Annotated in this window: 100 protein-coding genes and 1 tRNA gene (1 of these 101 running past the window's edge); 67 read left to right on the forward strand and 34 right to left on the reverse strand. The window is 69.1% G+C overall.

What is annotated here, in order from left to right; all coding sequences use genetic code 11:
• Positions 1 to 25, forward strand: partial view of an iron chaperone gene (locus ACFVM3_RS07245; RefSeq protein WP_378436455.1) — the 3' end only. 416 nt of this gene lie to the left of the window's left edge; 25 of the gene's 441 nt are visible here — the last part of the coding sequence; the start codon falls outside the window, past its left edge; the stop codon is at positions 23 to 25.
• 208 nt (positions 26 to 233) lie between these two features.
• The gene (locus ACFVM3_RS07250; RefSeq protein ID WP_378436457.1) at positions 234 to 671 is read left to right on the forward strand and encodes a GNAT family N-acetyltransferase; all 438 of its coding nucleotides are present in this window, start codon (positions 234 to 236) and stop codon (positions 669 to 671) included.
• Between the two features lie 46 nt (positions 672 to 717).
• Here ACFVM3_RS07250 and eda read toward each other — a convergent pair whose 3' ends face one another.
• Together eda and edd are read right to left on the reverse strand one after the other, a co-directional pair.
• Complete coding sequence (gene eda, locus ACFVM3_RS07255; protein ID WP_378344314.1) at positions 718 to 1338, reverse strand: bifunctional 4-hydroxy-2-oxoglutarate aldolase/2-dehydro-3-deoxy-phosphogluconate aldolase; 621 nt, start codon at positions 1336 to 1338, stop codon at positions 718 to 720.
• Positions 1335 to 3224, reverse strand: coding sequence for a phosphogluconate dehydratase (edd, locus tag ACFVM3_RS07260; protein ID WP_378436459.1), 1890 nt, complete (start codon positions 3222 to 3224; stop codon positions 1335 to 1337). Before edd ends, eda begins: the two co-directional genes overlap by 4 nt.
• A 264-nt stretch (positions 3225 to 3488) precedes the next feature.
• Between edd and ACFVM3_RS07265 the strand changes: the two genes are divergently transcribed.
• From ACFVM3_RS07265 to ACFVM3_RS07285, 5 genes are all read left to right on the forward strand, one after another.
• On the forward strand, positions 3489 to 3776 hold the full coding sequence (locus ACFVM3_RS07265; RefSeq protein ID WP_016332714.1) for a hypothetical protein: 288 nt from the start codon (positions 3489 to 3491) through the stop codon (positions 3774 to 3776).
• On the forward strand, positions 3773 to 4603 hold the full coding sequence (locus tag ACFVM3_RS07270) for a hypothetical protein (RefSeq protein ID WP_125675711.1): 831 nt from the start codon (positions 3773 to 3775) through the stop codon (positions 4601 to 4603). Before ACFVM3_RS07265 ends, ACFVM3_RS07270 begins: the two co-directional genes overlap by 4 nt.
• 51 nt (positions 4604 to 4654) lie before the next feature.
• A complete protein-coding gene (locus ACFVM3_RS07275; protein WP_378436461.1) occupies positions 4655 to 6571 on the forward strand; it encodes a fumarate reductase/succinate dehydrogenase flavoprotein subunit in 1917 nt (638 codons plus the stop codon).
• Positions 6568 to 7320, forward strand: coding sequence for a succinate dehydrogenase/fumarate reductase iron-sulfur subunit (locus tag ACFVM3_RS07280; RefSeq protein ID WP_125675707.1), 753 nt, complete (start codon positions 6568 to 6570; stop codon positions 7318 to 7320). The genes ACFVM3_RS07275 and ACFVM3_RS07280 overlap by 4 nt, the downstream gene beginning before the upstream one ends.
• Positions 7321 to 7623: 303 nt before the next feature.
• A tRNA-Glu gene (locus ACFVM3_RS07285) sits at positions 7624 to 7695 on the forward strand.
• Between the two features lie 147 nt (positions 7696 to 7842).
• Here ACFVM3_RS07285 and ACFVM3_RS07290 read toward each other — a convergent pair.
• From ACFVM3_RS07290 to ACFVM3_RS07310, 5 genes are all read right to left on the reverse strand, one after another.
• Complete coding sequence (locus ACFVM3_RS07290; protein WP_378436463.1) at positions 7843 to 8286, reverse strand: class I SAM-dependent methyltransferase; 444 nt, start codon at positions 8284 to 8286, stop codon at positions 7843 to 7845.
• A gap of 122 nt (positions 8287 to 8408) precedes the next feature.
• Positions 8409 to 9314: an amino acid ABC transporter permease gene (locus tag ACFVM3_RS07295; RefSeq protein WP_378436465.1), complete on the reverse strand. Its 906-nt coding sequence runs from the start codon at positions 9312 to 9314 to the stop codon at positions 8409 to 8411.
• On the reverse strand, positions 9311 to 10006 hold the full coding sequence (locus ACFVM3_RS07300; protein WP_378436467.1) for an amino acid ABC transporter permease: 696 nt from the start codon (positions 10004 to 10006) through the stop codon (positions 9311 to 9313). The genes ACFVM3_RS07295 and ACFVM3_RS07300 overlap by 4 nt, the downstream gene beginning before the upstream one ends.
• 84 nt (positions 10007 to 10090) lie before the next feature.
• The gene (locus ACFVM3_RS07305; RefSeq protein WP_378436469.1) at positions 10091 to 10948 is read right to left on the reverse strand and encodes a glutamate ABC transporter substrate-binding protein; all 858 of its coding nucleotides are present in this window, start codon (positions 10946 to 10948) and stop codon (positions 10091 to 10093) included.
• A gap of 55 nt (positions 10949 to 11003) precedes the next feature.
• On the reverse strand, positions 11004 to 11732 hold the full coding sequence (locus ACFVM3_RS07310; RefSeq protein ID WP_378436610.1) for an amino acid ABC transporter ATP-binding protein: 729 nt from the start codon (positions 11730 to 11732) through the stop codon (positions 11004 to 11006).
• A gap of 397 nt (positions 11733 to 12129) precedes the next feature.
• Between ACFVM3_RS07310 and ACFVM3_RS07315 the strand changes: the two genes are divergently transcribed.
• Together ACFVM3_RS07315 and ACFVM3_RS07320 are read left to right on the forward strand one after the other, a co-directional pair.
• Positions 12130 to 12819, forward strand: a complete 690-nt coding sequence (locus ACFVM3_RS07315) for a response regulator transcription factor (protein WP_378436471.1) — start codon at positions 12130 to 12132, stop codon at positions 12817 to 12819.
• A gap of 4 nt (positions 12820 to 12823) precedes the next feature.
• On the forward strand, positions 12824 to 14224 hold the full coding sequence (locus tag ACFVM3_RS07320) for a sensor histidine kinase (protein WP_378436473.1): 1401 nt from the start codon (positions 12824 to 12826) through the stop codon (positions 14222 to 14224).
• Here the strand turns inward: ACFVM3_RS07320 and ACFVM3_RS07325 are convergent.
• Entirely contained in the window at positions 14210 to 15121 is a 912-nt protein-coding gene (locus tag ACFVM3_RS07325; protein ID WP_378436475.1) for a TAXI family TRAP transporter solute-binding subunit, read from the reverse strand. The genes ACFVM3_RS07320 and ACFVM3_RS07325 overlap by 15 nt on opposite strands.
• A 16-nt stretch (positions 15122 to 15137) precedes the next feature.
• On the opposite strand from ACFVM3_RS07325, the gene miaB reads away from it, so the two are divergent.
• Positions 15138 to 16652, forward strand: coding sequence for a tRNA (N6-isopentenyl adenosine(37)-C2)-methylthiotransferase MiaB (miaB, locus tag ACFVM3_RS07330; protein ID WP_378436612.1), 1515 nt, complete (start codon positions 15138 to 15140; stop codon positions 16650 to 16652).
• Entirely contained in the window at positions 16649 to 17110 is a 462-nt protein-coding gene (locus tag ACFVM3_RS07335) for a hypothetical protein (RefSeq protein WP_378436477.1), read from the forward strand. Before miaB ends, ACFVM3_RS07335 begins: the two co-directional genes overlap by 4 nt.
• Here the strand turns inward: ACFVM3_RS07335 and ACFVM3_RS07340 are convergent.
• Both ACFVM3_RS07340 and ACFVM3_RS07345 read right to left on the reverse strand, forming a co-directional pair.
• The gene (locus ACFVM3_RS07340) at positions 17107 to 17559 is read right to left on the reverse strand and encodes a hypothetical protein (RefSeq protein ID WP_378436480.1); all 453 of its coding nucleotides are present in this window, start codon (positions 17557 to 17559) and stop codon (positions 17107 to 17109) included. The genes ACFVM3_RS07335 and ACFVM3_RS07340 overlap by 4 nt on opposite strands.
• Before the next feature lie 407 nt (positions 17560 to 17966).
• Positions 17967 to 19280 (reverse strand): DUF349 domain-containing protein, encoded by a 1314-nt coding sequence (locus ACFVM3_RS07345; protein ID WP_378436482.1) that lies wholly within the window; start codon positions 19278 to 19280, stop codon positions 17967 to 17969.
• A 236-nt stretch (positions 19281 to 19516) separates the two neighbouring features.
• On the opposite strand from ACFVM3_RS07345, the gene ACFVM3_RS07350 reads away from it, so the two are divergent.
• The 3 genes from ACFVM3_RS07350 to dapF are packed head-to-tail and all read left to right on the forward strand — an operon-like array spanning position 19517 to position 21940.
• Positions 19517 to 20206, forward strand: coding sequence for a class III extradiol dioxygenase subunit B-like domain-containing protein (locus ACFVM3_RS07350; protein ID WP_378436484.1), 690 nt, complete (start codon positions 19517 to 19519; stop codon positions 20204 to 20206).
• Positions 20203 to 21105: a tRNA (adenosine(37)-N6)-dimethylallyltransferase MiaA gene (gene miaA, locus ACFVM3_RS07355; RefSeq protein WP_378436486.1), complete on the forward strand. Its 903-nt coding sequence runs from the start codon at positions 20203 to 20205 to the stop codon at positions 21103 to 21105. Before ACFVM3_RS07350 ends, miaA begins: the two co-directional genes overlap by 4 nt.
• Before the next feature lie 10 nt (positions 21106 to 21115).
• Entirely contained in the window at positions 21116 to 21940 is an 825-nt protein-coding gene (gene dapF, locus ACFVM3_RS07360) for a diaminopimelate epimerase (protein ID WP_378436487.1), read from the forward strand.
• Here the strand turns inward: dapF and ACFVM3_RS07365 are convergent.
• The gene (locus ACFVM3_RS07365; protein ID WP_378436489.1) at positions 21937 to 23181 is read right to left on the reverse strand and encodes an MFS transporter; all 1245 of its coding nucleotides are present in this window, start codon (positions 23179 to 23181) and stop codon (positions 21937 to 21939) included. The two genes, dapF and ACFVM3_RS07365, sit on opposite strands and share 4 nt — an antisense overlap.
• 61 nt (positions 23182 to 23242) lie before the next feature.
• Here ACFVM3_RS07365 and ACFVM3_RS07370 point away from each other — a divergent pair, with 61 nt between their 5' ends.
• From ACFVM3_RS07370 to ACFVM3_RS07385, 4 genes are all read left to right on the forward strand, one after another.
• The gene (locus ACFVM3_RS07370; protein ID WP_378436491.1) at positions 23243 to 23740 is read left to right on the forward strand and encodes an ArsR/SmtB family transcription factor; all 498 of its coding nucleotides are present in this window, start codon (positions 23243 to 23245) and stop codon (positions 23738 to 23740) included.
• Between the two features lie 43 nt (positions 23741 to 23783).
• Positions 23784 to 25217 carry a GTPase HflX gene (hflX, locus tag ACFVM3_RS07375; protein WP_378436493.1) on the forward strand — a complete coding sequence of 478 codons (1434 nt, stop codon included), beginning with the start codon at positions 23784 to 23786 and terminating at the stop codon, positions 25215 to 25217.
• Positions 25218 to 25293: 76 nt separating this feature from the next.
• The gene (locus ACFVM3_RS07380) at positions 25294 to 25557 is read left to right on the forward strand and encodes a hypothetical protein (protein ID WP_378436495.1); all 264 of its coding nucleotides are present in this window, start codon (positions 25294 to 25296) and stop codon (positions 25555 to 25557) included.
• A gap of 111 nt (positions 25558 to 25668) precedes the next feature.
• On the forward strand, positions 25669 to 26682 hold the full coding sequence (locus ACFVM3_RS07385) for a hypothetical protein (protein ID WP_378436497.1): 1014 nt from the start codon (positions 25669 to 25671) through the stop codon (positions 26680 to 26682).
• 82 nt (positions 26683 to 26764) lie between these two features.
• On the opposite strand, the gene lexA is transcribed toward ACFVM3_RS07385, so the two are convergent.
• Positions 26765 to 27481: a transcriptional repressor LexA gene (gene lexA, locus ACFVM3_RS07390; RefSeq protein ID WP_034311936.1), complete on the reverse strand. Its 717-nt coding sequence runs from the start codon at positions 27479 to 27481 to the stop codon at positions 26765 to 26767.
• Between the two features lie 317 nt (positions 27482 to 27798).
• Here lexA and ACFVM3_RS07395 point away from each other — a divergent pair, with 317 nt between their 5' ends.
• The 5 genes from ACFVM3_RS07395 (at position 27799) to ACFVM3_RS07415 (ending at position 33675) form a co-directional block, all read left to right on the forward strand.
• Entirely contained in the window at positions 27799 to 28293 is a 495-nt protein-coding gene (locus tag ACFVM3_RS07395; RefSeq protein WP_378436499.1) for a LysM peptidoglycan-binding domain-containing protein, read from the forward strand.
• Between the two features lie 298 nt (positions 28294 to 28591).
• On the forward strand, positions 28592 to 29080 hold the full coding sequence (gene nrdR, locus ACFVM3_RS07400; RefSeq protein WP_034311932.1) for a transcriptional regulator NrdR: 489 nt from the start codon (positions 28592 to 28594) through the stop codon (positions 29078 to 29080).
• A gap of 34 nt (positions 29081 to 29114) precedes the next feature.
• Positions 29115 to 31931, forward strand: a complete 2817-nt coding sequence (locus tag ACFVM3_RS07405) for a vitamin B12-dependent ribonucleotide reductase (protein WP_378436500.1) — start codon at positions 29115 to 29117, stop codon at positions 31929 to 31931.
• Between the two features lie 92 nt (positions 31932 to 32023).
• On the forward strand, positions 32024 to 33016 hold the full coding sequence (locus ACFVM3_RS07410; protein WP_378436501.1) for a PQQ-binding-like beta-propeller repeat protein: 993 nt from the start codon (positions 32024 to 32026) through the stop codon (positions 33014 to 33016).
• Entirely contained in the window at positions 33013 to 33675 is a 663-nt protein-coding gene (locus tag ACFVM3_RS07415) for a hypothetical protein (protein ID WP_378436503.1), read from the forward strand. Before ACFVM3_RS07410 ends, ACFVM3_RS07415 begins: the two co-directional genes overlap by 4 nt.
• On the opposite strand, the gene ACFVM3_RS07420 is transcribed toward ACFVM3_RS07415, so the two are convergent.
• The 3 genes from ACFVM3_RS07420 to ACFVM3_RS07430 are packed head-to-tail and all read right to left on the reverse strand — an operon-like array spanning position 33663 to position 35726.
• A complete protein-coding gene (locus tag ACFVM3_RS07420) occupies positions 33663 to 34019 on the reverse strand; it encodes a DoxX family protein (protein WP_378436505.1) in 357 nt (118 codons plus the stop codon). The two genes, ACFVM3_RS07415 and ACFVM3_RS07420, sit on opposite strands and share 13 nt — an antisense overlap.
• A gap of 39 nt (positions 34020 to 34058) precedes the next feature.
• Positions 34059 to 35108 (reverse strand): DUF2293 domain-containing protein, encoded by a 1050-nt coding sequence (locus tag ACFVM3_RS07425; protein ID WP_378436507.1) that lies wholly within the window; start codon positions 35106 to 35108, stop codon positions 34059 to 34061.
• A gap of 18 nt (positions 35109 to 35126) precedes the next feature.
• Entirely contained in the window at positions 35127 to 35726 is a 600-nt protein-coding gene (locus tag ACFVM3_RS07430; protein ID WP_378436509.1) for a CGNR zinc finger domain-containing protein, read from the reverse strand.
• Between the two features lie 55 nt (positions 35727 to 35781).
• Between ACFVM3_RS07430 and ACFVM3_RS07435 the strand changes: the two genes are divergently transcribed.
• Complete coding sequence (locus tag ACFVM3_RS07435) at positions 35782 to 36180, forward strand: SRPBCC domain-containing protein (RefSeq protein WP_378436510.1); 399 nt, start codon at positions 35782 to 35784, stop codon at positions 36178 to 36180.
• Here the strand turns inward: ACFVM3_RS07435 and ACFVM3_RS07440 are convergent, their stop codons facing one another.
• Complete coding sequence (locus ACFVM3_RS07440) at positions 36181 to 36765, reverse strand: TetR/AcrR family transcriptional regulator (RefSeq protein WP_378436512.1); 585 nt, start codon at positions 36763 to 36765, stop codon at positions 36181 to 36183.
• Between the two features lie 95 nt (positions 36766 to 36860).
• Between ACFVM3_RS07440 and ACFVM3_RS07445 the strand changes: the two genes are divergently transcribed.
• Together ACFVM3_RS07445 and ACFVM3_RS07450 are read left to right on the forward strand one after the other, a co-directional pair.
• Positions 36861 to 37508, forward strand: coding sequence for an FMN-dependent NADH-azoreductase (locus ACFVM3_RS07445; protein WP_378436514.1), 648 nt, complete (start codon positions 36861 to 36863; stop codon positions 37506 to 37508).
• Positions 37508 to 37822 (forward strand): multidrug efflux SMR transporter, encoded by a 315-nt coding sequence (locus ACFVM3_RS07450; RefSeq protein WP_125785387.1) that lies wholly within the window; start codon positions 37508 to 37510, stop codon positions 37820 to 37822. The genes ACFVM3_RS07445 and ACFVM3_RS07450 overlap by 1 nt, the downstream gene beginning before the upstream one ends.
• Positions 37823 to 37868: 46 nt before the next feature.
• Here the strand turns inward: ACFVM3_RS07450 and ACFVM3_RS07455 are convergent, their stop codons facing one another.
• Positions 37869 to 39875 carry a prolyl oligopeptidase family protein gene (locus tag ACFVM3_RS07455; RefSeq protein ID WP_378436516.1) on the reverse strand — a complete coding sequence of 669 codons (2007 nt, stop codon included), beginning with the start codon at positions 39873 to 39875 and terminating at the stop codon, positions 37869 to 37871.
• Positions 39876 to 39960: 85 nt separating this feature from the next.
• Between ACFVM3_RS07455 and ACFVM3_RS07460 the strand changes: the two genes are divergently transcribed.
• From ACFVM3_RS07460 to ACFVM3_RS07470, 3 genes are read left to right on the forward strand one after another with little or no spacing between them, the layout of a single operon-like run.
• Entirely contained in the window at positions 39961 to 40893 is a 933-nt protein-coding gene (locus tag ACFVM3_RS07460) for a neutral zinc metallopeptidase (protein ID WP_378436517.1), read from the forward strand.
• A complete protein-coding gene (locus tag ACFVM3_RS07465) occupies positions 40890 to 41372 on the forward strand; it encodes a hypothetical protein (RefSeq protein ID WP_378436519.1) in 483 nt (160 codons plus the stop codon). The genes ACFVM3_RS07460 and ACFVM3_RS07465 overlap by 4 nt, the downstream gene beginning before the upstream one ends.
• A gap of 47 nt (positions 41373 to 41419) precedes the next feature.
• Positions 41420 to 41851: a CBS domain-containing protein gene (locus tag ACFVM3_RS07470; RefSeq protein ID WP_034322689.1), complete on the forward strand. Its 432-nt coding sequence runs from the start codon at positions 41420 to 41422 to the stop codon at positions 41849 to 41851.
• Positions 41852 to 41932: 81 nt separating this feature from the next.
• Here ACFVM3_RS07470 and ACFVM3_RS07475 read toward each other — a convergent pair whose 3' ends face one another.
• Complete coding sequence (locus tag ACFVM3_RS07475) at positions 41933 to 43498, reverse strand: DUF4139 domain-containing protein (protein ID WP_378436521.1); 1566 nt, start codon at positions 43496 to 43498, stop codon at positions 41933 to 41935.
• 82 nt (positions 43499 to 43580) lie between these two features.
• On the opposite strand from ACFVM3_RS07475, the gene ACFVM3_RS07480 reads away from it, so the two are divergent.
• The 3 genes from ACFVM3_RS07480 (at position 43581) to ACFVM3_RS07490 (ending at position 47876) form a co-directional block, all read left to right on the forward strand.
• Entirely contained in the window at positions 43581 to 45392 is a 1812-nt protein-coding gene (locus ACFVM3_RS07480; protein ID WP_378436523.1) for a Xaa-Pro dipeptidyl-peptidase, read from the forward strand.
• Positions 45393 to 45806: 414 nt separating this feature from the next.
• Positions 45807 to 46661: a M23 family metallopeptidase gene (locus ACFVM3_RS07485; RefSeq protein ID WP_378436525.1), complete on the forward strand. Its 855-nt coding sequence runs from the start codon at positions 45807 to 45809 to the stop codon at positions 46659 to 46661.
• A 150-nt stretch (positions 46662 to 46811) separates the two neighbouring features.
• Positions 46812 to 47876, forward strand: a complete 1065-nt coding sequence (locus tag ACFVM3_RS07490) for a DUF4192 domain-containing protein (RefSeq protein ID WP_378436527.1) — start codon at positions 46812 to 46814, stop codon at positions 47874 to 47876.
• Here the strand turns inward: ACFVM3_RS07490 and galE are convergent.
• The 3 genes from galE to ACFVM3_RS07505 all read right to left on the reverse strand — a co-directional run bounded on the left by galE (position 47851) and on the right by ACFVM3_RS07505 (position 50960).
• Positions 47851 to 48804: a UDP-glucose 4-epimerase GalE gene (galE, locus tag ACFVM3_RS07495; RefSeq protein ID WP_378436613.1), complete on the reverse strand. Its 954-nt coding sequence runs from the start codon at positions 48802 to 48804 to the stop codon at positions 47851 to 47853. The two genes, ACFVM3_RS07490 and galE, sit on opposite strands and share 26 nt — an antisense overlap.
• A 258-nt stretch (positions 48805 to 49062) precedes the next feature.
• Complete coding sequence (gene galK, locus ACFVM3_RS07500; RefSeq protein ID WP_378436528.1) at positions 49063 to 50244, reverse strand: galactokinase; 1182 nt, start codon at positions 50242 to 50244, stop codon at positions 49063 to 49065.
• Positions 50241 to 50960 (reverse strand): metal-dependent transcriptional regulator, encoded by a 720-nt coding sequence (locus tag ACFVM3_RS07505; RefSeq protein ID WP_378436529.1) that lies wholly within the window; start codon positions 50958 to 50960, stop codon positions 50241 to 50243. The genes galK and ACFVM3_RS07505 overlap by 4 nt, the downstream gene beginning before the upstream one ends.
• A 108-nt stretch (positions 50961 to 51068) precedes the next feature.
• On the opposite strand from ACFVM3_RS07505, the gene ACFVM3_RS07510 reads away from it, so the two are divergent.
• From ACFVM3_RS07510 to ACFVM3_RS07520, 3 genes are read left to right on the forward strand one after another with little or no spacing between them, the layout of a single operon-like run.
• The gene (locus tag ACFVM3_RS07510; RefSeq protein ID WP_378436531.1) at positions 51069 to 51917 is read left to right on the forward strand and encodes a sulfurtransferase; all 849 of its coding nucleotides are present in this window, start codon (positions 51069 to 51071) and stop codon (positions 51915 to 51917) included.
• Positions 51918 to 51972: 55 nt separating this feature from the next.
• A complete protein-coding gene (locus ACFVM3_RS07515) occupies positions 51973 to 53145 on the forward strand; it encodes an acetoin utilization protein AcuC (RefSeq protein WP_378436533.1) in 1173 nt (390 codons plus the stop codon).
• A gap of 1 nt (position 53146) precedes the next feature.
• A complete protein-coding gene (locus ACFVM3_RS07520) occupies positions 53147 to 55840 on the forward strand; it encodes a GNAT family N-acetyltransferase (RefSeq protein WP_378436535.1) in 2694 nt (897 codons plus the stop codon).
• A 6-nt stretch (positions 55841 to 55846) separates the two neighbouring features.
• Here the strand turns inward: ACFVM3_RS07520 and ACFVM3_RS07525 are convergent, their stop codons facing one another.
• The gene (locus tag ACFVM3_RS07525) at positions 55847 to 56272 is read right to left on the reverse strand and encodes an SgcJ/EcaC family oxidoreductase (RefSeq protein ID WP_378436536.1); all 426 of its coding nucleotides are present in this window, start codon (positions 56270 to 56272) and stop codon (positions 55847 to 55849) included.
• Between the two features lie 64 nt (positions 56273 to 56336).
• Between ACFVM3_RS07525 and ACFVM3_RS07530 the strand changes: the two genes are divergently transcribed.
• Positions 56337 to 56942 carry a TetR/AcrR family transcriptional regulator gene (locus ACFVM3_RS07530; RefSeq protein WP_378436538.1) on the forward strand — a complete coding sequence of 202 codons (606 nt, stop codon included), beginning with the start codon at positions 56337 to 56339 and terminating at the stop codon, positions 56940 to 56942.
• Here ACFVM3_RS07530 and ACFVM3_RS07535 read toward each other — a convergent pair.
• The 4 genes from ACFVM3_RS07535 to ACFVM3_RS07550 form a co-directional block, all read right to left on the reverse strand.
• Positions 56894 to 57991 carry an alpha/beta hydrolase family protein gene (locus ACFVM3_RS07535; RefSeq protein WP_378436540.1) on the reverse strand — a complete coding sequence of 366 codons (1098 nt, stop codon included), beginning with the start codon at positions 57989 to 57991 and terminating at the stop codon, positions 56894 to 56896. The genes ACFVM3_RS07530 and ACFVM3_RS07535 overlap by 49 nt on opposite strands.
• Before the next feature lie 129 nt (positions 57992 to 58120).
• Positions 58121 to 59632 carry a long-chain-fatty-acid--CoA ligase gene (locus ACFVM3_RS07540; RefSeq protein WP_378436542.1) on the reverse strand — a complete coding sequence of 504 codons (1512 nt, stop codon included), beginning with the start codon at positions 59630 to 59632 and terminating at the stop codon, positions 58121 to 58123.
• Positions 59629 to 60702, reverse strand: coding sequence for an acyl-CoA dehydrogenase family protein (locus ACFVM3_RS07545; protein WP_378436544.1), 1074 nt, complete (start codon positions 60700 to 60702; stop codon positions 59629 to 59631). Before ACFVM3_RS07545 ends, ACFVM3_RS07540 begins: the two co-directional genes overlap by 4 nt.
• Positions 60703 to 60712: 10 nt before the next feature.
• Complete coding sequence (locus ACFVM3_RS07550) at positions 60713 to 61894, reverse strand: acyl-CoA dehydrogenase family protein (protein WP_378436546.1); 1182 nt, start codon at positions 61892 to 61894, stop codon at positions 60713 to 60715.
• Between the two features lie 103 nt (positions 61895 to 61997).
• Between ACFVM3_RS07550 and ACFVM3_RS07555 the strand changes: the two genes are divergently transcribed.
• The 13 genes from ACFVM3_RS07555 (at position 61998) to ACFVM3_RS07615 (ending at position 73919) form a co-directional block, all read left to right on the forward strand.
• A complete protein-coding gene (locus tag ACFVM3_RS07555; RefSeq protein ID WP_007033756.1) occupies positions 61998 to 62189 on the forward strand; it encodes a ferredoxin in 192 nt (63 codons plus the stop codon).
• 71 nt (positions 62190 to 62260) lie between these two features.
• On the forward strand, positions 62261 to 63145 hold the full coding sequence (locus tag ACFVM3_RS07560; RefSeq protein WP_378436548.1) for a 3-oxoacyl-ACP reductase: 885 nt from the start codon (positions 62261 to 62263) through the stop codon (positions 63143 to 63145).
• 17 nt (positions 63146 to 63162) lie between these two features.
• The gene (locus tag ACFVM3_RS07565; protein ID WP_034322618.1) at positions 63163 to 63924 is read left to right on the forward strand and encodes a glucose 1-dehydrogenase; all 762 of its coding nucleotides are present in this window, start codon (positions 63163 to 63165) and stop codon (positions 63922 to 63924) included.
• A 91-nt stretch (positions 63925 to 64015) separates the two neighbouring features.
• The gene (locus ACFVM3_RS07570) at positions 64016 to 64801 is read left to right on the forward strand and encodes an ABC transporter permease (protein WP_125675589.1); all 786 of its coding nucleotides are present in this window, start codon (positions 64016 to 64018) and stop codon (positions 64799 to 64801) included.
• A 1-nt stretch (position 64802) separates the two neighbouring features.
• A complete protein-coding gene (locus ACFVM3_RS07575; protein WP_378436550.1) occupies positions 64803 to 65651 on the forward strand; it encodes an MlaE family ABC transporter permease in 849 nt (282 codons plus the stop codon).
• Positions 65648 to 66964 carry an MCE family protein gene (locus tag ACFVM3_RS07580; protein ID WP_378436551.1) on the forward strand — a complete coding sequence of 439 codons (1317 nt, stop codon included), beginning with the start codon at positions 65648 to 65650 and terminating at the stop codon, positions 66962 to 66964. The genes ACFVM3_RS07575 and ACFVM3_RS07580 overlap by 4 nt, the downstream gene beginning before the upstream one ends.
• A 298-nt stretch (positions 66965 to 67262) precedes the next feature.
• Entirely contained in the window at positions 67263 to 68300 is a 1038-nt protein-coding gene (locus ACFVM3_RS07585) for an MCE family protein (protein ID WP_378436553.1), read from the forward strand.
• On the forward strand, positions 68297 to 69328 hold the full coding sequence (locus ACFVM3_RS07590; protein WP_378436555.1) for an MCE family protein: 1032 nt from the start codon (positions 68297 to 68299) through the stop codon (positions 69326 to 69328). Before ACFVM3_RS07585 ends, ACFVM3_RS07590 begins: the two co-directional genes overlap by 4 nt.
• Positions 69325 to 70506: an MCE family protein gene (locus tag ACFVM3_RS07595; RefSeq protein WP_378436556.1), complete on the forward strand. Its 1182-nt coding sequence runs from the start codon at positions 69325 to 69327 to the stop codon at positions 70504 to 70506. Before ACFVM3_RS07590 ends, ACFVM3_RS07595 begins: the two co-directional genes overlap by 4 nt.
• A complete protein-coding gene (locus ACFVM3_RS07600) occupies positions 70503 to 71708 on the forward strand; it encodes an MCE family protein (RefSeq protein ID WP_378436558.1) in 1206 nt (401 codons plus the stop codon). Before ACFVM3_RS07595 ends, ACFVM3_RS07600 begins: the two co-directional genes overlap by 4 nt.
• Complete coding sequence (locus ACFVM3_RS07605; RefSeq protein WP_378436560.1) at positions 71705 to 72940, forward strand: MCE family protein; 1236 nt, start codon at positions 71705 to 71707, stop codon at positions 72938 to 72940. Before ACFVM3_RS07600 ends, ACFVM3_RS07605 begins: the two co-directional genes overlap by 4 nt.
• Positions 72940 to 73428 carry a hypothetical protein gene (locus tag ACFVM3_RS07610; protein ID WP_378436562.1) on the forward strand — a complete coding sequence of 163 codons (489 nt, stop codon included), beginning with the start codon at positions 72940 to 72942 and terminating at the stop codon, positions 73426 to 73428. The genes ACFVM3_RS07605 and ACFVM3_RS07610 overlap by 1 nt, the downstream gene beginning before the upstream one ends.
• Complete coding sequence (locus ACFVM3_RS07615; protein WP_378436564.1) at positions 73425 to 73919, forward strand: hypothetical protein; 495 nt, start codon at positions 73425 to 73427, stop codon at positions 73917 to 73919. The genes ACFVM3_RS07610 and ACFVM3_RS07615 overlap by 4 nt, the downstream gene beginning before the upstream one ends.
• Here the strand turns inward: ACFVM3_RS07615 and ACFVM3_RS07620 are convergent, their stop codons facing one another.
• The gene (locus ACFVM3_RS07620; RefSeq protein ID WP_378436565.1) at positions 73920 to 74393 is read right to left on the reverse strand and encodes a hypothetical protein; all 474 of its coding nucleotides are present in this window, start codon (positions 74391 to 74393) and stop codon (positions 73920 to 73922) included. It lies immediately after the preceding gene.
• A 177-nt stretch (positions 74394 to 74570) separates the two neighbouring features.
• On the opposite strand from ACFVM3_RS07620, the gene ACFVM3_RS07625 reads away from it, so the two are divergent.
• From ACFVM3_RS07625 to ACFVM3_RS07635, 3 genes are all read left to right on the forward strand, one after another.
• The gene (locus ACFVM3_RS07625) at positions 74571 to 75815 is read left to right on the forward strand and encodes an aminotransferase class I/II-fold pyridoxal phosphate-dependent enzyme (RefSeq protein ID WP_378436567.1); all 1245 of its coding nucleotides are present in this window, start codon (positions 74571 to 74573) and stop codon (positions 75813 to 75815) included.
• 87 nt (positions 75816 to 75902) lie between these two features.
• Positions 75903 to 76850, forward strand: a complete 948-nt coding sequence (locus ACFVM3_RS07630) for a ferritin-like domain-containing protein (protein WP_378436569.1) — start codon at positions 75903 to 75905, stop codon at positions 76848 to 76850.
• 64 nt (positions 76851 to 76914) lie between these two features.
• Positions 76915 to 78009 carry an FAD-dependent oxidoreductase gene (locus ACFVM3_RS07635; RefSeq protein WP_378436571.1) on the forward strand — a complete coding sequence of 365 codons (1095 nt, stop codon included), beginning with the start codon at positions 76915 to 76917 and terminating at the stop codon, positions 78007 to 78009.
• Between the two features lie 322 nt (positions 78010 to 78331).
• On the opposite strand, the gene ACFVM3_RS07640 is transcribed toward ACFVM3_RS07635, so the two are convergent.
• Positions 78332 to 80122, reverse strand: a complete 1791-nt coding sequence (locus tag ACFVM3_RS07640; protein ID WP_126734872.1) for a long-chain fatty acid--CoA ligase — start codon at positions 80120 to 80122, stop codon at positions 78332 to 78334.
• 125 nt (positions 80123 to 80247) lie between these two features.
• Between ACFVM3_RS07640 and ACFVM3_RS07645 the strand changes: the two genes are divergently transcribed.
• From ACFVM3_RS07645 to ACFVM3_RS07675, 7 genes are read left to right on the forward strand one after another with little or no spacing between them, the layout of a single operon-like run.
• Positions 80248 to 80658 (forward strand): polyketide cyclase / dehydrase and lipid transport, encoded by a 411-nt coding sequence (locus ACFVM3_RS07645; RefSeq protein WP_378436573.1) that lies wholly within the window; start codon positions 80248 to 80250, stop codon positions 80656 to 80658.
• A gap of 8 nt (positions 80659 to 80666) precedes the next feature.
• Positions 80667 to 81455 carry a metallophosphoesterase gene (locus tag ACFVM3_RS07650; protein WP_378436575.1) on the forward strand — a complete coding sequence of 263 codons (789 nt, stop codon included), beginning with the start codon at positions 80667 to 80669 and terminating at the stop codon, positions 81453 to 81455.
• A gap of 27 nt (positions 81456 to 81482) precedes the next feature.
• Complete coding sequence (locus ACFVM3_RS07655; RefSeq protein WP_378436577.1) at positions 81483 to 81923, forward strand: SRPBCC family protein; 441 nt, start codon at positions 81483 to 81485, stop codon at positions 81921 to 81923.
• 14 nt (positions 81924 to 81937) lie between these two features.
• Positions 81938 to 83080 carry an ArsA family ATPase gene (locus tag ACFVM3_RS07660; RefSeq protein ID WP_378436578.1) on the forward strand — a complete coding sequence of 381 codons (1143 nt, stop codon included), beginning with the start codon at positions 81938 to 81940 and terminating at the stop codon, positions 83078 to 83080.
• Entirely contained in the window at positions 83077 to 83496 is a 420-nt protein-coding gene (locus ACFVM3_RS07665) for a hypothetical protein (protein WP_378436580.1), read from the forward strand. The genes ACFVM3_RS07660 and ACFVM3_RS07665 overlap by 4 nt, the downstream gene beginning before the upstream one ends.
• A gap of 16 nt (positions 83497 to 83512) precedes the next feature.
• On the forward strand, positions 83513 to 84472 hold the full coding sequence (locus tag ACFVM3_RS07670; protein WP_257489733.1) for an ROK family protein: 960 nt from the start codon (positions 83513 to 83515) through the stop codon (positions 84470 to 84472).
• A gap of 4 nt (positions 84473 to 84476) precedes the next feature.
• Positions 84477 to 85340 carry an NUDIX domain-containing protein gene (locus tag ACFVM3_RS07675; protein ID WP_378436582.1) on the forward strand — a complete coding sequence of 288 codons (864 nt, stop codon included), beginning with the start codon at positions 84477 to 84479 and terminating at the stop codon, positions 85338 to 85340.
• On the opposite strand, the gene ACFVM3_RS07680 is transcribed toward ACFVM3_RS07675, so the two are convergent.
• From ACFVM3_RS07680 to ACFVM3_RS07690, 3 genes are read right to left on the reverse strand one after another with little or no spacing between them, the layout of a single operon-like run.
• The gene (locus ACFVM3_RS07680; protein ID WP_378436584.1) at positions 85337 to 86479 is read right to left on the reverse strand and encodes a glutamate--cysteine ligase; all 1143 of its coding nucleotides are present in this window, start codon (positions 86477 to 86479) and stop codon (positions 85337 to 85339) included. The genes ACFVM3_RS07675 and ACFVM3_RS07680 overlap by 4 nt on opposite strands.
• Before the next feature lie 20 nt (positions 86480 to 86499).
• A complete protein-coding gene (locus ACFVM3_RS07685) occupies positions 86500 to 86991 on the reverse strand; it encodes a hypothetical protein (RefSeq protein ID WP_378436586.1) in 492 nt (163 codons plus the stop codon).
• The gene (locus tag ACFVM3_RS07690; RefSeq protein WP_378436588.1) at positions 86988 to 87758 is read right to left on the reverse strand and encodes an alpha/beta hydrolase; all 771 of its coding nucleotides are present in this window, start codon (positions 87756 to 87758) and stop codon (positions 86988 to 86990) included. The genes ACFVM3_RS07685 and ACFVM3_RS07690 overlap by 4 nt, the downstream gene beginning before the upstream one ends.
• A 214-nt stretch (positions 87759 to 87972) precedes the next feature.
• Between ACFVM3_RS07690 and ACFVM3_RS07695 the strand changes: the two genes are divergently transcribed.
• On the forward strand, positions 87973 to 88734 hold the full coding sequence (locus tag ACFVM3_RS07695; protein WP_378436590.1) for a lysophospholipid acyltransferase family protein: 762 nt from the start codon (positions 87973 to 87975) through the stop codon (positions 88732 to 88734).
• Between the two features lie 20 nt (positions 88735 to 88754).
• Positions 88755 to 89240: a polyadenylate-specific 3'-exoribonuclease AS gene (locus tag ACFVM3_RS07700; protein ID WP_016332795.1), complete on the forward strand. Its 486-nt coding sequence runs from the start codon at positions 88755 to 88757 to the stop codon at positions 89238 to 89240.
• Between the two features lie 356 nt (positions 89241 to 89596).
• Here ACFVM3_RS07700 and ACFVM3_RS07705 read toward each other — a convergent pair whose 3' ends face one another.
• Positions 89597 to 90673 carry a 3-deoxy-7-phosphoheptulonate synthase gene (locus ACFVM3_RS07705; protein WP_378436592.1) on the reverse strand — a complete coding sequence of 359 codons (1077 nt, stop codon included), beginning with the start codon at positions 90671 to 90673 and terminating at the stop codon, positions 89597 to 89599.
• Between the two features lie 282 nt (positions 90674 to 90955).
• Here ACFVM3_RS07705 and ACFVM3_RS07710 point away from each other — a divergent pair, with 282 nt between their 5' ends.
• Positions 90956 to 91981 (forward strand): 6-phosphofructokinase, encoded by a 1026-nt coding sequence (locus ACFVM3_RS07710; RefSeq protein ID WP_378436594.1) that lies wholly within the window; start codon positions 90956 to 90958, stop codon positions 91979 to 91981.
• 131 nt (positions 91982 to 92112) lie between these two features.
• Positions 92113 to 93630 (forward strand): amidohydrolase family protein, encoded by a 1518-nt coding sequence (locus ACFVM3_RS07715; protein WP_378436596.1) that lies wholly within the window; start codon positions 92113 to 92115, stop codon positions 93628 to 93630.
• 75 nt (positions 93631 to 93705) lie between these two features.
• Here ACFVM3_RS07715 and ACFVM3_RS07720 read toward each other — a convergent pair whose 3' ends face one another.
• Together ACFVM3_RS07720 and ACFVM3_RS07725 are read right to left on the reverse strand one after the other, a co-directional pair.
• Positions 93706 to 95148 carry an aromatic amino acid ammonia-lyase gene (locus ACFVM3_RS07720; RefSeq protein WP_378436597.1) on the reverse strand — a complete coding sequence of 481 codons (1443 nt, stop codon included), beginning with the start codon at positions 95146 to 95148 and terminating at the stop codon, positions 93706 to 93708.
• Between the two features lie 38 nt (positions 95149 to 95186).
• Positions 95187 to 95657, reverse strand: coding sequence for a group II truncated hemoglobin (locus ACFVM3_RS07725; RefSeq protein ID WP_378436599.1), 471 nt, complete (start codon positions 95655 to 95657; stop codon positions 95187 to 95189).
• Between the two features lie 104 nt (positions 95658 to 95761).
• On the opposite strand from ACFVM3_RS07725, the gene ACFVM3_RS07730 reads away from it, so the two are divergent.
• The 4 genes from ACFVM3_RS07730 (at position 95762) to pyk (ending at position 99777) form a co-directional block, all read left to right on the forward strand.
• On the forward strand, positions 95762 to 96103 hold the full coding sequence (locus tag ACFVM3_RS07730; RefSeq protein ID WP_378436601.1) for a winged helix-turn-helix transcriptional regulator: 342 nt from the start codon (positions 95762 to 95764) through the stop codon (positions 96101 to 96103).
• A gap of 209 nt (positions 96104 to 96312) precedes the next feature.
• Positions 96313 to 97533 carry a glycoside hydrolase family 18 protein gene (locus ACFVM3_RS07735; protein ID WP_378436602.1) on the forward strand — a complete coding sequence of 407 codons (1221 nt, stop codon included), beginning with the start codon at positions 96313 to 96315 and terminating at the stop codon, positions 97531 to 97533.
• A gap of 42 nt (positions 97534 to 97575) precedes the next feature.
• Positions 97576 to 98241 carry a DUF2461 domain-containing protein gene (locus ACFVM3_RS07740; RefSeq protein ID WP_378436604.1) on the forward strand — a complete coding sequence of 222 codons (666 nt, stop codon included), beginning with the start codon at positions 97576 to 97578 and terminating at the stop codon, positions 98239 to 98241.
• A gap of 111 nt (positions 98242 to 98352) precedes the next feature.
• Complete coding sequence (pyk, locus tag ACFVM3_RS07745; protein WP_034322494.1) at positions 98353 to 99777, forward strand: pyruvate kinase; 1425 nt, start codon at positions 98353 to 98355, stop codon at positions 99775 to 99777.
• The last annotated feature ends 63 nt before the right edge of the window (positions 99778 to 99840 follow it).

The following is a 99840-nucleotide window of genomic DNA, read 5'->3' on the forward strand; positions in this document are numbered from 1 at the left end:
GCTGGTGAAGCAAGCCGTCAGCTGAGCCGCCGCAGGCGATGCCCGGCAGCCGGCCCTCGGGAGGGTGTTGCGAAAGCCACTTTCGCAACATACAACGTTGCGAAAGTGGCTTTCGCAACGTCCTTCCCGCCAAGCCTCCCCACACCACGAGTGGCAGCCTGCTTTACCGCGTGATTGGCCACTCGCGAGACAGCGGCGAAACCCTAGGCTCGGGTGATCACTGGGAGGCCCACATGATCACCATCGCTCCGCTGGAGCCCGAAGACCGCGAAGCCTGGGAACACCTGTTCCGCGCGTACATCGCCTTCTACGAACGTGTCGCGCCCCAAGAGGTCTACGACCGGGCCTGGCACGAATTCCGGACCGGGGAGCGGATGCACGCGTTCGGTGCCCACCTGGGCGGCGAGCTCGTCGGGATCACGCATTTCCTGGTGCATCCCAGCACTTCCGCGCTCACCGACGTCTGTTACCTGCAAGATCTGTTCACCGCGCCGGAAGCCAGGGGCAAGGGGGTCGCGCGGGCGTTGATCGAGGCTGTCGCGGACTGGGCGCGTGATCGTGACTGCGGCAGGGTCTACTGGCACACCAAGGAATCCAACGCCACCGCGCGCCGCCTGTACGACCAGGTCGCGGTCAACCGGGGCTTCATCCAGTACCAGCTGCCGCTCTGAAAACAGTGAGGGCCACCCGGCGCGCGAGTGGCCCTCACAATAAGGATCAGAGCTTCGAAGCCTCCGCCGCGAAGGCTTCGATCTTCCCGAAGTCCTTGGCCGCCAAGGCGTCCTTCGGCGTCAGCCACGAACCACCGATGCAGCCCACATTGGACAGTGCGAGATAGTCCGGCGCGGTCTTCACGGTGATCCCGCCGGTCGGGCAGAACTTGAGCCCGGGCAGCGGCCCGCCGATCGACTTCAGGTACGCCACGCCGCCACTGGCCTCGGCGGGGAAGAACTTCAGCGCGGTCAGCCCGCGTTCGGCCAGCCGCATCGCCTCGGACACCGTGCTCGCGCCCGGCAGGAACGGGAGCCCGGTCTCGAACGCGGCGTCCAGCACGGCGTCCGTGCAGCCCGGGGTCACCAGGAACTTCGCGCCGGCGTCGGCGGCCTGCTTGGCGTGCTCGGGCGCGGTGACCGTCCCGGCGCCGATGACGATCTCCGGGACCTCCGCGGCGATCCGCTCGATCGAGGCGAGTGCCGCCGGGGTGCGCAGGGTCAGCTCGATCACGCCGATCCCGCCCGCGAGCAGGGCCCGCGCGGTGGGCACGGCGTCGTCGGCGTCGTCGAGCACGACGACGGGCATCACGGGGGACAGACCGAGCAGGTCGGCGCCGGTGGTCACTGGGTTACCTCCACAGGGGTCAACGTGTGCGCCGGAGCGCCGAAGTGTTCCGGCGTGAGCGGTCCGAACACGCTCGCGCCCTGATCGGCGGGGCCGACCGCGCGGCGCAGCGCCGCGAACAGCTCCCGGCCGGTGCCGGTCCAGGATGCCTCCGAAGGCGGGGAATCCACCAGTTCACGGCGGGCGAGTTCTTCGTCACCCACGAGGACGTCGAGCGTCCCGGCCCTGGCGTCGAGGCGGACGACGTCGCCGTCGGCGATCCGTGCGATCGGGCCTCCCGCCGCGGCTTCCGGGGTCACCTGGATCGCCGCCGGGATCTTCCCGGACGCGCCCGACATCCGGCCGTCGGTGAGCAACGCCACCTGGTGCCCGCGGTCCATCAGCACCCCGAGCGCCGGGGTGAGCCCGTGCAGCTCCGGCATCCCGTTGGCCTGAGGGCCCTGCTGCCGGATGACCACGACGACGTCGCGATCCAGCTCGCCAGCCTCGAAAGCGGTCTTGAAGGACTTCTGGTCGGTGAACACCCGCGCCGGGGCCTGGACGATCCGGTGCTCCGGCGCCACCGCGGACACCTTGATCACCGCGCGGCCGAGGTTGCCCGCGACCATCCGCAGCCCACCGTCGGAAGCGAACGGCCGCCACACGGGACGCAGCACGTCCTCGTCGAGGCTGCGCGTCGGGACGTCACGCCAGACCAGTTCGCCCTCGGAAAGGATCGGCTCCTGCCGGTAGCGGTGCAGGCCCGGTCCGGCGACGGTCTGGACGTCCTCGTGCAGCAGGCCCGCGTCGAGCAGGGTGCCGACCAGGAACTGGATACCCCCGGCGGCGTGGAAATGGTTGATGTCCGCGCTGCCGTTCGGGTACACGCGGGCCAGCAAGGGGATCGCTGCCGACAGGTCGGAGAAGTCGTCCCACGTCAGCTGGATGCCCGCCGCGGCGGCGATCGCGACGAGGTGCATCGTGTGGTTGGTCGAGCCGCCGGTGGCGAGCAGCGCGATGACACCGTTGACGACGGCCTTCTCGTCGATCACGCGCGAGACCGGCGTGTACTCCTCGCCCCGCGAAAGCTTCACGACGCGGCGTCCGGCCTCTTCGGTGAGCGCCTTCCGTAGAGTCGAGTTCGGCTGCACGAAGCTGGCGCCCGGCAGGTGCAGGCCCATCACCTCGACGACCATCTGGTTCGAGTTGGCGGTGCCGTAGAAGGTGCACGTGCCCGCCGAGTGGTACGAAGCCGCTTCGGCGTCCAGCAGGTCTTCGCGGGTCGCCTTGCCCTCGGCGTAGAGCTGGCGCACGCGCGCCTTCTCCTTGTTCGGCAGGCCTGAGTTCATCGGCCCGGCGGGCACCAGGATCGCCGGGAGGTGCCCGAAGGACAGCGCCCCGATGAGCAGGCCGGGCACGATCTTGTCGCAGACGCCGAGCAGCAGTGCCGCGTCGAACATGTCGTGGGAGAGCGCGATCGCGGTCGACATCGCGATCACCTCGCGGCTGAACAGCGAGAGCTCCATCCCCGGACGGCCCTGGGTGACGCCGTCGCACATCGCGGGCACGCCGCCGGCGAACTGGGCCACCCCGCCCGCCTGACGGACCGAGCCCTTCAGCATCGCGGGGTACTCCTGCATCGGCTGATGCGCCGAAAGCATGTCGTTGTAGGACGAGACGATCGCGACGCCCGGTGCCCGCGCGGCGCGCAGTGCCGCTTTGTCGGCACCTTCCATCGCGGCGAAGCCGTGGGCGAGGTTGCTGCAGTCGAGACCTCGCCGCACCGGCCCTTCTTCGTGGGCGGCGGCGACGCGCTCGAGGTACGCGGCGCGGGTCTCGGCGCTGCGGGCGGCGATGCGTTCGGTGACTTCGGCGATGATGGGGTGGACGTTCGGGGCGGTGCTCATTGTCCGGCTCCGGATCACTGGTCGTGGTGGTCCGCGGGACGGCAACGCTGACGTCGCTGGGTCGTGACAGTGGCCACAGTACCTCGGGGGAAAGCGCGAATCAAAATCGATACAGAAGATCGACTCGCGTGACCTCCGTCACGTCACTAGGTTCCACTGTGCTACTTGTCACATTGCACAACGCGCGGCAGAGTCGAGACGGCGAGGAATCGCTGGCCTTCGAAGGCTCAAGCGGCCAACCGAACCGACCATCGGGAGGTACCGATGTCCACCACAGAGATCGCCGAGCTTCGGCGAGCCATCGGTCAGTTGAGGCAGTGCGTCGGCGCGCTGCGATCCCGATACGGCGACGCCTCGGCGGTACGACGCCTGGCGAACGACGTCGAGCGGCTCGACATCGACGCGACCGACCTCGACACGACCCCGAACGCGGTGCCCGCGCAGGCGAAGGCCGCCGATCGTGTCCAGGTTCCCGACACGCCCTACGACCCGGCGCTGTGGCAAGGCGCCGATGACGAAGGCGTCGGCGGCTACAAGCGCGACCAGCGGTGAGCGCCCCCGCCGGCAACGAGGCCGGACGGGGTACGGGGGTCCGCGCGCCGTCGCGGGCCCGGATCGCCGAAAAAACGCTGCGCACCGACCGGTGGTGGCTGTCCCCGCTGCTGACCGTCCTCGGCCTCTCCGCCTTCATCATCTACGCGACGATCAGGTCCTTCGTGCGCACCGCCTACTGGGTGCCCGAATACCACTACCTGACGCCGTTCTACTCACCCTGCGTCTCGGAATCCTGCGTCGAAGGCTCCCGGCATTTCGGGGCCTGGATCGGCGAACTGCCGGGCTTCATCCCGCTCGGTTTCCTGGTCCTGCCGTTCCTGCTGGGCTTCCGGCTGACCTGCTACTACTACCGCAAGGCCTACTACCGGGCCGTCTGGTTCTCTCCGCCCGCCTGCGCGGTCGCCGAACCGCACGCGAAGTACACCGGTGAGACGCGGCTGCCGCTGATCATCCAGAACGCCCACCGCTACTTCTTCTACGTCGCCGTGGTCGTCTCGCTGGTCAACACCTACGACGCGATCACCGCGTTCCACGGCAAGACCGGCGGATTCGGTTTCGGGCTCGGCAACATCGTGCTGACCGGCAACGTGATCCTGTTGTGGGCCTACACGTTGTCGTGCCACTCGTGCCGTCACGTGACCGGCGGCAGGCTCAAGCACTTCTCGAAACATCCGGTCCGCTACTGGATCTGGACGCAGATCACGAAGCTCAACACCCGGCACATGGCGCTGGCGTGGACGACGCTCGGCACGCTCGTGCTGACCGACCTCTACGTGATGCTCGTGGCGAGCGGCGCCATTTCGGATCTGCGGTTCATCAACTAGCGGCGCGGGAATCTCCCGTCCCCGGCGACAAGCTTTGAGGTGGCTCTTTTCATGACCGAGGTCGAACGGCTCAACTACGACGTGGTGGTGATCGGTGCCGGCGGTGCCGGTCTCCGCGCGGTCATCGAAGCCCGCGAACGCGGCTTCAGCGTCGCGGTGGTGTGCAAATCGCTCTTCGGCAAGGCGCATACGGTGATGGCCGAAGGCGGCTGCGCGGCGTCGATGGGCAACGCGAACTCGAACGACAACTGGCAGGTGCACTTCCGCGACACCATGCGTGGCGGGAAGTTCCTCAACAACTGGCGGATGGCCGAACTCCACGCCAAGGAGGCGCCGGACCGGGTCTGGGAACTGGAGACCTACGGCGCGCTGTTCGACCGCACCGCCGACGGCCGGATCAGCCAGCGCAACTTCGGCGGGCACACGTACCCGCGGCTGGCGCACGTCGGCGACCGCACCGGGCTCGAACTGATCCGCACGATGCAGCAGAAAATCGTTTCGCTGCAACAAGAGGACTTCAAGGAGACCGGTGACTACGAGGCGAGGATCAAGGTCTTCGCCGAATGCACGATCACCGAACTGCTGACCGACGACGGCCGGATCTCCGGTGCCTTCGGGTACTGGCGCGAGAGCGGCCGGTTCATCCTGTTCGAGTCGCCGGCGGTGGTGCTGGCGACCGGCGGTATCGGGAAGTCGTTCAAGGTCACCTCGAACTCGTGGGAGTACACCGGTGACGGGCACGCGCTGGCGCTGCGGGCCGGGGCGACGCTCATCAACATGGAATTCGTCCAGTTCCACCCGACCGGCATGGTCTGGCCGCCGAGTGTGAAGGGGATCCTGGTCACCGAAGGCGTCCGAGGCGACGGCGGCGTCCTCAAGAACACCGAGGACAAGCGGTTCATGTTCGAGTACGTCCCCGACGTGTTCAAGGGGCAGTACGCGGACAGCGAGGAGGAGGCCGACCGCTGGTACACCGACCAGGAGAAGAACCGCCGCACGCCGGATCTGCTGCCGCGTGACGAGGTGGCCAGGGCGATCAACTCCGAGGTCAAGGCCGGCCGCGGATCGCCGCACGGCGGGGTCTTCCTCGACATCGCCAGCAGGCTGCCAGCGGAGGAGATACGCAAACGGCTGCCGTCGATGTACCACCAGTTCAAGGAACTCGCCGACGTCGACATCACGAAGGAACCGATGGAGGTCGGTCCCACCTGTCACTACGTGATGGGCGGGATCGAGGTCGATCCGGACACCGCGTCGTCGAGCGTGCCAGGGCTGTTCGCCGCGGGCGAGTGCTCCGGCGGGATGCACGGCTCGAACCGGCTCGGCGGCAACTCGCTTTCGGATCTGCTGGTCTTCGGCCGTCGTGCGGGCCTCGGCGCCGCGTCGTACGTGTCGGAACTGAAGGACCGCCCCAAGGTCAGTCAGTCCGATGTGGACGCCGCCGCGGCGATGGCGCTCGCGCCGTTCGACCCGCCGGGTGACGGCGTCGAGGAGAACCAGTACAGCCTGCACACCGAGTTGCAGCAGTCGATGAACGATCTGGTCGGCATCATCCGCAAGGCGGAGGAGATCGAGCGGGCGCTGGAGAAACTCGGGGAACTGCGCGAGCGGATCAAGCGGGTCACCGTCGAAGGGCACCGGCAGTTCAACCCCGGCTGGCATCTCGCCGTCGACCTGCGGAACATGCTGATGGTCAGCGAATGCGTGGCGCGGGCCGCGTTGCTGCGGACCGAGAGCCGGGGCGGGCATACCCGCGACGACCACCCGGGCATGGACGCCCAGTGGCGCAACAAACTCCTGGTCTGTTCGGCCTCGCCGGGCGACAACCCGGTGGTGCCGGAGATCGGCATCGAGGTCAAGGAACAGACCCCGCTGCGACAGGACCTGCTGGAGCTTTTCGAACTGTCCGAGCTGGGGAAGTACTACACCGACGAAGAACTGGCCTCGCACCCCGGGAGTCCGGCATGAGCTACAAGGCGAGTTTCCGGGTCTGGCGCGGTGACGCTGACTCCGGTGAGCTGAAGGACTACAGCGTCGAGGTCAACGAGGGCGAGGTCGTCCTCGACATCATCCACCGGTTGCAGGCCACCCAGGCTTCGGATCTGGCGGTGCGGTGGAACTGCAAGGCGGGCAAATGCGGTTCGTGCTCGGCGGAGATCAACGGCAAGCCGCGGCTGCTGTGCATGACCCGGATGTCGACCTTCACCGAGGACGAGGTCATCACCGTGACGCCGATGCGGACGTTCCCGGTGATCCGCGACCTGGTGACCGACGTGTCGTTCAACTACACCAAGGCCCGCGAGATCCCGTCGTTCACGCCGCCCCCTGACCTCAAGCCGGGGGAGTACCGGATGCAGCAGGTGGACGTCGAGCGCTCGCAGGAGTTCCGCAAGTGCATCGAGTGCTTCCTGTGCCAGAACACCTGCCACGTGGTGCGTGACCACGAGGAGAACAAGGAGGCCTTCGCCGGGCCCCGGTACCTGATGCGGATCGCCGAACTCGAAATGCATCCCCTCGACGTCGCCGACCGGCGTGACGAGGCGCAGGAGGAGCACGGGCTCGGGTACTGCAACATCACCAAGTGCTGCTCGGACGTGTGCCCGGAGGGCATCCACATCACCGACAACGCGCTGATCCCGATGAAGGAACGCGTCGCGGACCGGAAGTACGACCCCATCGTGTGGCTGGGGAACAAGCTGTTCCGGCGGGACAAGTAGTCGTTCCTCGTGAGTGGTGAGGACGGTTCTAATCGTCCTCACCACTCACGAGCTTTTATTCGTTTGCCCCCACTCACTTGCCTGTCGCACACTTACGCGCACACCGACCAAGGAGGACGCATGGCTTGTCCTTTGCTTTGCATGGAAGAGAAACACGGCTCCACGCCGCCGTCCTAACCGGACGTCGCATACGTGGAGCCGCCCATCGGGAAACCGATCCGGGCGGTTTTTCTTTGGTGAACCCTGATTTCTGGAACGAAGCAGTCCGGTGCGCGGTGCGCGCCGGACTGTGTTCCAGGCCAAGGCGCGTTGGTCCAGCGGAAGGGATACCGGGTTTTCACCCCGGTGACGTGGGTTCGACTCCCACACGCGCTACGCCCCGGCACGGCGGGGAAACCTGTTCCGTCGTACCGGTGCGGCGGTGTGGGGTCCGTGTGTCCCATACCGCCAGACGCGCACGGTCCGGCGACCGGCCGGGATTCATAGCCCCGGCCAGCCTGGCTCGACACCAGGGTGCGCGACTCAGCCCACTTTGCGGGCGCTGTGCACGTCGCCGCTTTCGTGGCGGCGCAGGACGATGTCCTGGAAACCGTTGTACCGCAACGCTTCCTCCAGGCCGATGCCGTTCGTGGCGACGGCCACGAGCAGTCCGCCGGTCACGAGGCTCGCGGTGACGCGGCCGAGTGGTTCGGGCGAGTCCAGGAAAGCCAGGACGATGTCGAAGGCGCCCATCACCGGCAACCGGGCGAGCTGATGGACCTCGTACGAGATCCCGACGGGGTCGCGTTCCTCTTCGCGTTGCGCGGCCGCGATCAGCGTCTGATCCGCGTCGACGCCGACCACCCGGTGAGCGCCCTTGCCGCGGAGCAGGCGGGGATAGCGGCCATCACCGCACCCGACGACCAGGACCGACCTGCCCGCCAGGTCCGGCAGCGCTTCGAGCAGCGTCGCGGCCTGGTCCGCCATACGGCCGACGTTAGCCGACGAGGTCACCGTCCCGACAGGACCAAGAGGCCTATCCCGAACGACATGAAGGCCCCCTTCCTGCACTGGAGCGCAAGGAAGGGGGCCTTCATGTACTTACGGAGCTACAGTGCGCCACCGCTCGCGTCGTCGCGCTGCATGACCACGCTGGACGGCGCGGAGTGCACCGGCTTGGCGCCCTTGGGCGCCTTCTTCCTCCGCGCCAGCTTGTTCTCCAGCCACGACGCGAACCAGCTCAGAAGCAGGTTCAGCACGATGAAGATGATCGCGATGACGATCAGCGTCGGGATCGTGTTGCCGTAGAGACCGGTGAGCGGACCGGACGAACGGATCAGCTCGTCGAAGCCGATGGTCAGCTGACCGGCCAGTGCGGTGTCCTTGAGGATGACCACCAGCTGGCTCACCAGCGCGGGCAGCATCAGGGTGACCGCCTGCGGCAGCAGGACGGTCATCATGATCTGGGTTTTGCGCATGCCCAGCGCGGAGGCGGCCTCGCCTTGGCCCTTGGGCAGCGACAGGATGCCCGCGCGGAACACCTCGGCCATGACCGAGCCGTTGTAGAGGACCAGGCCCGTCACCGCGGCGAAGAGAGGGCGGATTTCAGGGTTGATGTCCGTGTAGAACGCGTACAGCGCCGCTGCGAAGACCATCAAGAGCAGCACCGGGATCGCCCGGAAGAACTCGACGACGGCGCCGACCGGGACCCGGATCCACTTGTGATCCGACAACCGGCCGATGCCCAGCAGCGCACCGATCGGCAGTGCGATCACGATCGACAGACCGGCTGCCTTCAGGGTGTTGAGCAGACCGGGGAGCAGGAATTGAGTCCACGTCGAGCTGTCGACGAAAGGCTTCCAGAGCGCGCCTGCCCACTGGCCCTTCTCATCGAAGCCGACATAGACGTAGTAGATCACCAGCGCCAGAACGAGCAGGAAAAGGACGCTGTAGAGCCAGTTTCGCGCCCGAGCCTTCGGGCCGGGGATGTCATAGAGGACGGTCTGCGCGCTCATCGCTTGACCTCGACCTTCTTGGCGACCCAGCCCAGCAGCAGGCCGAGGGGGAGGACCAGGACGACGAACCCGGCGGCGAAGAGGAGGAAGACCAGGATCAGCGAGTCGGACTCGTTCTCCACCATCTCGGACATCAGCAGCGAGGCCTCGGCGACACCGATGATGGACGCGACCGTGGTGTTCTTCAGCAACGCGATCATGACGTTCGCCAGCGGCGCGATCACCGAACGGAACGCCTGCGGCAGCACGATCAGGGTCAGCACCTGGAGGAAGCCGAGGCCCAACGCGCGGGCGGCTTCAGCCTGGCCGACGGGGACGGTATTGATACCGGACCGCAGCGATTCACAGACGAACGTCGCGGTGTAGGCGACGAAACCGAGGATCGCGAGCCGGAAGAAGTTGTCGTCCAACGACGTCGTCGAGTCCGCCGAGGCCAGGTTGATCCCCAGAGTGGAGGACAGTCCCAGCGACGTGAAGACGATGATCACCGTCAGCGGGGTGTTCCGGAAGATGTTGACGTAGGCGGTGCCGAACGCCCGCATGATCGGAACGGGGCTCACCCGCATCCCCACCAGGATGGTGCCCCAGATCAGGGAACCGATCGCGGAGAAGAAGGTGAGCTTGATCGTCATCCAGAAGGCGCCGAGCAAGTCGTAATTGGGATTGTCGAGGAAATCGAACAAGGTGCTCAACCCAGCCTCGGTATGGGAACGGTGCGCCGCGGTACACGGCGCACCGTTCGATTCCTTTGGTTCAGCGGCTCAGCGAGCCGGGTGTCAGGAGATGGCCGGGGGCTCGGGGATCTTGTAGCCCGACGGGCCGACGTTCTTCTCCAGAGCGGCCTTCCACGCGCCGTCCTGCTGCATCTTCTTGATCGCGTTGTTGATCGCGGTGATGCTCTCGGCGTCGTCCTTCTTCAGGCCGACACCGTACTTCTCGTCGGTGAAGCCCTTGCCGACCAGCTTCAGCTTTCCGGGCTGCTGCGCGGCGTAGCCGCCGAGGATGACGTCGTCGGTGGTCATCGCGTCGACGGTCTTGTTCAGCAGCGAGGTGACGCAGTCGGTGTACTTGCCGACTTCCTGGAGCTGAACTTCCTTGGCGTACTTCTCCTTGACGTTCTGCGCCGGGGTCGAACCCTTGACCGAGCAGAGCTTCTTGTTGCCGGTCAGCGACTCCGGGCCGGTGATGTCGGTGGAGTCGGCGCGGACCAGCAGGTCCTGGTGGGCGATGAAGTACGGGCCCGCGAAGGAGACCTCGTTCTTGCGCTTGTCGGTGATCGAGTAGGTGGCGACGATGAAGTCGACCTCACCCTTCTTGATCAGGTCCTCACGCTGCGCGGACTGCGCTTCCTTCCAGGTGATCCCCGACTCTTCGACGCCGAGCTCCTTGGCGATGTACTTCGCCACGTCGACGTCGAAACCGGCGTACGTGCCGTCGGCCTGCTTCTGGCCGAGACCGGGCTGGTCGAACTTGATGCCGATGACGAGCTTCTTGTCGTTCTTGGCCTTCGCCACCACGTTCTTGGCGCCGCTGGAGCCGCTGCCGGCGTCCGACCCGCCGCCGCCACAGGCGGAGAGGGCGAGACCGGCCGCCACGACGGCCGCGCTCATTCGCAGAACTCGGTTCAACCGCATTGTTCTCAGTTTCCTTCCGAATCTTGTCCAGCCATACCGGCCGGCGGGGAAGACCTCAGTGGGTCAGGATCTTGCCGAGGAAGTCCTTGGCGCGATCCGTCTTCGGCTTGGTGAAGAACTCGTCCGGGGTGGAGTCCTCGACGATCTCGCCGTCGGACATGAACACCACCCGGTTCGCCGCGCGCCGCGCGAAGCCCATCTCGTGGGTGACGACGAGCATCGTCATCCCGTCCTTGGCGAGCGTGGTCATCACGTCGAGGACCTCCTGGACCATCTCCGGGTCCAGCGCCGAGGTCGGCTCGTCGAACAGCATCACCTTGGGGCGCATGGCCAGCGCGCGGGCGATCGCCACCCGCTGCTGCTGCCCGCCGGAGAGCTGCGCCGGGTACTTGTCGGCCTGGTTGGCGATACCGACGCGTTCGAGCAGGTCCATCGCGGTCTTGCGGGCCTCGGCCGTGTTGACCTTGCGGACCTTCATCGGCGCGAGCATGACGTTCTCGAGGATCGTCTTGTGCGCGAACAGGTTGAACGACTGGAACACCATGCCGACGTCGGCGCGCAGCGCGGCCAGCGCCTTTCCTTCGGCGGGCAGCGGAACGCCGTCCACCGCGATCTCACCGGAGTTGATGGGTTCCAGCCGGTTGATCGCCCGGCACAGCGTCGACTTGCCAGACCCGGACGGCCCGAGCACGACCACGACCTGCCCGCGCGGCACCTCGAGGTTGATCTCCTTGAGCACGTGCAGGTCGCCGAAGTACTTGTTCACGGCGGCCGCCTTGATCATCGGCGCCGCCACCTCCGCGGTCATCTGGCCTCCAGGAGCGTTCGTTTGCAGGGGACTGCGGGGTCAGGCACCACGCGATGGCGGAAACCTACTCCCGTCGGACCGCTTGTAAAGACGGCTTGACCAATACTTAGGGTTTCAAGTCCGTATCGTTCTCAAGCCACCGGACGGCCCAGGTCCACCTCCGTCCGGCGCTGATCAGCCTAGACAGGGCGGGGGTGACCCGTAACCGGGGTCACAGCAGATCTGTGACGCATCGTGACCATTACCGCGTGCAGCGGGTCCCTCACAGGGCCATCCGGCCCAGCGGTACGGGCAGCGCGAGACGTGACTCACCCCATAGAGTCGTTCTTCAAAGTCGTCGCGGTGGCGGTGACGGCGGGAAAGGGAAACACGGGTGCGGGTACTGCTGGTGGAGGACGACGACCGGGTCGCGGGTGCCCTGACGCCCGCGCTGACCCGGCGCGGCCTGACGATCAAACGCCTCGCCTCCGGCGCCGGGGTGCTCGATCTGGTGCACGAGGTCGACGTCGTGCTGCTCGATCTCGGGCTGCCCGACATCGACGGGATCGTCCTGTGCCGCCGGATCCGCGCGGTCAGCGACGTCGCGGTGATCGTCGTTTCGGCGCGGGGCGAGGTCGACGACCGGATCCAGGGGCTCCGGTCCGGCGCCGACGACTACCTGGTCAAGCCCTACGACGTCGACGAACTGGTCGCCCGCGTCGAGGCCGTGCGCCGTCGCCGCGGGGAGCGGCCCGCCGCGCCCGAACCACCGGGCGTCATCCGCGCGGGTGACGTTTCGGTCGATATCGGGCGCCATGAGGTGCAGGTCGACGGACAGCCGGTTTCGTTGTCCCGCAAGGAGTTCCAGGTACTCGCGCTGGTGGTCACCGCCCGCGGCGCGGTCTGCGCCCGTGATCACGTGCTGAACGAGGTCTGGGGGCACCGCGGCCCCGCGGAGAGCCGGTCGCTCGACGTCCACGTCGCCACCTTGCGGACCAAACTGGGCAGGCCCGCGCTGATCGAGACCGTCCGCGGCGTCGGGTACCGCCTCGGCGGCGCCTACGGCCCGGCCGAAGAGGACTGAGCCGGTGCGCGTCCGCCTCCAGGCGATCGTGCTGACGCTGGTCGCGGCGCTCGTGTTCGGCCTCGGCATCCCGCTCGCGCTCAGCGTGGCGGCCAGTGTGCAGCTCGACCTCTTCCTCGACCGCCTCACCGACACCTCCCGGTTCGCGTCACTGGCCCAGCGCCCGCTGGTGGAGAACCGGCCGGACCTGATCGAGGACGAACTCAGCCGCTACACCGAGGTCTACGGGGTGCCGGTGGCGATCGTCGACCAGGACGGCGAATCCGTCGCCAGGGGCCTGGGGGAGACGCCCGGGATCGACCTGAAGGACCCCGTCATCGCCTCGCATCTGCAGCACGCGCTGGCGGGACGGCGTTCGGAGCCCGGACCGCTGCTGATGCCGTGGAACACCGAGCCGCTGGTGCTGGCCGAGCCGATCCTCATCGACGGCGAGGTGCGGGGCGCGGTGATCACCGTGTCCTCGACCGCCAAGGCCCGCACCGAACTGCTGTGGTGGTGGCTGCTCATCGCGGCGGGCGCGGTGCTGGCGTTCGGGCTCGCGCTCCTGGTCGCGGTGCCGGTGGTGCGCTGGATCCTGCGCCCGGTCCGGCGGCTCGACGACGCCACCGGCGAACTGGTCGCCTCCGTGGTCAGCGGACGCGAGGTCAAACGGGTGGGGGAGACCGGCGGGCCGCCGGAACTGCGGCAGCTCGAGCGGTCCTTCGACCGGATGGCCGCCAGCGTCGACGAGGCGCTGTCGGCGCAGCGCGCGTTCGTCGCCGACGCCTCCCATCAGCTGCGGAACCCGTTGACCGCGTTGAAGATCCGGCTCGGCAACCTCGACGGCCACGTCGACGACGACCTCGCCGCTGCCGACCTCGAAGCCGCCGTCGTCGACGCGCGACGGCTCAACCAGATCCTCGACGAACTCCTCTCCTTGGCTCGCGCCGAGGCCTCGGGCGGCGAACTGGTGCCGGTCGGCCTCGACGAGATGGTGGGCGCCCGGGTCGCCGACTGGACCGTGGTCGGCGCGGCACGCGACATCACGCTGGTGGCGACCGGGCTGGGCGGCGGTCTGCGGGTGCTCACCCCGGCACGCGGCCTCGAAGTGGTCCTCGACGCGCTGCTGGACAACGCGCTCAAGTTCACCGAGCCGGGGACCGAGGTGCGGGTGGACGTCACCACCACGGACGGGAAGGTCGACATCTCCGTCCGTGACCACGGCCCCGGCCTGCGCGAAGACGAGCTGGAGCGCGCGGCGGACCGGTTCTGGCGCAGCACCGCGCACCAGAACGTGCCCGGATCCGGCCTCGGCCTGGCGATCGTCACCGAGATCCTGGCCCGTTCGGACGGTTCGCTGCGGCTCGGTTCACCCGAAGGCGGCGGTCTCGAAGTGACCGTGACCCTGCCGCTAATCCTTGAGTGACCGGAAGTAGCGCAGCGCGCCGGGATGCAGCGGCAGGGGAGAGGTCTCGATGGCGGGATGGATGTCGATCGACAACGCCGCGCCCGCCGCCTTGACCAGCTGGTCCCGCGCGTCGAACAGCCCGCGCACGAGCGCCTCGGCGACGTCGTCGCGCATCGATGTGGGCACCACCAGGAAGTTCGGCAGCACGAGCGTGGTCACCGGCGAGGGCAGGTTGTACGCCGTCACCGGGATGGTCGCCGTCCGGTAGACCGGGCTGGTGGCCCGGAGGGCGTCCGCGAGATCGGTGATGTCGAGCAGCCGCAGGCCGACCGTGTGCACCTTCTCGGTGATCGACGGCGTCGGCAGGCCACCCGACCAGATGACGGCGTCGATCTGCCGGTTCTCCAGCGCGGGCAGCGCCTCGGGGAGGCCGAGATTGCGCCGGTCGATCGCGCCGGTCAGCCCCGCCGCCTTGACCAGCTGCTTCGAGAGGAACTCGACACCCGAATCCGGTGAGCCGATCGCGACCTTGCGCCCACGCAACTGCGCGAACGACTTGATCGACGAGTCGGCACGGACGATGACGTGCAGATAGTCGTCGTGCACGCGGGCGAGCGCGGCCAGCCCGGCGGTGTCGTCGGTGGCCACGTCGGCGGCCACGAACGCGACGTCGGCCTTCCCCGCGCGCACCCGCCCGATGTTGTCCGGCGAGCCCTGGGTCTCCTGGATCACGGGCCGCTCGGTGTCCAGTTGCGCGGCCCAGGCGTCGGCCAGCGCCTCGGCCAGTTTGTCGTAGACGCCGCCGTTGAGCCCCGCCGCGATCCGCACCTTCGTCCCGGAGAGATCGGGCCCGCACCCGGTGGCCAGGGCGCAGACCACGGCGATCACCACCGCGAGCACCCCTGGTCTCCTCATGAGGGTCGATCGTGCCATGGAACCCCGCCCGCGTACCCTCGGAGGCGAGATGAGCGCGCGCACTTACCAGATCCGCACCTTCGGCTGCCAGATGAACGTGCATGACTCCGAACGTCTTGCCGGGCAGCTCGAGGACGCCGGCTACGTTCCGGGTGACGGCGAGGCCACACCCGACCTGATCGTGTTCAACACCTGCGCGGTGCGGGAGAACGCGGACAACAAGCTGTACGGCACCCTCGGCCACCTGCGGCCGCAGAAGACGGCGAAGCCCGACATGCAGATCGCCGTCGGCGGCTGCCTCGCCCAGAAGGACCGCGGCGAGATCGTCAAACGCGCGCCCTGGGTCGACGTCGTCTTCGGCACGCACAACATCGGTTCGCTGCCGACGCTGCTGGAGCGCGCGCGGCACAACGCCGAGGCCGAGGTCGAGATCCTCGAATCGCTCGAGACCTTCCCCTCGACGCTCCCGGCGAAACGCGATTCGGCGTACGCGGGCTGGGTGTCGATTTCGGTCGGCTGCAACAACACCTGCACGTTCTGCATCGTCCCGGCGCTGCGCGGCAAGGAACGCGACCGCCGCCCCGGCGAGATCCTCGCCGAGGTCGAGGCGCTCGTCGCCGAAGGCGTGCTGGAAGTGACCCTGCTCGGCCAGAACGTGAACTCCTACGGCGTCGAATTCGGCGACCGGCTCGCGTTCGGGAAACTGCTGCGCGCCTGCGGCTCGGTGGACGGGCTGGAGCGCGTCCGGTTCACTTCGCCGCATCCGGCGGCGTTCACCGAGGACGTCATCGACGCGATGGCCGAGACGCCGAACGTGTGCCACCAGCTGCACATGCCGCTGCAGTCCGGTTCGGACAAGGTGCTGCGCGAGATGAAGCGGTCCTACCGTTCCGCGCGCTACCTCAAGATCCTCGACCGCGTGCGCGAGTCGATGCCGGACGCCGCGATCACCACCGACATCATCGTCGGCTTCCCCGGCGAGACCGAGGAAGACTTCCAGGCGACGCTCGACGTCGTCGCGCAGGCGCGGTTCTCCAGCGCGTTCACCTTCCAGTACTCGATCCGGCCGGGCACGCCCGCCGCCGAGATGGACGGGCAGCTGCCGAAGGAGGTCGTGCAGGAGCGTTACGAACGGCTCGTGAAGCTGCAGAACGACATCTCCTGGGAAGAGAACAAGAAGGTCGTCGGGCGGCGGGTCGAGCTGCTGGTGGCTTCCGGCGAAGGTCGCAAGGACTCCGAAACGCACCGGATGAGCGGCCGCGCGCGGGACGGCAGGCTCGTCCACTTCACGCCGACGGGACCGCTCGTGGACCGCTCGGTGCGTCCCGGCGACGTCGTCGAGACCGTGGTGACCTACGGCGCTCCGCACCATCTCGTCGCCGACGGCGACCTGCTGTCGCACCGCCGCACCAAGGCGGGCGACAACTCCGAGGCCGGGCTCCGGCCGAAGACCAACGGCGTGACGCTGGGCCTGCCGGGCTTCGGCGCCCCGGCCGTCACGCCGGAACAGGTGAGCGGGTGTGCACTGTGACCGAACCGAAGATCGACGAACTCGCCGCCGAGATCGACGAAGTCGGCGAACGCGCGGCCAAGACGATCGAGCTGGGCAGGCGCGGATTCACCATCGCCGTGCTGGTGTTCGTGCTGCTGGTCGCGCAGCTGCTGCCCTGGGTCGGCGAGCACGCCGGCTGGGAGGTGCTGCTCGGCAAGGGCGGCGGGATCCCGCAGCTGTTCGCCGCGACCTCCACCGGGGTCGGGGTGTTCGTCTCCGCCGTCACGCTGGTGACCCGGCGCTGGTGGCTGGCCTGGGTCTGCGCCGCGGGTGGCTGGTTCGCCTCCGTCGACGGGATGCTCGCGATCTGGTCGCAGCAGTCCTCGAACGCGACCGGCGCGGCCGGTGGCGGTCCGGGCTTCGGGCTGATCGTCGCCTGGATCGCCACCGTCGCGCTGGCCAGCTACTGGATGCGGGCCGCGTTCTCGCGAAGCTAGCCGACCCGCAGGGTGAGGTTGCTGGACGTGTACGCGCTCGCGTAGAGCGTCGTTTCCGGGTGATAAGCCCTCAGCGTGACCACCGCGCTGAAGGAGAAGCTCAGCTTCAGGGAGAACGTCGAGTTGGGCCGGCAGGTCGTGTCGGCGATGTTCACCCAGACACTCCCTTGAAGCTGCTGCACGATGATCGCTTCGAGGCTGTCCGTGCCGTCGGCGCCTTCTTGGGCCCGCAGGATCCCCTTGAGGGTGACCTTCTCGTTGACCTTGACCTGCTTCTTGCTGAGCGAGGCGTCGAGCTTGACCTTCTTCTTGCCGGCTTCGGACGAGGCGGGGAGCGGCGCCGGGAAACCGGTCGCCGCCGCGGCCGGGGCGAGCCCGGCCACCAGAGCACAACTGATCGCCAGGGCGGCGAACGCCCGGCGTACTGGGGGAATCAGTGTCTGGTTCATGATCGAAGTCGACCACGGTTGGGCGCGGAGAGCGCTCGAATACGCACGAAGGTGCTAGCTGTCCCTCCACAGTGGAGTGAAGGCCCTGCCCTGCCCCCGCGAATGCCATGAAAGGTCCTTTCCCTGCAAAATTTGCAAGGAAAGGACCTTTCATGGCGCGAGAGTGGCCCGGAGCCCTACCGGCCCGCGATGGCCGACTGTGGGCCGTGAAGGACTCCTTGAGGGATCCAGGGTCCTCATGGAGTTCCCCTCACCGCGCCGGAGCCTCACCACGAGTCCCACTGACACCATCAGCCACGACACGGCGGAAGGACGGGCTCAACCGAGGGGTTACCGCCCCGAAAGTAGTGAAGGCCTCCTTCACTACCCTCAGGGTAGGTAAGGAGGCCTTCACGGACGGATCCGGATCAGCGGTCCGCGATGGCCGCTTCCGCCGCCTCGAGCCACTCACGCCACTGCGCGGCCTGCTCGTCCGCCTTCTTCGCGCGCCGCTCGTCGCCCGCCGCACGGGCCTTCGCCGCCTGCGACTCGAACTGCTCGACCCGCTCGCGGAACTGCGCCGCCCTGGCCTGCGCCTCCGGGTCGGTCCGGCGCCACTTGCTGTCCTCGGCCGCCTTGATCGCGTCCTGCACGGCCTTCAGGCGCCCGTCCAGCTCGCGGATACGCTCGCGCGGAACCTTGCCGATCTCGTCCCACTGGTCCTGGATGCGCCGCATGTGCTGCTTCGCCGCTTCGAGGTTGGCCGCGGGATCGATCTTCTCGGCCTCGACGAGCAGCTCTTCCTTCTGCTGCGCGTTGGTCGCGAACTCGGCGTCCCGCTCGGAGAACACCGCGGACCGCCGGGCGAAGAACTTGTCCTGCGCGGCGCGAAAACGCTGCCAGAGCGCCTCGTCGCTGTCCTTGGGAGCGCGGCCGGCGGCCTTCCACTCGGTCATCAGGTCCTTGTAGCGACCCGCCGTCTCGCCCCAGTCCGACGACTCCGAGAGCGCTTCGGCCTCGGCGATCAGCTCTTCCTTGCGATGCTTGGCACCCGCGCGCTGCTTGTCGAGCTCGGCGAAATGCGAGCCGCGGCGCCGGTTGAACGCCTCACGGGCCTTGGAGAACCGCTTCCACAGCTCGTCGTCGGTCTTGCGGTCGACACCCTTGACGGTCTTCCACTCGTCCAGGATGGCGCGCAGCCGGTCGCCGGCGGCCTTCCACTGGGTCGACTCGGCGGCGAGCTTCTCGGCCTCGTCGGCGAGGGCCTGCTTGCGGACGACGGCTGCCGCGCGGGCTTCCTCACGTTCCTGCTTGGCCGCGGCCAGCGCCTTCTCGGCGTGGGAGATGACCTGTTCGATGCGGCCGCTCAGCGCGGCGATGTCGCCGACGACGGCGGCTTCGGCGAGGCCGTCACGCAGCTGCGTTGCCGTCGCCAGTGCGTGCTTCGGATCGCCGGCGCCGGACTCCAGCCGGGTTTCCAGCAGCTCGACCTCGGTGCGCAGGTCGTCGAAGCGGCGCGCGTAGTGGAGCAGACCCTCGTCCGGGCTCCCGGCCTGCCAGACACCGACCGCGCGCTCGCCGTCGGGTGTGGTGACGTAGACCGTTCCTTCGTCGTCGACCCTGCCCCAAGCGGACGGGCTGGGCTCGGCGGGCGGCACGGGGGGTGCGGGATGCCCGCCACCGAGCGCGTGCGGTACCGGGTGCGGTGCCGGGGTACCGGTGGACGTGTTCTCCTGGGCCATCGCAGGCTCCTTATCGCCTGTACGCCCGCTGGCGCGGGCGCCCCGCCTAGCGGCGGGGCCGGGTAATGCGTTTGCCGTCGTGCTTCGGGGGCATCAACCCCTTGCGGCATTCAAGCAGCTCAGCGTCCACCGTGGAACCGGATGAACCACCAGAGGGCAGTGATCCTACTTCCGGAGGACCCTCCGTGTCGGTCGGTTGCCGGTGCGGGGAAGCGGGGAAGGTAACGTCGGCGGCCGTGATCCGCCGTGTCGCCGTGCTCCCGCAACCCCCGCTGCTCATCCCCGAACTCGCCGCCGGAGCGGCGGACGAGTGCGCCGAGCTGCGCGAAGCCTGCCTCACCGCCGCGATGCGCCTGACCAGCGTTTCCCCGGATTGGGTCGTCATCGGCGCCGCGTCGGGGGCGCCCGAGGTGCCGGAGCACGCGAGCGGTTCCTTCCGGGGATTCGGTGTCGACCTCGGAGTCTCACTCAGCCGGGTGACAGCTCCCGAAACGGAGCTGCCGTTGCCCGCGCTCGTGGCCGCCTGGCTTCGTGAGCGGGGCGGCGCGTCGTCCGTCCGAGTCCACCTCGTCGACCCCGCAACCCCTTCCGACCAGTGCGAACAGTTGGCCCGTGAGCTGGGAGAGCCCGCCGCGGTGCTCGTCCTCGGCGACGGTTCGAGCCGGCACGGCCCGCGTTCCCCCGGCGGCGAGGACGAGCGCGCGGAGGGTTTCGACGCCGGGATCCGCGACGCGCTGGCCAAGGCCGACACGGGCGCGCTCGCCGCACTCGACCCGGCGTCGGCCGCCGAACTCGGAGCGGGTGGCCGCGCGCCCTGGCAGGTCCTCGCCGGACTGGCGGCGGACGGGGACTGGACCGCCGAGGTCCTCTACTCCGCCGCGCCGTTCGGCGTCGGCTACCACGTCGCGGTCTGGGAGCACGCGTGATCCGGCCGGTCGCGGTCGTCGGGCCCACGGCGACCGGGAAGACCGCGCTGGCGGTCGAACTGGCCCTCACCCTCGGGGGTGAAGTGGTCAACGCGGACGCGTTGCAGCTGTATCGCGGGATGGACATCGGGACGGCCAAAGCGACCCCCGAAGAGCGGCGGGGCGTGCCGCATCATCTGCTGGACGTCCTCGACGTCACCGAGACGGCGTCCGTCGCCGCGTACCAGCGCGACGCACGCCGGCGGATCGAAGAACTCCTCGACGCCGGCCGCGTGCCGATCCTCGCCGGCGGATCGGGTCTCTACGTCCAGGCCGTGCTCGACGACCTCAAGTTCCCGGGCACCGATCCGGACGTGCGCGCCCGGCTGACCGCCGAAGCCGACGAAATCGGCGTCGCCGCGATGCACGCCCGGCTCACCGAACTCGATCCCATCGCCGCCACGGCCATCCTGCCGACCAACGGCCGCCGGATCGTGCGCGCGCTGGAGGTCATCGAGATCACCGGCGAACCGTTCTCGGCGAACCTGCCGAAACCGGGACCCGCCCGCTATGACACGGTCCTGATCGGCATCGACCGCGAACCGGCCGAACTCGACGCCCGTGTCGACCGCCGCGTGGAGCTCATGTTCGAGGCGGGACTCGTCGACGAGGTCCGGACGTTGCTGGGCCACGGACTCCGCGACGGGCTCACCGCATCGAGGGCGCTGGGCTACCAGCAGGTGATCGCCGCGCTCGACGGGGACGGCGACTTCCAGGCCGCTTCCGAGGCCACCGCGCAAGCCACCCGGAGGTTCGTGCGGAGGCAACGTTCCTGGTTCCGGCGGGACAACCGCATCCAGTGGTTCGACGGCGGTTCGGAGCGGCTGGCCGAGCGCGTCCTCGAAGTGACGGCCCAGTAATCTTGCGGCCATGGGCGGCATCGAATTCCTTAAGGGACACGGCACACAGAACGATTTCGTGCTGCTTCCCGACCCCGACGGCCGCCTCGAGCTGACCGAAGCGCGGGTGGCGGCGCTGTGCGACCGCCAGCGTGGTCTCGGCGCCGACGGTGTGCTCCGGATCGTGCGTTCGGCCGCCTTGGGCGTCGAGTCCGGCGGCGAATGGTTCATGGACTACCGCAACGCCGACGGGTCCATCGCGGAGATGTGCGGCAACGGCGTCCGGGTCTTCGTCCGTCACCTGGTCGATTCCGGGCTCGTGTCCGAGCGCGACTTCGTCATCGGCACCCGCGCCGGTGACCGGCCGGTCCAGATGCACGCGGACGATTCGGTGACCGTGCAGATGGGGCCCGCGACGATCACCGGTACTTCGGTCACCGTGGTCGCGGGGAAGCCGTTCTCCGGTGTCGCGGTGAACGTCGGCAATCCGCACCTGGTGTCGGTCGTCGAGGACGACGTCGACGTGCTCGACCTGCGCGACCAGCCCGACTTCGACTCCGACGTGTTCCCGGAGGGCGTGAACCTCGAGTTCATCAACCTGCTGGGCGACAACGCGCTGAAGATGCGCGTCCACGAGCGCGGTGTCGGCGAGACGCGATCCTGTGGCACCGGCACGGTCGCCGCGGTCGCCGCCGCGCTGCACCTCGCCGGAACCGACACCGGTGAGGCGACCGTCGACATCCCCGGTGGCCGCGTGGTGGTCGAGGTACGCCGCGGCGGGTCCACGCTGACCGGTCCGGCCGAGATCGTCGCTCGCGGCGAACTCGACGAAACCTGGTGGGCCGGGCTCGGTTAGCCGACCGCGATCGGCTCCTTGGGAAGATCGCGAAGCTTCCGGATCGGCGAGAAGACCACCCACAGCATCGCGACCGCCTCTCCGGTCGCGGCGAACCACAGCGTTCCCCGGATCCCGATCGCCTCTCCCAGCACGCCGCCGACCAGTCCGCCCAGCGGCAGCATGCCCCACACCACGAAGCGCACGCTGGCGTTCATGCGGCCGAGCAGCCGGTCCGGGCAGACGGCCTGCCGGTAGGACACCTGTGCGACGTTGTAGACGATGATCCCGAACCCCGCGATCGCCAGCGCCGCGGGGAACAGCACGATCCGCCAGCCCGGCGCGGCGAGCGGGAGCAGCAACTGGAACGGCCAGGTCAGCAGGGGGACGAACCAGATCGAGCGGGCTTGCCCGATGCGCCGGGTGATGCGCCCGGCCAGGATCGCCCCGATGATCCCGCCCACGCCGCCGGTGGCCAGTACGACGCCGACGATCGCCGGTGACAGGCCGAGTTCCCGGTTCAGGAACAGGATCTGCACGGTGGTGAAGGCGCCGTTGGCCAGGTTGGCCGTCGCGGTGCAGGCGACGATCGCTCGCAGCGCGCTGTCGGTGAACACGAACCGCAGCCCCTCGACGATCTGAGCGAGCAGCTTCTCGTCGGCGTGCCGCTCGGGGACCTCTTCGACGGTGCGGATCCGCAGCAGGCACAGCGCGGAGGTCAGGAAGCCCACCCCGGTCATCAGCACGGCGTTGGCCGCGCCCGCCAGCTGCACCAGCCCGCCGCCGACACCCGGTCCGGTCAGGAACGCGACCGATTGGCTGGCCTGGAGTTTCGCGTTGCCTTCGAGCAGATGTTCCCGGCCGACCAGCGACGGCAGGTACGACTGGTAGGCGACGTCGAAGAACACCGTCGCGACCCCGACCAGCGTGGCGACGAAGATCAGCTGCGTCAGCGACAGCACTCCTGCCCACCAAGCGATCGGAATGGTGAGCAGCAACGCGGCGCGGACGAAGTCGGCGCGCAGCATCAGCGTCCGCCGCCGCATGCGGTCGACCCACACCCCGGCGGGCAGCCCGATGATCAGGAACGCGATGGTCTCGGCGGCGGTCAGCAGCCCCATCTCGAACGGCGTCGCGGCCAGCACGGTGGCCGCGAGCAGCGGAATGACGGCGTGCCCGGCGAAAGCGCCCAGCTGGCTGGCCGTGTCGCCCGCCCAGAGCCGCCGGAAGTCCGCGTGGAAGAAGAGGGAGTCTCTGCGCACGACGCCACCTTGGCGTGAGTGATTGGAAACTGTCAATCACTTTCGGCTCTAGGCTGTCGCCGTGCCCACTCCACGACGTGCCGCCACCGAGGCCGAGATCGCCGCCATGGCCTCCGGAATAAGGCTGCGCATCATCCGGTTGACGTACTCAGAGGCGCTGACCAACAAGGAACTCGCCGAACGACTCGATCGAGACCCGGCGACGACGCTGCACCACGTGCGCAAGCTCGTCGACACGGGGTTCCTCGAAGCACTCCCGCCGCGACGCGGTACGCGCGGCGCGAAAGAAATTCCGTATCGCTCGACCGGGTTGTCCTGGCATCTTGATTCCCGCGACAGGGGGATCGATCAGGCGATCTTCGAGGCCTACCTGGCCGAGATCGCCGACGTGGGATTCGACGAGGTGCAGCAGACGCGCATGGTCGTCCAGGTACCGGACGAGCAGATCGCCGAGTTCGAAACAAGGCTGATGGAGCTTCTCGACGACTTCATCTCCCGGCCGGTCGACCCGGACGCGAAACGCACGGCCATCTACCTGTCGAAGTATCCCAGCAGGTAATGAATTCGGTCCCGCCGCCGAAACGTGGGACCATGGAGGCACGATGACGGAACTGACACACAACGATCTGAACGACGACATGGACCCATCGACCGGCGAACTGGAGCTCGAGGACCGCGCCTCGCTCCGCCGGGTAGCGGGCCTGTCCACCGAACTCGCGGATGTCACCGAGGTCGAATACCGGCAGTTGCGCCTGGAGCGCGTCGTTCTGGTCGGTGTGTGGACCGAGGGCAGTGCCCTCCAGTCCGAGGCCTCGCTCGCCGAACTTGCCCGGCTCGCCGAAACGGCGGGCTCCGAGGTGCTGGAAGGCCTGGTGCAGCGGCGGATCCGCCCGGATCCCGCCACCTACATCGGCTCGGGCAAGGTCAAGGAACTGCGTGAGATCGTGGCGGCCACCGGTGCCGACACGGTGATCTGCGACGGAGAGCTCTCGCCTGGCCAGCTGCGCCAGCTGGAGGAGAAGGTCAAGGTGAAGGTCATCGACCGCACCGCCCTGATCCTCGACATCTTCGCGCAGCACGCCCGCTCCAAGGAGGGCAAGGCGCAGGTCGAGCTGGCCCAGCTGCAGTACCTGATCCCGCGGCTTCGCGGGTGGGGTGCGGCGCTGTCCCGGCAGGCCGGTGGCCGGGCGGGCGGCGCCAACGGTGGTGTCGGTCTGCGCGGTCCCGGTGAGACGAAACTCGAGACCGACCGGCGGCGGATCAGCAAGCGCGTGTCGAAGCTGCGCCGTGAGATCGCCGCGATGGACACCATCCGCGAGACCAAACGCGGTCGCCGGGTGGCCAACGAGGTGCCGAGCGTCGCGATCGTCGGCTACACCAACGCCGGCAAGTCGAGCCTGCTCAACGCGCTGACCGGCGCCGGGGTGCTGGTCGAGGACGCGCTGTTCGCCACGCTGGATCCGACGACCCGGCGGGCGCAGACCCCCGACGGCCGCACCTACACGCTGACCGACACCGTCGGTTTCGTCCGGCACCTGCCGCACCAGCTGGTGGACGCGTTCCGCTCGACGCTGGAGGAGGCGGCCGGCGCCGACCTGCTCGTCCACGTCGTCGACGGTTCCGACCCGACGCCGGAAGAGCAGGTCAACGCGGTCCGTGAAGTGCTCGCCGAAATCACGAAGCGCCGTTCCGAGCCGCTCCCGCCGGAGCTTCTGGTGATCAACAAGGCCGACGCCGCCGACGAGGTGTCGCTGGCCCGGTTGCGGCACCAGCTGGCCGGTTCGGTGCAGGTGTCGGCGCGGACCGGCACCGGGATCACGGAACTGGCCGAGGTGATCGCGGAGCGACTGCCGAGGCCGGAAATCGTGCTCGAGGTGCTGATCCCGTACTCGCGGGGCGAGCTCGTCTCCCGCGCCCACGCCGACGGCGAGGTGCTGGAGGAAGAGCACGTCGAGACCGGGACACGCCTGGTCGTCCGCGGCAGGCCCGAACTGGCCGCGGCGCTGAGCGACTTCCAGACGAACTCGGCTCTGTAGCAAGTACGTGAAGGCCCCCTTCACTGCATTAGACGCGGTGAAGGGGGCCTTTACGTTGTTCATAGTGGAGGCCCTCATGCGTGAATCCGCGCCGGTGCCGACGCGTGCTGAGGTGCGAAAGGCGCTGGAAGACCTTGCGACCGGTGCGGTTACGCGTGCGGAAGCCTCCGATTGGGCTCGTCCGTGGATAGTCGAAGACGCCGACCGAATCGATGACGGCTTGGTCTGGGACGCACTGGACTGGTTGTCCGGCGCCGATCTGATGGTCTCGCCGACTGACTGTCTGCACGGTCCGATCGATTTCCAGGCCTGGCTGGTCGAGTTCGACGCCCGCCGCTGAAAGTGGCCTTCGCGACATTCCGCCCCAACTCGGCATCCGCACCGAACTGCGCGCCTTCCCGGACGTCTCCGTAGTGTGGGGCTTCAGGGGTTCCACGGTACGGAGGTGGATGTGCGGGGGATTGTCGCGACCGCGGTCGTGCTGGCGGCGTTCATCGGCGGGACGGCTCCCGCCCTGGCGCAGGAGGTCCCGGCGCCGCAGCCGGTGTGCAAGAACAGCGACTCCCGGCTCAGCGAACTTTCCGGCCTCGTTTCCGACGGCGAGCACCTGTACGCCCTCAACGACGGCGGAACCAAGACGCAGGTCTTCGTCCTCGGCCGCGATTGCAAGGTCCAGAAGGTCATCTCGGCCGCGACGGACCCGTACGACCCCGAGGATCTCGCCCGCACCGCCGACGGCACCTTCTGGCTTTCCGACACCGGTGACAACCGCAAGCGGCGGGACACGGTCGCACTGATCTCGCTGACACCGCAGGGCAAGGCCACGCTGCACCGGCTCACGTACCCCGACGGGCAGCACGACGTCGAAGCGCTGATCATGGACCGTTCGGGCACGCCGTACCTGATCACCAAGGACGTCTTCGGCGACGCGAAGGTGTACCGGCCGACGGGGCCGCTCGCCAGCCCTGGCCCGACTCCGCTGGAGCGCGTGGGGTCGCTGCAGATCAAGGAGACTTCGACGCCGGGCGGACCCGTCGGGTCGATCGGCTCGATGACGGTGACCGGCGCGGCCTCGATGGCCGACGGCTCGGTGGTCGCGTTGCGGACCTACACCGATGCCTACCTCTACGCCGTCACCGACGGAGACCTCAAGAGCGCGCTGCAGCGCGAACCCGTGCGCGTTCCCCTGCCGAACGAGAAGCAGGGCGAGGCGATCGCCTTCGACCCGGACGGGACGCTGCTGTCCGGCGGGGAGGGCGTCGGCGAGCAGATCCGTGCGGTGAAGGGCGCGGCCGCGCTCGCCGTGGACGCGGCGAAATCCGAGGGCAGCACGTCGGGCGGGACCTCCGCGGCCGGTGGCTCTGGCCAGGGGGCCGACTTCCCGTACGTGCAGGTCGGGATCGCCGCGGTCGTCGTGATCGGCGGCCTTCTCCTGGTCGGCAGGCTGCGCAAGCGGCGCGCCTGACCGAGAGGCGAAGAGTCTGCCGAAGCTGCCGAGCCTGACCCGGGTCGGGTGACCCGGGATCCCGGCGTGCTCCGGCTCCGGACTACAGCCTGCGAAGAACGGCGACGACCTTGCCGAGGATCGTGGCGTCGTCACCCGGGATGGGCTCGTACGCCTCGTTGTGCGGCATCAGCCAGATGTGGCCGTCCTTGCGCTTGAACGTCTTGACCGTCGCCTCGCCGTCGATCATCGCCGCCACGATCTCGCCGGGATCGGCCGTGGGCTGCTGGCGCACGACGACCCAGTCGCCATCGGTGATGGCGGCGTCGACCATCGAGTCACCGGTGACGCTGAGCAGGAAGAGCTCGCCCTCGCCGACGATCTCCCTCGGCAGGGGGAAGACGTCTTCGATCGCCTGCTCCGCCAGCACCGGCCCACCTGCGGCGATCCGGCCGACGAGCGGCACGTACGCGGCCTTCGCGGCCGACTGGGGCTGCTCGACGTCGATGCCCATCGGGTTGTCGTCCGTCGTGGCGAGCACCCCCACCGCGCGCGGGCGGTTCGGGTCGCGTCGCAGATAACCCTTGCGCTGCAGGGCCTGCAACTGGTGCGACACCGACGAAGTGGAGGTCAGCCCGACCGCCTCGCCGATCTCACGCACACTCGGCGGGTAGCCGAACCGGCTCACCCACAGTTTGATCACGTCGAGCACCTGCTGCTGCCGCACGGTCAGGGTCTCGTCCACCTCGTAGACCTCGGGCAAGGCGCGCACCTTGCCCGAGCGCCTAGGCGCGTTTCCCGCCTTGCTCTCCTTAGCCACCGTATCGCTCCTTCATCTCTGCGTCGCCTCCCAGTACGTCCGGTCGCCCGGACCGACTTCGCGTGTCTTCGCCGGTGGCGGACGATCTTCCCGCCCACGGCACCGGCGGCGTCCGCGCAGCAGACGCCCTGGTCAACGACGTTAGCCCGCCGGGACGACGATTTCAAACATCTGTTCGATGGACACGCCGTGTCGCTCGATTTTTGTCGGTGGGAGGTGGTACACATTCGCACGGGCGTTCGATAGAACGCCTGTTCGATCTTGATCGCCGGGTCCCGGCCCGGCGCGAGCGCAGCAGGAGTTGCGAGGAGGTTCCGATGTCGATTCTGGCCGATCGAGGACTGGTGCGGCCCAGTTCCCCCAGGTCCGTTCCGGCAGGGGTGACCCGGCCCGTGCGGGTGGTGCGGGGCGGGCGTGCCGAGCCCTTGCGCCCGCCGACGAGGGCGCGGGTCGTGGCGGGCCGTCGTCCCGGCGTGGCCACCGCCGCTCCGGCTTGCCCGGCACCGCGGCGGCTCCCGCTCAGGTGGCCCTCGCTCGTCGGGATGGCGCTGCTCGTCGCCGGGGTCGTCACCGGATTGGGTCTGTTCTTGGCCGGCGTTCCCGGCGCCGCGGTGCCCGAACGGACCACGACGGTGTCCGTTTCCGCGGGCGACACCCTGTCCGAACTCGCGGCGCGCTTCGCGCCGGGAAGCGACACTGGCGCGGTCGTCGCCAAGATCAAGGAACTCAACTCCCTGGAAGACGCCGTTCTCGTCCCCGGATTGCCGCTCACGGTGCCGGTCGCGGCCGAGGTTCCGGAAGGCGGGAGGTGATCCTCATGTCGTTTTCACCCCTCGTGGGTGAGCTCCTCATTCGTGTCTGACCGGCCGGGCTGTCGCGCTTGCGTGTGCCCGACCTGCGTTCTAGTCTCCACCGCTATATGTAGTAGTTACATGGCTGTAGTTGGTCCATAGCTTGGGGTAGACTCGGTACCAGTTGTCCACAGCTGGCCGGTGTTCACCCACCGGATGTCCACAGATCGATCCACATGTCGATCTTCCGTCGTTGCGTGGCGGCGGGACGGGCGTCCACTTCGGGACCGGCTGGCGCGGAGGGGAAGGTGATCGGCGGATGAGGTGCCCGTTCTGCCGGCATGCGGACTCTCGGGTCGTCGACTCCCGAGAGGTGGATGAGGGTCAGGCGATCCGGCGGAGGCGCTCGTGCGCCGCTTGCGGCCGGCGCTTCACCACTTCGGAGACGATGGTGCTCGCCGTCGTCAAACGATCCGGGGTCACCGAGCAGTTCAGCCGGGACAAGGTGGTCCGGGGGGTGCGCCGCGCCTGTCAGGGCAGGCCGGTCGACGACGACGCGCTGCAGCAGCTCGCGCAGCGGGTCGAAGAATCGATCCGGTCGGCGGGGCTGGCGGAGATCCCGAGTCACGAGGTCGGCCTGGCGATCCTGGGCCCCCTGCGCGAACTCGACGGCGTCGCCTATCTCCGGTTCGCCAGTGTCTACCGCTCCTTCTCCTCGGTCGAGGACTTCGAGAAGGAGATCTCGGACCTCCGTGAGGCCATGGCTGCCACACCGGACGAGAGCGATCAAGACGCGAAAGACGGCTGATGCCGCCTCCCGCGTGGGAGTGAGGGAAAGACCCATGACCGAGACCGTGGGAACAGGTAACCCGGCCACAACGCGGACGAGCGGGAAGAAGAAGCAGGCCGCCGGGCTCACCGTGCGGCGTGTCTTCACCACCGAGGGCGTCCACCCGTACGACCAGGTCACCTGGGAGCACCGGGACGTCGTGATGACGAACTGGCGCGACGGTACGGTCAACTTCGAGCAACGAGGTGTCGAGTTCCCCGGCTTCTGGTCGGTCAACGCGACGAACATCGTCACCAGCAAGTACTTCCGCGGCGCCGTCGGCACGCCCCAGCGGGAACAGAGCCTCAAGCAGCTGATCGACCGCGTCGTCCACTCTTACGTGAACGCCGGTCGTGAACACGGTTACTTCGCGAGCCCCGCCGACGCCGAGGTCTTCGAGCACGAGCTCACCTGGATGCTGCTGCACCAGGTGTTCAGCTTCAACTCGCCGGTGTGGTTCAACGTCGGCACGACGTCGAAGCAGCAGGTCTCGGCGTGTTTCATCCTCTCGGTCGACGACACCATGGAGTCGATCCTCAACTGGTACCGCGAAGAGGGTTTGATCTTCAAGGGCGGCTCCGGTGCCGGCCTGAACCTCTCCCGCATCCGTTCGTCGCGTGAGCTGCTGTCCTCCGGCGGCACCGCGTCCGGTCCGGTCTCCTTCATGCGCGGTGCCGACGCCTCCGCGGGCACCATCAAGTCCGGTGGCGCCACCCGGCGCGCGGCGAAGATGGTCGTCCTCGACGTCGACCACCCGGACGTCGAGGAGTTCGTGCAGACCAAGGCCCGCGAAGAGGAGAAGATCAAGGTCCTCCGCGACGCCGGGTTCGACATGGACCTCTCCGGCTCGGACATCGCCTCGGTCCAGTACCAGAACGCGAACAACTCGGTCCGCGTCTCCGACGAGTTCATGCAGGCCGTCGAGACCGAGGGCGACTTCGGCCTGCGGTCCCGCACGACCGGCGAGGTCATCGACCGGGTCGACGCCAAGAAGCTGTTCCGCACCATCGCGCAGGCCGCCTGGGAGTGCGCCGATCCTGGCCTGCAGTACGACGACACCATCAACGACTGGCACACCTGCCCCGAATCGGGCCGGATCACCGCGTCCAACCCGTGCTCGGAGTACATGCACCTGGACAACTCCAGCTGCAACCTCGCCTCGCTGAACCTGCTCAAGTTCGCCACCGAGGACGGCGGTTTCGACGCGCCGCTGTTCGCGAAGGCCGTCGAGCTGGTCATCACCGCGATGGACATCTCGATCTGCTTCGCCGACTTCCCGACCGAGGCGATCGGCGACACCACCCGTAAGTTCCGCCAGCTGGGCATCGGCTACGCGAACCTCGGCGCCTTGCTGATGGCGCTCGGGCACGCGTACGACTCGGACGGCGGCCGCGCGCTCGCCGCCGCGATCACGTCGCTGATGACCGGTGTTTCGTACCGGCGCTCCGCCGAACTCGCCGCGGTCGTCGGGCCGTACGAGGGCTACGCGCGCAACGCCGAGGCGCACCAGCGGGTCATGCGCAAGCACGCCGCCGCCAACGAACTGGTGCGGACCTACCACTCGAACGACGCCGCGGTCCGCGCGCTCGCCACCCAGGAATGGAAGCGCGGCATCGAACTGGGCGAGACCAGTGGCTGGCGCAACGCGCAGGCTTCGGTGCTCGCGCCCACCGGCACCATCGGCTTCATGATGGACTGCGACACGACCGGTATCGAGCCGGACTTCTCGCTGGTCAAGTTCAAGAAGCTGGTCGGCGGCGGTTCGATGCAGATCGTCAACCAGACCGTTCCGCGCGCCTTGGCCTCGCTCGGTTACCAGGGCGAGCAGATCGAGGCGATCGTCGAGTACATCGCCCAGCACGGCCATGTCGTCGACGCTCCGGGCCTGCGCCAGGAGCACTACGAGGTGTTCGACTGCGCGGTGGGGGAGCGGTCCATCGCGCCGATGGGGCACGTCCGGATGATGGCCGCGGTGCAGCCGTTCCTGTCCGGCGCGATCTCCAAGACGGTCAACATGCCGGAGTCGGCGACCGTCGAAGAGGTCGAGGAGATCTACTTCCAGGGCTGGAAGTACGGCCTCAAGGCGCTCGCGATCTACCGCGACAACTGCAAGGTCGGGCAGCCGCTGTCCACCGGCAAGAAGGAGAAGGCCGAGCCCGAGGCCGAAAAGGTCGTCGAGTACCGGCCGGTCCGCAAGCGCCTGCCGAAGAAGCGCCCCAGCCAGACGGTGTCGTTCACCGTCGGCGGTGCCGAGGGCTACCTGCACGCCGGTTCGTACCCGGACGACGGCCTCGGCGAGATCTTCGTGAAGCTCGGAAAGCAGGGATCGACCCTCTCGGGCGTGATGGACGCGTTCTCGATGTCGATCTCGGTCGGCCTGCAGCACGGGATCCCGCTGGAGTTCTACGTTTCGAAGTTCTCCAACCTGCGCTTCGAGCCCGCCGGCATGACCGACGACCCCGACATCCGCATCGCCACCAGCGTCATGGACTACCTGTTCCGCAGGCTGGCGCTGGACTACCTGCCGTACGAAAAGCGTTCGCAGCTCGGCATCTTCACCGCCGATGAACGTTCGGCACAGGTCGAGGCGAACTACGGTGCGGCGCCCGCCGCCGAACCGGAGAACGTCGACCTCGACGCCCTTCGGTCCACTGTGGACTCTTCCTCCGCGGAGCCCGCCAAGGTGGCGCATTCGACGGCGGAACTGGTCGAACTGAACCTCGGCACCGCCTCCGACGCGCCGCTCTGCATGACCTGCGGCACCAAGATGCGGCCCGCCGGTTCCTGCTACGCCTGCGAAGGGTGTGGCGCCACCTCCGGCTGCAGCTAGTCCCAATCCTGCTTCGGTGGACGACTCGTCGTCCACCGAAGCAGGCGGCGAATCCGGTTGTGCGGTGGCTGGTCCGCTGCTGAACTGGTCTCGTGTTCAAGGTCCGCTGGGAACGGCCGCTGCATCAAGCAGGTTCGCCGTCCGCGATGGCGGTCACCGCACGCCGCTTGATCGTGCACGAGCGGAATACGCGCTTGGTCTGCCTGGCGCCCGCCGACGGTTCGGTGTACTGGGATGTCCCGGTGGGAACTTGGCCGTACGCGGTCGTGATCGATGGACCGTATTGCTTGGTGCTCCCGCAGAACAACAGCAGGCTGCGCTGCCTGGACATCGAAACCGGCGAAGACGTCTGGCAGGTGGAGCCGGGCTCGTTCGCCGGTCATGTAGTGGTGAACGAAGAACTCGTGCTTGTGGGCGGCTGGCGTGGATATACGCCATTGACCGCGGTGGAGCTCCCGACCGGTGACATGCGTTGGCGGGTGGAGGATCGCGGTAGCACGGTCTTGCCTGCCGCGACCGAGGCCGGTTTTCTTCTCGGGGAGCCGGGTGGCGATTCCGTACGTTTGATCGATCGGGATGACGGCAGGGAACTGGCCACGTGGTCCTTGCCGGGGCCTCTGGCCGGGCCTGACGCCGGGCCCGCCTTTCGTGCGGACGACGACGGCGGTTTCCTCGTGCGGTGTGGCGACCGCTTGGTCGTACGCATCGTCCTCTCCGAGACGAAAGCCGAGACAGTCGTCCGTACCGGGCACGATCTCTTCCCCAGAGCGGTGGACCGGTGCGGCGGCTTGCTTTGGCTGGCAGAGCGGCGTGGTGGCTACACGGTGGTCGACGCGTCGGACGGTGCCAAGCGGTGGAGGATCCAGCACGACCGACGGTTCGTCCCCTCGGTCGCGTCCGTGGACGGAGGGTTCGCGATCGCCGATGAGAGCGGGTTGTTGTGCCGGATCGACTTGGGCGGAGCGGTGAGTGAGCGTGTCCGGATCACCCAGCGGATCAGGGACGTTCGCGAGCAAGTGCCTTCGAGGCTCGTTCTGCTCGCGAAAGGGTCCTTGCTCGCAGTCGACACCAGGGGGCCTCGGTGACCGCGAACGGCGAGATCTTCGACCCGTTCGGCACCCTCGGCCAAGCGCTGTGGATCTGCGGCGGCCAGTGGGCGGGAAAGTCCACCGTTTCCCGGCTTCTCGCGCGCCGCCACGGCATCACCGTCTACCACTACGACTTCCACGACGCTCGCGCCCATCAGGATCGCCGTGTCGCTCACCGCGTCCTCAAAGGACTGCCCGCCGCCGATCCCGACCCGGAGACCGTCTGGATGGACACCACTCCCGAACGGATGGCCGCCGACACGATCGCCGGTTTCCCGCTGCGGTTCGAATGGGCGCTGGACGATCTGCGCGCGCTGGTCTCCGGGCGCCCGATCCTCGCCGAGGGCTGGGGGTTGCGTCCGGACCTGGTCGCGCCGCTCCTGGATTCACCGCGGCGGATGATCGTGCTGGTGCCCACCGACGGTTTCCGTGAGCACCAGCTCCGCGTGCTGCCCCGGGCCGGCTCGGTGGCGCACCGGGTCAGCGACCCCGAACGCGCGCAGCGCAACCGGATCGAGCGGGACCGGCTCGTCGCCGACGACGCCGTCCGTACCGCGAAGGATCTCGGCATCCGGGTGCTGGAGATCGACGGCTCACGAGACGCCGAGGCGGTCGCGGACGTCGTCGCCGAGCACTTCGGTCCCTACCTGGCCTGAGCGAGATCGAGCACGAAGGTCGCCACCGCCAGCGCGAGGAATCCGCCGGGGAAGGCGATGTTGTAGAGGACGCGCGCCCGCACGTGAGTGATGACGGCGCCGAGGTAGAACAGTACGAGCCCGGCGGCCGCCGCGGTCCCGATGTACGGCACCCCGAGCAGGCCGAGCAGCAGCCCGGCCGCGCCCGCGGCCTTCAGTGAGGCCAGCGGCGGGATCCACGATTGCGGGACATTGACCTCGGCGGAGTTCTTGAGGACGAACGGGACACGCGCGAAGTCGGCGGCGGCGATCCCGGCGTTGATGGCGATCGTCGTGATGGCCAGGATGAGGTATGCGGTGAACATGCTCCCTGGACGATGCCCGCGCCCGGACTGTGACAGCGGTCAGGAACGCCAGCGTTCGAGCACCGCGTCGATGGTGGTGCGGATGCGGTCGCGGGCGGTCTGCCGTTCCACGCCCGCCATGAGGAGGTCGTCGTACTCGGTGTCCAGATGCCGGATCGAGGCGACGACGGCGAGGAACACCGCTCGTTCGGCCAGTTCCCGGCCGGCGGCCGACCGGCCCACTCGGCCACTGCCTCGCTGCCCGGCGTGTTCGGCGATGGCGCGTGCCCGCTCCGGCGGGCAGCCGGGGAACATCTCGGTGATCGCGGTGTGGAACCGGGCGGTGAATTCGACGTCCTCGTGGACGCGGCGTTCGCGATCCCGGTCGCGGCGGCGTTCCCGGACGTCCTCGTCGGCGAGGCATTGTTCCTCGGCGCCGCGCAGTGCCGCCTCCTCGACCAGGAGTCCTTGCCGCTCACTGCGCTTCCGTGACCGGTTGAAGCGGACGACCACGGCCGAGAGCCGGCTCGCCTTCTTCGCCCGGCGGGTCAGGGCGGTGTCGCCGGCGGGCAGGAAGACCAGGTGACCGAGGTCGGCGCAATCGAGGCAGTGCGGTTTTTCGTTCTCCATGAACAGCAGATCGCCGGTCCCGCCGCAGTCGGCGCACGTCCAGTCCTTCAGCGCCACGGAGACGACGAGATCCGGCGCTTTCCGTTGCCGGGCGAGCACTTGCGCCCGTTTGGCTTCGGACAGTCCCGGCATGAGCCACTGCGTCCGGAAGAGCGGTTCGAGACCGGCCAGCTCGCCCGAAGTCACCCGGAGGAGCGCCCGGTCGCGGGTCGCGCCGACATGTTCGATCTCCGAGCTGTCGAGGGCCTTTTCCCGCGTCCACCGGCGAAGCGCGCCGAGAGCGAACTCCAGCCTCTCCGCGCTCACGGACAACGCGGTTGTCAGGTCGGGGATCCGGCCCTGCTGCCAGCTTTTCAGCATGTTCTCCGGCAGCCAGCCGATACCGCTCAGGACGTCGAGCGCGGTCACCGATTTCCGTTTGGCCAGCAGCTTTTCCGCCGTCTCCACGACGCGCTGTTCCAGTTTCGTCTCACCCTGCATCGCCGGGAATCGTAGCGATCAGGCGGTCTCGGTCCGCGCGCGGTAGGCCCGGATCTTGGCGCGGTTGCCGCAGCGCTCCATCGAGCACCAGCGGCGGTTGCCCGAGCGGGAGGTGTCGAAGAACAGCAGGTAGCAGTCGTCGGCGGAGCATTCGCGGACGCGGCCGGACCGCTCGCCCGCGACGAGGCCGATGGCGTCGCGAGCGACGGCGCCGAGGAGTTGTTTCCCGGTGACGGGCGGCGCCCAAGTGAGCTGTCGGGTCTTCAGGTCGACGAGCGGCCTCGGCGTCTCCGCGGTTCCGCTGTTCAGGAGGGCGACGTCGTCGTCCGACGGCGTTTCGCCACGGGCGAGGGCGGGTGCGACGCGGTAGAGGGTGTCCCGGAGCTCCTTGAGCGCGGTCAGGTCGGCGGGCCGGATCCGGACGTCGGTCAGGGGAGCGGTCAACGCCAGCCGGGAGCCGGTGAACCAGTCGGCGAGGGCGGACGGCGTGTGCGCGATTTCGTAGCGCTCGTACGGGCCAGGGCCACCGGTCAGCATGAGTTCGAGGCTGAGACTGCCCGGATCGAACCGGTACCGCTCACCCTGGGCGTTGACGAGCAGTCTTGTTCCCGGAGTCATGTAACCATTATAGTCGGTTTCGGAAACCAGGTAAGACGGTTACAGCGGAGGCGTGATGGTCGGCAAGACGAAGGACGCGGGCTGGGAGATCGGCGTGTCCAAGACGGTGGCGTATCCGCTGGAACAGGTGTGGGAGTACCTCTCGGGCCCTGGCTTGGCGACCTGGCTGGGTGACGTGCGGCTGGAGCCGGAGAAGGGCGCGCCGTACGAGACGGCCGAGGGCACCGTCGGCGAGGTCCGCGGCTACCGCGAGCAGGAGAAGATCCGCCTCACCTGGCGTCCGAAGGACTGGGATCACGAGAGCACGGTCCAGGTGGGACTCCGTCCGGCCGGGCCGGGCAAGACGGTCGTGGTCTTCCATCAGGAGCGGCTCGCCGGTCCGGACGAGCGTGCCGCGCAGCGCGAGCACTGGCAGGCCGTGATGAAGCTCGTCGTCGACGGCCTCGCCGGCTGATCAGGAGAGCGTTCGCCGGGCGAGCTCGGCCAGGGTGTCGATGATCCGTTCCGCGCTCAGGCCGAGTTCGCCCGTTTGATGGAGGAACACGTCAGCGGCGAGCGGTGCCAGCAGGATGTCGGCGAGCGCGTCCGGGTCCTTCGCTTTCGCTTGCTCGGCGAGGTGGCGGACGTGGGTACGCCACAGCCGGTACGGCCCGCTGGTGAAGCGCGAGTGCCCGACCTCGGTGCCGAGGACGAGATGGGAGTGCCGGGCGAGCAGCCCGATCATCGCCGCGTAGAACGCGGCCAGTCGCTCGGCGGGCGGCGCGCCGGGTCCCAAGGGGGGAGGACCGGTGAGCAGCCGCTCCTGTAGTTCCCGCTCGTGCTCGTCCAGCAGGGCGACGGCGATCGCCGAGCGGTCCGGGTAGCGGCGGTACAGCGTCGCCCTGCCGACCCCCGCCGCTCGGGCGATGTCCTCCATGGTGATGTCCGCGGCCGGGCGCGCCGCGAAGAGCTCTTCGGCGGCCTTCAGGATCTTCGCTCGGTTGCGGGCGGCGTCCGAGCGTTCCCGTCCCGGACCCGCCGCGAGGAGATCTTCTGGCATGTCCGCAGCCTAGGGAATATCCGGACGCGGCGTCCACTTGTACCCGGCGAAGCAAGTGGACGCCGTGTCCACTTCCTGGTTCGGGAGGGCCCCCGATGAGCCACCTTCTCCACCTCGACTCCAGTGCCCGTAGCGCGTCGTTCTCCCGCGAGCTGAGCGCTCGTTTCGCCGACGTCTGGCGCGCCGCGAACCCGGGTGCGGGCTACACCTACCGCGACGTCGCCGCCGACCCGGTGCCGCCGATCGGCCAGGCCTGGACCGAGATCTGCGACGCCCTCCTCCAGGCCGGGATCACCGACCCGGCCGGCTACGCCTCGGTGGTGAAGACGCCGGAGCAGCGCGAGGCCTGGGCGGTCATCGAGCCGCTGCTGGCCGAACTACTCGCCGCCGACGTCGTGCTGATCGGGGCGCCGATGTACAACTTCTCGATCCCCGCGACGCTCAAGCTGTGGATCGACCAGGTCACGTTCCCGAAGATGTCCTTGGCGGGCAAGGCTTTCGTGGTTGCGGGAGCACGCGGCGGAACCTACCTGCCCGGCACGCCGCGGGAGCCGGTCGACCACCACGAGCGCTACCTGCGCGACTTCTTCGACGGGCACTACGACGTCCGGGACGTCACGTTCCTGAACTCCGAGCTGACGAACGCTCTCGTCGACCCGCGGCTGAGCCCGCGGGATCCCGAACGGATCGCGTCGCGGGAGCAGGCGCTCCTCGGTGCCGAAAAAGCCGGCAGGGAAGTCTGATGGGCTGGGGAATCCTGCTGCTGGCGGGAGTCGTCGAGGTCGCCTGGTCGCAGAGCATCAAGCCGACGGAGAACTTCACCCGCTTCTGGCCGACCGTGCTGTGCTTCGTGCTCGGCGTCGCCGCGGTCTACCTACTGTCCAAGGCGATGGACTCGCTCCCGGTCGGCACCGCGTATGCCGTCTTCACCGGCATCGGCGCGGTGGGCGCCATCGTGTTCGGCATCGTGATCCACAAGGATCCGCTCAGTTTCGGCCGGTTCGCCGCGATGGCGCTGATCGTCGGAGGGGTGGTGCTGGCGAAGGTGGCGGAGTGAGCTCGGGAAGGGGACTTTCGCGCCGGAAAGTCCCCTTCCCGGCGGGTCAGGCGAGCTTCTCCCACAGGAATTCGAGCATCAGGGCCCATTTGAACGCCAGTTGCTCGTTGTCGGCCGCCGCCCCGTGACCGCCCTCGATGTTCTCGTGGTAGCGCACGTCGTGTCCCTGCTCCAGCATCCGCGCGACCATCTTGCGGGCGTGCGCGGGATGGACGCGGTCGTCCCTGGTGGAGGTGACGAACAGGACCGGCGGGTACCCGCGTCCGGCGTGGACGTTCTGGTACGGCGAGTACTTCCCGATGAAGTCCCATTCCGCCGGATCGTCGGGGTCGCCGTACTCGGCCATCCACGACGCGCCCGCGAGGAGCTTGTGATACCGCTTCATGTCCAGCAGCGGTACCTGGCTCACGATCGCGCCGAACAGGTGCGGATAGCGCGTCAGCATGACACCCATCAGGAGCCCGCCATTGCTGCCGCCCTGGATGCCGAGGCGCGCGGGCTCGCTGATGCCGCGCTCGACGAGGTCGGCGGCGACGGCCGAGAAGTCCTCGTACACCTTGTACCGCTTGGCTTTCGTCACCGACGTGTGCCAGTCCGGCCCGTATTCGCCGCCGCCTCGGATGTTCGCGACGACGTAGGTGCCGCCGCGCGAGAGCCAGCCGCGGCCGATGACGCCGCTGTAACCAGGGGTCAGTGAGACCTCGAAGCCGCCGTAGCCGGTCAGCAGCGTCGGCCCGCCTTCGGCGCCGGAGGGGCGTACGACGAAGTACGGGATCTTCGTGCCGTCTTCGGACGTCGCGAAGTGCTGCGAGACCGTCATGCCCTCGCTGTCGAAGAACGAGGGAGCGCGCTTGAGGACCTCGACGTCGCCTCCGACGTGCCCGTAGCTCAACGTCGACGGCTGGGTGTAACCGCTGGAATCGAGCAGGTACTCGTCGCTTACGTCGGGGTCGGTGCCGGTGATCTGCGCGGTGCCCAGTTCCGGCGCGCCGGCGAGCGGCCGGGAGGTCCAGCCGTCGGACGGCGTGAGCACGCGCAGCTCCGTCCGGACATCGGACAGGGTCGAGAGCAGCAGGTGGTTGTGCGTCCACACCCAATACTCCAGGGACGTGTGCGCGTCCGGCGTGAACAGGGTCGTGAAAGTGCGCTCGCCCGCCATGAACGCGTCGAACCCGGAGGCGAGCAGAGCGCCTGAGGGGTACGTCGTGCCTTCGACGGTCCAGTCCGAGCGAAGCCGGATCAGCAGCCACTCGCGGTGCGAGGACGTCTGCGCGTCTTCGGGGACCTCGATGCGGTCGAGCCCCGAGGCCGTCCGGACATACCTTTCCGTGCGGTAGAAGTCGATCGACCGGTAGACGAAGTCGCGCTCCCAGCCTTCGGTCGGGTCGTGGTGGGCGGACACGGAGACGTCGTCCGCCTTGCCCTCGAAGACCACCGTCGCCTCTTCGAGCGGGGTGCCGCGCCGCCATTCCTTGGCCAGCCGCGGATAGCCCGAATCGGTCAGCGTCCCAGGACCGAAATCGGTGCCGACGTAGACGCGGTCACGGTCGATCCAGCCGATCCTGGTCTTGGCCTCGGGTACGAAGAACCCGTCCTCGACGAACCGGCGCTCGTCGAGGTCGAACTCGCGGACGACGGTCGCGTCGGCGCCGCCCCGCGACAGTTCGACCAGCGCGCGGTCGTAACCCGGGCGGAGGACGGCCGCGCCCTGCCACACCCAGTTCTCGCCCTCGGCCTCGGCCAGCGCGTCGACGTCGAGGAGGAGTTCCCACTCCGGCGTGTCGAGCCGGTACTGCTCCAGGGTGGTGCGGCGCCACAGACCGCGGGGGTTGGCCGAGTCCTGCCAGAAGTTGTACAGGTATTCGCCGCGGCGGCGGATGTAGGGAATCCGGTCGTCGGCGTCGAGGACCTCGCGGACCTCGTCACGGATCACGCCGAACCGCTCGCCGCCCGCCAGCTCCGCGAGAGCTTCGGCGTTACGGGCTCGCACCCAGCCCAGCGCTTCTTCGCCGGTCACGTCTTCCAGCCACAGGTACGGGTCCTCGTCACTCATGCCCACAGTCTCGCCGGGTGCTCCGTCCCGGCGCCACCAGGTGTGGCATTCCGTATGCTGTGGACTCGCACGTTTGGGGGACACCATGACCGGCACCGACGAGGTACCCAGACCGTTCACGCCTTCGCCGCCTCGTCCGGAAAGCCCTCGCCACACGGGGAACGCCGTGGTCGGTCTGCTCATCGTCGCCGCGCTGACCGCCACCGGGATGATGATGGCGGGCGGACCGCGGACGGTCGACGGCCAGGCCCTCCCGGTGCCCGGCGCGTACACCTCGGAAGGGGCCAAGGGGCCGGCCGGGAACGCGAAGCCCGCGCCCAAGGAGGTGCGGGAGCTCGAGACGAATCCGCTGCTGGCGGAAGGGGTCGCGCTCGGCGCGGTCACCTGCCGGCTGCCCGCGATCAGCCGCGAGCCCGCGAAACTGGAGACGTACTACAAGACGTTCGTGTCGTGTCTCGCCGAAGCCTGGAAACCTGCCTTGGACCAGGCGAACGAGCCCGCGCTGACGGTGACCGTGCAGGTGACGCTGCCCGAGACCAGCGCCTGCGGGAAGGCGCCGGGCGAGAACGAGGCCGTCGCCTACTACTGCGGTGGCGACACCACGATCTACGCGCCGACCCAGTGGATGCTGGGCGACGCCGGCCTCGAGCGGTCCCGTCACCTCGCGACGATGGCCCACGAGTACGGGCATCACGTCCAGCGGTCCAGCGGGATCCTGTCGGCCGCCGCGGAGAAGATGTCGTCGCCGGAGGAGAACTCGCCCGCCGACAAGGAACTGGTCCGCCGCATCGAGTTGCAGGCGAACTGCTTCGGCGCGCTCGCCCTCGCGGCCGCCGCCGGTCGTGGTTCGATCAGCAGGTCGCTGGCCAACGCCGCCCTCGACGACTACGGCCGCGCCGACGACAGCGACACCCACGGCAGCCGTCGTAACCAGCTGAAATGGGCGAAGGCCGGGTTCTCCGGGAAGACGACGTCGGCGTGCAACACCTGGGCGGCCCCGGCCTCGGACGTCAAATGACCGACGACGTGATGGCCGAGATCAACACCGGCCTCCAGTTGCACATCTCCGGTGACCGCACCGGCGCGCGCGAGAAGTTCGCGGCGCTGTGGGAACGGATCGGCGAGGACGGCGACCCGCTGCACCGGTGCGCGCTCGCGCACTACATGGCCGACGTCTGCGACGACCCGGCCGACGAACTCGCCTGGGATCTGCGCGCGCTCGCGGCGGCCGATTCGCTCACCGACGAACGCGCCAAGGAGTACCACGCGACGCTGGCCGTGCGCGGGTTCTACCCGTCGCTGCACCTGAACCTCGCCGAGGACTACCGCAAACTCGGTGATCACGAGGCCGCGAAGGCCCAGTGGGAGCTCGGGCGGGGCACACTCGGCGCGCTCGGCGACGACCCGTACGGCACCGGGATCATCCAGGCGTACGACGCGCTCGCCACCAGGCTCGGTATCGAACCGGACTCTCCGGACTTTCGCGCAGGGCGGTGAAGCCATAACCTGGAGTGACTCAGGTCACCCTTCCGGGAGGAGCGCGTATGCGGATTTCCGATCTGTTGCGGACCAAGGGGGCGGCCGTCGCGACCGTCTCGCCGGAGACGAACGTCACCGAACTGCTCGAGAGACTGGCGGAGCACAATGTCGGCGCGCTGGTGGTCGTGGACGCCGAGGGCGCGATCGTCGGGATCGTCTCCGAACGGGACGTGGTGCGCCGGCTCAACGAGCGCGGACCCCAGCTGCTCGACGGATCGGTGTCCGCGATCATGACGAAGATGGTCGCGAGCTGCACGCCGGAGGACTCGGTCGATCAGCTGTCGGTTCTGATGACCGAACGGCGCATCCGGCACGTCCCGGTCGTGGTGGACGGCAGGCTCGCCGGGATCGTGAGCATCGGCGACGTCGTGAAGACCCGGATGGAGCAGCTGGAGAAGAGCCAGGAACAGCTGGAGGCGTACATCTCGCAGGGCTGATCTCGGTCCGGCACGTGCCATGAAAGGTCCTTTCCTTGCAAATTTTGCAAGGAAAGGACCTTTCATGGCGTTCCGGGACGGCTACTCGCGCCACCCCGACAGCTCGACACCCTTCGCGACGTCCACCCGGTACCCGAGCGTCACAACGCTCTTCGCGCCCGGAGCGAGCGTCAGCCGCCAGGTGAGCTCGCCCAGCTCGGTCCGCTCCACCGGCTCCGGCACGGTGCGCACGTCCCGGACGGTGATCGCGTCGTCCCGGGAGACCGGTGCCTGATCCAGCACGGTCACGACGGCTTCGCGCGGGCTGTGGTTGACGATCGTCGTGGTGTAGGCGGCTTCCCGCTTGCGGACCCCGGACAGCGTCGCCTTGCTCGCCGTGCGGTGCGCGAGTTCCCGCTCGACCCGGATCCGGTCGTCCACGCCGAGGGCGAGTTCGAGTTCCTCGCCCGGCGCCCAGACGTCCAGCCGGGTGGTGCCGACGAACTCCGTCTCGTGGAACACCGACGCCTTGCCCGGCCGCAGCGTGTGTTCCGAAGTGTTGACCACGGTCGCCCGCAGGAACGCCTCCGGTGACACCACCGGAGCGGTGACGTAGCCCAGTTTCGCGGTCAGCTCCAGCTGCGCGAGCGTCGTGCGGTGGCCCTGCGCTCCCGAGGGGACCGCCACCGGGCGGCCGGGCCGGTAGGTGACCGCGGTGGTGCCCTGTTCGACGGACGCGGTCCGCACCGCCATCCCGGGCGCGGCGGGAGCCGGCATGCCCACCGACTCCGGGACCCCTCCGCCCGCGGGCGACGCGCCACCATAAGCCGCGCGTGCCATCAGCGGCTGGACCGGGCGCACGCGGTCGAGGAACCACGGATCGAGCTCCGGCACCTCCACGGTGTTCGCCGGCCGCGCGGTGGAGAGGGCCAGTTCGCATTCCGGCCAGTCCTCGCCGGTGTGCTGGGTGATCCGCCCGTACCAGGTCAGCGAGACGTCCTCGCCGCGGACGCGCACGTCGTAACCCGGCTCCCAGCTCGCGTTCGCGACCACATAGGACAGTTCGAGGCCGATTTCCGCGCCGTCCTCCTGGCTCTCCAGCTCGACCGTGACCGTCGCGCTGTCCACTTCGGACGTTCCCTGTTTCGCCTCGATCTCGCGGTCCAGCGCCTTGAGGTCGTCACGGAGCCGGGCGAGGCGGATGCCGAGTTCGCGGCGCTTCCCGAGCGCCTCGGCCAATTGCGTGCCGAGCGCGTCGGTGACTTCGGCGACCCGGGGCGGTTCCGCCGTACCCTCCGCGAGCGCCTTCGCGAAACTCTTGCCGCTGCGTGTCGCCAGCCCGGTCAGCAGATCGACCTTCGCGGTCTCCGCGGCGACGGCGTCCGCGACCTCGTCGACCACCGCCTGATCGGCGCGCCGCTGCTCGGTCAGCGCGCGCAGGGAGGCGTCCGCCGGCGCGGGGTGGCGCTCGACGGCGACGTCGACTCCGGCGATGACCGCCGGGCCGGAACCGGTCACACGGACCGAGTCGGTGTCCAGGTTCCACGGCAGGCCCGCGAAGGCGAAGCGGGTTTCGCCGTCGAGGGCAGCCGAAGCCCGCCTGGTGATCCGGGCGTGGTGCGGGTAGACGGTGACGGCGACGATCGGTGCTTCCAGTGAGCTCGGCATGCCTCCGACGTTAGTCTCTTGACACCTGTTCGGGTGGCCGGAAACCTCACCTGGGTCTTACCCGCCCGCCATTGGGGGTCCTGTGAGAGTCGCCAGGCTCGCTGCCCTGTTCACCGCCGTCCTGGTCCTTCCGGCGACGGCGTTGCCCGCCCATGCCGACGCGCCACCGGCGCCGGTCTTCAAGGACGGCCAAGCCCAGCCGGTGTTCGACCCCGCGGACGTCATCCGGGAGAACGTCTGGGTCACCGCGCCGGTCGACAGCGACCGTGACGGCAAGGACGACCTCGTGCACGCCGAGGTGGTGCGGCCCCGCGCGACGCAACAGGGCATGAAGGTCCCGGTCGTCTACCAGGCCAGCCCGTACTACGCGGGCGGCAACGACGTCGCGAACCACAACGTCGACGTCGAGCTGTACGTGCCCGGCGCCAAGCGCGCTCCGGCGGGCCCGCGGATCGCGACGAAGACCGTCGGCCCGAACCCGGTGCCGATCAGCTGGCGTTACCAGGACTACTTCACCGCCCGCGGCTTCGCCGTCGTGTACGGGGAGTCGCTCGGCAGCGGCCAGTCCACCGGCTGCCCGAGCAGCGGCGACGTCAACGAGACCATCGGCGCGAAGTCCATTGTGGACTGGCTGAACGGCCGCGCGACGGCACGGGACGCGGCGGGCAAGGCCGCGGTCGCGGACTGGAGCACCGGCAAGACCGGCATGATGGGCGTGTCCTACAACGGGACGCTGCCCAACGCCGTGGCCAGCACCGGCGTCGAAGGGCTGGAGACGATCGTCCCGATCGCGGCGATCTCCAGCTGGTACGACTACTACCGCAACGACGGCGCTGTCGTCGCGGCAGGCGGGTTCCAGGGCGAGGACGCGGACGTGCTCGCGGACTACGTCTACACGCGCCAGGACCGCGCCGTCTGCCGTCCGCTGATCGACGGCATCGCGGTCGACCAGGACCGCGTGACCGGTGACTACAGTCCCTTCTGGGACGCGCGGAACTACCGCACCGACGTGAACAAGGTGCGGGCCTCGGTGCTCGTGGTGCACGGCTTCGGTGACTGGAACGTCAAGACCGACCAGGGCACGCGCTGGTACGAGCTGCTCAAGCGGCACGGCGTCGAGCACAAGATCTGGCTGCACCAGGCCGGGCACTCCGACCCGTTCAGCCTCCGCCGCGACGTCTGGCTCGCCACGCTGAACAAGTGGATGTCGCACTACCTCTACGACGTGGACAACGGTATCGAGCGTGAGCCGAAGGCCACCATCCAGCGCGAGGACAAGTCGTGGGTGGACGAGCCGGAGTGGCCGCTGCCCGGCACCCAGGACGTCAAGCTCTACCCGTGGCCCGGCGGCTCTTCGAAGGGCAAGCTCGACACGCGCAACCCCGTTCCGGGCAAGGCCGCCGTCGAGACGCTGGCGGACGACGCGAGCAAGACGATCGAACAACTGGCGGCCGCGGCGTCGTCGGGCCACCGGCTGCTGTACTCGACCACCGCGGCGAAGCAGCCCGTGCGGCTTTCCGGAACGGTGAAGACCGATCTGTCGCTGTCCCTCGACAAGCCGGCCGCGAACGTGACCGCGGTGCTCCTCGACCGCGCTCCGGACGGGACGGCGAAGGTGATCACCCGCGGCTGGACCGACCCGCAGAACCGGCGTGACCCCGCCCGCACCGACCCGATCACCCCTGGCGAGAACTACAAGGTCGAGGTGGAACTGGTCGCGAAGGACTACCTGCTCGCGGCCGGGCACAAGATCGAGTTCCTGGTGGCCTCCAGCGACCACGACTACACGCTCCGGCCGAAGCCGGGCGCCGGTGTCTCGGTCGAGCTGAACCGGACCTCGCTGGTGCTGCCGGTGGCGGGTGGCAAACCCGCGCTGCGAGCCGCTTTCGGCTGAGCGGGCCGACTTGCGTGAGGCCTCCTTTCCTACTCCGAGGGTAGGGAAGGAGGCCTTCGCCACGTCACCGGTGTGCCCGTGGTGAGTCGGGGGCGGAGGCGTGTCGCGAAAGCCACTTTCACAACCTCCAGCGCTGCGAAAGTGGCTTTCGCAACGTCACACCGCGGCCATCGACCCGAGCCGGAATCCACTGGGTGACCAAGCCCGGACGACACGAAACACGCACGGCCGACGATGGGCGTTGCCGACGGCCTCGTGGGGGTCGCGAAAGCCACTTTCGGGACACTCGATGCAGGGACGGGCGACCGGCGTTCCAGGCGGAAAACGCCGACCCGACCTCGGGCTTGTACGGAAAATGTATTTCCCCCGGCTTTGCTTCGGCCTGTCCGGCTTCCCCACCTGATGGAGGTCTCCATGTCCAGGTTGCGCCGTTTCGCAGTGCTCGCCGCGGCCGCCGTCATCCCAGCGCTCGGCCTGACCCTCGCCGGTACGACGCAGGCGTCGGCCGCCCCGAACTTCCAGGTCCCGTTCAAATGCGGCGTCACGGTCACGGCGGCGACGTTCAGCGGGCACAGCCCGGCGAACTCGGTCGACTTCCAGAAGTCGGGGATCACCGGGATGCCGGTGCTGGCGTCGGCGGGCGGCACCGTCACCCGGGTCGCCAACGAGGGAAGCACGAGCTACGGGCGCTGGGTCGAGATCGACCACGGCAGCGGCTGGCGTACCCGGTACGCGCATCTGTCGACCCAGTCCGTCTCGGTCGGCCAGGCCGTCAGCCTCGGCAAGCAGATCGGCACGGCCGGGGCGACCGGCGGCGTGACCGGTCCCCACCTGCACTTCGAACAGCGGCTCAACGGGGTCGCGCAGAAGGTGGTGCTGCACGGCGTCGCGGTGCCGTACTACGGCCACACCAACTTCACCAGCAAGAACTCGTGCGGTGGCAACCCGTACTCGGCCACCGAGGTGTGCGGCAGCGGGTTCTCGGTCGTCGACTCGCAGGGGCTCGCGAACGGTTCGGGTACCGCGTACCTGCTCTACAACGCGTCGACCAAGGCCAACTGCGTCACCACGCTGAAGGCGGTTTCGCTCGGCACCGCGTCACCGGTGTCGGCGTTCCTCGAAGTCCAGGGTTCCGCTCGCGTGACCGACTCCGGCAGCTTCGCCTACTACGCGGGCCCGGTGAAGAAGACGGCCGCCGCGACCTGCGTCAAGTGGGGCGGCTCGGTCGGTTCGAACGCCTACGAGAGCCCGTTCGAACACTGCGGCTGACCCCGCGGGGCCGGGCACTGTAGACCACCCCACCGACAGGGTCGGCGTCCCGGCGCCCGGTCCCGCGGCGGTTGTCCACAACGGTCCCGGCTGTCCACAGATGTGTCGTGCCCCCACCCGGCGGCCCCATTCCCGCCGCAGGGTGGGGGCATGACCACATCGACTCCGACCGGCAGGACCAAGGTCAATCTGACGGATCCGGCGGACCTGCTCGCCGCGATCCCGTACCTCCTCGGCTTCCATCCCGAGGACTCCGCCGTCGTCTTCGGCCTTCGCGGTGAGGACCGCAAGCGCCAGGGCCTCCTCATGCGCGTGGACCTGCCCCCGCCTGGCCTGGAACAGGACCAGGCGCGTGACCTCGCGGTCAGGCTCGCCCTGACCGGCCATACCGGCGCCACCGTCGCGGTGGTCGGTGGCGGCCCCGCGAACAAGGCGGGGCGGCCCCCGCGCCGCCGGTTCGTCCGGCGCGTGGAAGCCTCGCTGGCCGAGTACGGCATCCCGTTGCTGCATTCGGTATGGGCGGCGCGTATCGCCGCCGAGGAGCGCTGGGCGTGCTACCGGGAAAGGACCTGTGGCGGTCTGCTGCCGGATCCACGCGATTCGGTGGCCGCCGCGGTCGTCACCGGTGCCGGGCAGATCACCCACGCGAGCCGGGACGAACTCGAGCGGCTCTTCGACCCCGTCGCTCCGGAGACGCTCGCCAGACGCGCCGGTCTCCTCACCAGGCTGGACGAGCCACCCTGGAAGGGCCCGGACCTCGTCCAGGGCGGGATCGCCGAGGTGAACGCCGCACTCGCCCGCGCGGACAGCGGCGACCCGGCGATCACGGACGATCAGGCAGTCCGGCTGGCTTGGGCGCTGTGCCTGGTCGAAGTCCGCGGTGCCTGCATGCTCACCGCCGCGCCCGCGGACTCACCGCTCGCCCGCGCGGCGGAGGATCTCTGGCTCACCCTCGCCCGGGAAATCCCGGCACCGGAAGCGGCCGAGGCGCTCGCCCTGAAGGCGCACGCCGCCTATGTCCGGGGCGACCTGGCGACCGCCGGGATCGCCTTGGCCAGGGCGGCCGAAGCCGACCCCGGGCACGGGCTGACGAAACTCCTGGCCAGGGCTCTGGACGCGATGGTGCCGCCGTCCGACGTCGCCGACGTGGTCCTTCGGCAGCGAGCCGAAGGAACGCAAGAAATCGGCCTCAGGCGTTCCGGCGGGACCGCGTGAACGCCCAGGCGTCGGCGACGATGCCGTCGAGGTCGGTGCGCTCGGGCTTCCAGCCGAGTTCGTCACCGGCCAGCTCGCTGGAGGCCACCAGCACCGACGGGTCGCCCGCCCGGCGCGGAGCGACCACGGCGGGGATCTCGTGACCGGTGGTGCGGCGGCACGCCTCGATCACCTCGAGCACCGAGAACCCGGTGCCGCTGCCGAGGTTGTAGACGCGGTGCTCGCCGTCGGCCGCGTGGCGCAGGGCCAGCAGGTGCGCGTCGGCGAGGTCGACCACGTGGATGTAGTCGCGGATGGCGGTGCCGTCCGCGGTCGGGTAGTCGTCACCGAAGATCTGGATCCGCTCGCGGTCCCCGGTGGCGACCTGGAGCACGAGGGGGATCAGATGGGTTTCGGTGGTGTGCCGCTCGCCGAAGGAGCCGTAGGCGCCGGCGACGTTGAAGTACCGCAGGCTGACGGCGGCGATGCCGTGGGCGCGGGAGAACGAGGTGATCGCGTGGTCGATCGCCAGCTTCGTCGCACCGTAGGTGTTGGTCGGCTGGGTCGGCGCGGTCTCCGGGATGGGGGAGGACTCGGGCTCGCCGTAGGTGGCCGCGGTGGAGGAGAACACCAGCCGCTTCGTGCCGTGGTCGCGCATCGCTTCGAGGAGGCGGAGCGAGGTCAGGACGTTGCCTTCCCAGTACTTCGCCGGATCCGTCATCGACTCGCCGACCAGCGACTTGGCGGCGAAGTGGAGGACACCGTCGAAGCCGTCGCCGAGCAGCCGCCGGGCGACCTCGGCCGCGTCGCCTTCGACGAAGGTGGCGTCCGGGTGGACGGCGTCGGCGTGTCCGGTGGAGAGGTCGTCGACCACGGTGACGTCGTGTCCGGCCTCGATGAGGCGGGCCGCGCAGACGCTGCCCACATAACCGGCTCCGCCCGTCACCATCAGCTTCAGGGTCTTGGTCGGTTCGTCGGTCACGTTCGCGCCTTTCTGCTGCGGATGCGGTCGCGGCCCAGTGTCCTCGCCCCCGGGCACCGGCCGCGCCCGGGGGTGCGGGTGCGGTCCACGGAATCCGGCGTCGGCGTGTTCGCCCTTGAGACACGCGAGTTCCGCCTCCAAGCACGCGTGTCCCGTGCCTGGACACGCGAATCACGCCAAAGCGGCCGTCGTGGCACGCCTCGGCATCACAGGCCAGACGCCCCGCTAGAGCTCGTCGCGGCCCGCGCCACGCGACGGCACGGCGGTGAACAGCCTGGGGTGGCGCAGATCCGCCGCTTCGTACGCGGCCTTCACCGCTCGCCCGACGGTGTCCACATCGGACTCACGGACCAGCGCGATCGCCGAACCGCCGAAGCCGCCGCCGGTCATCCGCGCGCCGAGCGCCCCGGCCTCGCGGGCCGCATCGACGGCGAGGTCGAGTTCACGGGTGGAGATCCGGTAGTCGTCGCGCATGCTCACATGCGAGGCGTCCAGATGAGGACCGATCTCGGTGATGCGGCCCGCCCGCAGCAGGTCCACGGTGTCGAGAACGCGCTGGTTCTCCGTCACCACGTGACGCACCAGCGGCACGAGTTCGTCCGGCAGCCTGCCGAGCGCGGCGTCCAGCCCATCGACGCCGATATCCCTCAGCGCCTTCACCTCGAGCAGTTCCGCGGCGCGCTCGCAGCCCCGGCGGCGTTCGCCGTAGCCGCCCTCGGCGTGCGAATGCTTCGTGCGGGTGTCCATGATCAGGATCCGGACGCCCGATTCCTCCAGCGGGAACGGCACCTGTTCCATCTCGCCGGAGCGGACGTCGAGGAACAGCACGTTCGATTCCGTGCAGCACAGGGAAGCGGTCTGGTCGAGCAGGCCGGTCGGCGCCCCGACGAAGTCGTTCTCCGAACGCTGCACCCAGCGGGCCACTTCGTGCAGGCTCGGCGAACCTCCGCCGGTGCCCGGAGTGGTACCCGCCAGCCCCAGCAGGGCGAGCGCGACGGCGCATTCGAGCGCGTGGGAGGAGGACAGGCCGGCCCCCGACGGCACGTTCCCCGCGATCGCCACGTCCGCGCCACCGCCGAGGCCCTGGTCACGCAGGACCCACGCGACCCCCGCCGGGTACGCGGCCCACCCCTCGACCGAGCCGGGCCGCAGATCGGCGACGGCCAGCGGGCCGGATTCCTGGACCCTGCCGTCCGAGCCGAGGGTGGCCACGGTCAGCACACCGTCCTCGCGTGGCGTCGCCGCGGCGGCGAGCCGGTGCGGCAGGGCGAAGGGCAGCACGAAACCGTCGTTGTAGTCGGTGTGCTCACCGATCAGGTTCACCCGGCCGGGCGCGGACCAGACCCCGGACGGAGCCCGGCCGTGGAGGGCCAGGAAGGTCTCCGCGGCGTCGGACGCGGCGCTCACCTGGCCTGCGCCAGCACGGCGTGCAGCGCCGACACGGGCACCTGCGCGGTGTTGCTCCCGCCGGTGACCTCGATGGTGCCGCCGGGGGCCGTCTTGCCGACCTTGACCCGGCTGCCGGGCACGATCCCGACCGACTTGAGCTCCGTCATCAGCGTCTCGTCCAGCTGGACGTGCTCGGCGATACGGCGGATCTCGACCTCGCCGCCACCCATGCGGGCGAACTCGTCGAGCCGCACGAGGTCGGCTTCGGCTGGCGGAGCGGGATCGCCGTCGCCGAGCTTGTCGAGCCCCGGGATCGGGTTGCCGTAGGGCGACGTGGTGGGGTGGTCGAGCAGCTTGACCAGCTTGCGCTCGACGGCCTCGCTCATCACGTGTTCCCAGCGGCAGGCCTCGTTGTGGACGTGCTCCCACTCCAGGCCGATGACGTCGACCAGGAGGCGCTCGGCCAGCCGGTGCTTGCGCATGACCGCGATGGCGAGTTCGCGCCCGTGCTCGGTCAGCTGCAGATGCCTGTCGTCCGCGACCACGACCAGTCCGTCGCGCTCCATCCTGGCGACGGTCTGGCTCACGGTCGGGCCGCTCTGCTGCAGCCGCTCCGCGATCCGGGCCCGCAGCGGGACGACACCTTCTTCTTCGAGCTCGTAGATGGTACGCAAGTACATCTCTGTGGTGTCGATGAGATCGTTCACGCTGTCCCCTTCGTCCGCGTTGCTCATCGTAGTCGCTGGCACCGACAGCGACGCAGGCGTGGGGAGAACAAGCATCGAGGCGGGAAAAGTCCCCCAAGCTGGGCAGGGAGCCGTGAGGCACGGAAAGATGGGCCCATGCGCCCCATGATCACCACCAGCGAACTCGCCGCGCGGCTCTCCGGACCGGAATCGGCACGCTCCGTAGTGCTCGACGTCCGCTGGCGGCTCACCGGCCCGCCGGGCGCCGATTCCTACCGTGAGGCACATCTCCCGGGCGCGGTGTACGTCGACCTCGACACGGCGCTCGCCGGGGAGCCGGGTGACGGCGGCCGTCACCCGCTTCCCGAACCGGAGACGTTGCAGCGGCATCTACGGGCGGCCGGGGTCCGCGCCGGTCGCCCGGTCGTGGTCTACGACGACGCAGACGGTTCGGTCGCGGCCAGGGCGTGGTGGCTGCTGCGCTGGGCCGGGCACGCCGAGGTCGCCGTGCTGGACGGCGGGTTCGCGGCCTGGGCCGAGGAGGAGCGCCCGGTCACCGCCGAGGTCCCTTCGCCCGAGGAGGGGGACATCGTCGTGAAGCCCGGCGGCATGCCGGTGCTGGACGCGGACGAGGCGGCCACGCTCGCCAGGGACGGCCTGCTCTTCGACGCGCGGGCGAGGCCGAGGTACGCGGGGGAGACCGAGCCGATCGACCCGCGCGCCGGGCATATCCCCGGTGCGGTCAACGCGCCCTTCTCCGGGCATCTCGGGGAGGACGGCCGCTGGCGCGACGCCTCGGAACTCGCCGAGCGGTTCGAAGGTCTCGGCGTGACCCCGGAGACCCCGGTCGGTGTCTACTGTGGATCGGGCGTCACCGCCTCGTCCGTCGTGCTCGCGCTGGAGGTCGCCGGTCATCCGGAGCCGGCGGCGTTGTACGCGGGTTCGTGGTCGCACTGGTCGCGCGATCCGGAGCGCCCGGTGGCCACCGGGGATCTGCCCGGCTGACCCGCGGGCGTCCGGAACGACGCACGAGCCGCGTCCGGGCACTAGAGTTCGGACCATGCGAGCACCGGCCGTCGTATGGGACTCCTCGCTGCTGGGCTACGACCTCGGCGGCGAGCATCCGTTCAACCCGGTGCGGCTCGAACTGACGATCCGGCTCGCCACCGAGCTCGGCGTGCTCGACGGGGTCGATCTGCTCGTCCCCGGCCCGGCGGGCGAAGACGAGCTGCGCCGTGTGCACCTGGCCGAATACATCGAGGCCGTCCGGCAGGCGCCGATGACCGGAGCCGACTTCGCGCACGGGCTCGGCACCGAGGACAACCCGGTGTTCACCGGGATGCACGAGGCTTCCGCGCTGGTCGTGGGCTCGACGCTGCTGGCCGCGCGGAAGATCGCCGAGGGTGAGGCGACGCGGGCGGTCAACATCGCAGGCGGGCTGCACCACGCGATGCCGGGCAAGGCGTCGGGTTTCTGCGTCTACAACGACTGTTCGGTGGCGATCTCGTGGCTGCTCGACCACGGTTTCGACCGCGTCGCCTACGTCGACACCGACGTGCACCACGGCGACGGCGTGCAGACGGCGTTCTACGACGATCCGCGCGTGCTGACCGTTTCCCTGCATCAGCACCCCTTCACGTTGTGGCCGGGAACGGGCTACTCGGCGGAGATCGGCAAGGGCGGGGCCGAGGGCACCGCGGTCAACCTCCCGCTGCCACCCGGTACCCGCGACGGCGGCTGGCTGCGGGCGTTCGAGGCGGTGGTGCCGTCGCTGCTGGAACAGTTCCGGCCGCAGATCCTCGTCACCCAGTGCGGCGTCGACTCGCACGAGGAAGACCCGCTGGCGGACCTCTCGCTGTCGGTGGACGGCCATCGCGCCATCTACCGGCGGCTGCGCGAACTGTCCGAAGCACACGCCGGTGGCCGCTGGCTCGCCGTGGGCGGCGGTGGCTACCAGCTGATCCGGGTGGTGCCGCGCTCCTGGACCCATCTGCTCGCCACCGTGCTCGGCCGCGACGTGGACCCGGCGACGGCGCTGCCGCCGAACTGGGTCGCGTCGATCTCCAGGGCCGCGCCGCAGGCCGAGCTCCCGGCAGGCATGTCCGACGGACGCGAGACCGCGTTCGTCCCGTGGGGAGACGGAGAGGACGAGCCGGTCGACATCGCCATCCGTGACACCCGCCGCGCGATCTTCCCCCTGCACGGCCTCGATCCGGACGATCCGAGGGACTGACATGGCCAGTGAGGACACCAAACGGGACCCCTACGACTTCCCGCGCGAGTGGGAGGCCGACGTCCTGCTCTCCGACGGCGGCACGGTGCATCTCCGCCCGGTGATCCCCAGCGACGCCGACGGGCTCGTCGCCTTCCACGGCAGGCTGTCCGAACGCACCCGGTACTTCCGGTACTTCGGCGCCTATCCGCGGATCCCGCAGCGCGACCTCGAACGGTTCTCCGTCGTCGACCACCACGACAGGGTCGCCTTCGTCGCGCTGCTGGGCGACGACATCGTCGCGGTCGGCCGGTACGAACGGCTCGAACACGGGCCGTCGGCCGAGGTCGCGTTCGTCGTCGACGACGCACACCAGGGCCGCGGGCTCGGGTCGATCCTGCTGGAGCACCTGGCCGCCGCTGCCTCGGAATGCGGGCTTCGCCGCTTCGTCGCCGAGGTGCTCGCCGAGAACGCGGCGATGGTCCGCGTGTTCCGCGACGCGGGCTACCAGGTCAGCCGTGAGATCGAAGAAGGCGTGCTGCACCTGGAGTTCGACATCGACCCGACCGAGGAGTCGCTCGCGGTCGCCAGGGCCAGGGAGCAGGCCGCCGAGGCGCGCAGCGTGCACAACCTGCTGCACCCGAAGTCGGTCGCGGTGATCGGCGCGTCCACCGACCCGACGAAGATCGGCTACGTCGCCCTCACCAACCTGCTCAGCGCCGATTTCGCCGGCACCGTCTACCCGGTCAACCCCGAGCACAAGTCCGTCCGCGGCGTCCGTGCCTATCCGTCCGTAGTGGACATTCCCGAGGACGTCGACCTCGCGCTGGTCGCCGTGCCCGCCGAGGCCGTCGAGTCCGTTTTGGACGGTGCGCTGGCCAAGGGGGTCAAGACCCTCCTGATCGTCTCGGGCGGATTCGCCGAGGCCGGGCCGCACGGGCTGCACGCCGAGCTGCGGCTGGTCGGGGAGGCCAGGGCGCACGGGATGCGCGTCGTCGGCCCGAACGCGCTGGGCGTGCTCAACACCGACGCCGCGGTCCGGCTCAACGCCACCCTCGCGCCCCGCCTGCCCGCGCGCGGCCGCACCGGGTTCTTCTGCCAGTCCGGTGCGCTGGGCACCGCGATCCTCGCCGACGCCGAGGCACGCGGTCTCGGGCTGTCGACGTTCGTCTCGGCGGGGAACCGGGCCGACGTCTCCGGCAACGACCTGCTCCAGTACTGGGAGACCGATCCGGCGACCGACCTCGTCCTGCTGTACCTGGAATCGTTCGGCAACCCGCGCAAGTTCGCGCGGCTCGCGCGGCGGCTGGCGCGGACGAAACCGGTGGTGGCGGTGAAATCCGGCAGGCACGCGGTCCGCCCGCAGCTCGCCGCGACGTCGGCGGAGGTCGACGAGTCCAGCGTCCAGGCCCTGTTCGAACAGGCGGGTGTCGTCCGCGTCGACACGCTCGCGCAACTCTTCGACACCGCGCTCGTCTTCGCGCACCAGCCGCTGCCCGCCGGCCCACGGGTCGCCATCGTGGGCAACTCCAGCGCCATCGGGCTGCTCGCCGCCGACACCGCGCGGGCGCACGGACTGCGGCTGGCCGCCGACCCGGTCGACGTCGGGCCGCAGGCGAGCCCCGAGGAATTCGCCGCCGCCGTGCGCGAAGCGCTCAACTCCCCGGAGACCGACGCGCTCGTCGTCGTCTTCGTGCCGCCGCTCGCGATTCCGGGGACGGCCTACGCCCGCGCGCTGCGGGAGGCCGTCGTCGAGATGGACAAGAACAAGCCGATCGTGTCGACCTTCCTCGCCGTCGAGGGGGTGCCGGACGAACTGGCGGTGCTGTCCGAGGACGGCGTGCCGACGCGGGGCTCGGTCCCGTCGTACCCCAGCCCGGAACGCGCGGTGAACGCGCTAGCGCGAGTCGTGCGCTACGCCGCCTGGCGGCAGCGGCCGCAGGGAAACCTGGTGCGGCCCGCGGGCCTGCACGCCGAGCAGGCGCAGGTGATCGTCAGCGAACTGCTGGCGGCCGAGGAAGGCAGGACGACGCTGCTCTCCGACGAGGACGTGGTCCGGCTCCTGGGCTGCTATGGCATCGACGTGGTCCCGTTCCGGGTCGCGTCGTCCGCGGACGAGGCGGTGAAAGCGGCCGAGGAGCTGGGTTTCCCGGTCACCCTCAAGGCCGTCGACGAACGGCTGCGCGGCAGGCCGGACCTCGCGGGCGTGCGACTCGATCTGTCCTCTGTGGACGGAGTGCGCCGGGCGTACGCCGATCTGCGCGAAATCTCCCATGACGACGAGGTCTACGTCCAGCGGATGGCGCCCAAGGGTATTTCGTGCGTGGTCGGGCTGCAGGACGATCCGTCGTTCGGCACGCTCGTGTCGTTCGGTCTCTCCGGGCTGGTCAGCACGCTGCTGGGGGACAGGGCCTACCGTGCGGTCCCGCTCACCGACGTCGACGCCGCCACGCTGCTGCGCGAACCGAGGACTTCACCGCTGCTGACCGGGTACCGCGGCGACGAACCGGCGGATCTGGCCGCGCTCCAGGACATCGTGCTGCGCGTCGCGGCGCTCGCCGAGGACAACCCCGAGGTCCGCTCGATGACGCTCGACCCGATCCTGGCCTCACCGGACGGCGCCTTCGTCGCCAACGCGCGGATGGTGCTGGGCCCGCCGCCGTCCCGGCCGGACACGGGGCCGCGACGGCTGCGGCCGATCAACGCCCCTGCCTGAGCCGCGTCAGGAATCCCACTCCTGGGGCGAGCGGGCCGCGAGGTCCGCGTCGTGGCCGGCGAACGCCGCGATATCGCGCCTGATCGTGTTGTGGAACGCGACGATCAGCCCGTCGTGGACCAGTTTCGTCTGCACCGCCCGCGCTTCCCCGGCCAGGGGACCGGCGGGGATGGTCAGCGTGGTGGCGGTGTGCACGAGATCGAACCCACCGCCGAGCGGACGGCTCGACACCTGGCGGATCCGCAGCGTGCTGCCCCGGTAGACGGTGTCGAAGATGTTCTGGCTCTCGCGCGCGATCGTCGCGCGACCGCGCTGGATCCGGCCGACGACGTCGACGAAATCCGCGTCCTCGGCGAAGTTCGCGGCCCACGCCTCGCCGTCGCCCGCGTTCCAGGCGCGTTCCAGCGCGGTGATGATCTCCTCGGTGGTCATCGCTTATCCTTTCAGAACATCGATCCACTGGTTAGAACAACGTTCCAACTTTCGAGGAGCATACATGCCCGCGGACCTGCCCGGCATCGTCCGGTTGCGCGACCGTCGTGAGGCGCTGACGCTGCGCACGATCCTGACGGCGGCCCGCGGCCTCTTCGCCGAGCGCGGGTACGCGCGGACACCGATCCGTCTCATCGCCCAGGAAGCGGGGGTGTCCCCGCAGACCATCTACGCCCACTTCGGTTCGAAGGCCGGTGTCCTCGGCGGCCTCGTCGACCTCCTCGACGACGAGGCCGGGATCCCCGACCTCGTCGCCGAGGCACAGCGGACCGAGGATCCGGTCGCGTTGCTCGGCCTGCTGGCCACGGTCGCCCGCCAGGTCCGGGAACGCTGTGGCGACATCGTCGCGATGCTGGGCTCCGGGGCCGCCGTCGATCCGGATATCGCCGCGACACAGGCGGAAGGCGCCCGGCGTAACCGGCTCGGCGTCGAGATGGTCGTCGGCCGCGTCCGTGAGAGCGGGCGTGCCGTGGTGCCCAGGGCCGCGGACATCGCCGTGGCCCTGATGAGCGCCGACGTCCACACCAGCCTCGTCGCCGAGGCCGGGTGGAGTCACGACGACTACGAAGCCTGGCTGAAGGACACCTTGGTCACGTCGCTGCTTCGGTGACGCAGGGTCTTGCCGAAGAACGCCGAGAGCTGGGCGCGCTGTGTGGCGACGCTCCGCGCCGGATCGATGGTGCCGACGAACGCGGCCGGGGCGTTGCCCAATTGCGGCAACAGCGTCTGGTAGTCGGTGAAGCTGAAATGCTCCCCGTCCGGCAGTCGCACTTCGCGCGTCCAGCCGCGCTGGTTGCGGAGGAACTCCTGCCAGGACGCGTCCGACGCGGCGCTGTGGTCACCGGCGCTCATCAGCAGGAACGGCCGGTCCAGCCCCTCGTCGGCGACACGGCCGAAGATCCGCTGCGACTGCGAGTGGGCCATGCTGCCGTCCAGATTCGCCCCGGCGACGACGCGCCGGTCGCTCACCATCGTCTCGCCCGCGGTGAATCCGCCGGCCGAGTGGCCGAACATGCCGGCCTGGGTCAACCCGAGCGAGTCGAGGACGAAGCGGGTGTCACGGACGCGAGTGTCGATCACACGTTTCGACACCTCGATACTCGACGGCGGCAGGGACTTCTTCGCGACACGCCCGCCGGGGAACTCGACCGCTTCCGCTTCGTAAGTGTGGTCGATGGCCACGACGACGTAGCCCTCGCTCGCGAGCTGTTCCTGATGGGTGGTGCCGTGCGAACGCGACAAGGTGCCGCCGGGCGAATACAGCACGACGGGCCACTTGCGACCGATCGCGGGAGCGTCGACCCGGGAATTGGTGGGGAAGCGGTAGTCGAGCCGATCCGCCGCCATACCCAGCTTGACGGCGTCACCCTCGGCCACGACCTTCGCGACACCCGGGGCCATGTACGGCGCTTTCGGCTTTCCGCTCGGCAATGCCGGGTACCGCACGGTGACCATCAATTCCCTTGGCACACCGGGAACCCACGGGTCCTGGCGGGAGCGGTCGACGAGATGGAGGTCGGTGCTGCCGACTGCGTACGGCCCGGTCGGCGCAGGGAGGCTCAAGCGGACGGGCGCCGCCGACGCGGGCGGCGCGAGGAGGACGGCGGGCAGGGCGAGAGCGGTCGCCAGTACGCCGATCCGGCGCGTTGTTCGTTTCATGGCACCGAACGTAGGCAGCGGGCGGGTGCCGGGACATCGGGAAGATCACCCGTCCCGACCCTGAGATCCACCCCGCATTTAGTCCTCTGGATGCGGTAGTTCGCGTTGCCAACTACCGCATCCAGAGGACTAAATGCGGGGGTAGTGGAGCTCTTGGGCGTCGCGTGTCCCTTCCGCGGCCAGGTTGCGCTTGAGCACCTTATGGGTGGCCGTGCGTGGTAGCGCGTCGAGCGTCCGCAAGAACCGTGGCCACTGCTTCGGCCCCAGATCACCTTGCGCGGCAACAAAAGCGGCGAGCTCGTCGGCGTCGATCGGTGATCGGCAGACCAGGGCGGCCATCACCTGGTCGCCCACCCGCGGATCCGGCACCCCGTACACGGCGGCCTCGCTGACGGCGGGATGCCGCAGGAGCGCGCGCTCGATCGGGGCGGTGCCGAGGTTCTCGCCGTCGACGCGCAGCCAGTCGCCGAGCCGTCCCGCGAAGTAGCAGTAGCCGTCCGCGTCGAGGTAGGCCAGATCGCCGGTGTGGTACATCCCGTCGCGCATCCGCTCGGCCTCGGCCGCCGGATCGCCGTAGTACCCGGCGAAGAAGCCCGGCCCGCCGGTGTTGACCAGTTCGCCGACCGCTTCGGCGGCGTTGAGCAGCTTCCCGCCTTCGTCGAACTCCGCCGGGGGACAGGGTTTCCCGGTCTCCGGGTCGAGGACGGCGACGCCGTCGAGCAGCCGTCCGAGCGAACCCGCCGGGGTGGTGGCGTCCCTCCCGAAGTTCACGCCGCCCTCGGTCGAACCGAAGGCGTCGACCACATGGCAGCCGAAGCGCTTGCCGAAAGCGACGAGGTCGGCTTCCGCACCTTCGTTGCCGTAGACCAGTTTCAGCGGGTTGTCGGCGTCGTCGTCCCGTTCGGGCGTGGTGAGCACATAGGACAGTGGCTTGCCGACGTAGTTGGCGTACGTCGCCCCGAACTTCCGGATGTCCGGCAGGAAACCGGAGGCCGAGAACCGCCGCCGCACCGCGATCGCCGCGCCCGCGGCGAGCCCGACCGACCAGCCCGCCATGATGGCGTTGGAGTGGAACATCGGCATCGACACGTACACGGTGTCCTCTGTGGACAGACCGAACCGGGTGGCCAGCATCTCGCCGGGGTAGGCGATCTTGCCGTGCGTGCACCGGACGGCCTTCGGGTCCCCGCTGGTGCCGGAGGTGAAGATCAGCATGAGCAGGTCTTCCGGCTTCGCGGCCACCGGCTCGGCAGTCGCCGGCACCGGCTCCAGCTCGCTCAGCGGCAGCACCGGCACGTTGGCCTCGGACAGCAGCGGAAGGTACTTCTCCTCGGCGAACACCAGTTCGCAGTCGGCCAGCGCGACGTCGCGGGCGAGTGCCGCGCCCCGGCGGGTGGGGTTCAGGCCGACCAGCACGTGTCCCGAAAGCGCCGCGCCGCCGAGCAGGAACGAGAACTCGGGAACGTTGTCCGCCAGCAGCCCGAAGTGCCCGCCGGGCCGCAGGGTTCCGGCGAGCGCGGCTCCGTATCCGGCGCACGCCCGGACGTGTTGGGCCCAGGTCCAGCGCCGGTCTTCGAACAGCAGGCCGGTCGAGCGGTCCTCCGCCCGCGCGAGCAGGAGTTCCGTGACCGTGGGGGTCATGCCGGATCCGCGGCCAGCAGGTCGCCGAGTCCCCGCAGCTGCGCGGTCGCGCCGCCCAGGGTGAACTCGAGCCGTTTCGCCGCGACGAAGTAGCGATGCAGCGTGTGGTCGACGTCGATGCCGACCCCGCCGTGGACGTGCACGGCGGTATGCGCGACGCGGTGCCCGGCCTCGGCCGTCCAGAACTTCGCCGTCGCGACCTCTTCGGCCGCCGGAAGCCCTTCGCTGAGCCGCCAGGCGGCCTGCCACAACGTCAGCCGGACGGCTTCGACGTCGACGTAGGCGTCGGCGAGCCGCTGCCGCACCGCCTGGAAGCTCCCGATGAGGTGGCCGAACTGCTTGCGCTCCCGCGCGTACGCCGCGGTCAGCTCCAGTGCCCGTTCGACCACGCCGAGCTGCTGTGCGCAGATGCCGGCCGTGCCCCGCAGCCGCAGCCATTCGCCGATGTCGCCCAAGGACGTGGCGGCCTTCGCGCCGGACAGTTCGACGAGTGCGGCGTCGGCGTGATCGACGGTCCGCTGCGGCGAGACCGTCGCGGCGTCCCGGTCGAGCAGGAACACCTGACGGCTGCCGTCGATGGCGGCTTCGACGAGGAACCCGTGCGCGAACGCGCCCGACGGCACGGCGGTCTGGGCGCCGGTCAGGCGCCAGCCGTCTCCGTCGGCTTCGGCGGTGAACCCGCACGGCACGCCGTAGTCCGGCAGCGCCACCGCGAGGACGTGGTCGCCGCGCAGGACCGGGACGACCCAGCGCTCCGCGAGCCGCCCGTCGCCGAATTCCGCGACCGCCGCCGCGCCCATCACGACCGAAGTCAGATACGGAACGGGCGCGACCGCGCGGCCGATCTCGGCCAGCACGGAACACTGCTCCAGCAACCCGAACCCGCCACCGCCGACCGACTGTGGCAGCGCGGCGTCGAGCACCCCGGCCTGTGCGAGAGAGGTCCAGAGTGGAGCGTCGAAGCCGCCGGAACCGTGCGGCCCCAGTACGTCGGGGGTGACCTTGTCCGTCAGGATCCGGCGCGTGAGCGCGGCGAGATCCTGCTGCGCTTCGGTGAGCGTGAAGTCCATCGAATATCTCCTAGCGCGTGACGGGCAGGCCGAGGGCGGTCGCGGCGATCATGTCCCGCTGGATCTCGTTGGTGCCGCCGCCGAAGGTGAGGATCAGCGAAGACCGGTGCAGTCGTTCGATCCGGCCGCGCAGCTGGGCGCCGGGGGAGCCCTCGCGGACGACGGCGCCCGCGCCGAGGATCTCCATCATCAGCCGGTATGCCTCGGTCGCGAACTCCGTGCCGAAGACCTTCGTCGCCGACGCCTCCGCCGGGCCGAGTTCGCTGCTCGTGGCCGCCCAGGCGATCCGCCAGTTCCGGAGCTTCAGGTACTCGGCGTGGGTGTGGATCCGCGCGAGGTGCAGCCGCACCCACGGCTGGTCGATGACGCGGGAGCCGTCGGGCAGCTTCGTGGTCTGCGCCCAGCTCCGCACCTCGCGCAGCGACGTCTGGATCGGGGCGGCCGACGTCAGCGCGACCCGTTCGTGGTTGAGCTGGTTCGTGATGAGCGGCCAGCCCTCGTTCTCCCCGGCGACCCTGGAGGTCACCGGGACGCGCACGTCGTCGTAGTAGGTCGCGCTCGTGCCCGGCCCGGCGACCGTGTGCACCTTCGTCCAGGAGAAACCGGGGGCCGAGGTCGGCACGATCAGCATGCTCAGGCCCTTGTGCTTGCGGGCGTCGGGGTCGGTGCGGGCGGCCAGCCAGACGTAGTCGGCGTACTCGATCAGGCTCGTCCACATCTTCTGGCCGTTGATGACGTAGTCGTCGCCGTCGCGGACCGCGCGGGTGCGCAGCGACGCCAGATCGGTGCCCGCGCCCGGCTCGGAGTAGCCGATCGCGAAGTGCAGCTCGCCGGCGGCGATCTTCGGCAGGTAGAACGCCTTCTGGTCTTCGGTGCCGTAGCGCATGATGGTCGGCCCGACCGTGTTCACCGTGAGGAACGGGACGGGTACCCCCGCCGCGGCCGCTTCGTCGGTGAAGATCAGCTGGTCGAGCATCGGCCGGTCCTGCCCGCCGTACTCGCGGGGCCAGCCGATCGCGAGCCAGCCCGCACTGCCGAGGTCCCGGACGATTTCCTTGTACACCAGGCCATCGCCGTACTCGCCGCCCTCGCCGGCCAGGGCTTCACGGCGTTCGGGGGTCATGAGCCCGGCGAAGTACTCCCTGAGTTCCGCCGCCAGCGCCCGCTGCTCCGGCGTGTAGTCGATCCGCATCCGTCACCTCTGCCGTCGGTGCTCGTTACTGGTGCCATGGCCGCTCGCGGCGGTAAGGTAGAACCTGTTCTAGTTGTACCAGGTATGGCGGCGAGGAGGGAATATGGAGATCGACGTCGATCGCTCGCTCTGCGAGGCGAACGCGATCTGTGTCGGCTTCGCGCCCGAGGTCTTCGATCTCGACGACGATGAGGAGCTGGTCCTCGCGTCGGCCGAGGTTCCACAGAATCAAGTAGAACGTGTTACTCAGGCTGTGGCGAGCTGCCCGAAAAACGCCCTGCTCATACGTGGTTAGCGCCGTCTATTTGGGGCTTGCATGCTGCGAGAACAGATTCTAGTGTGTCCGGAGAGGCAAGGAGGCCTTGAGTGAGCTTGGACGGCAAGACGGCCATCGTCACCGGAGCCGGCGCGGGACTCGGCCGGGCGGAGGCACTGGCGCTGGCCGCCGCGGGAGCGTCGGTGGTGGTCAACGACGTGTCGGCCGCGGCGCAAACGGTGGCCGATGAGATCGAGGCCGAGGGCGGCAAGGCCGTCGCGGTCACCGGCGACGTGTCGGAGTCCGCGACCGCGGACGCGTTGCTCACCGCCGCCGTCGACCACTTCGGCGGGCTGCACGTCCTGGTCAACAACGCGGGCGTGCTGCGCGACCGGATGCTGTTCTCGATGTCCGACGACGAATGGGACACCGTGCTCCGCGTCCACCTGCGCGGGCATTTCCTGCTTTCGCGCAACGCCGGGGCGTACTGGCGCGACAAGTCCAAAGTGGACGGCGCCCCGGTGTACGGCCGCGTGGTCAACACCGCGTCGGAGTCGTTCCTGCTCGGCGCGCCCGGCCAGCCGAACTACGGCGCGGCCAAGGCGGGCATCGCCGCGCTCACCGTCTCGACCGCGCGCGGCCTTTCCCGTTACGGCGTCCGCGCCAACGCGATCTGCCCGCGCGCCCGGACTGCGATGACCGAAGGGGTCTTCGGGGCCGACGCGCCGGAAGGCATTGACCCGCTTTCGGTCGACCACGTCGCGCCGTTCGTGTCCTTTCTCTGCTCACCGGAGGCCGATCGCGTCAACGGCCAGGTGTTCCTCGTCTACGGCGGGATGGTCGCGCTGATGCGGCCGCCGTCGGTGGAACAGCGGTTCGACACCGTCAACGGCACCTGGACCGCCGACGAACTCGCCACCAGCGTGGGCGGCTACTTCGCCGACCGCGACCCGGAGCGGATGTTCTCCGCGTCCGAGATCATGTCGCTGCCGTGAACCGGAGGATGATGACGATGGGCAGGCTCGACGGCAAGGTAGCGCTGATCACCGGCGGCGCCCGCGGGCAGGGCGAGGCGGCCGCGCGGCTGTTCGTCGCCGAGGGCGCGCGCGTGGTGATCGCCGACATCAACGACCTCGACGGCAAGAAGCTGGCCGCCGATCTCGGCGAGTCCGCCGTCTACCAGCATCTCGACGTCGGCGACGAGGCCGAATGGGACGCCGCGATCGAGCGCACCGTCTCGGAGTTCGGCCCGCCGACGGTACTGGTCAACAACGCGGGCATCCTGCACTTCTCGGAACTCGGCAAGACCACGCTCGCCGACTACGAACGCGTCATCCGGGTCAACCAGATCGGGGCGTTTCTCGGGATGCGTTCGGTCGTTGAACCGATGACCGGGGCCGGAGGCGGCTCCATCGTCAACGTGTCCTCAGTCGAAGGGCTCGCCGGGATGCCGTTCCTCGTCGCCTACACCGCGAGCAAGTTCGCGATCCGCGGGATGACCAAGGTCGCCGCGCTCGAACTCGGCGCGAAGAACATCCGGGTCAATTCGGTCCACCCCGGCGCGATCGACACCCCGATGGTCGCGGCCGCCGCCGGCGGGCAGAAAGTCGACATGTCGTGGGTGGGCAAGAAGGTCGCCTTGGGCCGCGTCGGGCAGCCGGAGGACATCGCGAAGCTCGTGCTGTTCCTGGCGAGTGACGAAAGTTCGTACAGCACGGGCGCGGAGTTCGTCGCGGACGGCGGGGCGACCGCGACGCACGCTCTCAAGTTCTGAGCCGGGGGTGCCGAGAGCAAAGTGAACACCGCTAACGCAATGGGGCGTTGACAGGTGGAGTAAGACTCGGGGCAGGCGACTGGGAGGTTCTGTGGGAGCGACGGTGTCCGTCCCCGGTACGGGTGCGCTCACACAGGTCGGCAGGCTCGCGACCCTGTCGTGGGAAGTCCTGCGCGCGATCTTCAAACGTCCGTTCCAGTTCCGCGAATGGATCCAGCAGTGCTGGTTCTTCGCCAGCGTCACCATCCTGCCGACGGCGCTGGTGGCGATCCCGTTCGGCGCCGTCATCGCCTTGCAGCTGGGCTCGCTGACCCAGCAGATCGGCGCGCAGTCGTTCACCGGCGCGGCCAGCGCGCTCGCGATCGTGCAGCAGGCGAGCCCGCTGATCACCGCGCTGCTCGTGGCGGGCGCGGGCGGCAGCGCGGTCTGCGCCGACATCGGCGCCCGCAAGATCCGCGAAGAGATCGACGCGATGGAAGTACTCGGGGTCAACCCGATCCAGCGCCTGATCGTGCCCCGCGTCCTCGCCGCGATCGTGGTTTCGGTGCTGCTGAACGGTTTGGTCAGCGTCGTCGGCGTGCTCGGCGGCTACTTCTTCAACGTCGTCATGCAGGGCGGCACCCCCGGCGCGTACCTCGCCAGCTTCAACGCCCTCGCCCAGGTACCGGATCTGTGGATCAGCGAGATCAAGGCGCTGCTCTACGGTTTCGTCGCCGGGGTGGTCGCGGCGTTCCGCGGGCTGAACCCGGCGGGCGGGCCGAAGGGTGTCGGCGACGCGGTGAACCAGGCCGTGGTCATCACGTTCCTGCTGCTGTTCCTGATCAACGTCGTGCTGACCGCGATCTACCTGCGGATCGTCCCGCCGAAGGCGATGTGACATGGCAGGCGAACCCGCTGTTTCGGACCGGACGCTCGAGATCATCGCGCGTCCCGGCGCGATGCTGGAAGGCTTCGGCGGCCAGCTGTCGTTCTACTTCCGCGCGCTGGCCTGGACCCCGCGCACGATCCGGCGCTACGGCCGCGAGATCTTCCGTCTGCTGACCGAGGTCAGCTTCGGCACCGGCGCGCTCGCGGTGATCGGCGGGACGCTCGGCGTGATGATCGGGATGACGCTGTTCACCGGTCTCATCGTCGGTATGCAGGGCTACTCGGCGCTGAACCAGCTCGGCACCGCCGCGCTCACCGGGTTCATCTCGGCCTACTTCAACACCCGCGAAGTCGCGCCGCTTTCGGCCGGGCTCGCGCTTTCGGCCACCGTCGGCTGCGGGTTCACCGCGCAACTGGGCGCGATGAAGATCTCCGAGGAGATCGACGCGCTCGAAGTGATGGGCGTGCCGAGCCTGCCGTACCTGGTGACGACGCGGGTGATCGCCGGCGTCACCGCGGTCATCCCGCTCTACGCCGTCGGCCTGCTTTCGTCGTACCTCGCCTCACGGCAGATCACCATCTGGCTCTACGGCCAGTCCGCGGGCACCTACGACCACTACTTCACGCTGTTCCTGCCGCCCGAGGACGTGCTCTGGTCGTTCGTCAAGGTGATCATCTTCAGCGTGCTCGTCATCCTGTCCCATTGCTACTACGGCTACACCGCCAGCGGTGGGCCCGCCGGGGTCGGCGTCGCGGTCGGGCGCGCGGTGCGGACGTCGATCGTGCTGATCTCGATCCTCGACTTCTTCCTCAGCCTCGCGATCTGGGGCGCCACGACGACGGTGAGGATTTCCGGGTGAACAGGAGGATTCTGCTGCGGCGGCTCCGGCACCAGGTGCTGGGGCTGATCTTCCTCGTGGTGGTCGTGCTGTTCTTCGTCACCACCATCGCCTTCTACCAGAAGGCCTTCACTTCGGTGACGCTGGTGAAACTGGAGACCGACCGCATCGGCAACCAGATGCGCGAGGGCGCGGACGTGAAGGTGCGGGGGATGGTCGTCGGCGAAGTGCGGACGATCCAGGCGCACGGTGATCGCGCGACGATGGAACTGGCGCTGCAACCGGACAAGACGCCGGTCATCCCGTCCAACGTGTCCGCGCGGCTGCTGCCGAAGACGTTGTTCGGCGAACGGTATGTCGCTTTGCAGATCCCGGAGAAGCCCGAACGGCATATCGCCGAGGGCGACGTCATCCCGCAGGATCGCAGCAGCAGCGCGATCGAGCTGGAAACAGTGCTCGGCAACGTGATGCCGCTGCTGCAGGCCGTCCAGCCGGAGAAGATGGCCAGCACGCTCAACGCCGTCGCGTCCGCTTTGGACGGTCAGGGCAAGCAGCTCGGCACGACGCTGGCGGGGCTTTCGGACTATCTCGGCAAGGTGAATCCGTCGCTGCCCGACCTCAAGGCCGACATCACCGGGCTGGCCGACGCCGCCGCCATCTACGACAAGGCCGCGCCGGATCTGCTGGCCGCGCTCTCGGATCTGACCACCACGAGCAAGACCCTGGTCGAGAGCCAGCGCGGGCTCGCCGACGTCTACTCGACGGTGACCGCGGCCTCGATCGACCTGACGAGTTTCCTGAAAGTGAACCAGGACAACCTGATCCGGCTCACCACCAACCTCCAGCCCACCTTGGACGTCCTCGCGAAGTACGCGCCGGAGTATCCGTGCCTGCTCAAGCAACTGGCCGAGTCGGTGCCGCGCGCGGAACTCGCGTTCGGCAAGGGGACCGCGCATCCCGAGGTCAGCCGGGTGACCATCGAGTTCACGCCGAGCCGGGGCAAGTACCTGCCCGGTGTCGACGAGCCGAAGTACAACGACAAACGCGGTCCGCGCTGCTACCCGCAGGTGCCGCCGCCGGGCCGCTGGCCGCAGTACCCGCCGGACGGCGCCATCGACGACGGATCCTCCAAACCCGCGCCGCCGCGCGATCCCGACGGCACCCTGCCTTCCGGTGGGAGCGCGGGCGGTTCGGTGGTCAACACGCCGGACGAACAACGGCTGATCGACCTCCTGGTGTCGCCGGCGATGGGCACGACGCCGGACCAGGTGCCGAACTGGGGGAGCCTGCTGGTGGGGCCGCTGTACCGCGGAGCGGAGGTGGAACTGCGATGAGGACTGTGCCGAACTCGCCGGGCGCCGGGCCACGTCGCGAAAGCCACTTTCAGGACGTCTGGTGTCCCGAAAGTGGCTTTCGCGACACGCGCGCGGTGGGTGCTGGTGACGGTTCGGGAGTCAGCAGGGTCCCCAATGTCGCACTGGAGACACTCAGCGTCTCCAATGCGACATTGGGGACATCAGACCGGGCCGGGCTGAAAGCGTCCTTCACCGCATGTGACGCGGTGAAGGGAGCTTTCACCGCGTCATATGCGGCGAAAGCGTCCTTCGCCGCCCGGGATGGGAGGGCGGCCCGATGAGGTCCTTCGTCCCGGATCTGGTCAAGATCCTCGTCTTCGCCGTGGTGACCGTGCTGCTCACCGCGGTCCTCGGCGCGACCATCGCGAACACCAACTTCGGCGACACCTCCGGCTACACGGCCAAGTTCACCGACGCGTCCGGGCTCAAGGAGGGCGACGACGTCCGCATCGTCGGCGTGAAGGTCGGCCAGGTCGGCAAGATCGAGATCGAGGAGGGCGAGAGGAACTTCGCCCAGGTCCATTTCGACGTCCAGAGCTCGCATCGGCTGCCCGCGTCGGTCACCGCGACGATCAAGTACCGCAACCTGGTCGGCCAGCGGTATCTCTCGCTCGGCACGGACATCGGCGACGAGAAGTCGTTGCCGCGCGGCGGGGTCATCCCGCCCGAGCGCACCAAACCGGCGCTGAACCTGACCGTGCTGTTCAACGGGTTCAAACCGCTCTTCCGCGCGCTGAACCCCGAGGACGTCAACAAACTCTCCTACGAGATCATCCAGGTCTTCCAGGGCGAGGGCGGCACGATCACCAGCCTGCTCGCGCACACCGCGTCGGTCACGTCGGCCATCGCGGGCAAGGACAAGATCATCGGTGACGTCATCGCGAACCTCAACACCGTGCTCGGCACGGTCGAGAAACGCTCTCCGGAGCTGGGCGAGCTGATCGACCAGACCCAGCGGCTGGTCACGGGGCTCGCCGAGCAGCGGAAACCGATCGGGGAGGCGGTCAAGGCGCTGGGCGACCTCACGGTCGCCACCACCGGACTGCTCGCCGACGCGCGGCCCGCGCTCAAGGAGGACGTCGCGCAGCTCGGCGCGCTGTCCCAGAATCTCGGCGATTCGGAACAGCTGCTCGACCATCTCCTGCAGGTGCTGCCGGGCAACCTGCAGAAGTTCACCAGGACGCTGAGCTACGGCAGCTGGTTCAACTACTACCTGTGCGGGATCTCCGGCAGCATCGGCATCAAATCGCTCGACATCGAACTGCCGATCACGCCGCTGCCCGGCACGCAGCGACCGGAGAGGTGCGGGCCGTGAAGCCGCTCAAGGAACGCAACCAGGCCGTGGTCGGCGGCGTGACGCTCATCCTGATCGTGCTGGTCACCGCGACGACGTACTTCTCCGACCGGATCCCGTTGTTCGGCAGCGGTACGACGTACTCCGCGTATTTCGGCGAGTCCGCAGGGCTGGCGCCGGACAACGAGGTGCAGGTCGCGGGGGTCAAGGTCGGCCAGGTCAGCTCGGTGGAGCTGGCGGGCAAGAAGGTGCTGGTGAAGTTCCGGGTCAAGGATGTCCGGATCGGCGACGCGACCGCCGCGTCGATCGAGATCAAGACACTGCTGGGCGAGAAGTTCCTCGCGCTCACGCCGAAGGGCAAGGGGAACCAGGACCCGAACACCACCATCGGACTTGACCGCACGCGGACTCCGTTCGAGCTGCAGGACGCGTTCCAGGAGCTGTCGGGCACGGTCGGCGAAATCGACACCGCCCAGCTGGCGACGAGCTTCACGGTCCTTTCCGACGCGCTCAAGGACAGTCCGCAGTACCTCAAGGACGCGCTGAGCGGCCTGTCCTCCTTGTCCAAGACGGTGTCCTCACGCGACGGTGACCTGAAGACGTTGCTGGCCAACACGAGCAAGGTGTCCAAGACGCTGTCCGACCGCAACGCCCAGCTGAAACGGATCCTCGACGACGGCAATCTCCTGCTCGCCGAACTGCAGAACCGGAAGGACGCGATCAGCACCTTGCTCAAGGGCACGCAACAGGTCTCGGCGCAGCTGTCCGGTCTCGTCGCCGACAACCGGCAACAGCTGAAGCCGACACTGGAGAAACTCGGCAAGGTCACCGACATCCTGCAGCGCAACCAGGACAACCTCAGCCGCAGCCTCGCGCTGATGGCGCCGTTCGCCCGCGTCGGCGCCAACGCCACCGGCAACGGGCGCTGGTTCGAGGGTTACCTGTGCGGGCTCCTGCCGCCGACGATCATCGCGGGCGCGTTCCAGGTGAACCCGGAGGGCTGCACCCCGCCGATCGCGGCGCCGAACCAGGGGGTGGGCGGACGATGAGCACTCGCACCCGCACGGTCTACGACTGGGTCGCGTTCGCCTGTGTCCTCGTGCTACTCCTGACCGCCGGGCTGTGGCTGGTGTTCAAGGAGCCAGGCGGGACGCGGATCAGTGCTTACTTCGGGAAGACCGTCGGGCTCTACGCGGGTTCGTCGGTCCGGGTGCTCGGGGTGAAGGTCGGGGAGATCACCGGGGTCACGCCGCAGGGCGAGGCGGTCCGGGTCGACATGCGGATCGACGGCGACACGCCGATCCCGGCCGACGCGGGAGCCGTCGTCGTCGCGCCGAGCCTGGTCAGCGACCGGTACGTCCAGCTGACCCCGGCGTACGAGAGCGGCCCCGAAATGGCCTCCGACACGGTGATCGCCAAGGAGAAGACCGCGACGCCCGCCGAACTCGACGACCTCTACACGAGTCTCGACAAGCTCTCGACCAGCCTGGGACCCAACGGCGCCAACAAGGATGGCGCGCTGTCCGACGTGCTCGACACCGCGGCCGCGAACCTCGACGGCAACGGCAAGAACCTCAATACCACGGTGACGCGGCTGTCCGAACTGGCCAAGACCCTGGACAGCTCCAAAGGTGACCTGTTCACCACGATCCAGAACCTGAACTCCTTCACCGGCGCGCTGGCCGAAAGCGACAAGCAGCTCAACGAGTTCTACCGCCGGGCCGCGGACGTCAGCGGTTTCCTGGCCACGGATTCCGCCGACGTGGGCGCCGCGCTGAACTCCCTGGCGACGGCGATGGGCGACGTGGAGAAGTTCGTCGCGGAGAACAAGGGCCTTCTCTCGTCCAATGTGGACAAGCTGGCCGGGTTGACCAAGGTGCTCGTGGACCAGCGGGCCTCGCTCGCCGAGGTGATCGACATCGCGCCGACCGGGGCGACCAACTTCATCAACTCCTACGACGCTGCGTCCGGCACGATCGCGGTGCGGGACAACCTGAACGAGCTGACGCATCCGCCGATCCTGACGGTGTGCCGCCTGATCAGCGCGAGTACGCCGAAGCCGATCCCGGACGCGCTGGGCAATATCTGCAAACAGCTCGCGCCGGTCCTCGACGGAACGCTGAAACTCCCGTCGGTCCCGCAGGTGCTGGCCTCGTTGCAGAGCGGCGAACTGCCACCGCTGCCGCTCCCGCTCGTCGACGTCATGACGAAGGGGCTGCCGAAATGAAGCGGCAACGGCAGAAGATCGCGGGAGTCATGGCAGGCGTCCTCGTGCTGGCCGGCTGCAGTGACGGTGGTTTTTCGGGGCTGTACAACACGCCCTTGCCGGGCGGTGCGGATCTCGGCGACCACCCGTACCGGCTCACCGCGCAGTTCTCCGACGTCCTCGACCTCGTGCCGCAGGCGAGTGTGAAGGTCAACGACGTCCCGGTCGGGCGGGTCGAGAAGATCGATCTCGCGCCGGACACGCGTTCGGCGTGGGTCAGCATGGTCGTCAACGGCGACATCGCGCTGCCCGCGAACGCGCGTGCCGAGCTGCGGCAGTCCAGTCTGCTCGGCGAGAAGTTCGTCGACCTGCACGCCCCCGAGAAACCCGAGGGAACACTCGCCGAGGGCGCGAAGATCCCGCTGGACCGCACGAACCGCAACCCCGAGGTCGAGGAGGTCCTCGGCGCGCTTTCCCTGCTGCTCAACGGCGGCGGTGTCGAGCAGATCCAGAAGATCAGCCGCGAACTCAACGAAGCGCTCACCGGCAACGAGGCCGAGGTCCGCTCCCTGCTGTCCCAAGTGGACAAGCTGGCCACCGAACTCGACGGGCACAAGGGCGAGATCCTGCGGGCCATCGACGGTCTCGACAAGCTGTCCAAGACCCTCGTCGGCCAGACGCAGAACCTCACGAACGCGCTCGACAACCTCTCGCCGGGGCTCAAGGTGGTGACCGAGCAACGGGATCAGCTGGTCGGCATGCTGCAGTCGCTGAACACGCTGTCCGTGGTCGCGACCGACACCATCAAGGCGAGCAAGGACACGCTGGTCGCGAATCTCCGCGCGTTGCAGCCGACGTTGCAGAAGCTGACCGAAGCGGGCCAGGACCTGCCGACGGCGCTGCGGATCCTGCTCACATACCCGTTCCCGGACTACGCAGGCAACGTGATCAAGGGCGACTACGCGAACGTGGAAGCGAAGATCGACCTGAACCTGGACACGTTCCTGGAGAACATGAACAACTCCTCGCAGCCGATCATCCAGCTGCCCGGCACCCAGGGCACCGGCACGCCCGGCGCGATCCCGTTCAACAACGGTGCCGCGCCGCCGGTGCTGCCGCTGCCCGGCGGCGATCTCCCTCAGGCTCCTCAAACGCCCCAAGGGGACGTGCTCGGTGGCGTGCTCGGCGGGATCCTCGGACCGCTGCTGGGAGGTGGCCGGTGATCACGCGCAAGACCAAGATCAAGATGGCGGTGTTCATCGTCATCGCGGTGGTTTCGGTCGTCTACGCGGGCGGCAAGTACGCCGGGCTGGACCGGCTCTTCGGCACCCGCGGCTACCTCGTCACCGCGCAGCTCGTGGACTCCGGCGGGATCTTCGTCAACGCCGAGGTCTCCTACCGCGGTGTCGCGGTCGGCAAGGTCGCGTCGATGACACTCACCGAACACGGTATCGACCTCGGTCTCGACATCGATTCGGGCGCGCCGAAGATCCCCGCGGACACCAAGGCCGCGGTCGCGAACCGGTCGGCGGTGGGGGAGCAGTACGTCGATCTGCTGCCCATGCACGAAAACGGCCCGTACCTGGCCGAAGGGTCGGTCATCAAACGGGACAAGACCTCGATCCCGCTCGCGCCGGACACTGTCCTGTCCAATTTGGACAAACTCGTGTCGAGTGTGAAACCGGAATCGCTGAAGACCGTCGTCGACGAGACCTACGAGGCCTTCGCGAACGCGGGCCCGGATCTGCGTCAGCTGCTGAACAGCACCGGTTCCCTCACCGCGACCGCGACCCAGTACCTGCCCGACACCCAGGGCCTGCTCGCCAACTCGCGGACGGTGCTGGACACCCAGCGTCGGCAGGCGGACAACATCACCCAGTTCTCCAGCGGGCTCAAGACGATCGCCGCGCAGCTGAAGACGTCCGACCCGGACCTGCGGCGCGTGATCGACGAGGCACCGAAGCTGAGCCGCCAGATCAGCGACGTGCTCGCGGTCTCCGGGATCGACCTCGGCGTGCTGTTCGCGAACACGCTCACGACCGCCCAGATCACTTCCGCCCGCACCGACGCGATCGAGGAACTGCTCGTCGCGTACCCGATCATCTCGGCGTTCTCGCGTTCGACGTCGCCGGACGGCACCGGTCACCTGGGCGTGGTGTTCAACTTCTTCGACCCGGTCTCGTGCACGAAGGGGTACGAGGGCACGAAACAACGTCCCGCCAACGACACCACCGAGGCGCCGGTGAACACCCAGGCGTATTGCGCCGAGCCGCCAGGAAGCCCCACCGGCGTACGAGGCTCGCAGAACGCCCCGTACGCGGGAAAGCCGCCCGCGGTTCCCGAGCGGCCGAAGCAGACCCCGCAGGCGGCGGAATCCGCTCAGCTGCCGGGTGTGCTGAGCCTGCTCACCGGATCCGCGCCGGGCGGACTGGGCGCGTTGCTGGGCGGCAAGTAGTGCTCACCCGCGCCCTCACCGTCTTCGCCGCGCTGGCGGTCCTCGCGGCAGCCTGGTTCGGCTGGTCGTGGTGGAGCGCCGCCCAGGACGACGGCCTGGCGAGGGGACGGGAACGCGAAGCCGTCCTGTCCGCCGCGTCCGGCCAGCTCGAAGTGCTCAACACGATCGACTACCGCAGCGGCGCCCAGGACGTCGACCGCTGGCTCGGCGTCACCACGGGACGGCTCGGCAAGGATCTCACCGGCGACCGGCAGATCCAGATCGACCGGGCGACCGCGAGCAAGACCGTCGCCACCGCGAAGCTCAAGCAGGCCGCGGTCACCGAACTCGACGCGACCGCCGGGACGGCGCGGCTGATGGCCGTGCTGGATGTGCGGGTCAGCACTGGTGGCGGCTCGGCCGCGCCCAAGGTGAGCAGGCTGACCGTGGACTACCAGCGCGTCGAGGGCGGCTGGAAGGTCAGCGCGGTCCAGGCGGCCGGATCATGACCGGACGTGTCCCGCGGATCCTGATCGCGATCATCGCGCTGGCGACCGGCTGCGCGGTGTGGTTCGGCATCGAGGCGTCTTCGCTGGGCTCGGACGGCAACGCGGCACTGGTGGACCAGGCCGCCACGGCCGAGGTCGCGGACCAGGTCGGAGCCGGGGTGAAGGCCGTCTTCTCCTACGACTACAGCAACCTCGCGCGCACCGAGCGGGCCGCGGCCGACGTGCTGACCGGCGAGGCGACCGGGCAGTACCGGGACCAGTTCGCCTCGGCGCGGAAACGGGCCGAGGAACAGAAGCTCGTGCGGACGACGACGGTCCGGTCGCTGGGTGTCCGGTCCCTGCGCGGCGACCAGGCGGAGGTGCTGCTGTTCCTCGACCAGCAGACGATGACCGCCGGTGGCGGCGCGCCGCAGTCGACGGTCTCGCAGCTTTCGGTCACCGCGCACCGCGTCGACGGCCGATGGAAGATCTCGCAGCTGACTCCGCTGTGATCAGGAGAGGCGTTTCATGTTCGCGCCGGTGATCGCGCCGCCGGAAACGGTGTAGGAACCGGAAAAAGTACGCAGCGAACCGTCGGTCTGGCGAGCCGAAAGATGGACGTGCACGGTGTTCCCGATCACTCCCGTCACGGTGAGGTCGGCCCAGGAAGTCGACGCGTATCCACTGACCCAGGAGGCATAAGCGCCGCCTTTCGCCAGCCGTTGCCCGCCGAGATTCCAGGCGGTGAGGAAATCACGACGGTTGATCGCGTCGTAGAAGGCGATCACCGTTTGCACCACGGGAACCGAGGGCGTGACATAGACCGTCCGCGGCGGAGCGGCGACCGCGGGTGGCTGGATCACGATCGTGTTCGGCGGAGCGGCCACCATGACGGCGGGCAGTGCCGTTCCCTGATTCGGTACCGCGCACGCGGCCAGCGCGCCCGCCGCCATCAGCGTCACCGCCGCCCATTTCCTCGCTCCCATTTCTCTCCCCTTTTCCTCGTACTGCCGAGAATGCGGGAAAAGGTGACGGGGCAATAGGGGATTTGGCCTCGTTAGGATCGCTGAAAAACACGCCGGAACCGTTATCGGATCTTGTGCGCGCCGGCCCTAGGGCCACCCTCGTCTCACGTCGGACCGTCCCCGGGTTTAGCGTTAGGCATGACCACTGCACCTGTCGATGTCGAGAGCGCCCGCCGCGACTACGCGGCCCTCGTCGACCGTGGCCTCTCCCTGGACATCACCCGCGGCAAGCCGTCCCCTCGTCAGCTGGACCTCGCCGACGGGCTGCTTGCCCTCCCCGGAGACGTGCGCAAGGCCGAAGACGGCACGGACGTCCGCAACTACGGCGGGCTCAAGGGCCTGCCCGAGCTCCGCCGCATCTTCGCCGGGCCGCTGCAGGTCCCGGCCGAGCAGCTGCTGGCCGCGGGCAACTCAAGCCTGGAGCTGATGCACGACTCGATCGTGCAGGCCTTCCTCAGCAAGCTCCCCGGCGCCGAGCGCCGCTGGGCCGACGAGCCGAGCGTCAAATTCCTGTGCCCCGTGCCGGGTTACGACCGCCACTTCGCGCTGGCCGAGCGCTTCGGGATCGAGCTGATCCAGGTGCCGCTCACCGAGACCGGCCCGGACATGGAGGTCGTCGAGCGCCTCGTCGCCGAGGACGCCGCGGTCAAGGGCATCTGGTGCGTGCCGAAGTACAGCAACCCGACCGGCGTCACCTACAGCGACGACACCGTGCGCCGTCTGGCGACGATGACCACGGCCGCCCCGGACTTCCGGATCTTCTGGGACAACGCCTACGCCGTGCACCACCTCACCGACGAAGAGGCGCACCTGGCGGACCTGCTCGCGTTGGCCACCGAGGCGGGCAACGCCGACCGCGTGTTCGTCTTCGGTTCCACCTCGAAGGTCACTTACGCGGGTGGCGGCGTCGGCTTCTTCGGTGCCTCCGAGGCGAACCTGGCCTGGTGGACCGGCCTCATCGGCAAGCGGACCATCGGCCCGGACAAGGTCAACCAGCTCCGCCACGCGCTGTTCCTGCGTGACGAGGACGGCGTCCGCGAGCACATGCGCAAGCACGCCGAGCTGATCGGGCCGAAGTTCGCGGCCGTCGACGAGATCCTGACCAAGGAACTCGGCGAATCGGGCCTCGCGTCCTGGACCAAGCCGATCGGCGGGTACTTCATCTCGCTGACCGTGCCGTCGGGGACCGCCAAGGAGGTCGTGCGGCTGGCCAAGGAGGCGGGGATCGCCCTGACCCCGGCCGGCGCGACCCACCCGTACGGTGACGACCCCGACGACGCCGTCATCCGCATCGCGCCGACGTACCCTGAGCTGGCCGAAGTCGAAGAGGCCATCCGCGGTCTCGCCGTCTGCGTCCGCCTTGCCGCGGCGACGAAGAAATAATTCCGAGATCTTCTCCAATCCGGATCACGAGTGGTTCCGAACGTCCGAGTGGGTGGGTGTGCACCGCAAAGACGAGAGGAACCACTCGTGTTCGGAAAGCCCTTCGTTCGTACCCTGATCTCGCGCAGCGCCGAGAACCGCACGGATCGCCGCCGGTTCCTGAAGGCCGCCGGCGCGGCGGGGCTCGGTGTGGTCGGCGCGACCTATCTCGGGGTGCAGGCCACTTCGTCCGCTTCGGCGACGGGTGAGGCCGCTGCCGCCGCGGAGGCCCCCAGTGACGCGGCCGTGCTCAACTTCGCGCTCAACCTGGAGTACCTCGAAGCCGAGTTCTACTCCTTCGCCGTCCACGGCCGCGGGCTGCCGGACGATCTCACCGGCGGCGTCGGCGCCCAGGGTGGCGTCGTCGGCGGCAAGAAAGTGATGTTCCACGACAAGACGCTGCACCAGTTCGCGAAGGAGATCGCCGGGGACGAGGTCGCGCACGTCGAGTTCCTGCGCGGCGCGCTGGGCGAGGCCGCGGTGTCGCGGCCCGAGATCGACCTCAAGGACAGCTTCACCGCCGCGGCTCGCGCGGCCGGGCTGATCGGCGAGTACCAGCAGTTCGACCCGTTCGCCAACGAGAAGAACTTCCTGCTGGCGGCGTTCCTGTTCGAGGACGTCGGCGTGACGGCCTACAAGGGCGCGGCGCCGCTGATCACCAACAAGACGTTCCTGGACGCGGCCGCGGGCATCCTGGCCGCCGAGGCCTATCACGCCGCCACCATCCGGACCTCGCTGTTCGACCGCGGCCTCGGTGACGCGGCGGCCAAGATCTCCAACGCCCGCGACGCCCTCGACGGTCCCGGCGACGACGACCAGGGCATCCTGCTCGGCAACCAGGCCAACATCGTGCCGACCGACGACAACGGCATCTGCTTCGGCCGCGGCGCCGACCGGGTGCTGAACGTCGTCTACCTGAACCCCGGCCCGGTGAAGGAGGGCGGGTTCTTCCCCAAGGGGGTCAACGGCGACATCGTCGCCAGCGGCGGTGCGTGAATCCCTCTGCCGGGTCGCCGTTTCCCGGTACCGTCGGGTGACGGCGACACGACAGGGGGCAGCGGTGAAGGCTGTGATCATCGGCGGCGGCATCTCGGGCACGGTGACCGCGATGGCGTTGCGGCTGGCCGGGATCGAAGCGAGCGTCCACGAGGCGTACCCGTCCGGCGGCGAGGACGCGGGCGCGTTCCTGACGATCATGCACAACGGCATGGACGCCCTGCGCGCGATCGGCGCCGAGGGGCCGGTGATCGACAAGTCCTTCGAGGCGGTGGGCCTGGAACTCGTGACGCCGGACGGGCGGACCGTCGAACGGCGGTCGTTCGACATCGACGGGCTCGCCGGGCCGCGCACGATGACGCGAGCGTCGCTTTACCGTGCGCTGCAAGAGGAAACGATCTCGCGCGGGATCTCCTTCGAACGCGGGAAACGGCTGGTTTCCGCCACACCGGGAGTCGCTCGCTTCGAGGACGGGTCCGTGGCCGAAGGCGACATCCTGATCGGTGCCGACGGGCTTCGCTCGGTCGTCCGGACCATCATCGACCCGGACTGCCCGCCGCCGCGCTCGACGGGCCTCGACGTCGTCTACGGCTACACGACCGACACGAGCATCCCGCAGGCACCGTCCCTCTATCGGATGATTCAGAGCTTGCACGCCTTCTTCGGCTACACGAGTACGCCCGATGGCGCGACGTACTGGTTCGCGCGGCTTCCCACGGCCGAAGGCGTGCGCTCCGGCCTGTCGCCCGCCGAATGGCGCTCGGCCGCTTTCGCCGCTTTCGACGGGGAACCGTTGCCAGCCGCGGAAATCATCCAGTCCACCGGAGACGAGGTCTTCGGTGGGCATTCCTACGACGTCCCGTCGACGCCGGTGTGGTTCAACGAGTCGATGGTGCTCGTGGGCGACGCGGCGCACGCGGCCTCGCCCGCCGCGGGGCAGGGCGCGTCGATGGCGTTGGAGGACAGTGTCGTACTGGCGCAGTGCTTGCGGGATCTTCCCGACGCGCCAACGGCTTTCGCGGCCTACGAACGGCTGAGGCGGGCGCGGGTGGAGGAGCTGGTGGCCGGCAGTGCGGCGGTATCGTCGGGGACGACGTCCGACCGGGACCGGAACTGGCTGTACCGGCACCACATCGAGTGGGACGCGAAGATCGGCTGAAAGACGCTTCGCCGCCCGGGCAGGCGAGTGTCCTGAAGGGCACCTTCAGGACACTCAACGTCATAAAGGTGACCTTCGGGACAGCTTTGTCCACAATGGATGATCGTCAGAGGCGTTGCGAAAGCCCTCTTCTGTGCGTGGTGAAGGGCGCTTTTCCTGCATGACATGCGGTGAAAGCGTCCTTCAGCCACTTTGTCCGCCTAGACGCCACCTCGGCCCGGCCCGGTGTTGCGAAAGCCACTTTCGCAACGTCGCCTCAGTACATGAAGGCCCCCTTCCTGTACTGAGGCGCAAGGAAGGGGGCCTTCATGTACTCACGAGCCTACTTCTTGTACAGGGCTTCGATGTCGGTCGCGTAGTTCTTGTTCACGATGTTGCGCTTCAGCTTCAGGCTCGGCGTGATCTCGCCGCCTGCCTCGGTGAAGTCCTTCGAGAGGATCGTGAACTTCTTGATCGCCTCGGCCTGCGAAACCGCGCTGTTGGCCTGATCGACGGCCGTCTGGATCTCGGCGCGCAGCTCGGCGTCATCGGCCAGGTCGGACACCGAGGCGTCGGCGGGCTTGCCGTGCTGCGACTTCCACGACGGGAAGTACTCCTCGTCGATGGTGATCAGCGCGCCGATGAACGGCCGCTGGTCGCCGACGACCATCGCCTGGCTGACCAGCGGGCTGGCCTTGATGGTGTCCTCGAGCCCGGACGGGGCGACGTTCTTGCCGCCCGCGGTCACGATGATCTCCTTCTTGCGGCCGGTGATCTTGAGGAACCCGTCCCGGTCCAGCTCGCCGAGGTCGCCGGTGTGGAACCAGCCGTCTTCGAGCGCTTCGGCGGTCGCTTCGGGGTTGTTGAAGTAGCCGCTGAAGACGACGTCGCCCTTGAGCAGGATCTCGCCGTCTTCGGCGATCCGCACCGAGGTGCCGGCGACCGGGCGGCCCACGGTGCCGACGCGGAATCCGTCCTGGGTGCCGACACAGGCGGCGGCGGACGTCTCGGTCAGGCCGTAGCCCTCGAACACCGGGACGCCGATGCCGCGGAAGAAGTGCGCGAGCCGCACGCCGAGCGGGGCACCGCCGGACACCGCGGCCACGCACCGGCCGCCGAGGGCCGCGCGCAGCTTGGTGAACACCAGCTTGTCGAACAGCGCGTGCTTGATCTTGAGGCCCAGCCCGGCGCCGCCGGTGTCCTGGGCCTGGCTGTACGCGACGGCGGTGGCTTCGGCGGCGTCGAAGATCTTGCCCTTGCCGTCACCGTGCGCCTTCTGCTTCGCGCCGTTGTAGACCTTCTCGAACACCCGCGGCACGGCGACGACGAACGTCGGCCGGAAGGTGCCGAGGTCGGCGACCAGGTTCTTGACGTCCGAGGTGTGCCCGAGGGTCACCCGCGCGCTGAGCGCGGTCACCGCGATGGCGCGGGCGAGGACGTGCGCGAGCGGCAGGAACACCAGCAGCGAGTTGCCCTGCTCCATCAGCTGCGGGAACGCGGCGATGTCGGCGCGGATCTCGGCGAGGAGGTTCCGGTGGGTCAGCTCGACGCCCTTGGGGCGGCCGGTCGTGCCCGAGGTGTACACGATCGTGGCCAGGTCGCCGGCCTTCACCGTGCGGCGGCGCTCATGGAGGTCGTCGTCGCTGAGTCCGGCACCCTGCTCGGTGAGGCGCTCGACGGCACCTCCCTCGATCTGCCAGGTGTGCTCCAGGGCGTCGAGACGGCCCTTGACGGTCTCCAGCGTGGCGACGTGTTCGTCGGTCTCGACGAACACGGCCTTCGCGGCCGAGTCCGAGAGGATCCAGTGGACCTGCTCGGCCGAGGACGTGTCGTAGATCGGGACGGTGACCGCGCCTGCGGCCCAGATCGCGAAATCGATCAGGGTCCATTCGTAGCGGGTCTTGGACATGAGCCCGACCCGGTCGCCCGGAGCGATGCCCGCCTCGGCCATTCCCTTGGCCACGGCCAGAACCTGGGCGGCGAAGTCTTTGGCGGTGACGTCCAACCAGGTACCGTCGACCTGGCGGCGGAAACTCACCACATCGGAGAACCGCTCGGCGTTCGCCCAGACGACGTCGGCGAGATTTTCGTCGTCGTTCACCGGAGTGGCGGCGGGGGCGCTGTATTCGCGCACGAGGAACCTCCGTGTTCGCGTGCAAGTGGTGTGACCGGTGTTACCCGCCAGTCAACTTAGCGTGCCGTGCACCTTAAGACCATGCTGACGAATCGGCCATACCCAGGGCATGACATTCTGCCGCTGTGAACCAGGCTCCGCCAGCTCTCGACATCGTCGACGAGACCTTCCTCGTGGTCCCGCCCTCCACCGTGGCCGCCGCGTTCGCCGATCCGCGATCTTGGTCACGTTACTGGCCGGACCTCGTCCTGGAGGTCTACACCGATCGCGGCGACGAAGGATTGCGCTGGACCGTGCGCGGTGCCTTGATCGGTACCATGGAGGTCTGGCTCGAGCCGGTGCTCGACGGCACTTTGCTGCACTACTTCCTGCGCGCCACTCCCGCCGGTCCGGACGGGGCGCCGCGCGTGCTCCAGCCCCGTGACCTGCGGCGGGAGTTCGATCGCAGGGCCCGTGCCGCCAAGGCGATCGCGCTCGGGCTCAAGGAGGTCCTCGAGGACGGGCGCGAGCCCGGGGTCGGTCCCCGGGCCGAGTAGGGGAGAGCATGCGGGTTCACGTGGTGTCGGACGTGCACGGCAACGCCGACGCGCTCAAACGCGCGGGCGACGGCGCCGACGCGCTGGTCGTGCTGGGCGACCTGCTGGACTTCGTCGACTACCGCGAGCACGACAAGGGCATCATGGGCGCGCTGTTCGGCGCCGAGAAGGTCGGCGAGTTCGCGCGGCTGCGGCGTGAGGGCACTCGTGATGAGACCGTTGCCTTCTCGCGATCGTTGTGGGCCACTTTGGCCGATCCCGCCGCCGCGGTCGGCGAGGCGATCCAGGACCAGTACGCCGTCCTGTTCGGCGCTTTGACCGCTCCGACGTTCGCGACCCCCGGCAACGTCGACGACCCGTCGCTGTGGCCCGAGTTCGCCGGCGACGGCACCACCGTCCTCGACGGCGAGGTCGCCGAGTTCGGCGGGCTGCGCTTCGGGTTCATCGGCGGCGCGCTGCTCCCGCCGAACGTGGTCCCGCGCCGCAACGGCTTCTGGCGGCCGTACCTGCGCACCCGCGAGGAGTACGACGCCGCGGTCGCCGGGCTGGAGAGGGTGGACGTCCTGTGCAGCCACATCCCGCCCGCCATCCCGGAACTGACCTACGACGTGATCGCGCGGCGGTCCGAGATCGGTTCGGCGGCGCTGGTGGACCTCATCCGCGAGCAGCGGCCGCGCTGGTCGGTCTTCGGGCACGTCCACCAGCCGCTGACCCCGCGGACGAGGGTCGGCAGGACCGAATGCCGTAACGTCGGTCACTTCAAAGAGACCTCTCAGCCCTACGTGCTTCGCTGGTGACAGTCGGTCCCGGCTAGAGTTCGGGGCATGGCCGAGCAGTCCACGCAGTCCATCGAGGTCGACGCCGAGCCCGCGCGGGTCATGGCCGTCATCGCCGACTTCCCCGCGTACCCGGAATGGGCCAAGGCCGTCCGGGAGACCGAGGTCCTCGCCGAGGACGACAACGGCCGCGCCAAGCAGGTGAAACTCACCCTCGACGCCGGGCCCATCAAGGACGTCTACACCCTCGAGTACGACTGGGACGCCGACGGCAACGGAGTCAGCTGGCACCTGGTCAAGGGGCAGATGCAGAAGGCCCAGAACGGCCGCTACACCCTCGAAGCGCTGGGCGCCGGCCGCACCAAGGTCACGTATACGCTGTCCGTCGAGCTGGCGCTGCCGATGATCGGGCTGCTGCGCCGCAAGGCCGAGAAGATGGTCATGGACACCGCGCTCAAGGAGCTCAAGAAGCGCGCTGAAGCATCCTGAGTCGAAGGGTAGGCATGCGGATCCTGCTGTTCACCGGCAAGGGGGGTGTCGGCAAGACCACGCTGGCCGCGGCGACGGCGGCGGCACTGGCGGGCCGGGGCAGGAAGACGCTCGTGGTCTCGACCGACCCGGCGCATTCCCTCGGTGACGCCTTCGGCCGCGCGCTCGGCGGCGAACCGTCCGAAGTGGACACCCTTCTCCATGCCGCCCAGATCGACACCCGCGGCCTCGTCGACAGCACCTGGCGCGAACTCCGGCAGGAACTTCAGGCCGCGCTCGCGGGAGCGGGCCTCGACTCGCTCGACGCCGAAGAACTCACCGTGGTGCCTGGTGTGGACGAACTCCTCGCCCTCACCGAAGTGCAGCGCCTCGCCGAGCACGGTCCCTGGGAGACGGTCGTCGTCGACTGTGGACCGACCGCGGAAACGCTGCGCCTGCTGGCGTTGCCCGAAGCCGTCTCCGGCTATTTGTCGAGGATGTTCAAACCGGGCGCGCGGCGGACGGCGACCGCGGTGCGGCGGCTCGGCGCGCATCTGGAGTCGCTGCGCACCCTGCTGACCGATCCGGCCACCACGACCGTGCGGCTCGTGCTGACCCCGGAACGCGTCGTCGTCGCGGAAGCCCGCCGCACGCTCAGTTCCCTTGCCCTGCGCGGAATCCTGGTCGACGGCCTGATCGTCAACCGGCTGATGCCCGCGCCCGGGTTCTGGCGCGGCGCGGCGGCCACCTGGATGCGGACCCGGCGCGCGCAGCAGAACACCGTCCTCGCCGAACTCGCCGAGGCGGGCTTCGGGCCCGGGCAGGTGAAGCCTGTCGAGTATCGCGCGGTCGAGCCGGTGGGGCTCGAGGCGCTGCAGGAGATCGCGTACGAGCTCTACCGGGGCCTGGATCCCCTGGCGGGAAACGAAAAAGGTGTGACCCCGCTGTTGCGGGTGTCCGAATCGGACAGCGGCTACGAGCTGCGGATCGCGGTGCCATTGCACCGCGACTCCGAAGTGGACCTGGCCAGAGTGGACGATGATCTCGCCGTCACCGTGGACGGTTTCCGGCGGCTGATCGCGCTGCCGGAGATGTTGCGCCCGTGCCGGATCACCGGTGCGGAATCCGACGCGCACGGCCTGGTCGTGAGCCTGGCCGGGAACCGGGGACCCGGGTGAGCGAGAACAACGAGAACACCGGATCGGGGCCGCTCGACCTGGCCGAAGAGATCCGCCTCCTGGTCGAGCTGGTCGTCGAGCACGCCGCGCCGTGGCTCGAGGGCCTGATCTCCGCCGGGCACGGGTGCACCGACCACGATTCCGGCGGCTGGTGCCCGCTGTGCGCGATCGTCGGGGTGTTCCGCGGGGAGCGGCCCGAGTTCGTGGCACGCCTGATGGAGCAGGCCGCGCAGCTCGTCGCGCTGCTGCGGGCGGTGCTCGCCGATCGATGGGAACCCGAGGCGGGCGTGCACATGCCGGGGTTCCAGCCTGCGCGGAAGGAGCCCACGGCCGAAGATGTCCAGGTGGGAGCTTCGCGGGTCCAGCACATCACGGTGACCAGGCGCGACGCTTGGCAGCCGGACCGGGAGAACTGAGTTGCTGACGGTAGGGGTGGACGTCGGGGGCACGAGTGTGCGCGCCGGCGTGGTGGACGAGCACGGCTCGCTGATGGACACGGCCAGGGTCGGGACTCCCAGCGGGGAGGACGCGCTCGAGGACGCCATCGCCGGGGTCGTCGAAGATCTCCGCAACCGGCACGACGTCTCCGGTGTCGGCCTCGCGGTCGCCGGGTTCGTCGCGAAGGACCGCCGGACGGTGATGTTCGCGCCGCATCTGTCCTGGCGTGCCGCGCCGGTCGCCGAGCGCATCGAAAAGCGGGTCGGCCTGCCGGTGACCCTGGAACACGACGTGAACGCCGCCGCGGTCGGCGAGTACCGCTTCGGGGCCGCCCGTGGCGCTCATGTCGCCGCGCTGATCGCACTGGGCACCGGCATCGGCGCGGGACTGCTGCTCGACGGCAAGATCTACCGGGGCGCGTACGGTGTCGCGCCGGAACTCGGGCATCTGACCGTCGTCCCCGGCGGCAGGCCCTGCCCGTGCGGGAAGTACGGCTGCTGGGAGCGGTACTGCAGTGGGACGGCGCTGGCCGCGACGGCGGTGGAACTGCTCGCGCGGCATCCCGGCCGCTCGACCGTGCTCGCGCGCGAGACCAGGGGAGATCCCGGCTCGGTCACCGGCCGCCGGGTCGCCGGTGCCGCCCGCGACGGCGACCCGATCGCCCAGCGCGCGATGACCGAGCTGGCGAAATGGCTGGCCGAGGGCCTGGCCCTGGTCGCCGACGTCTTCGATCCCGAGATCATCGTGATCGGCGGCGGGGTGTCCGAATCGGCGCCGCTGTTCCTCGACGAGGCGCGCGAACGCTACGCGGACAAGATCACCGGCGCCGGGCACCGTCCGCTGGCGCGGATCCGGGCCGCGCACCACGGCGACGATTCGGCGATCGTCGGTGCCGCCGCGCTCGCCGTCGACGCGGCGAAGGCTCCCGGCGCCCAGGTCGGTGTGACAGGCTGAAGCCGTGACCCGGCGAGACGGCAACGGCTTCGTGAAATGCGACTTCGGGCATCTTCACTGGGGTTTGAACGGCGCCGCCGGGCTGCTGTTGTCCGATCCCGCGCGCGGTGTCCTGCTGCAGCGGCGGGCCTGGTGGGTCCATCATGGACGTACCTGGGCGCTGCCTGGGGGCGCCGTCGAGGCGGGGGAGAGCCCGCGTGAGGCCGCCACCCGGGAGGCGCACGAGGAGGCGGACATCCCGCCCGGCCGGGTCCGCGCGCTGGCGGCGTCGCACGTCGATCACGGGAACTGGCGCTACACCACGGTCCTGGCCGCGCCGATCGGCCCGCTTTCGGCCAGGGTGACGAGTGCGGAGAGCGCGGAACTGCGGTGGGTCCGGGCGGCCGAGGTCGCGGACTTCAGGCTGCACCGGGATTTCGCGGCGGCGTGGCCGGGATTGAGGGAACACTTGGATCGCGGGCTGGTACTGGTGGTCGACGGCGCGAACGTCGTCGGGTCGCGGCCGGACGGCTGGTGGCGTGACCGGCGTGGGGCCGCGGAACGGTTGCGGGACAAGCTCGCGACCCTGGCCGGAACCGGGCTCGCCGATCCGGCGCTCCCCGGTGGCGGCGAATGGTCGTGGTGGCCGAAGGTCGTGCTGGTCGTCGAGGGCAAGGCGCGGGGAGTCGCGCCGGTGCCCGGTGTCGAGGTCGTCGAGGCGGAGTCCGACGGGGACTCCCGGATCGTCGCCGTCGCGCGGGAGGCCCGGGCGGCCGGTCCGGACGACCACGTCGTCGTGGTGACCGCCGATCGTGAACTGCGGTCCCGCGTGGAGGCACTGGGCGCCACGACCTTCGGCCCCGGCACTCTTCTGGGGCACCTCGACTAAGGACGCGCGATCTTCCCGTCCCGCATCTCCGCGATGAGCGAAGCGACGACGGCGCGGAGGCTGCCGTTGTACTGCTTCGCCACCGCGCGCTGCCGCAGGTAGCTGGGCCCGCAGGTCAGGATGGTCTCCACCGACCGCAGTTCGTCGGCGCAGTCCAGGCGCCGGGCGACCGGTTCCAGCCGGTTCAGCAGGTCGTAGGTGTCGTCGGTGACCATCCGTTCGTTGCCCGCCGCGTCGAGGATGACGATCGCGTCGACGCCGTAGCGCGCCGCGCGCCACTTGTTCTCCTGGACGTGCCACGGCGGCAGCGTCGGCAGGATCTCGCCGTCGTCGAGGCGCGCGCTGAAGTCGTCGACCAGGCATTGGGTCAGCGCGGAGATCGCCCCGACCTCCTCCAGCGTCGGCAGCCCATCGCACACCCGCATCTCGATCGTCCCGAAATGCGGGGCGGGCCGGATGTCCCAGCGGATCTCGGAGAAGTGGTCGATCACGCCCGTGGTGAACATGTCGTCGACGTAGCTCTCCAGCTCGGTCCACTTCCGGAACTGGAACGGCAGCCCGGCCGTCGGCAGCTGCTGGAACATCAGCGCGCGGTTCGACGCGTACCCGGTGTCCTCGGCGCCCCAGTACGGGGAAGACGCCGAAAGCGCTTGCAGATGCGGCGCGTACTTGAGCAGCGCGTCCAGGATCGGCAGGACCTTGTCGCGGTGGTCGACGCCGACGTGCACGTGGACGCCGTAGATCAGCATCTGCCGTCCCCACCACTGGGTCCGGTCGATGAGCTTGGCGTAACGCTCCTTGTCGGTGACCTTCTGCTGGTACCACGTCGAGAACGGATGCGACCCCGCCGAGAACAGTTCGACGCCCAGCGGGTCGAGCACCGAATGCACGACGTCCAGCGAGTCGTTCAGATCGGCTTTGACCTCGGCGATCGTGTCGCAGATCCCGCTGATCACCTCGATGGTGTTGAGCAGCAGCTCCTGCTTGATCTTCGGATGCTCCTCCTCGCCGCCGGGACGGACGGCGTCGAGCACCTCTTCCGCGACCGACGAGAGCTCACCGGTCCGCCGGTCGACGAGGGCGAGCTCCCATTCCGCGCCGACCGTCGACCGGCGCGAGGGGGTGAAGTCGATCTTCATCTTCCGAATTGTCCGGCAGATCAGACCTGGGCGCCGTTGTGCGGATCCGCACCGGGCGGCGGCCCCTGGCGCACCCGCAGCAGGAGCAGGGCGATCGCGGTCGCGAGGGCGAGGATGCCGAGCGGGGTGCCGAGCCGGGTGCCCATGCCGATCAGGTTGGGCGCGATCAGGAGCAGCAGGCCGAGCAGGAAGAACAGCAGGACGATGAACGCGCCCTTGCGCGGACGCGGCAGGGGAGGCGGCTCGGGCGGCACGAAATGGCCCTCGTCGTCGCTCGACCCGGCGGGGTCGTCCTCGAAGAGGGTCTTGTCCCAGCTGGTGCCGCCCCCTCGCCAGCCCGGCTCGGGTTCGGCGTCCGGCTGCTCGGGCCGCGGGGTCTTCTCGGCGGGCTTTTCCGCCGGTTTCTCCAGTTCCTCGTCCGGGAACAGACCGACGCCCTCCGCACGGAGGTCGGCCACGATCTCGGCGAACGTCGCGTCGACGTCCTCCGGCCCGTCCTTGCCTCTGCTCATCCGGCGTCCACCTGTCCCGCCCGGCGCACGGACCGGGCGAAGTCCACCGTACGCGTGAAGATCAGGCCCGCGTCGTGGTCTTGGGTGGCGACGTGGAAGCTGTTCTCCAGCACCACCTCGGTCACGTCCTCGCTGCCGATCTCGTCCAGGATCACCTGGGAGTTGACCGGCTCCACGATGTGGTCGACGGCCGAGTGGAGCAGCAGCACCGGCTGGGTCACCTTGCCCAGATCCGCGCGGGTGACCTTCCACAGCTTCACCAGGCTCGCCGCGGCGCGCACGGGCGTCCGTGAGTAGGCAAGCTCCGTCTCACCGGGCTTCGCGATGTCGTTCGCCACTCCCGGCACCGACCGCAGGATCTTCGACAGGACGGGCAGCAGCTTGGCGTCCCAGCGCAGCGTCAGGATGGCCGGGTTCACCAGCACGATGCCCGCGATCCGGTCGCCGAACTCCTCGGCCAGCCGCAGCGTCAGTGTCCCGCCCATCGACATCCCGGCGACGAACACCGTCTCGCAGGTCGAGAGGAGGGCGAGCAGCTCTTCACGGACCGCGCCGTACCAGTCCTCCCAGCCTGTCCGGTTCATGTCCTGCCACCGGGTCCCGTGTCCCGGAAGGAGCGGGCAGCGCACCGTGTAACCGGCTTCGGCCAGATGGTCTCCCCAGGGCCGCATGCTCGCGGGGGTGCCGGTGAATCCGTGGCACAGCAGGAACCCTGCTTCGGTCGAACCGGTGTGAGCGAACGGTTCCGCGCCGGCGAGGACGGCCATGCGATCGCCTTCCGTGAGAGCTGGGTAGGTCTCCTATGTTCGCACGACCGGAGCGGCTTGTGGGCCCCCGGCCACCGGCGGAATCGGGCCGGACCGGATGTGAGATCCGTCGCTGGGTGCGGGTAACCGGGTGGACTTCGTTGTGCCGGGGGTGCGTGATTCGTAGTCTTGACCATCGGGCGCGGGGGTTGAGCTGCTAGGAGGAGTTTTCGCAGTGCTGTACTGGCTCATGAAACACGTGTTTATCGGGCCACTGCTCAAGGCGCTGTGGCCCACCAAAGTCGTCGGCGCGGAGAACATCCCCGAGCACGGCGGCGCGATCCTCGCGGGCAACCACCTCGCGGTCGCCGACTCCTTCTTCATGCCGCTGCGCGTGAAGCGCAAGGTGACCTTCCCGGCCAAATCGGAGTACTTCACCGAAAAAGGCTTCAAGGGCCTGCTGAAGAAGTGGTTCTTCACCGGCGTCGGCCAGTTCCCGATCGACCGCTCCGGCGGCAACGCCGCGCAGGCCGCGCTCGACACCGCGACCCGGCTGGTCCGCGAGGGACACCTCCTCGGCATCTACCCCGAAGGCACCCGCTCCCCGGACGGCCGCCTGTACAAGGGCAAGACCGGCGTCGCGCGGATCGCGCTCGAATCCGGCGGCGTCGTGGTCCCGGTCGCCATGATCGGCACCGACAAGGTCAACCCGATCGGCTCGAAGATGTGGTGGCCGCGACGCCTCGAGATCCGCTTCGGCAAGCCGCTCGACTTCTCGCGCTACGAAGGCCTCGCCGGCGACCGCTTCATCGAGCGGTCCATCACCGACGAGATCATGTACGCGCTCATGGAGCTCTCCGGCCAGGAGTACGTCGACATCTACGCCGCCAAGGCGAAGGAACTGATCGCCGCCGAAGAGGCGGGGCTCCGCCCCAAGGTGCCCGCGCAGCCGTCCGCCAAGGACGTCGCCCGTATCCCGGACACCAAGGTCGGCTGAGCCCCCACTAGGGTTCTCCGGTGCGCTTTTTCTACGACACCGAATTCATTGAGGACGGCGTGACCATCGATCTGGTGTCGATCGGTGTCGTGGACGAAAGAGGACGCGAGTTCTACGCGGTCTCGACCGATTTCGATCCCGGCAAGGCAGGCCCCTGGGTCCGCGACAACGTGCTCCCGAAACTCCCGTCGCCCGCCGACCCGGCGTGGCGCAGCCGCGAGAAGATCCGCACGGACCTGCTCGAGTTCTTCGGCAAGCCGCCCGGCGGGATCGAGCTGTGGGCCTGGTTCGCCGCGTACGACCACGTCGCGCTGGCGCAGCTGTGGGGGCCGATGCCCGCGCTGCCGCGTCAGCTGCCGCGGTTCACGCGGGACCTGCGGCAACGCTGGGAGGACGCGGGCAAGCCGAAGCTGCCCTCGGCGCCGGACGACCAGCACGACGCGCTGGCGGACGCGCGGCACAACTACCAGCGTTGGCAGATCATCGAGTCCTACTGGCACCGGTAGGCCCTTGCCTTGAAGTACGTGAAGGACCCCTTCCTGTACCTAGGCGCAAGGACGGGGGCCTTCATGTACTTGGACTGGCGTGGCTGCTGGGGCTGGAGTGACGGTTCGGGTCGCGTGAGGGGAACTTTGAGGGACTCTGGGTCCCTCAAGGTGGCCTTCACAGCCTCGCGGTCTGCTTCGCTACGGCAGGGGCCTGACGCGAAGGACGCCATCCCCGCGTGGCATGCGACGAAAGCTCCCTTCGCGGCCCAAGACGCGAGGCCTCCACCCCCTCGACGCCCCCGCGCGATGCCATGAACGGTCCTTTCCTTGCAGAATTTGCCAGGAAAGGACCGTTCCTAGCGTTCGAGAGGCTCTCAGCGGCGTGAGTCCACCGCCTCGGCGAGGGTGTCCAGCAGTTCGGCCGTCGTGTCCCAGCCGAGGCAAGCGTCCGTGATCGACTGCCCGTAGGTGAGCGAAGCGGCTGAACCCAGCGTCAGGTCCTGCCGTCCCTCCACCAGGAAGCTCTCCAGCATCAGCCCGGCGATACCCCGCTCACCGGCGCCGATCCGCTCCGCGAGTTCACGGACGACCGCGGCCTGCCGCACGTGGTCCTTCGCGCTGTTGCCGTGGCTCGCATCGATGATCACGCGCTCCGGCAGCCCCGACTTCGCCAGCCGCGCGAGCGTGTCGGCCACCGTCGCGGGGTCGTAGTTCGGGCCCGCGGAGCTGCCGCGCAGGATCACGTGGCAGTCCTCGTTGCCCGCCGTGGTGATCAGCGCGGCGAGCCCGTCGGGGTTGATACCCGCGAAGACGTGGCTGGCGCCGGCCGCGCGGGTGGCGTCGACGGCGACCTGGACGTCGCCCTCGGTCGAGTTCTTGATCCCGACCGGCATCGACAGCGCGCTGCACAGCTGCCGGTGCACCTGGCTCGCCGCGGTCCGTGCGCCGATGGAACCCCAGGTCACGGTGTCGGAGATGAACTGCGGGGTGATCGGGTCGAGGAACTCGCAGCCCACCGGCAGGCCGAGCGCGGAGATGTCGAGCAGCAGTTTCCGCGCCATCCGCAGGCCGTGGTTGACCTCGTACGTGCCGTCGAGGCCGGGGTCGTTGATCAGGCCCTTCCAGCCGAGCGTGGTCCGCGGCTTTTCGAAGTACACCCGCATGACGATGTGCAGGTCGCGGCGGTGTTCTTCGGCCTTGGCGGCGAGGCGGCGGGCGTAGTCGAGCGCGGCGTCCGCGTCGTGCACCGAGCAGGGCCCGACGACGACGAGGAGGCGGTCGTCCCTGCCGTCGAGGATGTCGACGGCCGAGGCCCGCCCGGCTAGGACGGTATCGGCGATTTCCGCCGTCATCGGATGCTCGTGCCGCAGCATCGCGGGCGACAGCAGCGGGTTGATGGCCGACGTGCGGTGCCCGTCGAGGGCGATCAGGGTGTCAGCGGAGGGAGACATCGCGGGTCTGGTTCCTTTCGAAAGGGATACCGACCCGCGGGAACTCGCCGAGCCGGTGTGATTCCGGCTCGGGGTGGACGTCAGCGCAGGTTCACGCGGCCGTGCCCACCCGGGGCCGGCTTCGTAAACCAGAAATAGCGCTGCACGGCGCCAAGCTAGCACATCCCGGACGTGGACCGATTCCCGAGGTGGTCCGCCCTGCACCGATCCAGAGAACTCCCGCTACGCTGGCGGCGGGACATGTGACTGTCATCTCTACGGAACACAAGACGGAGGCTTCTCATGCGTGTCGGTGTGCTGACCGGCGGTGGCGACTGCCCGGGGCTCAACGCGGTGATCCGCGCTGTGGTGCGCAAGGGCATCGAGGTACACGGCTGGGACATCGTCGGGTTCCGCAACGGCTGGAACGGTCCCCTCACCGGGGACAGCCGCCCGCTCGGCCTGAACGACGTCGAGGACATCCTGACCCGCGGCGGCACGATCCTGCGGTCGTCGCGGACCAACCCGTACAAGGTTGACGGGGGCGTCGACAAGATCAAGTCCGTGCTCGCCGAGCAGCAGGTCGACGCGCTGATCGCGATCGGCGGCGAGGACACCCTCGGCGTCGCGAAGCGGCTCACGGACGACGGTGTCGGCGTCGTCGGGGTGCCCAAGACGATCGACAACGACCTCGGCGCCACCGACTACACCTTCGGCTTCGACACGGCCGTCTCGATCGCCACCGAGGCCATCGATCGGCTGCACACGACGGCCGAGTCGCACCACCGGGCCCTGGTCGTCGAGGTCATGGGACGGCACGCGGGCTGGATCGCGCTGCACTCCGGTCTCGCCGGCGGCGCGAGCGTGATCCTGGTGCCGGAGCGGCACTTCAGCGTCGACCAGGTCGTCTCGTGGGTCGAGCGCCGGTTCGAGAAGGAGTACGCGCCGATCATCGTGGTCGCCGAGGGCGCGCTGCCCGAGGGCGGCGAGGAGAAGCTGCTGACCGGGGAGAAGGACGCCTTCGGTCATGTCCGGCTCGGCGGTATCGGCACCTGGCTGGCCGACGAGATCGCCGCCCGCACCGGCAAGGAGTCCCGCGCGGTCGTGCTCGGGCACGTCCAGCGCGGTGGCACCCCGACGGCGTACGACCGCGTGCTCGCCACCCGGTTCGGGCTCAACGCGGTCGACGCCGTCGCCGACGGTGACTTCGGTGTGATGGTGGCGCTGCGCGGCACGGACATCGTCCGCGTCAAGCTCGCCGAGGCGACCGCCGAGCTGAAGACCGTCCCGGTCGAGCGGTACGAAGAGGCCGAGGTCTTCTTCGGCTGAGCCCTGTTTCGGGAGAAGGCCCCTTACTTTGTGCTGAGTTCGGGTAAGGGGCCCTCCTTTTCTTGCGGCGCCGCCTCCGCGACAAGTTGAATCGCCCTTTGGGGATCCGGGCGAAAGGGACGGCGGCTCTCATGGCGGGTGCGGGATCCAGTAGGCGCGAATTCCTGAAGTGGCTGGCCGTCGGCGGGACCGGAGTGGCGTTCGCCGCGCTGCTGCCCGGTACGGCAGGCGCCGACCTGGGCGAGATCGTCGTCATCGCCGAGGTCACGCTGATCGACGGCACGGGTTCGGCTCCGCGGCCCGGCGTTTCGGTCGTGCTCGCCGGTGACCGGATCGTCTGGGTGGGCGGCTCCGCCGAGATTCCGGACACCGATGGCGCGCGAGTGATCGACGGCCGCGGCAAGTACCTCGTCCCTGGGCTCTGGGATATGCACACCCACAGCGCGGACCTCGAGGAAGTCGTCCCGCCCCTGCACCTGATCCACGGTGTCACGGGGGTCCGCGAGATGTGGGGGTACGCGGAGAACCGCGAGACGAAGGCCAAGATCGAACGCGGCGAGCTGCTCGGCCCGCGGATGGTGCTGGCGAGCGGGATCGTCGACGGGCCGGTCACGCTTCTGGCGCCGCCGGTGCTCCCTGTGTCGACGGCGGACGAAGCACGCGCCGTCGTCCGTGCGGAGAAGGCCGCGGGCGCCGAATTCGTCAAGACCTACTCCTACCTCGGACGCGACGCCCTGCGCGCCGTCGCGGAGGAATCTCGCGCGCAAGGCCTCCGGTTCTCGGGGCACTGGCCGTACAAGCTCTCCCACATCGAGGTGAGCGACCTCGGCCAGCACAGCCTCGAGCATTTCTTCGGAGTGTCCGTCCACTGCTCGTCCCGGCGCGACGAGATCCTCGACAGGCTGACGGCGACGCCCTACGACCCCGCGGAGCCGCGTGCCTTCTTCGACCTTGCGCGGCGGCTGGAGTTCGAATCGGTCACCACGTACGACCGCGGCCGGGCGCAGGCGTACTTCGGCAGGCTGCGGCGCAACGGCACCTGGCATTCGCCGACGCTGACGATCAACCGGGTGGTCACGCAGCCCGCGGAAACCCACCAGCATGACCCGCGGCTGAAATACGTGCCCGCCGATGTCCGCGAGAGCTGGGCCAAGGGCATCGAACGCGTCACGCCCAAGACGCCGGAGGACATCGCCCTCCAGGAGCGCTATTACCAGGAGACGCTGCGGCTGGTCGGCGTCGCGCACGAAGCGGGCGTCGGCCTCATCGGCGGCACCGACTGCTTCAACCCGTACACCTTCCCCGGCAGCGGGCTGCACGAGGAACTCGCCTTCCTGGTCGAGGCCGGGCTTTCCCCGGTCCAGGCACTGAGGACCGTCACGGGTGACGCCGCGAAGTTCCTCGGCAGGGAAGAGACGTCGGGCACGGTGACGGTGGGGAAGGAGGCGGATCTCGTGCTCCTGGACGCGAACCCGGCCGCCGACATCCGCAACGTCGCGAAGATCGACACGGTGATCACCCGAGGCCGGGTCCTCGGCAAGGCGGAACGCCTTCGGATGCTCGACGCCGTCGAGGCCGCCGCGAACCGGCCTGCACCGGCCACGAGCGCCCGCCACCACTCCCTCGCCCTGCGGGCTTGTTGCTGCTGACCTCCCGCATTTCGTCCTCTGAACGCGGTAGTTCGCTTTGCCCACTACCGCATTCAGAGGACGAAATGCCTGGAGTCAGACGAGCGCGAGGGTGTCCAAAAGCGACACGGCGCGGGCGATGTCCTCGGTGAGCGGCCGGTCCTCGACGCTGGGGTCGAGCACCGCCACGGCCGCCTCGTAGGCGTCCCGCGCGGGCAGGGAGACGAGGTCGGCCTTCCGCATCCGCAACGCCCGGACGGCCGCGACCAGCTCGCACGCCAGCACCTGCTGGTACGCCGACCCGGCTGCGGTCGCCGCCCGCGCGGCCTGGGTGGAGAAGCTCGCGTGGTCCTCGATCCCGCGTGACACGACGGCGGTGCCGAGCGTCGCCGGGAGCGCGGCCTGCCGCAGTTCGGTGAGCGCGTCGTGCGCGACGTACTCCAGGATCATCACCCCCGAACTGCCCGACGGCCCGGCCGCGAGGAACGGCCGCAGCCCGGTGAACTCCGGCTCCACCAGGTCGCCCAGCCGGGCCACCGACAGCTCGGCGACCTGATGGACGGTCGCGCGCACCTGGTCGAGCGCGGTCGAGACGTACGCGGTGTGGAAATGCGCGTGGTGGTAGGCGTCCTGGTGCACCGTCGAGATCATCGGGTTCTCGGTGCTGGCGTTGATCTCCACCGCGAGCACGTCGCGCAGGTAGTGGATCGCGTCCAGCGCCGGCCCCTGCACCTGCGGGAAAGCGCGGAGCCCGAACGGATCCTGGATGCGCCTGCCGGGTTTCGGCGTGCCCTCCATCCCGAGCAGCCGCCGCATCTCCGCCGCGCACGCGACCTGCCCGGCGTGCGGCCGCGCCTCGTGCACGGGAGTCGCGTACGCCTCCGGGTTCCCGTCGAGCGCGATGTAGGTCAGCGCCGCGACGACGTGACTCGCCCGCGTCAGCGTGTCGAGCCGCATCGCCGCGAGGGTCGCTTCGGCCAGCGTCGCGGCGTTGCTGCTCATGAACGCGAGCGCGTCACCGGCCCGCACGGGCACGGGAGGCACACCGCCCGCCAGCCACGGCCGCTCGCCGGTGAGGGCGAGCGCGGTCTCCGCGAGCGGTGCGAGGTCGCCGGTGCCGATCGCGCCCAGCCGGTGCACCAGCGGCAGCGCCCCGGTCCGCACGGCGGCGGCCAGCGCCCCGATCAGCTCGGGACTCAGCCCCGAGCGTCCGGCCAGCAGCTGGTTGAGCCGGATCAGCATCATCGCCCTGGTCTGGCCGGGGGACATGACATCGCCGCTGCCGCCCGCGTGACTGCGCAGCAGCCGCAGCCCGTGATCCGGCGATTCGCCCTCGCCGACCGGGTCCTCCTTGTTGGCGCCGACGCCGGTGGTGCGGCCGTAGACGATGCGGCGCGTGCTCAGCTCCTCGGCGAGTTTCCACGCGCTTTCCGCGCCGCGCAGCGCGGCGATCGAGACGTCAATGCCCAGCGGACCCTCGGTGCTCGCGGCGGTCACGACGTCCGCGCAGCGCAGGGTCCGGCCGTCCACCCGGATCACGGCGGCCTCCTTTCACGACCGCCCCACTATGAACGCCCTCAGTCCGACGGCGGCTGCCAGGGCGGCCGGTTTCCCCAGTCCCATTTCGGCATGGGCTCGGGGACGGTGACCTCCCGGCCCGGTTGGGAGAACATCACCGCGAGCCTGCTGCCCCATTCGACATACGCGGCGAACGCGGAGCGGAACTCCGGATCGGCGGGCAGCCCGGCCTCGTCTGCGGCGTCGAAGAGCAGATTCACCCAGCGGCGGCGCTGCTCTTCGGTGATGGCGCGGCCGAGATGACGCCCGACCATGTGCCGGTGGCCGCCGTGGTCGTGGCTGTAGGTCTCCGGACCGCCGAACACCTCGGCGAGCCAGAGCGCGACGTGCTCGGGGTGGCCGGGGTCCATGCCGCGGAACACCGGTTCCAGCAACGGGTCCTTCAACACGTGGCCGTAGAAGACGGTGGTCAGGCGGCGCAGGGCGGCCAGCCCGCCCGCCCATGCGTACAACGTCGGCGTCTCGGTCACGTAGGGTCCTCCCAGCGGCGCTGATCTTCCGGTCCGGCAAGGCAACCACCCCGGATCGCTCGGGACAACCGCTTACTTTTCGGTGCGTGCCAACGGGAGTGACGATGAAGCGGTACCGCTGCGCGGTCGAGCTCGCGGTCGACGTCATCGGCGGCAAGTGGAAGCCGGTGATCCTTTCGCATCTGAAGGAGGGCGTGCACCGGTACGGCGAACTGCGTCGCAGGATGCCGGGCGTCAGCGAGAAGATGCTGACCCAGCACCTGCGCGAACTGGAGGCCGACGGCCTCGTGCTCCGGGAGAGCCGGGAGGGTCGGGTGCCGCACGTCGAGTACCGGCTCACCGAGGAGGGGGAGCGGTTACGCCCCGCACTCGAGGCGCTCTACGACTGGGGAACCCGGCGCGCGGCGGACCGCGGCATCGCTTTCGAGCCGTTAGCCATTCACTGACTGCCGGCTTCCCGCTGTGGCCAGGCGGCTCGGTGGGAGGGCTGGACCAGCTCTGCGAGGCGTTCGGCATATTCCATTTGGGGAATGTTCGAAAATGTCCATCCGAAAGTCTTGGTCTGAACCATTGACGCTGTGGTCTAGTCCACTTAACTTGTGCGTGTCCCGCCGCAGTCCTCTCGTCACCGCTGGTGACCGTGAAGGGAGCACGCATGTCCCGTTTGACCAGGTTCACCGCGCTCGCGGGTGCCGCGGCCGTCGCGCTCGGCGCGCTGGCCGTCGCCGCACCGGCGCAGCAGGCGGCGGCCGGACCGGAAGCATCGGAGGCTTCGGTCGGCAAGGTGCTCGGGTACTTCGCCGAATGGGGCGTCTACCAGCGGAACTACCATGTGAAGAACATCGACACGTCGGGTTCGGCGAGCAAGCTGACGCATATCAACTACTCGTTCGGCAACGTGACGAACGGTGGCTGCGCGATCGGTGACGCGGAGGCGGCGACCAGCAAGTTCTACGACGCCGCGGGCAGTGTGGACGGTGTCGCCGACAGCTGGGACCCCGGCGCGCTGCGCGGGAACTTCAACCAGCTGAAGAAGCTCAAGGCCAAGTACCCGGACCTCAAGGTGCTGTGGTCCTTCGGCGGCTGGACCTGGTCCGGCGGCTTCGGCGAGGCGGCGAAGAATCCCGCCAAGTTCGCGGAGTCCTGCTACAACCTCGTCAACGACCCGCGCTGGGCCGGTGTCTTCGACGGCATCGACATCGACTGGGAGTACCCGAACGCCTGCGGTCTCTCGTGTGACACCAGCGGACCGGCCGCGATCAAGAACCTCGCGCAGGCCCTGCGGGAGAAGTTCGGCTCGAAGCTGGTCACCGCCGCGATCACCGCGGACGGCACCGATGGCGGCAAGATCAACGCGGCGGACTACGGCGGCGCGTCGCAGTACTTCGACTGGTACAACGTCATGACCTACGACTACTTCGGCGCCTGGGCCGCGCAGGGCCCGACCGCCCCGCACTCGCCGCTGACCGGCTACGACGGCATCCCGACCGCGGGCTTCCACTCCGATGCCGCGATCCAGAAGCTGAAGGGCAAGGGCGTCCCGGCGGGCAAACTGTTGCTGGGCATCGGTTTCTACGGCCGCGGCTGGACCGGCGTCACCCAGGAGGCCCCGGGTGGCACCGCGACCGGTCCGGCGGCGGGCACCGAGCCGGGTATCCAGGACTACAAGGTCTTGAAGGACACCTGCCCGGCCACCGGCACCGTCGCGGGCACCGCCTATGCCAAATGCGGCAGCGACTGGTGGAGCTACGACACTCCCGCGACCATCGGCGGCAAGGTCACCTACGCCAAGAACCAGGGTCTCGGCGGCGCCTTCTTCTGGGAGCTGTCCGGTGACACCGCCGACGGCGAGCTGATCACCGCTCTGGCCAAGTAGGCCTCTCGCGCTTCTGTCGGTGCTGGGGATTACCGTCACCGCATGGGTTTCGAGGGTTTCGGCGAGTACGCCATCGACTTCTACGACGGTCTCGAGGCGGACAACTCCAAGTCCTACTGGGACGCGAACCTCGCCACCTACAAGGCCGACGTCCGCGCGCCGATGGAGGCACTGCTCGCCGAGCTGGTCCCGGAGTTCGGTGACGGTTTCGGTGAGGGGAAGGTCTTCCGCCCGTACCGTGACGTCCGGTTCGCCAAGGACAAGACGCCGTACAAGACCCACTGCGGCGCCGTGATCGAGCAGGGCCGCGGCGGCGGCGCGTACTACGTCGAGGTCGGCCCGGCCGGGCTGCGGGTCGGCGGCGGCTGCTTCCACTTCGAGTCCGATCAGCTGGCCCGTTTTCGCAAGGCCGTCGACACCGAACTGCGCGGCGCCGAGCTGGCCGAGATCCTCGCGAAGCTGACGAAGGCGGGCTGGGAGATCAAGGGGGACAGGCTCAAGTCGAAGCCGCGCGGTTTCACCGAGGACCATCCCCGCATCGACCTGCTGAAGTACCGCTCCGTATACGCCGTCCGCGGCTGGGAGCCGGACGACGCCCTGCACGAACGGGCCACGCTCGACCGGGTGCGGAAGGCGTGGCGGCAGGTCCGCGCGTTCAACGAGTGGGCGCGGGACCGGGTCGGGCCGAGCGAGAAGCCGCGACGATAACCACCGAACCCTGGTCGGCGGTTGCCCTCATCGCCTGGTCAACTGACACTTTTCTTGAACTTTCGGTATCGGTACAGACGTATCCGCGATGAGGGACTACGCTGTGCGAACGTGAGCCGACGCGCGAAGATCGTTTGTACCCTGGGCCCCGCGACCGCTACTCCGGAGAAGATGCGGCAACTCGTCGACGCCGGGATGGACGTCGCGAGGATGAACTTCAGCCACGGGACGCACAGCGACCACAAGCAGGTCTACGACCTCATCCGCACCGCCGCCGCCGAATCGGGCCGCGCGGTGGGCATCCTCGCCGACCTCCAGGGGCCGAAGATCCGTCTCGGCACCTTCGCGGGCGGCCCGGTCGAGTGGCACAACGGCGACATCGTGCGCATCACCGTCGAGGACGTCGCGGGCACGCACGACCGCGTCTCGACCACCTACAAGGGACTCGCCGACGACGCGAAGCCCGGCGACCGTCTCCTCGTGGACGACGGCAAGGTCGGCCTCGTGGTCAAGCAGGTCGAGGGCCCGGACGTCGTGTGCGAGGTCACCGAAGGCGGCCCCGTCAGCAACAACAAGGGCGTCTCCCTGCCGGGTATGGACGTCTCCGTGCCCGCGCTGTCCGAAAAGGACATCGAAGACCTCGAGTTCGCGCTCGAACTCGGCGTCGACTTCATCGCGCTCTCGTTCGTCCGCTCGCCCGCCGACATCGACCTGGTCCACCAGGTGATGGACCGCGTCGGCAAGGGACGCCTCCCGGTCGTCGCGAAGATCGAGAAGCCCGAAGCGGTCTACAACCTCGAAGCCATCGTGCTGGCCTTCGACGCGGTGATGATCGCCCGCGGTGACCTCGGCGTGGAACTCCCGCTGGAGCAGGTCCCGCTGGTGCAGAAGCGCACCATCCAGATCGCCCGCGAGAACGCGAAGCCGGTCATCGTCGCGACGCAGATGCTCGAGTCGATGATCAACAGCTCCCGTCCGACCCGCGCCGAGGCCTCGGACGTCGCCAACGCGGTGCTCGACGGCGCGGACGCGCTCATGCTCTCGGGTGAGACCAGCGTCGGCCGCTACGCCATCGAGGTCGTCCAGACCATGGGCCGGATCATCGAAGCCGTCGAGACCGACTCGCCGGTCGTGCCGCCGCTGTCGCACGTCCCGCGTACCAAGCGCGGTGTCATCTCCTACGCGGCGCGGGACATCGGCGAGCGGCTGAACGCCAAGGCGCTGGTCGCCTTCACCCAGTCCGGTGACACCGTCCGGCGGCTCGCGCGGCTGCACACGCGGCTGCCGCTGCTGGCGTTCACGCCGGAGGAGAGCGTCCGCAGCCAGCTCGCGATGACCTGGGGCACCACGACGCGGATCGTGCCGAAGGTGGGCTCCACCGACCAGATGATCCAGCAGGTCGACCACGCGATGCTCGAAATGGGCAAGTACGCCAAGGGCGACCTGGTGGTCATCGTGGCCGGTTCCCCGCCCGGGACCGTCGGCTCGACCAACCTCATCCGGGTGCACCGCCTCGGCGAGGACGACCACGCCTGACGTTTGGCTTTTGACGCGAGTCCGTGAAGGCCTCCTTGAGGGACCCTGGGTCTCTCAAGGAGG

The organism is Amycolatopsis sp. NPDC057786, assembly GCF_042797905.1.
Classification (GTDB): Bacteria; Actinomycetota; Actinomycetes; order Mycobacteriales; family Pseudonocardiaceae; genus Amycolatopsis.

What these genes read in the sequence shown, in the direction of transcription:
- ACFVM3_RS07250 (WP_378436457.1), top strand. Translation starts at nt 234, where the DNA reads ATGATCACCATCGCTCCGCTGGAGCCCGAAGACCGCGAAGCCTGGGAA.
- edd (WP_378436459.1), bottom strand. Translation starts at nt 3,224, where the DNA reads ATGAGCACCGCCCCGAACGTCCACCCCATCATCGCCGAAGTCACCGAA.
- ACFVM3_RS07265 (WP_016332714.1), top strand. Translation starts at nt 3,489, where the DNA reads ATGTCCACCACAGAGATCGCCGAGCTTCGGCGAGCCATCGGTCAGTTG.
- ACFVM3_RS07275 (WP_378436461.1), top strand. Translation starts at nt 4,655, where the DNA reads ATGACCGAGGTCGAACGGCTCAACTACGACGTGGTGGTGATCGGTGCC.
- ACFVM3_RS07280 (WP_125675707.1), top strand. Translation starts at nt 6,568, where the DNA reads ATGAGCTACAAGGCGAGTTTCCGGGTCTGGCGCGGTGACGCTGACTCC.
- ACFVM3_RS07290 (WP_378436463.1), bottom strand. Translation starts at nt 8,286, where the DNA reads ATGGCGGACCAGGCCGCGACGCTGCTCGAAGCGCTGCCGGACCTGGCG.
- ACFVM3_RS07295 (WP_378436465.1), bottom strand. Translation starts at nt 9,314, where the DNA reads ATGAGCGCGCAGACCGTCCTCTATGACATCCCCGGCCCGAAGGCTCGG.
- ACFVM3_RS07305 (WP_378436469.1), bottom strand. Translation starts at nt 10,948, where the DNA reads ATGCGGTTGAACCGAGTTCTGCGAATGAGCGCGGCCGTCGTGGCGGCC.
- ACFVM3_RS07310 (WP_378436610.1), bottom strand. Translation starts at nt 11,732, where the DNA reads ATGATCAAGGCGGCCGCCGTGAACAAGTACTTCGGCGACCTGCACGTG.
- ACFVM3_RS07325 (WP_378436475.1), bottom strand. Translation starts at nt 15,121, where the DNA reads ATGAGGAGACCAGGGGTGCTCGCGGTGGTGATCGCCGTGGTCTGCGCC.
- miaB (WP_378436612.1), top strand. Translation starts at nt 15,138, where the DNA reads ATGGAACCCCGCCCGCGTACCCTCGGAGGCGAGATGAGCGCGCGCACT.
- ACFVM3_RS07340 (WP_378436480.1), bottom strand. Translation starts at nt 17,559, where the DNA reads ATGAACCAGACACTGATTCCCCCAGTACGCCGGGCGTTCGCCGCCCTG.
- ACFVM3_RS07345 (WP_378436482.1), bottom strand. Translation starts at nt 19,280, where the DNA reads ATGGCCCAGGAGAACACGTCCACCGGTACCCCGGCACCGCACCCGGTA.
- dapF (WP_378436487.1), top strand. Translation starts at nt 21,116, where the DNA reads ATGGGCGGCATCGAATTCCTTAAGGGACACGGCACACAGAACGATTTC.
- hflX (WP_378436493.1), top strand. Translation starts at nt 23,784, where the DNA reads ATGACGGAACTGACACACAACGATCTGAACGACGACATGGACCCATCG.
- ACFVM3_RS07380 (WP_378436495.1), top strand. Translation starts at nt 25,294, where the DNA reads ATGCGTGAATCCGCGCCGGTGCCGACGCGTGCTGAGGTGCGAAAGGCG.
- ACFVM3_RS07395 (WP_378436499.1), top strand. Translation starts at nt 27,799, where the DNA reads ATGTCGATTCTGGCCGATCGAGGACTGGTGCGGCCCAGTTCCCCCAGG.
- nrdR (WP_034311932.1), top strand. Translation starts at nt 28,592, where the DNA reads ATGAGGTGCCCGTTCTGCCGGCATGCGGACTCTCGGGTCGTCGACTCC.
- ACFVM3_RS07405 (WP_378436500.1), top strand. Translation starts at nt 29,115, where the DNA reads ATGACCGAGACCGTGGGAACAGGTAACCCGGCCACAACGCGGACGAGC.
- ACFVM3_RS07420 (WP_378436505.1), bottom strand. Translation starts at nt 34,019, where the DNA reads ATGTTCACCGCATACCTCATCCTGGCCATCACGACGATCGCCATCAAC.
- ACFVM3_RS07425 (WP_378436507.1), bottom strand. Translation starts at nt 35,108, where the DNA reads ATGCAGGGTGAGACGAAACTGGAACAGCGCGTCGTGGAGACGGCGGAA.
- ACFVM3_RS07430 (WP_378436509.1), bottom strand. Translation starts at nt 35,726, where the DNA reads ATGACTCCGGGAACAAGACTGCTCGTCAACGCCCAGGGTGAGCGGTAC.
- ACFVM3_RS07435 (WP_378436510.1), top strand. Translation starts at nt 35,782, where the DNA reads ATGGTCGGCAAGACGAAGGACGCGGGCTGGGAGATCGGCGTGTCCAAG.
- ACFVM3_RS07440 (WP_378436512.1), bottom strand. Translation starts at nt 36,765, where the DNA reads ATGCCAGAAGATCTCCTCGCGGCGGGTCCGGGACGGGAACGCTCGGAC.
- ACFVM3_RS07445 (WP_378436514.1), top strand. Translation starts at nt 36,861, where the DNA reads ATGAGCCACCTTCTCCACCTCGACTCCAGTGCCCGTAGCGCGTCGTTC.
- ACFVM3_RS07450 (WP_125785387.1), top strand. Translation starts at nt 37,508, where the DNA reads ATGGGCTGGGGAATCCTGCTGCTGGCGGGAGTCGTCGAGGTCGCCTGG.
- ACFVM3_RS07455 (WP_378436516.1), bottom strand. Translation starts at nt 39,875, where the DNA reads ATGAGTGACGAGGACCCGTACCTGTGGCTGGAAGACGTGACCGGCGAA.
- ACFVM3_RS07460 (WP_378436517.1), top strand. Translation starts at nt 39,961, where the DNA reads ATGACCGGCACCGACGAGGTACCCAGACCGTTCACGCCTTCGCCGCCT.
- ACFVM3_RS07465 (WP_378436519.1), top strand. Translation starts at nt 40,890, where the DNA reads ATGACCGACGACGTGATGGCCGAGATCAACACCGGCCTCCAGTTGCAC.
- ACFVM3_RS07470 (WP_034322689.1), top strand. Translation starts at nt 41,420, where the DNA reads ATGCGGATTTCCGATCTGTTGCGGACCAAGGGGGCGGCCGTCGCGACC.
- ACFVM3_RS07475 (WP_378436521.1), bottom strand. Translation starts at nt 43,498, where the DNA reads ATGCCGAGCTCACTGGAAGCACCGATCGTCGCCGTCACCGTCTACCCG.
- ACFVM3_RS07485 (WP_378436525.1), top strand. Translation starts at nt 45,807, where the DNA reads ATGTCCAGGTTGCGCCGTTTCGCAGTGCTCGCCGCGGCCGCCGTCATC.
- ACFVM3_RS07490 (WP_378436527.1), top strand. Translation starts at nt 46,812, where the DNA reads ATGACCACATCGACTCCGACCGGCAGGACCAAGGTCAATCTGACGGAT.
- galE (WP_378436613.1), bottom strand. Translation starts at nt 48,804, where the DNA reads ATGGTGACGGGCGGAGCCGGTTATGTGGGCAGCGTCTGCGCGGCCCGC.
- ACFVM3_RS07505 (WP_378436529.1), bottom strand. Translation starts at nt 50,960, where the DNA reads ATGAGCAACGCGGACGAAGGGGACAGCGTGAACGATCTCATCGACACC.
- ACFVM3_RS07510 (WP_378436531.1), top strand. Translation starts at nt 51,069, where the DNA reads ATGCGCCCCATGATCACCACCAGCGAACTCGCCGCGCGGCTCTCCGGA.
- ACFVM3_RS07515 (WP_378436533.1), top strand. Translation starts at nt 51,973, where the DNA reads ATGCGAGCACCGGCCGTCGTATGGGACTCCTCGCTGCTGGGCTACGAC.
- ACFVM3_RS07520 (WP_378436535.1), top strand. Translation starts at nt 53,147, where the DNA reads ATGGCCAGTGAGGACACCAAACGGGACCCCTACGACTTCCCGCGCGAG.
- ACFVM3_RS07525 (WP_378436536.1), bottom strand. Translation starts at nt 56,272, where the DNA reads ATGACCACCGAGGAGATCATCACCGCGCTGGAACGCGCCTGGAACGCG.
- ACFVM3_RS07530 (WP_378436538.1), top strand. Translation starts at nt 56,337, where the DNA reads ATGCCCGCGGACCTGCCCGGCATCGTCCGGTTGCGCGACCGTCGTGAG.
- ACFVM3_RS07535 (WP_378436540.1), bottom strand. Translation starts at nt 57,991, where the DNA reads ATGAAACGAACAACGCGCCGGATCGGCGTACTGGCGACCGCTCTCGCC.
- ACFVM3_RS07540 (WP_378436542.1), bottom strand. Translation starts at nt 59,632, where the DNA reads ATGACCCCCACGGTCACGGAACTCCTGCTCGCGCGGGCGGAGGACCGC.
- ACFVM3_RS07545 (WP_378436544.1), bottom strand. Translation starts at nt 60,702, where the DNA reads ATGGACTTCACGCTCACCGAAGCGCAGCAGGATCTCGCCGCGCTCACG.
- ACFVM3_RS07550 (WP_378436546.1), bottom strand. Translation starts at nt 61,894, where the DNA reads ATGCGGATCGACTACACGCCGGAGCAGCGGGCGCTGGCGGCGGAACTC.
- ACFVM3_RS07555 (WP_007033756.1), top strand. Translation starts at nt 61,998, where the DNA reads ATGGAGATCGACGTCGATCGCTCGCTCTGCGAGGCGAACGCGATCTGT.
- ACFVM3_RS07565 (WP_034322618.1), top strand. Translation starts at nt 63,163, where the DNA reads ATGGGCAGGCTCGACGGCAAGGTAGCGCTGATCACCGGCGGCGCCCGC.
- ACFVM3_RS07575 (WP_378436550.1), top strand. Translation starts at nt 64,803, where the DNA reads ATGGCAGGCGAACCCGCTGTTTCGGACCGGACGCTCGAGATCATCGCG.
- ACFVM3_RS07585 (WP_378436553.1), top strand. Translation starts at nt 67,263, where the DNA reads ATGAGGTCCTTCGTCCCGGATCTGGTCAAGATCCTCGTCTTCGCCGTG.
- ACFVM3_RS07595 (WP_378436556.1), top strand. Translation starts at nt 69,325, where the DNA reads ATGAGCACTCGCACCCGCACGGTCTACGACTGGGTCGCGTTCGCCTGT.
- ACFVM3_RS07600 (WP_378436558.1), top strand. Translation starts at nt 70,503, where the DNA reads ATGAAGCGGCAACGGCAGAAGATCGCGGGAGTCATGGCAGGCGTCCTC.
- ACFVM3_RS07615 (WP_378436564.1), top strand. Translation starts at nt 73,425, where the DNA reads ATGACCGGACGTGTCCCGCGGATCCTGATCGCGATCATCGCGCTGGCG.
- ACFVM3_RS07620 (WP_378436565.1), bottom strand. Translation starts at nt 74,393, where the DNA reads ATGGGAGCGAGGAAATGGGCGGCGGTGACGCTGATGGCGGCGGGCGCG.
- ACFVM3_RS07625 (WP_378436567.1), top strand. Translation starts at nt 74,571, where the DNA reads ATGACCACTGCACCTGTCGATGTCGAGAGCGCCCGCCGCGACTACGCG.
- ACFVM3_RS07650 (WP_378436575.1), top strand. Translation starts at nt 80,667, where the DNA reads ATGCGGGTTCACGTGGTGTCGGACGTGCACGGCAACGCCGACGCGCTC.
- ACFVM3_RS07655 (WP_378436577.1), top strand. Translation starts at nt 81,483, where the DNA reads ATGGCCGAGCAGTCCACGCAGTCCATCGAGGTCGACGCCGAGCCCGCG.
- ACFVM3_RS07660 (WP_378436578.1), top strand. Translation starts at nt 81,938, where the DNA reads ATGCGGATCCTGCTGTTCACCGGCAAGGGGGGTGTCGGCAAGACCACG.
- ACFVM3_RS07680 (WP_378436584.1), bottom strand. Translation starts at nt 86,479, where the DNA reads ATGAAGATCGACTTCACCCCCTCGCGCCGGTCGACGGTCGGCGCGGAA.
- ACFVM3_RS07685 (WP_378436586.1), bottom strand. Translation starts at nt 86,991, where the DNA reads ATGAGCAGAGGCAAGGACGGGCCGGAGGACGTCGACGCGACGTTCGCC.
- ACFVM3_RS07690 (WP_378436588.1), bottom strand. Translation starts at nt 87,758, where the DNA reads ATGGCCGTCCTCGCCGGCGCGGAACCGTTCGCTCACACCGGTTCGACC.
- ACFVM3_RS07705 (WP_378436592.1), bottom strand. Translation starts at nt 90,673, where the DNA reads ATGTCTCCCTCCGCTGACACCCTGATCGCCCTCGACGGGCACCGCACG.
- ACFVM3_RS07710 (WP_378436594.1), top strand. Translation starts at nt 90,956, where the DNA reads ATGCGTGTCGGTGTGCTGACCGGCGGTGGCGACTGCCCGGGGCTCAAC.
- ACFVM3_RS07715 (WP_378436596.1), top strand. Translation starts at nt 92,113, where the DNA reads ATGGCGGGTGCGGGATCCAGTAGGCGCGAATTCCTGAAGTGGCTGGCC.
- ACFVM3_RS07730 (WP_378436601.1), top strand. Translation starts at nt 95,762, where the DNA reads ATGAAGCGGTACCGCTGCGCGGTCGAGCTCGCGGTCGACGTCATCGGC.
- ACFVM3_RS07735 (WP_378436602.1), top strand. Translation starts at nt 96,313, where the DNA reads ATGTCCCGTTTGACCAGGTTCACCGCGCTCGCGGGTGCCGCGGCCGTC.
- ACFVM3_RS07740 (WP_378436604.1), top strand. Translation starts at nt 97,576, where the DNA reads ATGGGTTTCGAGGGTTTCGGCGAGTACGCCATCGACTTCTACGACGGT.